Source organism: Arthrobacter sp. 05T442, assembly GCF_056395945.1.
The window spans coordinates 1-115,343 of the sequence record NZ_JBFTKM010000003.1; the positions used below are offsets into that span (position 1 = coordinate 1).

Here is a 115,343-nt window from a genome sequence, read left to right on the forward strand (position 1 = left end):
ACCAGCTGTAAAAACCAGACCACACCACTTAGGTGGCGCAACCTGGCCAATCCAACCAATTCAATACAATAAATTGGTATCAACAAACTTGGCACACTATTGAGTTCTCAAACAACAGACACACCCGGCACCACCACAACCACACGGTCACAGATCGCTCCGGAGCAACTTCCCAAACTTACCCGACCCCGGAAGTCTTTGCAAATCCGCATTCCTGCGACTCACATTCCCACGGGAAGGCCCCCACCCGGTTCCGGCACACACAAAGTGCGCCATTTTCCAGGCCGTTCAGAAGGGGGTCGGTCGCTATCTTTCCGCATCAGCGGCGGCGACCCGAATTACTTTACACGCCCGGAGGACCCGGCACAAATCGGCCCCCAACACGCACCGCACACCCGCAGAACCCCGCAACGGCGCGGAAAAGGGACAGCCGCACGGCCTGCCTCGGCCACCTTCAGCGCAACCGGGGCGCTGTGTACTGGCTCACACCCCAGGTCTGCGGCTGGCGGGGACGGCTCGTTCGCTGTTGCAGCCATCACATCGGGCAACTGGACACGAGCAACCCAGCTTCTCCCAACCCTCGATAGTCGCTATCAGCGCAAGGGCCGAGACCAGCATGGTCACGGTGGGCTAGTTGGAGTCGGTTCGGCTGGCGGGCGTGGCGACGGTGGCGGGCATTGCGCTTGTAATGGGTGACGGCCTGAAGCCCTTGACCACTAGCCAGAGGCCAAGCGAGAACTCCCAAAGAGCGACCGGGAGCGCGGCGAGCAGGGTCACGGTGGAGATTCGGTCGATGACGCCGAACATCGTGAGGATGACGGCAGTGAACTGCAGGGGCGCTCCGATGAGACCAAGCACGGGAAGGACACGCGGCACGAGGCCCGAGCGGTACAGCAAGGTCCCCAGCAACACAGCGTTCACGGCTGGCATGAGGCTCTGTCCGAGCAGGAACGTTCCGTTGTAGAACGCGACGAGCCCATCGCCCACAGTGGTCAACGAGGTCGCGTCCGCTCCGGAGGCACCGGCTTTCTGCAAGGCAACGAGGGAAAGGATGCTCGCGACGCCCGCGAAGATCATGGCGGCTTCAATCGTGCGACTGGCGACAAAGCCCAGCGCCATGCCTTCGTTTTGCCGCTTGACCACCGGGAACAGCGTGACGGCGGTGCCGATTCCCGCGAGGCCGACGATCACCTCGAGCAAGCACCCCCAGAGCGCGCCAGTGTCGGCGGTGGAGCTGATGATGAAGTCCTTGCCCTTCACGGGACCGTACAGTGTGAGCGTGGGGATCGAAACAAAGGTAATCAGGTAGAAGATACCTGCCACGAGCGCGGTCTTCCTCGTCGAAGTCACCGGAATGCCTTCCGTTGTTGACGCGATGGCGGGCGAGCGATTGCCCGCCCAGTTGTTCGGTTGCGGCATGAATTGTTCCGACCTTCAACTGGGTCCCAGTGTCGTGCTCGGGGGAACACCCGTCAAGGGCTTGGCTTGCCGTAGCGAGAATCGGTTGCGCTGCGTCGAATGGGGGCCCCTTACGGGCCTTCGAGCAACCTCTGGACCTGGTGGAGGAACTTCCGTCCGCCGTCGGTCAGGGCCGCCGTTTCCCCGAACGTGCGCTCCGGGACTTTCAGCTGCAGGCAGTCCAACATCCAGCGCACGTCCGAATAGAGGTCCTGGGCTACATCCAAGGGCACCGGTTTACCGCCTTCCACCCGGAAACCCGCCGCGCTCAGGGTGTCCGCGATCATGTGCCGCCGCTCTGCCCAATCCGGCGTGGACCCCTCAAGCAGCCAGTGGACCACCAGCCGGGTCACAAAGGCCGTCGCCTGATCCGCCGGGAAGGCCACCGCGTCGGCGAGGCAGTCCCACAGGGGACGGCCGCCGTCGCGCATCTTGCGTCCGGCCGGTGACAGGACCAGTCGGCCCTTGCTCTTCCGCAGCAGCTTCCAGGCCTGCAGCTGCTGCCGCAGCATCAGAACGGGCACGGTCTGGCTTTCGCGGTTCGCCGCGCCCGGCCAGCGGTAGGCCCAGCGGAGGTCACGGACGGCCTGGCTGACCACGGCAGGTTTGAGGTAGCCGTCCTGGGTTAATTGCAGTCCGTCCGGGCCCGCCTGGGTCAGCAGCCAGTGCACGGGGCGGACGACGGCGTCGATCTCCTCGTCCGTGGGCGGCTCCGGCCAGAGGCGTTTCGCGAGCTCGTCCAAGCGGCTGTTGACCGTTGCGGCGTCGAACGCGAACGGCTCGAAGGTACTGGCGTCCTGGCCCGTCGCGAACTTGTACCATTCGGAAAGCTCCTGGTGCTCCTCATGCAAGGGGTCGGCCAGGGACTCAATGAGGCGCGCATAGCCGTAGATTCCGCCGGAGTCTTCCACCGGGCCCCGGTTGGCGCCGTCGATGCAGCGCACGGCGCCGGCGGGCAGTTCGGCCGGCCCCACCACCTCGAAGAGGTGCGTCCACGCATCGCCAAAGTCGTATTCGTACTCGAACAGGACCGGAGCGGTCTGCTGGGCGTCCAGGAGCTCAAAGAGCACGACGCCGGAAGCCGGCTCGTCGCCCATCTCCTCCGCCGCGTCGTCGGGGCCGATGATGACACGGGGCTGGCCGAGCCGGTCCACACACCGAATGCCAAAAAGGTGGCGGTCCTCCCAGCCGAAGGCCGCCTGGAGCACCCGGTGCAGTTCCGGGACCGTGATGGTTTCCGGCACCAGAAGACGACGCCAAATCTCGGGCTCGGTGCCCTGGATGCTGACGCGGAGGTCGTAGGCGGGGACGGTGGCGGGTTGCATACCGGCAATCTTGCCAGAAGCACCTCAACAGACGGTCGCGACGTCGCACCCGGGCATGCCGCGGGGCAGCCGCTGTCGTTGCGCCACAGACGCCGCGCTGGCTAAAGTGGATGCTAAGCATGCTTAGCATGTGTATGGTGTGCACGCTGGCCGCCCTAAGACGCGGGCGGCTGCGACACCAGCAGCTGAGACCCCCATGATCCGGAGGAGCACCATGACTGACCAGTACACGTTCAGGAACCCCGTCACGGCGTACGAGCAGATCGCACCGCCCGAGCAGAGCCAGCCCGAACCCGGCCTGGACGCCAAGCTGACGCCCAAGGCAGACCTGGGCGAGGACAGCTACCGCGGCACCGGCCGGCTGGAGGGCCGCAAGGCGCTCATCACCGGCGCGGACTCCGGGATTGGCGCTGCAACGGCCATCGCCTTTGCCCGCGAAGGCGCCGACGTCGTGATGTCCTACCTCGCGGAGGAGGAAGAGGACGCCGCCCGGATCGCGAACCTGATCGAGAAAGCAGGCCGGAAGGCCGTCAAGGTGCCGGGTGATCTGAAGGATTCGGCTGTATGCCGGGACCTGGTGGAGACAGCCGTGCGGGAGCTCGGCGGCCTCGACATCCTGGTGAACAACGCCGGGAAACAGGTGGCGCAGGAGGCGCTCGGCGACATCACCGACGTCGAGTTCGATCACACCTACAAGACCAATGTGTACGCCATGTTCTGGCTGACCAAGGAGGCCCTGCCGCACCTGCCGGCCGGGTCGAGCATCATCAACACCACCTCCATCCAGGCGCACAGCCCCTCGGCCACCCTGGTGGACTACGCGTCCACGAAGGCTGCGATCAACAACTTCACCAAGGGCCTGGCCCAGCAGCTCGCGCCCAAGGGCATCCGGGTGAACGCGGTTGCGCCCGGTCCCATCTGGACCCCGCTCCAGGCCAGCGGCGGGCAGCCGACGGAAGACCTGCCGGAGTTCGGCAAGGAGACGCCGCTGGGCCGTGCCGGCCAGCCGGCCGAGCTGGCTCCGGCGTACGTGTTCCTCGCCTCGGCCGAGTCCAGCTATGTGATCGGTGAGACCCTCAACGTCAATGGCGGCATGCCGACGCCGTAGCCGCCGGCGCTGGAACCGCCAGCGCTGGAACCGCCAGCGTCATGCGGGCTGGCCCTGGCAACCGCCGGCAAGGCAGTGGCCGGCAAGCCAGTGGCCCCTCCCGGAATTTCGGGAGGGGCCACGCCCGTGCGGGGACAGTCCGCTCCCCCACAGCTACCGCCAGCGTGCCGTCACCGTTCCGGCTGCAGCTCCTTCCTCCAGAGCACCGTGCCGTTGGCGTCCCGGAGGCTCACGGTGAAGATGTCGCCCTCGCCCAGATCGACATGTCCGAAGTACTGGTTCTCGCCACTGCGCGGGGACTCATTGGCATACTTGCCGGTCTTGAAGAACTCCACTTCGGGCCCGAACGTTCCGTCCAACTTGTTGGGACCGAAGCTTCCGGCGTTGATGGGACCTGCCACGAATTCCCAGAAGGGATCGAAGTCGCGGAAGGCCGCGCGTTCCGGGGAGTAGTGGTGGGCCGCGCAGTAGTGCACGTCGGCCGTCAGCCAGACCACGTTCTTCACCCGGTTGCGCTTGAAGGCCGACAGCACCCGGGCGAGCTCAAGCTCCTTGCCCCTGGGCGCGCCGTCGTCGCCGTTGGACAGTGATTCCTCGTTGACCGGGCCGTCCGGCACCACCAGCCCGAGCGGGAGGTCGTTGGCGATGACCTTCCACGTGGCCTTGGACTTGCTCACCTCGCGGATGAGCCAGTCCGCCTGCTCCTGGCCGAGGATATGCATGAGCTGCGGTTCCTTCCCGCCCGTATTGGGGTCCTTGAAGGAGCGCATGTCCAGGCAGAAGATGTCCAGCTGCGGGCCGCGGGAGATCTTGCGGTAGATCCGGGCCGGTTCAAAACCTGTCCCGCCGGCGCTCAGCCCCGCGATGGGCTGGTACTCCTGCCATGCCTGGCGTGCCCGTGCGGCGAGGACGTCCACGCGGCGCTCAGTGTAGCGGGCGTCGCTGAGGATCTGTCCCGGATACCAGTTGTTGTGGGTCTCGTGGTCGTCCCACTGCGCGATCACCGGCACCTCGGCGTACAGCGCACGGATGTTCTGATCCATCATGTTGTAGCGGTGCCGGCCGCGGAACTCGTTGAGCGTCTCCGCCACCTTGGACACCTCCTCGGTGACCAGGTTGTGCCAGATTTTCCCGTCGGGCTCGGTGACCTGCGCGGTGATGGGCCCGTCGGCGTAGATGGTGTCGCCGGAGTGGATGAAGAAGTCAGGGCGGGTGGCGTGCATGGCCGCGTAGCCGCGCATGCCGCCGATGTCCTCGTTGATGCCCCAGCCCTGACCGGCGGTGTCGCCGGTCCAGACGAAGCTCTGCCGGCGGGGCTCGCGGCCGCTCTTGAGAAGACCCGTGTCCGGTGCCGTGGCGAAGGATCCCTGCACGGTTTCGCCGGCGTTGCCGTCTGCGTCCTCGAAGTGCATCGTGAGGGCAAACCGTGTGCCGGACGGCAGGCCGTCGGCGTTGATCTTGGCGGTGAAGTCCGTCGCCTCGGATGCGGCGCTCCCCCGCAGCACCCGCTGGAAGGCGCGGCCGCCGCGGAGCGGGGACCCGCCGTCGTCGACGGCCAGCAGGCTGGCCACGAGCCGGCCCGGGCCCGACGCGCGGGACCACAGCACGCCGGAATCGGCGGTGACGTCGCCCGTGGCGATGCCGGACGGGAGGGTCAGGCGGTTCCGGACCAGCGCGACGCCGGATGGCGGGGCCGCGTTTGCGGGCGACGCGGGGGTTCCGGGAACGACGGCGGCGGCACCGGCTGCGGCCATGGCACCTTTGAGGATGGTTCGGCGGGTGAAAGCAGTCATGCCCTCAGCTTTGACGGTCCGGGTGAACCGCGGGCGACGCCGGCGTGAACGGCTCCCGCCGTCAGCGGGAAGGGCCGGCGGGTCAGCGGGTCGTCAGCGGGCCGGGACTTCGTCCACGAACGCCACGTGGGCGGTGTACTGCTGGTACAGCTGCACGGCGTCGTCGACGGTCACGCGGCCAAAGCTCAACGCTATCTGCAGCCCCTCCAGCTGCGCCGCGCAGGTCTCGGCGGCGCTGACCTTGTCCGCCAGTTCGTGGGAGTTGGCAAGGTTCGTGGACAGGGCCGCCGCGGCGGACAACACCACCGCGGCCAGGCAGAGGACGCGCCACACCACGGAATCGTCGCTCAGCGAGAAGGCCCCTTGCAGTCCTTCCGTGAACCCTTTGCCCCCGAACGCCGGACCGGCCGTGAGGAAAGCGGCGAGGGCGCTGCCCACAACACTGACGTTGGAGAGACGGTTCCGCCGTGGCCGCTCCCTTCCCAGGAAAGCGCGGACGGCTTGTTGCTTTTGTTCGATGCGGGCGGAAAGTAATTGACGCGTATCCGGTGCTTCGTCCATGACCTGCTACCAGCCTCCCTCGCCGATGGTGCCTGCCTCAGAATCCCACCGCCCTGCTGCCGTGTCCAGACTCGCGTGCGGGACCGGACCCGACGTCAGGTCCAGGCCCGCCCCGCGTCAGGTCCAGGCCCGCCCCCGCGTCACGTCCGGACGCCGGCTGCTGGCAGCCCTACCGCAGCCACAACGCCGGCGGGATACTCCTGGACGCGGCCGAGTACGGTTCGCTGGGCAGATTGCCGGCTTTCCAGGGCTCGGTGGACCGCACCGCCGGTGTGTGGCCGTGGCCGTCCTTGAGCACTGCGCGGAACGTGGCACCGCCGGAAACAAGCACGAGTCCGGAGAGCAGCGCAACGATTAGTTCCATGATTGGTTCACCTCAGGTGATGGTCGGATTGGATGAATCCAGTCTCGGCAGCGGCCGTGTGAGCGGGCGTGTGAAGCCGCTGCGACGCCGCCCATCCCCCGGCGTAACATGGCTCGTATGGCCGCGACTTGGATCCGGCTCCTCGGTCCGCCACGGATCGAGTCCCTAGGCACTACTCCCCCGCAGCCCAGGGGCCGCAAGGCCTGGGCGGTGCTGGCCTACCTCGCGCTGCAAACGGAGGGCGCCGGCCGCTCCCGGACAGCTGGCCTCCTGTTTCCCGATGCCGCCGATCCCCTCGGTGCCCTGCGCTGGAACCTGTCCGAGCTCCGCCGGACCCTCGCCGGCGCATCGATTGGGGGCGATCCGTTGCGGCTGGAGCTGCCCCCGCCCTGGCACTGCGACGCTGTGGAGTGCGTGGCACCGAGCGGCGGCCTCGATCCGCGGCGGCTTGAGGGGCAGTTGCTGGAAGGGCTGTCCTTCGCCGACTGCCCGGTGTTTGATTCCTGGCTCGCGGACCAGCGGTACCGCCTTGAGAACTCGGTCCAGTCGCTGATCTATGAAGCGTCGCTGACGGCCCTGGCGTCGGGCACTCCCGGCGAAGCGGCCGAGCTCGCCTCGCAGGTCCTGCGCCGGGATCCCTTCAACGTGGACTGCACGGCCGTGCTGGTGAAGGCCCTCGTCGCGCTGGGTGAACACCGGCGGGCGCGGGAGCAGGTCACCAAATGCGGTGAGCTCTTCCGCCAGGAGCTCGGTCTGCCCCTGCCCGCGGAAGTCCGTCGGGCGCTGTCGGGTTCAGCTCCGGCGGTGGACCCCGGGGTCCCGGCGAGCGTGGCCACGGTCCGTTCCTACCTCGACGCCGGCGCCGCGTCGCTCTCGGCAGGCGCCGTCGACCGTGGGCTCGATCAGCTGCGGCTCGCCGTCAAACTCGCCCAGCGCACCGCCGACCGGCACCTGATCGCGGAATCCCTCGTGACGCTGGCCGGGGCGCTGATCCACCAGGCGGGCGGCCGCGGCGCCGAGGTCGCCGATTTCCTGCACCGTGCGCTGTCGGCCGAGGCGCCCGACGGCGTCTCCCGGACTGCCGCTGCCGCCTACCGTGAGCTGGGCTATCTGTCCGTGCAGCGCGGCGTCCCCGACCGGGCGGCCGGCTGGCTGGACCGGGCGATGCAGGCTGCCAAGGGGATCCCCGACGAGCAGGCGAGGATCCTGGCCATCCAGGGCATGCTGGCGTCGGACACCGCGCACTACGAGGACGCGGTGGCGGCGTTCACCGAATCCGGACGGCTTGCCAAGGAGGTCCGGAACCGGCGGCAACAGGCGTTCAGCGAGGCGCTGCTCGGCCGGGTTCATCTACTCCGCGAGGACGTGGAGCGGGCGGCCGCCTGCCTGGACCGGGCCCTGGAGTGGATTGCCGAGGAACACTGGACGGCGTTCGAGCCGTTTGTCACCGGGCTCCGGGGCGAAACGTACCTTGCCGCCAGCCAGCTGGACCCGGCGGCGGCGCTGATTGACCGGTCGTGGGTGATGGCCGAGCTCGCCGGCGACCACTGCTACATGGCCCTGGCGGCCGGGGCAGAAGCCCGGCTGTTCCTCGCCCACGGCGACCTCGCGGCCGCCGAACACTGGATCAACCGGGGGCTGGAGCCCTCTCCGTGGTACCTCTGGTATTCGGCCCGGCTTCTGGATGCCGCGGCGGAGGTCGCCCTCGCCACGGGCTCGCCGCGGGCTGCGGAGTTCGTGGAACGCCTGGCTGTGATGGCCAGCCGCAGCGGAATGCGGGAGTTCGTCGTTCGCGCGCAGTCCCATCGGGCTCTTCTCGGCGACGAGGCAGCAGCGCAGGCCGTGCCGTGGCTGGCGAAGGCGATCGACAACCCGGCGCTGGCGGTGTTCCTGGCCCGGCGCCACGGCGTGTGAGTGGGCGGGGTGTGAGTGGGCGTGCGGTCGGCGGTTCCTCGACGCGCAGCCTGCCCCACGACGCCCAAACCGGCTGTCGACGCGCAAATTACCTGTCGCCAGCGGAATTCCGGCAGCGACAGGTATTTTGCGCGTCGACGGACATTAGGGGGTGCGCAGCCTACCTGGGCCGGGCCGCACACCTGGGTTAAACAAAAGCAGGGCCCGTCAATGACGGACCCTGCTCGAAACCTGTAAGGTTCCGGACTCAGAAGAGTTAGCTGAAAGCTAAGTCTTAGAGAGCCTGGATGTTTACGGCCTGGGGACCCTTGGGGCCCTGCTCGGTTTCGAAGGAGACCTTCTGGTTCTCTTCGAGTGAGCGGAAGCCGGAAGAGGCGATCGCGGAGTAGTGTGCGAAGACGTCCTGTGAGGAGTCATCGGGGGAAATGAAGCCGAAGCCCTTTTCAGCGTTAAACCATTTGACGGTACCAGTAGCCATTATTTTTTGTCCTTCGTGAAGGTGGAGGAAAAGTCCCGACTTTCGGGTCCTCCTGTGTGGGGTGCTCAAAACCGCTGCTTCAGAAGAACAAGGTCTTGCAACCTTGCGTACTGCCTGAACTACGAACTGCATAAACACAACAACAGGATCAACACTACAGGAGATTTGCGTGGCGGATTACCACCGCGGCTGCCGGGGCCAACCGCGCCCCATTTGGGACCCTCCGCCGGGACGTCGGCACAACTAGAATGGCGGCATGACACCACAGGAGTTGGCCAATCTGGCGCACCTCCGGCGGGCCCGGGACCTGATCGACCGCGACTACGCCCGGCCTCTCGATGTGCCCACCATGGCCGCTGGTGCCCTCATGTCCCCGGCGCATTTTTCCCGCCAGTTCAAGGCGGCCTACGGCGAGACGCCCTACAGCTACCTGATGACCCGGCGCATCGAACGCGCCATGGCGTTGCTGCGGGCCGGCGCCAGCGTGACGGATGCCTGCATGGAGGTCGGCTGTACCTCGCTGGGGTCGTTCAGCTCACGGTTCGCCGAGATCGTCGGCATTCCGCCCAGCGAGTACCGGTCCCGGCAGCACGACGCGGTGAAGGCCATGCCGTCGTGCATTGCCCGGCTGCGTACCAGGCCCGAGCGCAAGCCGAGCAGGATTGAAGAAGCGCCCCCGCAGCCGCTGCAATAGCGTGGAAGACATGAACATTTCACTGCAGTACTCACAAATCACCGTCAATGACCTCGACGAGTCGCTCGCGTTCTACCGGGACGTGCTCGGCCTGGAGGTGCGCAACGACGTCGGCTCGGACGGGCAGCGCTGGGTCACCCTCGGCAGCAAGGCCCAGCCGGATCTGGAGCTGGTGCTGTCCGTCCCGCACGCCGGCCGCTCCCAGGACGACGGCGACGCCCTCCAGCAGCTGCTCGTCAAGGGCGCCCTCCCCATCCTCGTGTTCCGCACCGACGATCTTGACGCCACATTCGAGGCGGTCCGGGCCACCGGCGCGGAGGTCCTCCAGGAACCCATCGTCCAGCCGTGGGGCCCGCGTGACTGCGCCTTCCGCGACCCTTCCGGCAACATGGTCCGGTTCAACCAGGCCTGACGGGAACGAAAACAGGAACGACGCCGGGGATGTCGCCGCGGGTGCCTCAAAGGGGCGCATCGGAGACACCCTCGGCGCGGCCTTTCGGCACGGGCCCATGGTCGCTACGCTTGCTACGGAGGCAGCCATGGCAACCATTCCGCACCGCGAACTGCGCAACCAGAGCAGCAGGATTCTGGAGCGCGTGAAAAACGGTGAAATCATCGATGTCACGAACAACGGCGAGATAGCAGCCACCCTGATCCCTCCGTCCTCCTCCCCCCTTTGAACGGCTGCTGCTGGCAGGGCAGGTCCGGCAGTCGGCCACCTCGCGGCGGCCATCCGCCTGCAGACCGACGTCCGGGTTGCCTGCGACGCCGAACTGCTGGCCGCAGCAGTCGACGCCGGACTCAACGCCTCGTCCCCGGGCAGCGGGGGATGATCGTCCGCTGAGCAGAACGCCGTCAGATCAATCAGTTGAGGGCGTAGTCCACAATGGAGGCGTCGATGCCCTCCGGAGCGAAGACTTTCCGGACCACCAGCCGGGTGAGACCGTCAATGGCGGCGTGGTCACCCTCGGCCCCCGCAAGCACTTCAAGGCCATCGGCGATGCGGTCCACCACGTCCCGGAGAACCCTGGCGCGCACCTGTTCCGCGAAGACCGGGATAGTGCCGATCACTCCCCCAAGAACCAACCTGTTCGGATTGACCGTTGTGACGGTCGCGGCGAGGGCGCCCCCAAGGACGTCCGCCGCGGAGCGCAGGACGGCCTCGACCGTCTGGTCCCCCAGAAGGGCGGCGCGGACCACATCGCTCATGGAGGCAACTCCGTGGCCGCTGAGCTGGTCGACGACGGCCGCACCGGAACTGAAGGTGGCCAGGCACCCGCGGCGTCCGCAGCGGCAGACCGGCCCGTCCGAGGCGACGAGGATGTGGCCGATGTCGCCGGCTGCGCCGTGCGCGCCGTGGAGAATTGATCCGTCCACCACCACACCGCACCCAACGCCGGTGGCGACCTTCACGTAAACGATCGTTTCGTCGTCGGCGCTGCATTCGCCCAGGGCGCCGGCCCTGGCATCGTTTGCCACAATCAGCGGCACCTGCCAGACCCGCGAAATGGCGGCCACCACAGCGTCCGGCTCCCATTCAGGAATCGTCGTCGGGTGGACCACGTGGCCCGTTCCGGCCTCCACCGGCGCCGGCAGGCTGAACCCCACGCCCACGAGGCTTTCCTCCGCGCCTTCCGCACCTTCCGCAAGCAGCTCCGCCCCGAGCCGGATCAGCGGCTCGAGGACGGCCGCCGAGGGTGCATCAATGCGGGACTGCAGCGTCCGCGAGCGCAGGTGACGTCCGGCGATGTCCGTGACGGCGACCGTGGCGTGCGTCTGGCCGAGGGCGAAGGCCAGAACAACACGGCCGCGGTCGTCGAAGCGAATCTTGCGTGAACGCCGCCCGCCGGTGGCTTCCAGGGATTCGGCCTCGTAAATGAACTTGCGCCGCATCAGCGTGTCCAGCCGCTCGTACAAGGTGGCGCGGGACATGCCGGTGCTGGCCAGGAGCTGCTGGCGGGACAGTCCGCCGGTTGACCGGATCAGGTCCAGGAGGTGGCCGTGGGAGGCGGCCCCGCTGAGCTTAGCCGGTACGCGTTCGGCTGACATGGACCCTCCTGTTTCGGATTGCCATCCTACCGGAGGCCGCCGCCGGGGCTGCCGCCGATCCATTCCAGGGCGGCCGCGGCGGTCCAGGCCTGGTTCAGGCTGCCCAGCGGTTCGCCCGTGAACGGCTCGTAGTATTCGCCGAACTGCAGGTCCGCGAGCTGGAGCAGGGAGGCGGACCGGAGCGTTTCGTACAGCTCGTTCTGTCCGTCCCGGTGGCAGGCCCAGCCGAGCAGGAGGTTCAGGAAAGGCCAGACCGGTCCGCGCCAGTAGGTTCGGGGGCGGAACGCCGGGCTGGACGGGGAGGTCGACGGCGGCAGCGGGAACCGCAGTCCGGGGCACCCCATCCAGTCCGGACCCACCAGGATATTCCGCTGCGCTGCAAGCACGCTGTCATCGCCGCCGGCCACCAGCGGGGCGAAGCCGGAGACCGTGTCGGTGGAAATCCATTCCCGGGCCAGGACGTCGTAGTCGCGGGCCAGGCCGGTGCCGGGGTCGATGGTGGCGGCCACGCCGTCGCGGAAGCGGCACGCGAACCCGCGCAGTTCCTCGGCGTCGGCGCTGCGCCCCATGTCCTCGGCGAGGCCGGCCAGGACATCGCTCGAGGCCGCCATGATCCCCGAGAAGAACACGTCCCGCACCCGGAAGTCCACAATGTCCTGGATGGCTTTGTCGTCGTAGCCGACAGAGGCCATCTGCTGGACGAGCCACAGGTATTTGGTGTATTCGGCGTTGTCGGGCCGTTCACTGGCGTCGGCCACGTGCAGGGTGTCCCGGCGGGTGAAGGCGGGTACGGCGCCGGGCTGGACCCGGGCGTAGGGGCCGTCCCACCGCGGGGAATTATCGAAGCCGGACTCCCAGCCGTGGTGGATCTCGATCAGCCCGACATTGTCGGGGTCCCGGACAGTTGCCAGCCACCGGTGCCACGCGAGCCAGCCGTCGAATGATTCGCGCAGGAAGGACTCGGCCGCGTCCTGGTCGGCGCCGCCGTTCTCACGCCCGCGGTCCACAATGTGGCGCAGCGCAATGGCGTGGACCGGAGGCTGGCAGATGCCGCTGCTCTTCACGCCTGCCGGCCGGGCGGCGGCCGCTTCCGTGCCCCAGCGGTCGAAGCCGGGGAAGTAGTCGGTGCTGTTCTCGCTGAAGACGATGTGCGGGATCATTCCGGTGGACCACTGGGCGGCGAGCAGGGTGCGGAGTTCAGTGATGGCCCGCGGGACATTGACCCGTGCCAGCCCGATGGCCACGAACGCCGCGTCCCAGCTCCACATGTGGGGGTAGAGGTTGGGCGCCGCGGTGGTCATGGTGCCCAGGTCGTTGAGCTTCAGGACGTCCTCGGCCGCCTTCTGAAGGTCGTCGATGCTGACGTGGGGAGCGGTGTTCATTTGGCCTCCAGTGCCATTGACGTTGCGCCGTCATAGAAGCGCATGGTGTGCGGGGAAAAGGTCAGCCAGATTCTCTGGTGTGGCTCGGTCCTGAACGTCGGCGGGGCCTGGACCTTGATGCTCTGGCCGTCGACGTCCACGGTGAGCAGCACGGTGGAGCCCATGGGTTCCACCACCAGCACGGTGGCGGGGATGTCGCCGGAGGACCTGGTGGAGTCCACGGCAACGTTCTCTGCCCGGACGCCAAGGACGACGTCGTTGTTGGCGAAGGACCGCAGGATCGAAGGGGCACGGAGCCGCTGTTCCCCCACAAAGAGCGTGTCGCCGTCGTCGGACACGGCCGCGTTGATGAAGTTCATGGGCGGCGATCCGATGAAGCCGCCCACGAACCGGTCCGCCGGGGCGTCGTAGACGTCCAGGGGGTTCCCGAGCTGGGCGATGCTGCCCTTGCGCATCACTGCCACCTGGTCGCCCAGGGAGAGGGCCTCGCTTTGATCGTGCGTGACGTACACGGTGGTGGTGCCGAGGTCCTGGACGATCTTCTTGAGTTCGGAGCGGAACGTCAGGCGCAGCAGGGCGTCCAGGTTGGAGAGCGGCTCATCCATCAGGAGCACGTCGGCGTCCATCACGATGGCGCGTGCCACCGCCACGCGCTGGCGCTGGCCGCCGGAGAGCTGGGCCGGGAGCCGGTCCAGGTACGGGCTGAGCTGGAGCAGGTCCGCGGCCCACGCGACTTTCCGCGCGATCTCCTCGGGCGTTTTTTTCGCCATGAGCAGCCCGAAGCCGATGTTGTACCGGACGTTCCGGTGCGGGAACACGGCGTAGGACTGGAAGACCATGGACATGTTGCGTTTGTTCGGCGGCAGGTAGGTGACGTCGCGGCCGCCCACCGAGATGGAGCCGGAGTCCGGGAATTCCAGCCCGGCCAGCATCCGCAGCAGGGTGGTCTTGCCGCAGCCGGACGGGCCCAGCAGGACGGTGAAGTCGCCGTCGCTGATGTCCAGGGAGACGTCGTCGGTGGCGCGTTCCTTGCCTCCGGGATAGGTCTTTACAAGGTGTGAGATGGCGATGTCGGCCATGGTCGTTTCCTTTTTGCAGATGGTGCGGGGAAGTTTGGGGGGGCACGGCTCAGCGGATCGTTGAGCCCCACATGTTCGTCAGATACCGGCGCATCAGCGCGATGAAGATGATCGACGGGATGACCATGGCGAAGCCGCCCGCGAAGCGGTAGGCCAGCGGGGAGTCGGACAGCGAGGTCAGGACCTGCGCCGGGAGGGTGCGGTGGTCCAGCGTCAGGATGGAGGCGCCCAGGACCTCGTTCCAGGACATCACGAAGGTGAAGATGGACGCGGCGGCCAGGCCGGGAAGCGCCATGGGCATGACCACCCGGATGAACGCGCCGAACGGGGTGCAGCCGAAGATCCGGGCTGCCTCCTCCAGGTCCACCGGGACGTTCAGGAACACACTCGCCGAGATGAGGATGGTGGTGGGCAGCGCCAGGGAGGTGTGCAGCAGGATCACGCCGTACGTTGTGTCGTAGATGCCGGCGGTGAGGAAGAGCCGGGCCAGCGGAACCGAGAGCACCACGATGGGCAGGGCCCGGGTGAACAGCAGGAACAGCTGGTAGGGGTCCTTGCCGGGGAAGGCGAACCGGGCGAGCGCGTAGCCGCCCGGGACCCCGATCAGGGCCGAAAGCAGCAGCGTCCCTACGCCGACGATCAGCGAGTTGCCCAGGGCACCGAAGATGCCTGTGGAGGAGAGGAACCCGCCCAGCGTCTCGAAGGAGATGTTCGTCGGCAGCAGGCTGAGCGGGAACTGGTTCAGGGATTCCCGCGTGGAAAGCGCCGCCAGGGAGATCAGGTAGATCGGCGCCAGCATGAACAACGAGATGGCGACGCAGGCGACCTGGAGGTAGATCCGGTTGCGCTTCTGCCGTTGGAGGGGTGCGGTGTCAACTGTGGCTGTGCTCATCGTGTACTTCCCTGCCCTTTCTCGCGGAGTGCCCGCAGGTAGAAGACCGAGGTCAGCATCGACGCCACCAGGATGACGAGTGCCAGGGCCGCGGCCACGTTCGGGTTCTGCAGGCCGGTGTACCAGCGGTAGGTTTCGCCGACGACGAGGGGGAAGTTCTGCCCGGTCAGCGCCTGGGCCACGGCGAAGGTCTGGAAGGCCAGGATGGTCCGGAGGATCAGCGCCACCTGGAGGCTGGGTTTCAGCAGGGGAAGGGTGACGTGGCGCAGGCGCTGCCAGAATCCGGCGCCGAACACCTGCGCCGCCTCGTCGTAGTCCTTGGGGACGCCCTGGAGGCCGGCGACGACGATGACCAGTACCAGCGACGTCGACCTCCACACTTCAGCGACGAGGACGCAGATGAACATGGTGGTCTGGTTGTCGTAGGCCAGCCACGAGATGCCGTGGATGCCCAGGCCGCTGAGGAAGGAGTTGAGGTAGCCGCGGTCGTTGAAGATGGACAGCCAGACAAGGCCTGCGGCGAGGTCGCTCAGGGCCAGGGGTATGGCCCAGACAAAGAAGTGGACTTTATGCAGCCGCGGGCTGGAGCGCAGCAGCAGGGCCATGCCGATGGCGAAGCCGAACTGAAGCGGGATCATCACGAGGATCAGCAGGCCGGTGTTGCGGACCGCCGGCCAGAAGTAGGGGTCCTGGACCATGCGGTTGACGAAGTCCAGGGTGAATCCCCCGCCGTCCTGGAACGCCTGGAGGACGCCCTGGATGACGGGCCACCCCAGCAGCAGGGCCATGAACACGATGGACGGTGCGATCAGCCAGAGGGCCGGGGACATCCGGCGCCGCCGGGGCACCACCCGGACCGTCTGCGTGACCGGCGGAGAATCGATCGTCATTACGCTACCTCGCAATTCGAGCCGGTGGAGACGGGATCAGGAGCCCAGCACGGGACGTTCAGAGCCTTCATGATGGTGTTCAGCTGGGTCGCCTGGCGGTCCAGAACGGGCTGCACGCCGGAGCCGTCCAGGCAGATTTCCTGGAAGCAGTTCTTGAAGATCTGCGAGACCTCGCCCTCCTTGGACCCAAGGCCCACGGGCGGCAGGGCCAGGAGCGCCCCGGCCGAGCGCTGCTGGCGCTTGACCGCAGCCGCCTCGAGCGCGATCGCCCCGGACAGGTCTGTCGGGAGCTCTGTCTGCACCACGGGGAAAAACGCGTTGCTGCGCAGGGTTTCCACCTGAACCAGCGGCTCGGTCAGGGCCCGGATGGCCTGCTCGGCCCGGGCACGTTCCTTCCCGCCTGTGGGAAGAGCCAGGCCGGCGACGATCAGCATGTAGCCGCGCCCCTTGGGTCCGCGCGGCGCGGGGACCATGAGCCAGTCCTCGGGTTTGGCGGCCGGGGCGCCAACCAGCCGGGCCACGTGGTCCCAGGCCACCAGCACTTCCCCGCTGGTCAGCGGTTCCTGCATGGCGTTGTAGTTGGTGGACGCCGGGGCCATATTGTCCCAGAGGTCCTTCATGTAGTTCCAGGCAGTGGCGGCGTCGGGGTTGCGGAACGTGGTGATCTGTCCCCCGGTGAAGCTCGGGAGCAGGAAGCCCTGGTAGAAGCGGTGGTGCAGCCCCTTGGGCCCCGCGGGCATTCCGAAGACAGGGCGCCCGGCGCCTTTCTTGGCGGCTTTGGCCCACGCGAGGTAGCCCTCGTAGGTGAGGTCGTTGACGTCCACGCCGCTGGGCAGCCATTCCAGGGCTTTCTTGTTGATGGCGACGATGTACGTGGCCTGCATCCAGGGGACGTATTTGGTGGCGCCGCCGCCCGCTTTGGCCAGGTCCAGGACTTCTTTGGTGAAGCCACGGTCGGCCAGGTCGCTGACAAGGTGGTCCACGTCCTCGAGGGAACCGGCCAGGGGTGCGAGTTCACCGTGGAGTCCGCCGAGCAGGGCGGTGCGCACGTTGCCGGCGTCGGCCTGGGACTTGACGGTGGAGGCGAAGACTCCCGGATCAACGGAGTTGTACGCCACCGGGACCTTCACGAATTTCTTCAGGACGGCCTCGTAGCGCTGCTTCTCCTCAACCGGGGTGAACTGGGTGGACAGGAAGCCCACGGTGCCTTCGCCGGCGGTGGCGCCGCTGGTGTCAAAGCCGGCACACGCGGAGAGGAAAGGGAGGGAAAGGGCTGTTCCCAGGCCCGCCATCAATACGCTGCGCCGCGACGGGCGGCTGTGGAGGGGCGGTGAAAAGTTGTCGTTCATTGACTACTCCAATCAGGCGCGCGCCTCTGCGTCACCTTTCGTCTAATAGTGAGACAAAAGGTGGAGTGTGTCAAGGAACACATTCGGGGAAGGTTCGACGGCGCCGCGGAACTGTTTGAGGCGCTGCTGGGAGTCGGCGGTCCCTTGGGCATATTCAGCGAAGAAGCCGAGCCGGCCACCGGCGCCCTTCTTGGCAACTATCACCAGGTCCTGACCCACGCAGTGTTGGTCCAGGCGGCGCTGGCGCTCCGCGATGCTGCCCAGGGTGAGCCACTGGGGGCGGGATTCAGGCGGGGCAGCCTGAGGCATAGGCGGAATCAGCAAGCCCTAAGCTGGGTGCCATGACGACTGCCCCTGTGAAAGGCAACCCCCTCGGTTCCCGCGTCTCACAAGCGGTGCAGACCCTCACGCCGGGGTACTTCGCCCTCACTATGGCCAGCGGGATCATCTCGGTGGGTCTCGAGCTCGAGGGCTTTGACGCACTCTCAGCCGCACTCCTTGTGGTGTGCGGGCTCTCCTACGCCGTGATCCTGGTTCTCAGCCTGGTGCGGCTGGCCAGGTTCCGCGCCGACATGCGCCGCGACTTCCTGGATCCCGGTCGGGCGTTCGGCTTCTTCACCTTCATCGCCGGAACGAATGTGCTCGGCGTGCGCCTGGGGGATGCCGGCAGCTGCAGTGAGGCCAGCTGGCCAACTTCCACATGATGGACACCCCGTCAGTGCAGGAGCTCGCCGGCGACGGCTGGAGGAAGAGCATGGCCGAACGCCTGGCCGAGGATCGCACTATCATCGGCGCGGAGCAGGAGAAGTGGCTGCTGGACGGGTTCGAGAGCTCCACCCAGGGCTGGGACAGCCTGGGCCAGCAGGTGTTCTTTGCCGAGCGGGACAGCAACCAGGCGCCGGAGATGACGACGTCTCCATGGCCGGGTGGGACGGCTACGCCGCGTCGCGACGCCGGAGCACGCAGGGCTGGGTGGACGCGAAAGCGCGCAACGTCTGGTTCTGACCGGCGACGTGCGCTGCAACCGGGCCAACCACGTCAAGGTGGACTACAAGGACCCTGCGTCGCTCGTTACGTCGATCCTCTGGGCCACGGGCTACCGGCTGGGCTTCAGCATCCTGGACATCCTAGTACTGGACGAATGGAACGACCCCCGGCACCACCGCGGCGTCACCGAACAGCCGGGCCTGTACGCCATCGGGCTGCCGTGGCTGACCGGGCACGGCTCGTCCATCGTGGCGGGTGTCGGCCGCGACGCCGAATACATGGCGCAGCACATCGCCGGGAACATCGCCGGCCGGTGAAGGCGAACGAACGGACAAGGCGGGAGCCGCGCAACAGGTTATTGACCGCCGTTTGGGGCCGGAGTAATTTACGAGTAGCCGTGCTGTAATCCGTTGGGACGAGGGCGAACCTCGTCTCTGAATCACGCCAAGGCAAACCGGCTACGGTGCTGCGTTGCCAAGGTGCATCCGGTCGCCGCCGCTGTGGAAGCCTGCGGCATAGGCTTTTGCCCTCCAAGATTCAGGGCCCCATCGGCTGCTTAGCCAATCACCGGCACGACCGCAGCGGCCGCGCCCAGTTGCCCGGGCATGCCCGCCGGGGTGAATCGGAGTACACGATGGACAACAGCTCTTTCCAGGCCCTCCAGGAGAAAGTACGGGGCCGGGTCATCACGAGCGATGAGGCGGACTACGACACCGCGCGGGCCGTTTTCAACGGAATGATCGACAAGCACCCTGCGGCCATTCTGCGCGTGTCGCAAGTCGCGGATGTCATTGCAGGCGTGAATTTCGCGCGTGACACCGGCTTGGACCTGGCGCTGCGCGGTGGCGGCCACAGCGCGCCCGGGTTCGGGACCTGCGACGGCGGCCTCGTCATCGACTTCACAGGCTGCCGGGGCGTGCGCGTGGATCCTGCTAATGGGACAGCACGGGCCGAAGCCGGAGTGACATGGGCGGACTTCAACTACGCCACGTGCGCATTCGGCCTTGCCACCACCGGAGGCATCATTGGATCAACGGGTGTTGCTGGACTGACTCTCGGCGGAGGCATCGGCTACCTCGCCCGCAAGTACGGGCTGTCGTGCGACAATCTGAAATCCGCGGACGTGGTGACCGCCGAAGGGAAGTTTCTCGTCGCCAGCAACACGCAAAATGAGGACCTCTTCTGGGCGCTTCGCGGCGGGACCGGCAACTTCGGCGTCGTGACGTCCTTTGAGTTCAACCTTCACCCCGTGGATGTTCTCTATGGCGGAGTGATCATTTACCTTCTGGAGCACGCCGACGCGGTGGCACGGCTCTACCGTGATTACATCGCTACCGCACCGGAGGAAATGGGGGTGTTCCTGGGCTTCCATCAGGGACCGCCGGTCCCCTTCCTGCCTGAGGAGTATCACGGGAAGCCCGTGGTGGTGCTGGTGGGCGGCTGGGCAGGCCCCCACAACGAGGGGGAGCGTCAATGGCAGCCGTTCCTTGACGTTGCGCCCGTCGCCGGCTCATTCCTGGGCCCCCTTCCCTATACGGTTCTCAACACGCTCTTCGACCCCATGTATCCCAAGGGCCTGCAGGCCTATTGGAAATCAGAGTTCCTGCCCCGCCTAACCGACGACGTCGTCCGTGTCGCTGAGAAGTTCGGCGCGGCCATTCCGAGCGTCCAGACGGCCAACCACTTCTACCCAATTAACGGTGCCGTCCAGCGGGTCGGGCGGGACGAGACCGCGTTCCCGTACCGCGACGTCAACTTCGCAGTGGACATTGCCTGCCATTGGGAGGATCCGGCCCACAATGAGGCCAATACGAAGTGGGTGCGCGACTACTCTGCCGAGCTCCACCCCCTCGGATCCGGTGCGGGCTACGTGAACTTCCTCGACGCCGACGACCAGTCACACATCGAGGACACCTACGCGGGGAACTACGCCCGCCTCGCTAAAGTCAAGGCCAAGTACGATCCCGGCAACCTCTTCCACATCAACCAAAACATCAAGCCTGCAGGCTGACACTTCGTACAAGCTGGTGTTGGCGGGTTAGGTGCGCCACCGCGCCTCGGCCGCAGTGAAGGATGAGAACGGTTGTCCCGTTCGTGCTTCGCTGTGAAACTGTGAGCATGGCGAACTCTGGCGACGTGTCCTGGCAGCTGGATGGCATCACGATGGAGGGGACGGTTGTCCGGCCCGACGGCGACGGGCCGTTCCCGGCGGTGGTCCTCGTCGCGGGCAGCGGCCCTACTGACCGGGATTGGTGTTCGCCGCTGCTTCCCGGCACGAACGGCAGCGGGCGGCTCTTCGCGGAGGCGTTTGCCCGGGCCAGTATCGCATCTCTGCGCTATGACAAGCGGGTGACCGGCCCGCACGCGATGGAGAACGTCCGGAAGCTCATCGGAAAACTCAGCATGCAGTCGCATCTGGATGAGCTGGTCGCGGCCGTTCAGGTGCTCGCCGGGTTGGACTACATTGACTCCTCCAGGATTGCCGGGCTCGGCAACAGCGAGGGAGCCCTCCATGTGCTCCACTACGCCACCAGTGCCCAGGAAATTCCCTTCGTCGGGATCGTGCTCGCTGCCCCACCCGGACGCCCGATACAGGCTGTGCTGCTGTCCCAATTGACGCGTCAGTCCGCCCAGGTCCCTGGTGGGGCCGAGCTGATGCCCAAGGTCGAGGAAGCCGCTGCGCGTTACGCGGCTGGACAGCCGATGAATCCCGATCCTGGCTTGCCGGACAATGTGAAGATGGTGCTCGCGAGCTTCGAGGCTCCGGCGAATCTGCCGCTCGCCCGTGAGCTGTGGGCCGAGTCCACCTGCGACTCGCTCAGGAACGTGCAGATCCCCACCCTGGTATTGATCGGCGGGAGAGACGTGCAGATCGACGAACACGCCGACGGGGACCCTCTCCAGGAAACCGCCGCCGGGATGACGAACGTGACGTTCGCATTCCCGCCGCACGCGAATCACGTGTTCAAGGAAGATACCCGCAGCCCGGCCGACGTGGCCGCGTCACCAGGGAACGGATACAACGAACCGGACACACATCTCGACCCCGAAAGCCTGGAAACGATCCTCGCCTGGCTGGGAGAGGTAATGAATTTAACGGTGTCTCCGCTCTGACGAGCCCCATGGGACGCGTCGTGGCAGGGATACTGCCCTGGCCGCCCTGCAATAAAAAGGACCCTCGACTTCTCCTCCACAGGATGTCTGTGGTCGCATGTACCTTAGGCATTAGCCCTCAGCACGCACCGCTCAAGGACACGATGGACTACTACGCAATCAGTTCGCTGCGTGAAAACCACGCGGGATGGTCGCTGCTGCGCGCGCAGAATGCCCCGCTGGCAGTCTCCTTCTTCATCAAGGCCTTCACGGGGCCCAACCAGCGAGACATCGGCCGCCAGGAGCTCATCGACCACCTCGACGACGTCCTGTTCGGCCTGCGGGATGCGTTCGGCGAGGACAAGTTCCCCCGCCCGGCGTCGGAATACCTGGACGACTGGGCGGCCCCGGAGCGTGCCTGGCTGCGCAAGTACTATGTGCCGGGCCAGGACGAGCCCCGCTATGATCTGACTGCCTCGGCGGAGGACGTGGTGCACTGGGTGGAAAGCCTGCGCGGCCGGGACTTCGTGGCCACCCAGTCGCGGCTGACCAGCATCTTTGCCGTCCTCAAGGCCCTGGTCCAGCAGTCCGAGACGGACCCGGAAGTCCGGCTGGCCGAGCTCCAGCGCCAGCGTGACGGGATCGACGCGGAGATGCAGCGGATCCGGGACGGCAACATCCGGGTCATGACCGCCCCGGAGGCCCTGGACCACTTCCAGCAGCTGACCTCCCTGGCTAAGGACCTGCTCTCGGACTTCCGGGAGGTTGAGCAGAATTTCCGGAAACTGGACCGCCAGGTCCGCGAACAGATCGCCACGTGGGACGGCAGCCAGGGCGAGCTTCTGGAAACCATTTTCGCGAACCAGCAGGACATCAGCAGCTCCCTGCAGGGCCGGACGTTCCAGGGCTTCTGGGACTACCTGATGTCCCCGCAGCTGCGCAGCGAACTGAAGGACCTGCTGCTGCGGGCCACCCGCATCGAGGCCCTGTCCGGCGCCGAGAACCTCCACGCCGTCACCAACCTCCACCAGGACTGGCTGCCCGCCGTCGAACAGACCCAGTCCACGGTCCGCCAGCTGTCCCAGCAGATGCGCCGGCTCCTCGATGACAAGGTCTTCCTCGAGAACAAGCGGATCATGCGGCTGATCCGGGGCATCGAAACCGGTGCGCTGGGCACCCGGGACGCGCCGCCGTCGGGGGTCTTCATGGAGATCGCCGCACCGTCCGTGGACGTGGTGCTGCCCTTCGAGCGGCCCCTCTATGAGCCCAGCCGGAAGGTGATGGTCGACGACGACGTCGTCACCGCCGACGACACCGACGTGGACGCCGGCGCCCTGTTCAGCCAGTTCCATGTGGACACGGAGCGGCTCAAATCCAGCATCGACGATGTCCTGGCCGGCACCGAACAGGCCACCCTCGCCGAGATCACGGACGCCCATCCGCTGCAGCAGGGCCTCGCCGAGATCGTGGCCTACTACCAGCTTGCCAGCGACTCCGAGTGGGCCAGCATCCACCCCGAAACAACACAACAGCTGTCCTGGTCCCTCCCGGACGGCAGCATCCGCGAAGCAACCATCGACCAGATCATCTTTGTGAGGCCCGCATGAACCCCGCCGCATCCCCCGCCCCGCACCCGGCGGAGACCCGGACGCCCGAGGAACTTCCCGGCGTCGTCACCCGGCTGTTCCGGGGTGTGGTGTACGCCGAAGCGGACGAGAAGATCTGGCAGTCGCTGACGGCACTGGAGTCCCAGGCCCGCGACTACGTGGCCGTGCTGGGGCTGGACCTGATCCTGGATGAGTCGGAGGGCTACGCGTTCCTCAAGTCGCGGGAGGACCCGGACGGCACCCTCCCCCGGCTCATCCAGCGGCGCAGATTGACCTTCGACGTCAGCCTCCTGCTGGCCCTGCTGCGCGGCCGCATGCTCGAATTTGATACCAACAGCAGCGATCCCCGCCTCATCATGACCGAGCAGGAGATCATGGACATGGTGGCCGTCTTCCTGCCCGAATCCAGCAACCAGGCCCGGATCCTGGACAAGCTGGGCGCCAACATCAAGAAGGTCGTGGAACTGGGCTTCCTCCGCCAGCTCCGCGGACAGCCCGGAACGTACGAGGTCGCCAGGATCCTGAAGGCCTACGTGGATGCCCAGTGGCTGGAGGAGTTCGACGCGCGGCTGGCGGACTACCGGGCCACCCTGGACGGTTCCCCGGGGCCCGCCGCGGGCACCAGCCAGGAAGAACCGACCGCACGGGACAACAACGAACAGGACACCAACGACGGGGAGCTCTCATGACCGCCGATCTGCAGGACAGCCTCTTCAGCCTGGACGAACCCCTCGAGCAAACTACGGACGACGCCGGCAGTCCCCCGGGTTACCGGCTGCACCGCCTGGAGCTACTCAACTGGGGCACCTTCCACCAGGGCGTCCGGACCTTCCGGCTGGACGGCGCCAACAGCCTGCTCACCGGCGACATCGGCTCCGGGAAGTCCACTGTGGTGGATGCGATCACCACCTTGCTGCTGCCGGCCAACAAGATCGAGTACAACAAGGCCGCCGGGGCGCAGAAGAAGGAACGCACCCTGATGTCCTATGTGCGGGGGTTCCACAAGAGCACCCGCAGCACCGGCGGCGAGTACTCCAAACCGGTCTCGCTCCGCGGCACGGGCACGCTCACCGTCGTGCTGGCCGTGTTCCACAACGCAGTGCTGGGCAAGTCGGTCACGCTCGCCATCACCCTCTGGACGGTGCAGGAGGCCGGCCAGCCCAACCGCTTCTACTCCCTGGCGGAAACGGATCAGTCCATTGCCGGGGACTTCTCGAACTTCGGCCAGGACCCCGCCAAGCTGAAAAAGAAGCTGAAGGCTGCGGGCGCGGCCGTGCACGACACGTTCGAGCCCTACGCGGCGGCGTTCAAGCGGCAGTTCGGCATCAGCGGGAACCAGGCCATGGAGCTGTTCCACCGCACGGTCTCGATGAAGCAGGTGGAGAACATCACCCACTTTGTCCGCACCAACATGCTGGACGAGGACGATGTTGCCGCCCGGATCACGAACCTGATCCACCACTTCGACGACCTCAAGAAAGCCCACGGCGCCGTCCTGCGGGCCAAGGACCAGATCGCCCTGTTGGCCCCCATCCGGGAGGGAGCCGCCCGGCACGCCCAGCTCACGGTCGAGGACGAGCTGGCCAGGGCCCAGCGCGACCAGCTGCACCCATGGTTCACCAACCAGCGCCTCATCCTGAGCCTGGAACACGCAGCGGAACTGGAGAGCACCGGGGTCCGGCTGCGGGAGGACAGCGCCTCACTGACCGCCCGGATCTCCGCACTCCGGCACGAGATCCAGGCGGTGGCCGAGGACATCCGCACCAACGGCGGCGGCCGGCTGGCGGCCATCGACGCTGACGTCGCGCGGCTGGGCGCCGAAGCCGGCGTGCAGCGGACCCGCTACCAGAGCTATGCGGCTGCCGCGGCGGAGCTTGGCCTCAGCGCGCCGGAGGACCGGGTGCTGTTCGACGCCAACCGGGACCGGCTGGCCTCCGTCGAGTCCGGGCTGGCTGAGCAGCACACCGAGCTGCAGGAGCGCCGCACCGGGCTGACCGTCCAGCGCAAGGAGCTCACCGAGCGGTCCACATCGATCAAAGCCGAGCTGACCAGCCTCCAGTCCCGGCGCAACCTGCTGCCGCTGCGGCAGCTGGAGATCCGGCGTCGGCTGTGTGAGGGAACCGGCGTGGAGGAGAAGGCGCTGCCCTTCGCCGGGGAGCTGCTGCGCGTCCGCGAGGGCGAGGCCGCCTGGGAAGGCGCGGCGGAAAGGACACTGCACGGCTTCGCGCTGTCCCTGCTGGTCCCGTCGGAACACTACGCGGCGGTCAGCAGCTGGGTGGACGCGAACAATCTCCGCGGCCGGCTGGTCTATCTGAAGGTCGGCGACGCGCACTCCCCCAGGGCCGCTGAGCCCGGGACGCTGGCCGCCAAGATCGCGATCAAACAGGGCACGCCGTTCCGCGATTTTCTGCAGGATGAGCTCGCCAGCCGGTTCGACTGCGTGTGCTGCGAGTCGCTGGAGGACTTCCGCCGCTTCCCCAAGGCGCTCACCGCCAACGGCCAGCTCAAGGGTGGCCGCGGCAGGCATGAGAAGGATGACCGGAACGAGCTGACGGACCGGCGGAACTACGTGCTGGGATGGGACAACCAGGACAAGATCAACCGGTTCCTCGCCGAGCTGGACGAGGTCACAGGCCAGCTCCATGTGGCGGAGACGCAGCTGGCGAAGATCGACGGGCAGCTCGGTGACATCGGTCGCCGGAACCAGCAGCTGGGCACCGTCCGTTCGGTGTCCGATTTCGGCGAGATCAGCTGGGAGCGCACGGCCCGGCGGATCCAGGAGCTCAAGGAGGAGCGCCGGGCCCTCGAATCGACCACGGACATCCTCCGAGACCTAACCGCCCGGGAAGCTCGCTTGAATTCTGACCTCACCCGGCTGACCGGACAGGCCGAGAAAACCCAGCAGCGGCTTGGCGCGAACAAGACCGACACTGCAAACTTGGCGGAGGTGATCGAGGAGTGCCGGGCGCTGCTGCAGGAGCAGCCGCTGACGGACGACGCCGGTCTGCTGGCCTCCGTCGCCGGCCTCGCCGCGGCGGCCCCCGGCGAGAAGCTCCTCACCTACAAGAACACGGTGGCGGTGGAGAGCCTGGTGCGGTCCGAGCTGACCAAGTCCATCGACGCGCTGTCCAAGCGGCTGGCCACGGCGGAGGCCGGCACGGTGCGGCTGATGGCCGACTTCCGCAACAGGTACCCGAACGAGACCACCGAAATCGACGCGTCCCTGGACGCCGCCAGTGACTACGAACGGCTGCTGGACCAGCTGGAGAAGAACGACCTGCCCAAGTTCGAGGCGCATTTCAAGGAGTCCCTGAACCAGAACACCATCCACGAGGTGGTGGCCTTCAACGCGTTCCTGGACAGCCGCCGGCAGGACATCGTGAACCGGATCACCGAGATCAACCTGTCCCTGGCCACCATCGAGTACAACCGCGGCCGGCACATCCAGCTGGAGCACCAGAACAGCAGCGACCAGGACATCCGCCAGTTCATGGCGGACCTCCGCGCCTGCTCGGAGGGCACCATCGGCGACGACGAGCAGTACTCCGAACAGAAATACCTGCAGGTGGAAAGCCTGATCGAGCGGTTCCGCGGCCGGGAGGGGCTCACCACCCTGGATGAACGCTGGACCGCCAAGGTTACGGACGTGCGGAACTGGTTCACCTTTTCCGCCTCGGAAAAGTGGACCGAGACCGGCGAGGAGTTTGAGCACTTCACCGACTCGGGCGGCAAATCCGGCGGCCAGAAGGAGAAACTGGCCTACACCATCCTGGCGGCCGCGCTGGCGTTCCAGTTCGGGCTCGGGTCCGGGCAGGGCAACGGTGGTGGCAGCGGCCGGAACGCCGGCAAGGGACGCAGTTTCCGCTTCGTCGTGATCGACGAGGCCTTCGGCCGCGGGTCCGACGAATCCGCTCGCTACGGCCTGGAGCTGTTCCAGCGGATGAAGCTCCAGCTGCTGATCGTCACTCCCCTGCAGAAGATCCATGTGATCGAACCGTTTGTGGCCCACGTCGGCTTCGTGGCCAACACCACGGGCGACGATTCAAAGCTGCTCAACATGACCATCCGGGAATATCGGGACAGGCAGGACCGCGATGCCTAAGCCGCGTCCCGAGGGCCCCGAACCGAGCTTGCGAGGTTTGGGAAGGGACCTCCGCGCTGAGTCGTCCGCCGTGCGAGCCAAAGGCTGGACCACGATGGCGATGCTCCGGGCCCAGTCGCAGAAGGCCTGGGACAGCGGGGCGTTGCTGCGCGAACTGCTGGAACCCGGCGGCGTGTATCCGCGCCGCCGCCCGCTGAAACGCCCGACGGCGGCCACCCTCCGTAGCGACTACGCTGCGGCCCGGGCGTGGGCCAGTGAGCTGTTTGCTGCCGCCGGGCCGTTCAGCCTGGAGACCGCGGAGGTGGGCCGCACCACCGTTGGGTCCAACCACCTGCCTGCCGCGGCGGTGTTTGCCTTTGCTGATGATGAGATTGCGTTTATTGGTAAGTCGAAGGATGCAGGGCGGTTTCGTGGGCTCGCCGACGAGTTGGCGGCCTTGGATCCGGCCTTCCTGGCCTGGGCCCTGCGGTGGCCGCGGCGGCTCCTGGAGCTCGGTGGCGACGCGCTGACCGCCGCCCGGGTGGCCCTCTGGCTGCGCGACAACCATGAGCCGGGCATTTATGTACGGCAACTCAGCCTGGCCGGGGTCGACACGAAGTTCATCGAGAACCACAGAAAAGTCGTCGAGCAGATGGCCGCGGAGCTGCAGGCCTCCGGGCCAGCTCCCGGTGACGCTGCCGACGACGACGCCGTTCCGGAGGTGCCCGCGGAGCCGGGGTCCCTGCTCGGCGGGACAACGGCCCGGACTGCGGCGGCACGCTTCGCGGCCCGGCACGGCTTTCTCCACCCACCCGAGCTCGTCCGGTTCCGGGCACTGGACCCCGCAATACCGCTGCTGGGCCGGGCACGGGACCTGACGGTCACTGCGGAGGCGTTCAGCACCCTGAACCTGCCCGTCCAAAGGGTGATCATCACCGAGAATCTGGTGAACTTCCTGGCCCTGCCCGAGGCGCCAGGCAGACTGGCCATTTACGGCGGCGGATACGGATTCTCGTCACTTCGGGAGGCCGGCTGGCTGCGCGACTGCGAGGTCAGCTACTGGGGTGACCTGGACACGCACGGCTTCCGGATCCTCGACCAGCTCCGGGCCGTGCACCCGCACGTGGTCAGCGTGCTGATGGACGAAGGAACGCTGCTGGCGCACCGCGATGCGTGGGGCACCGAGCCGGCTCCGTCCCGGGCCGCGCTCGGCCGGCTCACGGCAAAGGAGGCGGCGCTCTATGACGCGTTGGGCAAAGACTCCTTCGGCACATCCGTCAGGCTGGAACAGGAGCTCATCCGCTGGGACTGGGCGCTCACGTTTCTTGACCCGTGAGGTTTTCTTGCCCTGAGAGCGGTTGGCGCACCCCGCCGGGCCAGTCAGTTGAGGGCGTAGTCCACGAGTGAGGCGTCGATGCTCGCCGGGGCGAAGACTTTCCTGACCACCAGACGGGTGAGACCGTCAATGGCCGCGTGATCGCCGTGGCCAAGACGATCGCCCGCTACGGACGCGTGGACCTGCTCTGCATCGACGAACTGGGCTATATGGAACTGGACCGCCGCGGCGCCGAACTTCTCTTCCAGGTCCTCACCGAAAGGGAGGAGAAGAACTCCATCGCCATCGCAAGCAACGAGTCGTTCTCCGGCTGGACCAAAACCTTCACGGATCCCCGCCTCTGCGCTGCGATCGTGGACCCGCTGACCTTCAACGGTGCCATCATCGAAACCGGCACGGATTCCTACCGGCTCGCCGCCACGCTGGCCCAACAGGCAGCCCGCTAGAAAACCCAGCGAAGGGGCGATCTCTCGTGTCTCGCGTTTGGCGCGGCCGCGTTCCTTTCCAAGTAAGCAGTGCGTTCTATAGGGTCAACCACATGGACGCGGTCCCGGGGGATGGCATAGGCATCGAGCCTTACCGCGTCATGTGCGGATTTAGTAGTCAGCGGTTTAGCGCTACGGCGGATGCCCTTAACTACTGCAGGAACGACTGCCAATGAACGTCGTGGTCGTGATCTTCGGAATATTCTTGGGGTTGTCTGCTGGATACTGGGGCCGCTACCGGTTCCCGGCAGTTCGCCGCGGTTCACGGCTCGATGAGAGACTAGGCCAGCTCAACCTGATCTGCGTTGCAGCCCAAGGTCTAGTTGCCTTTGCTCTAGTGATCTCAACGAACATGGTCGGGATCCCCGCTTTGGCATTCGCGGCCGGTGTATTATTGCTCGCTTCGATCCCCCTTTATTTCACCAAAAAGAAGGATCCTCGCTTGGCCGGAGCTCACGGGGGAGGCAGCCACGTGGTCGAAGAGAGCGCTCTCAGGCTTACGTCGACATGGCCGCATAGCGTGGTCTATACGGTCGGCTACGTGTCGCTCTTTGCTTATTTCCTGTCATTAGGGCTCATGCCCCGGTAATCCGGTTCGACACCACAGAGGCTGCCAGGGATCGGCGAGATCCACGTTGGCGGAGAATCATCTCCGCGCATCGCCGCAGCCCTCCCTCAGCGGGCAGTAGATCGCCAACACGAAGCCGCAGCCCTCCCTCAGCGGGCAGTAGATCGCCAACACGAACAGGCTGGCTCCACCGGCAACGCCAACCTACGTTGGTCCGCGGTTTGTCACAGGCGCTCAGATTTTCGATCCACAAGCGCCTTGGGGTGGGGCCAATTACAAATGCCCCCTGGGGCCAGAAATACTTGACACAACCACCCACCAAACCCGAGCCTAGCCGGGTGCCCTTGGACTCCTGATAGGAACTATCCGCGAGTGGGATCCTCGGTAAGGTGCCGATTCCGCGCCTCTATTAGCTTCTGGAGGTAGCGGGCCAGCACCAGCCTCTCGACCAGACGCCCTACGAGGCCGAAGGGTGCCGCGAACTCGATCCGATCAATCATCGTGGTGCCCGCCGGATCCTGACTTAACTCATGGACGTGCCGGAACCGCCGAAATGGACCTTTGACCTGCTCATCCACAAAATAGTTCGGCGACTCCATCTCGGTGATCCGGCTCGTCATTTGAAGTGGAACGCCGAAGTGCCAAGCTCGCCACGTGACTTCCTCACCCAAAGAGATGAGCCCGGACATGACGCCGGCAACCGCCTCTTCACGAGACTGCGCCATCGAGTCCTTGTGCGCGTCGATACTCCGGGCACGGTCAAACAGTTCTGATTGGGGCGTGCTCGTCCGTGTCGTGCACTCAAAGTAAACGGCCATTGTCAGAGTATGGCAGTTCGTTCATGGTCTGCTCGAACTGCGGAAGCCCTGGCCGGCTGCGCCCGTCGCCTCCTGATGTGGCAAGGTCCAGCACTCAGGCCAGCAGGGTCGTGGGTGGTCCTGGATCAGGTCGTCTCAGTGGTCCTGAAACAAGTTGACATACTCACCGCCGCGCCCGCAAGGACTTCGAGTCCATCGGCGATGCGGTCCACCACGTCCCGGAGAACCCTGGCACGCACCTATTCGGCGAAGAGCATCCCCGTGGCGGAGTTGCCGGACGGCCGGCTCGGGGTGGGCCTCACTGCGGAGAGGGTCGCGGCCGGGACCCTTCACCGAATCCATATTGCGCGTTTCGCGCATAGCTCTTGCGCTAAACGCGCAATCGTCTTATGATTTCGATCATGCCCGAAGCCCGGGCGGCTCCCCCTCCCCCAACAACAACGAGGTTGCTGCATGTCTGTCCCAATTAAGGCCACCATGGAGAAAGTCCCTGGCGGCATGATGTTGATTCCCCTGCTGATCGGCGCCCTCCTGGGCACCTTCGCACCGGATTCCGCCAAATTCTTCGGTTCGTTCACGGGTGCGCTCTTTACCGGCGGCACCACCATCCTCGCCGTGTTCTACGTGTGCATGGGTGCCAGCATCGATATCAAGGCCACCCCTTACATCCTGAAAAAGGGCGGCGTCCTGTTCGGCAGCAAGGTCCTGTTCGCGATCATTATCGGCGTCGTCGCCGGCAGGTTCCTGGGTGAGCTTCCCATCAGCGGCGGACTCCTCACGGGCTTGTCGGTCCTGGCGATCCTGGCTGCCCTCAATGACACCAACGGCGGAATGTACATGGCCCTCATGGGCCAGTACGGCAAGCCCAAGGACGTTGCAGCCTACTCCGTGATGACTCTCGAGTCTGGCCCCTTCCTGACGATGGTGACCCTCGGCGTCGCCGGCCTGTCGGCTTTCCCCTGGCAGGCCCTGGTCGGTGCCATCATCCCCCTGCTCCTCGGAGCCATTCTGGGCGCCCTGGACCCCGCGATGCGCAAGTTCCTTTCCTCTGCGGCTCCGGTCCTGATTCCGTTCTTCGCCCTCGCCCTTGGCTTCGGCCTCAACCTCGGACAGGTGCTCAATGCCGGGCTGCTGGGAGTTGGTCTTGGCCTGTTCGTGCTGATCGCCGGCGGCGCTGTCCTGTTCTTCGCAGACAAGGCAACCGGAGGCTCCGGCATCGCCGGGCTGGCGGCTGCCACAACCGCAGGCAACGCCGCCACCGTGCCGATGCTGGTAGCGGCAGCCAACCCCGCCTATCTGCCCGCGGCCGGACCCGCCACCGTACTGGTTGCCGCTTCCGTAGTGGTTACCGCCATCGGCTGCCCCCTGATGGTTGCTTGGTACGCCAAGCGCCTGAAGGCCAAGGAGGTCGCGGTATCACCCGAGGTTGCGCACGCCGTATGAACACCGACGCCGCCACGCGCTGGGCGATCATCGCCGACGACCTGACGGGAGCTGCAGATGCGGCCGCCGCCTATGGCCCCACCCACGGCAGTTCCGTCATCCTCGACGTCGACTGCGACTGGCCCGACGCCGAGATCCTTTCGATCAATACGGAGAGCCGCTACCTGCCCGTGGAGGAAGCCTTCTCGGCCGTCACGTCCGCCGTCGGGCGGGCCTTGGAGCAGCGCCGCCGGGTCTTCAAGAAGATTGACTCGCTGCTCCGGGGCAACGTGGGTGTGGAAGTCGCGGCAAGCTTGGCGAGGCTCAGCCAGGGCCGCGACAAGGGTCTGGCCATTGTGGCTCCGGCTTTTCCCGCCACGGGAAGGACCACCCGGGGCGGCGTCGTCCACGTCAACGGCGAGCAGAACGTTGACGGAAACTTCGGCGGCGACGTCGCCCGCGCACTTGCCGCCGGCGGTCTCTCCGTCGACGTCGTTGCCGGAGATTCCGCGCGCACGCCGGAGGAGCTGGCGTCGCACCTGCGGAACGTGCAGGAGCGCGGGATTGACGCCGTCGTATTGGACGCAGGCAGCGATCATGACCTCAAGTGCATCGCTGCCGCTGCGGAGTTGCTGGACTTCCCGGCGCTCCTGGTGGGCTCGGGAGGGCTGGCGGGACACATCGCCGCCGGCGGTGAAGGAACCCGTGCCCGGGACGCGCAGGTGCCACGGGTCAGCCGGACGTTGACCGTGATTGGCAGCTACTCCGGCCTCGCGCGGCAGCAAACCGATGCCCTGGTCGAGGCCGGCGCTGAACACATCACGCTGGACCACGCCACCCTGGACGATTCAGCGGTCCCGCGGCGCGTCGCCCAGGCGATGGCCCGGACGGACGTGGTGCTGACGCCGGACCCGATGGGCATCGTCGACAAATCGCAGGCCCTCGTCGTGGCAGCGGCTCTGGCCCGAGCCACGGCTGCGGGCATCGGGCACTGTGATGCCCTCGTCCTCACGGGCGGGGAGACGGCGACGGCGGTCCTGAAGGCCCTCGGCGTCGGCAACTTCACCGTCCTCGGCGAAATTGAACCCGGCGTCGTCATGAGCGTGCTGCCCGAGCCCCTCCCACTGCTGGTCACAAAGGCCGGCGCCTTCGGGGACGCCGGAACTCTGGCCCGAACCAAACAATTTCTCACTGGCACAACGACTGAAATGAGTATCAAATAATGGGACGCCCGATTGTTGCGATCACCATGGGCGATGCAGCTGGCATTGGCCCGGAAATCATCGTCAAAGCCCTGGCCGACGCGGAACTCCGGTCAAAAGCCCGCATGCTCGTCATCGGGGACCTTCGCCGGCTGCAGCTCGCCGCCGACATCGTCTCCAGCCCGCTGAACCTGCGTAAGGTTTCGGAACCGTCCGAGGCCCTGTTCGACGAGGGCACCATCGACGTACTCGACATCGACTGCATCCCGGAGGATCTCGCCTGGGGTGAACTTTCCGCCGCGGCCGGGCATGGTTCGTACCTGTTCATTGAGAAGGCCGTTGCCCTGGCAATGGACCGCCAGGTGGATGCCATCTGCACGGGGCCTCTGAACAAAGCCGCCCTGCACGCGGCCGGACACAAGTTCCCCGGCCACACGGAACTCCTTGCCGAACTGACCGGCACCGAGGAAGTTTCCATGATGCTGACCGCCCCGAAGATGCGGGTCATCCACGTCACCACCCACATCGGCCTTATCGATGCAATCGCCAAGATCAACGGTGACCTCGTCTACCGGACCATCAAACGCGGCTACGAACTGCTGCGCGCCTCGGGGATCGAAAACCCGCGGATCGCCGTGTGCGCCATCAACCCCCACGCAGGCGAAAACGGACTGTTCGGCTATGGCGAAGAGGCGGAGAAGATCCAACCGGGCATCGAGAAGGCCCAGGCTGAGGGTATCGACGCCTTCGGCCCGCTCCCGGCCGACACCCTGTTCTTCCTTGCCGGCCGCGGCGACTTTGACCTTGTCGTGGCCCAGTACCACGACCAGGGCCACGGCCCGGTCAAGGTCCTCGGCCTGGAGAACGGCGTGAACATCACCGTAGGCCTCCCCGTGGTGCGCACCTCCGTTGACCACGGCACGGCCTTCGACATCGCGGGCAAGAACATCGCGGACCACGAGTCGCTTCTGGAAGCGTTGCGGCAGGCAGTGGACCTGGCGCCGACGCGCGACGAGGCTTCGTAGGGAAAGCGGCAATCCTCGCCAACAGCCGGTCAGCGCGAAAGCGCGGGCCGGCCGTTGCCATAGCATGGTTAGCACTGCCACGGGAAGGAGACCGGGAATGCTGAGCGCAAAGGCGCGGCGCGAGGAGATCTACCACCTCGCCGTCACCACCGGCCTGGCCTCGGTGGAGGAACTCTCCGCCCGGTTCGAGGTCACGGCCTCCACCATCCGGCGCGACCTGGCGCTGCTGGACGGACAGGGCCGGCTGGCCCGAACCTACGGCGGGGCCATGGCCCTGGGCGCGCACCCGGAGGCGTCGCTGCGGCAGCGCACCGGGGAGGCGTTTGAGCAGAAGCAGGCTATCGCCCGCTGGGCGGCGTCCGTGATCCGCCCCGGGGAAAACATCCTGCTCGACGCCGGTTCCACCGCGGGTGCGCTCGCCCGCGAGCTGCGGAGCTTCGAAAAGCTGTCGGTGACGACTCCTGGCATCAACACCCTGCAGGAGCTGGCCGATTCCGAGGGCATCGAGGTGGACTGCCTGGGCGGCCGGCTGCGCACCGTGAGCCAGAGCTTCGTAGGCCCGCTGACCGAGGCGACGCTGGAACGGATGAGCTTTGACCGCGTGTTCCTGGGGGCCGACGCCGTCACCGCGGAGGACGGCATCTGCGAGGCCGACCACGCGCAGACCCGGCTCAAGGAGCTCATGGGCCGCCGCGGCGACGCTGTGTACGTGCTGGCGGACTCCTCCAAGCTGGGCCTGCGGCCGTTCCACGCCTGGGCCCGGCTCGCGCTGCCCTGGACCCTGGTGACGGACGACGGCGCCGACCCGGCCCAGGTGCAGAAGTTCCGGGACGCAGGGGTCGAGGTTCAGGTCGCGGCGGTCCCGGGCGAGGCACGCGCTTCTTAGCGGATCACCCTTACCGTGCGCAGCCGCGGGCATATCCTGGCCACGCCCTCCCCCTCGGCAGCACCGGCCGACGTCGTCGACACCTTGTTCATCGGCGCGGTCCACCTCAACAGCACCGGCCGGGTCGCCGGGCCGCCGTTGCCGTCGCCGTTGCCGTCGCTACAAGTAGTCTCCGGCCCGTTCGCGGGCAATTTCGAGCAACGTGGAATGGAAGGCGACCTCCGCCGGGGCGTAGACCTTGTCCTGGCGTTGGGCCAGCAGTACGCGCCGCAAGGGTGCGGCCGAGCCGAGGCTGATGACCCTGACGTCGGGGTGTTGCAGGGCCACGGCGGTCTTCGGCACCATGGCCACTCCCATTCCCACGCTCACCATCGCCTGGGCTTCCTGGTAGTCGTTGGCCAGGAAGCCAATGGTTGGTTCAAATCCGGCTTCATGGGCGGAGCGCTGCAGCACTTCGACCACGGGGTGGGCCTCGGCCCGCACGATCCACGATTCTTTGCGGAGCTCTTCCATCCGGATCTCTTCGCGGTCGGCCAGCGGGTGCCCACGGGATACCAGGAGGACTGTGCTTTCCTGAAAGACTTCCGTGATCCGGATGGAATCGTCATGAAAGCGATTCCAGGGGTAGTCCCAGAGCAGGCACAGCCCGGTAACTCCAGACTGCAGGTCCGTCACAAGATCATCGAAGCGTGCGCTGCGAACGGAGAGGCCGATTGCCGGGTACCTCTTCTTGAAGGCCCGGATCACAACCGGCAGGAACGAACCGGCGAGAGTCGGAAAGGTACCTACGGTCAGGGAGCCGCGTTTGAGGCCGGCGATCTGGTCCAGGTCAGACTGGGCGGCCCGCATCTGCCCGACGATTTTGCGGGCGTGGCCGGCGAGCACCTGGCCCGCCTCGGTGGGCACCACCCCGCGCGAGCGGCGGTTCAGAAGCGGCTGCCCGACTTCCTGCTCGAGTTTTCGAAGCTGCTGCGAGACGGCGGAGGGCGTGTACATCATCAGCTCGGCCGCAGCAGTGATCGATCCCTGCTCGACCACCTCCACCAGCAACGCCAGGCGCCGGATATCAAACAAATCCCGGTCCGCATCGTTAAGCAACGCTTTGCCCTTCTGTTGAATCCGTTAATTCTATACACCCACCGCCCGGTGAGCGGGAAATAGCCGGTGGTTTCCGACGGCGTCACCGCCCGAGGCGGGCGTCCACGGGCCGCAGCCACAGTGAGTTAAGCATCTTTACAGCCCTCTCCAGAAATCCAACCTTGTCTTCATTTGTGATCTGGCTCAATCTCGAATCAAGCCCATGAACAAACCCGGGCAGAACCGAAACAAGGAACAGACCATGAAGATCGAAGCGGAGTGGATGCGCGGAGGCACCAGCAAATGCTGGGTCTTCGAAAAAGGGCAGCTGGGCGAAACCGGAACCAGCCCGGACGTACTGCTGCCCCGGCTGTTCGGCAGCCCCGACCACCGGCAGATCGACGGTGTTGGCGGCGCCACGTCAACGACCAGCAAGGCGATGATCCTCCACCGTCCCGCCGGCGACGACGTCGACGTCGAGTTCACCTTCGCACAGGTGGGCATTGAAGAGGCAGCCGTGGATTGGGGCAGCAACTGCGGCAACTGCTCGGCAGTCGTCGGTTTGTACGCCATCGAAAAGGGCTGGGTGGTCCCCACTGGCGACGTGACTCGGATCGTCACCCGGAACACGAACACCGGCCAGATCATCATCCAGCGGGTGTCGACGCCGTCCGGTGCCCTGCCGATCGTCCCGCAGGCCCAGATGCCGGGTGTCCCGTTCCCCGGATACCGGGTGGGGCTCGGCTTCCAGGACCCGGCCGGCAAAACCACCGGCAAGTTGCTTCCCACCGGATCAGCCTCCGACGTGGTCATCGCTGGAGGAACCCGTTGGACTGTCTCCATGGTGGACGCCGGAGCGCCGGTGGTAATCCTGCGCGCCGAGGACCTTGGCCTTAACCCGGAGCGCTACGGCAGCTGGCTCGCCGGGTTGGAGCTGCAGCTGGACACCCTGGAACGCGTCCGCCGTCAGGCGGCCGTGCGTATGGGGCTCGCAAGGACTCCCAGCGAAGCTGCCCGCGCCGTCCCCAAGGTTGCGATCGCGGCGGCCCCGGCCCGGTCCGACGCGGACAGCGACGTCAACGTCATGATGCTTTCGATGGGCAGGCCCCACCCGGCCCTGGCCATCACCGGAAGCATCGCATTGACCCTCGCAGCCCGTACCCCGGGCACGGTACTTAACGACATCACCGGCGGCACCGTTCACCCCACGCTCCGGTTGCGCACACCGGCCGGCGTCATCGAAACCTGGAGCGAGGAACGGGACGGGTCGCTGCTCGTCGGCGTGGACCGCACCGCGCGCACTATCGCTTCCACCACCATCCACCTCCCGGAGGCCCTCGGCAGCGCCGTCGACGCCTCACTTGCCAGCGCCACTCGATGAGGAGAGAGCATCATGACTAAGACCACAGAAAAGATCGCAGAACAGACCGTACCCAGCACCACCGCCGTCGAGCCCTCCGGGCGTCCCGACCGTCGCCGCCGTATCCTGCTGATGACGGTAGCCGCCATCACTATCATGGGTCTGGCCGCCCTCCTGTTCGGAGGTGTCCTCTTCAACCCCGCGGCCGCCTCTAAATCGGAGCCGACCATGACCGCCACCCAGATCATCCCGCTCGTCATCCTCGTGGTGATGTTCATCGTCGCCACCAAATGGCCGCTGAACATCGGCATCATGGGACTGGTGGCGTCCTTCGGCGTCGGCTATTTCATGCTGGGAATGAGCGACAAGGACATACTGGAGGAGTTCCCGGCCAGCATCGTCCTGACGATCATCGGCGTTACCTACTTCTTCAGCATGGCCCAACGGAACGGGTCCATCGACATCATCGTCCAGACCTGCGTGCGCCTGGTCAGGGGCAAAACAATGCTCCTCCCCTGGGTGTTCTTCCTCCTGGCTGCCGCGCTGACGTCGCTGGGCACCTTCTCGCCGGCGGCAGTGGCACTGCTGGCACCGGCGGCCCTCGGCCTTGCCTACGAATCCCGCATCCACCCCGTCCTGATGGGCGCCTTCGTCATCAACGGAGCCCACGCCGGCGGCTTCTCCCCACTGTCCGTCGCCGGCGTGCTGGTGCACGACATTTCACTGAAAAACGGCTTCCCGATCTCACAGGGAGCGCTTTTCACGGCCAGCTTCGCCCTCAACCTCATCCTTTCGGCCCTGACCATCGTGCTGTTCGCCCTCCTGGGCAAACTGCGCGACAAGCACGCCAACGAGTACGCCGGACCCGACACACCCCGCACCGGACGTCCCCACGGCCAGCAGATCTTCACCCTGGCGCTGATCGCCGTGATCCTCGTATGCACCCTGGGCTTCCACATGCCCATCGGCTTCGTCGCCCTCTCCGCCGGCCTCCTGTTGGCGTTCGTCAACATCAAGGAACACAAAACGTTCATTGGCGGCGTTTCCTGGTCCACCGTCCTGCTCGTGGCAGGGATGATCACCTACGTCTCCCTGCTCCAGCACGTCGGCGTCATCGATACCCTCGCCAAGCAGGCCCTCGCGCTGGGGGCGCCGCTGCTGATCGCCCTCGTCCTCTGCTACGTCATCGGCGTCGGATCCGCCTTCGCGTCCTCGACGGCGTTGCTGACCGCGTTCATCCCCATGGCCGGGCCGCTGCTGGCCACCAGCTCACTGAGCGCCTCCGGAACCGTCGCAGCGCTCGCCATCGCGGCCACCGTTGTGGACGTCTCCCCCTTCTCCACGGACGGCGCACTGGTCGTTGCCAACGCCCGGGACAACGACCGCCAGCGCGTCTACCGCCAGCTCATGATGTACGCCGGAGGGGTTGTTCTCGTGGCTCCCGCAATGGCCTGGGCGCTGTTGGTACCCACCGGCATCATGTAACCTGCACGATTCCCGCCGCGAGCCCCGCGCGCGTAAGGCTGCCGGATCCACGTCCGGCACGCGCACGGAACGACCCTGCACTTCCAACGCAACAGGAAACCCGATATTCGGGCGCAGGGAACCCCGGACGCACCAAAGGCAGGGCGGCTTTCACAGCCGCCCTGCCTTTGTTTTGTCTCGAAGACGCCAACGGCTCCGAGGGTCAAGGCCGCAAAGAAGTAACCAAACGCCCTCGAGGGTCAGGACAAACGCCAACGCTGTGGCCCTCAGCTGTAGAGCGCCTCCACTGCCTTGGCGGCAACCTGGATGCTCTTCCACCCGCGCCGGGCAGCTTCGGCGGTCCTTGCCTCCAGCTCCACACCCTTGTTCTGAAGGACCGCGGCCAGGGTGGCGTCGACGATGTCTTCGCGGAGTTCGTACAGCCAGGCGCTACGGATGTTCGGCATGACCGGCACCCTCGCGTGCACGGTGATGAAGTGCCCGCCGGCCAGGGCCACGGCCACGCAAGCGACTCCGACGAGGGTGAGCTTGAGCAGGTCTTCACGGTCGGTGGCCACGATGTAAACCGGCAACGCAATCAGAGAGATCAACAGAACCAGACGCAGTAAGAGGATTTCCCGTGCGCTGCCGGCCGCCCGCCGCCGGCGCGTCGTCCCGGACAGGTGCTTGTCACGAACTTTCTCTGCCTTGAGCCGCCACTGGCGCTGCGAGCCCAGGTGCAGCTTGACCAGAGCACGTGCGGCGGCCAGCTCTTCCGGGTGTTCCTTGCGCAGCGCCTCCACAGCAGGGTTTTCGCGGTCTGCCCATGAGCTCGTCAACCGGCGGTTAATGGCGGCCGCCATCTGGTCCAGGCCGAGGCGTGCCGCGCCCTCGGCGGCCTCCTCGACCCGCACTCTGGCAACGCCCGGGTCCTGCGCGGTGGCCTGCGTTTCAGAACGGGAACCGTAGCGCGGCGATCCGTCGATCAGCTGATATTCGGTGCTCATACTTCCCCCATACTTGGCCCGGATGCACCCACGTACTGTTAATGCACTCCGGGCAGGAGCGGCGACATTGCCGATCCCGGACCATTGTGCACCCGGGATGGTCGGCCTAGTGGCTCCGCACAGGAATGTGACGGCACTGGTTCAGCCCCGCACGTGCAGACCCCGAGGCATCAGGGTCCGCCACCTGGGCCTCCCGCCGTCGCGCTGTTAGTCCTCTTCCAATTCACCGCGGACAAGCCGCCGCGTGACGTCGGTGAGCAGCTCGACGCCGCGCAACGCGTCGTCGTCGGGCGTGTACTCGGCCTCGTTGTGCGAGATGCCTTCGACGCTGGGTACGAAGAGCATCACGGTGGGCACCACGTCCTTCATGTTGGTCGAATCGTGCCCGGCGACGGTCATTACGTCCGTGTGGCTATAGCCCAGGCTCTCTGCGCTGGCCCTGCCGAGCGCCGCTCCCTTGGCCTGGTAGGACACCACGCCCCAGTTGTGCGTCAGGTCCAGACGGATGTCCGTGCGGGAGTCTGCCTGGACGTCGATAATCCTCTTGCCCAGCCGTTCCATGGCAAGGGCCAGCACGGACTCGTCCGGGGAGCGCAGGTCCAGGTTCATCAGCACCTGCCGGGCGATGGTGACCGGCGAGTTCGGAAGGACATACAGCTCGGAGACCGATGTGTGCAGCAGCCCGGGTTCGAATTCCGCGGCCAGTTCGCGCGCGGCGGCGATGACCAGCGCGGCCCCGTAGAGGGCGTCACGGCGGTCCTCCATGCGGGTCGCGCCCGTGTGCGACTGGGCTCCGTCCACGGTGACCCGGTACTTGCCGGCGGCCCAGGTGCGGTCCACGATCCCCACCTGGGTACCGCTCTCCTCCAGGTTCCTGCCCTGCTCGATGTGGATCTCGGCGTAGCGGGCAACCTGGGCGAGGACCGGCGCGTTCCCGTCCGGGGAACTATGCCCTGCGGCCAGGGCCTGCGCCACGGTCGTGCCGGCGGGATCGGCTGTGGCCAGCGCGTCGTCCAGCGTCAGTTTCCCGGTGAAGACTGCGCTTCCCATCATGCTGGGCGCGAAGCGGCTGCCTTCCTCGTTGAACCAGTTCACCACGGCCAGGTTGTAGGCGGGGGCGAGCTTTCCGGCCCTGGCTTCCGCCGCAACGCGGGCGCCCGCATGCGCCGCTGCGAGCACTCCGTAGGCGCCGTCGTACCGGCCGGCCAGCGGCTGGGAGTCCAGGTGCGAGCCGACCAGCACGTAGGGGGCGCCGGGGACCAGCTCCACGGTGCCGAACTGGTTGCCTGCCTGGTCCACTGTTTCGGTGTAGCCGTGCTCGGCCAGCCATTGGCTGAACCACGCCCGGGTGGCGTGGTCGGCCGGCGTGCCCGCCTGCCGGTCCACGCCTCCCCCGGGCGTGGCGCCGAAGCCGGACATCGTGGCGAAATCCGCGAGGAACTGCTCGTCGGTGGTGCTCATAGGGTTTCCTTCCCTGTCAGTGCTGCCTCAAGGTCTGCGACGCGGACCGGCGTTGGTAGGTTTTCCGCGCCGAAACGGATGTGCCCGCCCACCATCGTGGCCAGCACCCGCGTGGCTGCGATGGTGGAGGGCTCGACGGCGGTGGGGTCCTGGTCGAGGAACACCAGGTCCGCAAGGTAACCGGGCGCCAGGCGCCCCTTGATGTGGCCGGTGCCCGTAGCGGCGGCCGACCCCGTGGTGTAGGCCGCCAGCGCCTCGGCTGCAGTGATCCTTTCGTCCGGGCCGTAGACCTCGCCCGAAGGGGTCAGCCGCTCCACGAAGGACTGCATGACGTCCAGGGGCCTGCCGTTGGAGACGGGACGGTCCGAGCTTCCGGGCAGTGTGACCCCGCGCTCCAGCAGGCTCTTGGCCGGATAGGACCAGGAGGTGCGCTTCGGGCCCAGCAGGCGGGCCATGCCGTCGCCGAACTCGGTGATGAAGTGCGGCTGCGGGACCAGCACGATGCCGGCCTCGGCGATCCGGTCGAGCTGGTCGGGGCGGACCACGCCGCCGTGCTCGATCCGGTTGGGCTGCGCATTGGGACCGTAATCTTGCTGCGCCTCAGTGATGATGTCAATCGCATGGTCAACGGCGTGGTCGCCGATGGCGTGCATCGCAATCGCCCAGCCGGCACGGTAGGCGCCGAGCGCTGATTCGCGCAGCTGGTCCGCGTCCATTTGCAGGTAGCCGTGGTTGTGGGTGCAGCCGACATATTCCTCGGTCATGTAGGCCGTACTGCCCAGGAGCGAACCGTCGCTGAAGATCTTGACCGGGCCCAGACGGAGCCAGTCGTCCCCCAGACCGGAGCGGATGCCGGCGTCGAGGCTCCTGGAGGCCGGGTCATCGGCGTGGCCGGGCACGTCGTGGAGGGCGTCCAGGACCATCATTGGCTGCATCCTGACGCTGAGCAGCCCTTTGTCGCGGGCGTTCTGGTAGGCCGCGAACTCGCGCGGCGAATAGCCGATCCAGCCGCCGGCGATGCCCGCGTCCGTGACGCTCGTGATTCCTTCGGAGAGGTAGTGCGACGTCGCCAGATCCAGCGCGCGCTCGATGTTCTCCAGCGGATACGGAAGCAGGATGTCCTGCACCAGCCGCATGGCATTTTCCTCCAGCAGCCCCGTCGGCAGGCCGTTGTCGCCCACGACGACGGCGCCGCCGTCGATCGGGGCGGTGAGGTCGGCGTTGGCGGCGACGAGCTCCAGCGCCACCCCGTTGAGCGTGCAGGCGTGGCCCGACGAGTGCTTGATCCAGACCGGACGTCCTCCGGCCGCTGCATCCAGGCGGTCGCGGTCCGGTTGCTGACCGCCGAGCAGCAGCGGGCTGTAGCCGGACGCCACCACCCATTCGCCCGGGGCCGTTCCGGCTGCGGCGTCGGCGATGATGCGGTACACCTCGTCCAGGCTTGCCGCCGCCCCTACGTTGGCCTCCATCAGTCCCAGGCCGAACCACACGCTGTGCGCATGGACGTCGTTGAAACCGGGGACAATCGTGGTTCCGGCGGCATCGATGGTCCGGACGGCATGGCTGGCAAGATCGGCGTCCGGGTCCACGTCGAGGATCTTGCCGTCATGGATGAGCAGGCTTGTCGCCATGGGGCGGAGGGCATCCTGGGTCAGTATGTGTGCATTGCGGATCAGGAGATCGACGGGCATAAATCCTCTTTGATATGGCCCCCGGGCGATTCGGAGGGTTCCAGGCCAGGGCCTGAAACCGGGGCTACGGTCCATTCAACGCTGTAATATTGCTGCCTTCAATGGATATAGAACGCCGCTTTGGGGACGAATCTTAGGCTTTTGCATAAAATGGACGCATGACGCCACATCACGGCAGTACCGCCCGCTCCGCCGGGGCGCCTCCCCGGGAGTTCCATCCGGGCTGGCCCATGGAGCCGGAATGGACCGAGCTTCTGGAGAGCCTCTGGAAGGAACGCGACCAGCTGGTGAAAGACTTCCTCGAACGCTTCTCCGCCATCTCCTACGGTGAAGCACTGGTGCCCAAGGAAGACGTCTACCAGACCGCTGCTGACACCATGGACATGTTCCTGTTTCAGATGGCGGGGCTGGAGCTCCCCCCTGACCTGCGGGCCCTTCCCCGCGAGGTGGCCGCCCGCCGGGCCCGCCAGGGGGTCCCCCTGGACGCGTTCCTCGAAGCGATCCGCAACGACTTCCGCGTCCTCTGGAAGGGGCTGGAGCGGGTCGCACGGGACAAAGGAATCGGCGTCCTGGTGGCCAACATGGACCGGGTCCTCGACGCCGTCGAAGGCTATGTGAGCAGCATCCAGCAGGCGTATGCCGAGGAAGAGGCGCGGCTGGCCCGCAACAAGCAGCTCTACCGCCAGCGGCTGCTGTCCCGGCTCTTCAACGCGGAACTGGGCGCGCCCGGTGATGTCCCGGACCTTGCCGCGGCCCTCGGCGTGCAGGCCGCCGGGACGTTCGAAGTACTGGCGGTTACATCGGAGTCCGTGGCCCAGGCCCAGCGGCAGTTCGAGTCCGACCACCGCATCTATGCCTACGAGAACGCCGGCGTCCTGTACCTCTTCCGCCAACAGCGCAAGGGGCGGACCTGGTCTCAGGAAGGGCCGCCCTTCCCGGCCGGGTATGTCCCCGCGGTGGCGGGGCTGGCTGCTGTCCCCGCGGCCGCCGCCTCGGCGCTTGTGCTGGCGCAACATAAGCGCCGCGGCGCGGGACTCTCGACGATGGAGGACACCTGGATGGGAATCGCCGGCCGTCTCCTGGAGCAGAAATTCCCGGACTTTTCGGCCCCAATACGGCATGCCCTGGACAAGTGCACGCCGCTTGAGCGCCAGCGGCTGCTGCAGGTGGCGCGCAGCTACGGACGTACCGGGTCCATCAAGGAAACGTCGGAGGAGCTGTTCTGCCACCGCAATACCGTGGTGAACCGCCTGCATAGCCTGAACGAGGTCATCGGCCTGGACCTCACAGTGCCGGCCGAGGCCGCGCGGGCACTCGTCGCCCTCAGCAACTACAACGACCCCGATGAATAGTTTGTGAAAATGCCCAACCCGTGGGCAAAAACTGGGTGGATATTGTCATTGTTTAGGGCGTTATCACTCACCTACTCTCGAATATAACCACCGCAGCTGCCCAGGCCTTCGCCTTCCGACTGCCGCGGGACCCGAGATGCACAACTCCACCCCGCTCGAAAGGGCCCACGCAGTGACGACCTCAAATTCGCTCTCCCCCGCCACAGGTGCTCCGCCTGTCATTTCCGGCAAGGACGCGGGAAAAATCGCCCGCGCCGCTTTCGTCGGCACTGCACTGGAGTGGTACGACTACTACCTCTTCGGCACCGCCGCGGCCCTGGTTTTCAACCGGCTCTTCTTCACCAACATGGACCCCACCGCGGCCCTGCTGGCCTCCTTTGCCACCTTCGGCGTCGGCTTCGCCGCCCGCCCGATCGGCGCCGTCATCTTCGGCTACATCGGAGACCGCTACGGCCGCCGGCCGGCCCTGCTGATCACCATCGTCATGATCGGCGCAGCCACCGCCCTCATCGGCCTGCTGCCCGACTTCGGCAGCGTCGGCCTGGCCGCGCCAATCCTGCTCGCCGTATTGCGCCTGGTCCAGGGCCTGGCTGTCGGCGGCGAGTGGGGCGGCGCTGTGACCATGGCCGTCGAGCATGCCCCGGTCGAAAAGCGCGGCCGGTACGCCGCGCTGGTCCAGGTCGGCTCGCCGGTCGCGACGTTGCTGGCCTCCGGCGCTTTCTCGCTGGTCCTGCTCTTCCCGTCCGAAGCCTTTGACGCCTGGGGCTGGCGCATTCCGTTCCTCTTGGCCTTCCCGATGCTGGGCATCGCGCTCTGGATCCGCCTCAAGGTCGAGGAATCCCCCATCTTCAAGGACCTGCTCGCCCAAGGCGAAACCTCCAAGGTCCCGGCCCTGGACGTGTTCCGCCACGCCGGCGGCCGCCTGCTGGTGGCAGTCCTCGCCGCCCTGCTCGGCGTCGGCGGTTTCTACATGATCACCACCTTCGTGGTCAGCTATGGCGCCAACACCCTGAAGGTGGACCGGAACGTCATGGTCAACGCGACGCTGGTTGCCGCAGTCGCCCAAATCGGTGTCACCTTCCTCATGGGCCGGCTGGCCGAGAAGATCGGCCCGGGCAAGGTCACCATGTGGGGCGGCATCGTCAGCGCCGTCACGGCATTCCCCCTCTTCGCGATGATCGACACGAAATCCCCGCTGATGATCACTCTGGCCATCACCATCGGCATCATGCTCATTGCGGTGGCTTACGCCGTCAACGGCGCCCTGCTGACCGAACTTTTCCCCCCGAAGCTGCGATACTCCGGCGTGGCCCTGGGCTACAACATCGCCGGTGCCACCAGCGGTTTCATGCCCCTGCTGGCCACCGCCATGCTGGGCATCTCGGACAACCAGTCGTGGGGTGCGGCCCTGATTCTGGTGATCATCTCGCTGCTCACCGCCGTCGGCGGGTTCTTCGGCGAGCGCCTGCGCGTCCAGGACAAGAAGCTCGTCGCCAGCAGCTAAGGCGGACGGCTGCGGACCCTAAGCCGCGGCCCACCCTCAATCGAATGCTCAACCACCAAAATCGGGGAGCCGTCCGGCGGACGGCTCCCCGTTCGTTAGGAGACGAACATGCTCAGTGACGACCAAACCCGTCGCATCCTGGACGCCGTCGACGCCGGCTTCGACGCGCAGCTGTCCTTCACCCAGGACCTGGTCAGGCACCCGTCGTTGCGCACCCGGGAGGGCAGCGCTCAGGACCTGATGTACGGGGCCATGGCCGGCCGCGGCCTGGAAATGGACCGGTGGGAGCTGAACGCCGAGGAGCTGTCAACCCATGAGGGCTTCGGGCCGGTGACGGTTTCCTATGAGGGGATGACCAACGTGGTCGGCACGTACCGCCCGGCCGCCGAGCGCGGCCGTTCGCTCATCCTCAACGGTCACATCGACGTCGTCCCCGAAGGCCCGTCCGAGGCTTGGTCACGCTACCCCTGGGACGCCCCCATCATCGACGGCTGGATGTACGGCCGCGGCGCAGGCGACATGAAGGCAGGGCTCGCGGCCAACCTCTTCGCGTTCGACGCCGTCCGCGCCGCCGGGTTCGAGCCGGCCGGCCGCATCCACTTCCAGTCCGTCGTCGAGGAGGAATGCACGGGCAACGGCTCCCTTTCCGCCCTGATGCGCGGCTACGGCGCCGACGCGGTGATCATTCCCGAACCCGAGGAGGACATGCTGGTGCGCGCCAACGTGGGCGTGCTCTGGTTCAAGGTCAGGGTCACCGGCAACCCGACCCATCCGCGCGAGATGGGCACCGGCTTCAACGCCATCGACGCTGCGTATACGGCGATGTCCGCGCTGCGCGAGGTCGAGGAAAAGTGGAACGCGGACCGGGGGCAGCACCGCTACTTCGAGGACCTGGACCACCCCATCAACTTCAACTTCGGCGGGATCGCCGGCGGGGACTGGCCCTCCAGCGTTCCGGCCTGGTGCGAGTTCGATGTGCGGGCGGCCATCTATCCGGGCACAACTGCCGAGGATGCCTGGGCTGAACTCCAGGAGTGTTTGGCACTTCTGGGCCGCGGGCCCGCCCCGATCAGCGCTGTCGGCGTGAAGACCGGCTTCTTCTCGGAAGGCTACGTGCTGGAACCGGGCAGCGAGTCCGAGGCCATGCTGGAGCGCACGCATGCGGAGGTGTTCGGCCGCGAGCTGGAAAGCTTCACCACGCCCGGCTACCTGGACGGCCGCGTCTTCACCCTCTACGCCGAGACGCCGGCCCTGGTGTACGGCCCCGTTTCGGAGTCGATCCACGGGTTCGACGAGCGGGTGTCGGTGGAATCCATCCGCCGGATCACGAAGAGTATCGCCCTGTTCATCGCCAGCTGGTGCGGCGTTGACGAGCGGCAGGAGACCCCTCCGGAGGGCTAAACGGACGACGGCGCCGACCCTGGTCAGGTGCAGACGTTCCGGAACGCAAGGGGTTGAGGCTCGGGTGACAGCCTTGGCGCCGCTGCGCGCCACCGCATGATGGGCCCGGGGCGGTACGATCTGTTTCATTGGCGGCGCAGCTTCGCTGCCGGCTGGAGCTCATTTGGGGGAATGGACCGATGGTGGAACTGAAGCGCATCTACTGGACCCGCCAGGGTCTTCGCCTGGCGTTCATGGCGGTGACGGTGTGGTTGTTCGCCTCGGCCGTCCTGTCGCTCATGCCGAAGGCGAAGGTTCGTTCCATGGTCGCACCGTCTTCAGCCACCCAGGTTTTGCGCGGTATGTTCGATGGCGTCGTTGCAGCTGTCACGCTGCCAGGCGTGTTCGCCGTCGTCCTGACAATCGTTGCCGCCGTCATCAACGCCCGGGACGTCCGACGCCGGGATCCGGTCCGACGCTTCACTCGCCAGCAGCGTCGCGAGGGTATGGCCCGGGCTGGCGGGCAATGTGAGATGGAAGCGGCGTTCCGGCGCCGTTGTTCACGGCCCGCTGAGCACGGAGACCATTTCTACCCATGGTCCAAGGGCGGATCCACCAGCGTGCAAAATTTCGCCGCAGCCTGCGCGCAGTGCAACCGAGCCAAGAGTGCCAAGATTCCCTCACCCGGCCAGCAGGATAGGCTCGAACGACGCCGGCGGGACTATGTAACGGCCGGCAGCGCCGTCAGCGTCGGCGAACGGCAGCCGCTCCCCTGAGCGCCGGCCCCACCCCGCACTAAAATAGGGACGTCGACTTCTCCTCCACAGGATGTCTGTGGTCGCATGTACGTTAGGCCTCAACCCTCAGCATTCACCGCAGCATCAAGGACACGATGGATTACTACGCAATCAGTTCGCTGCGTGAAAACCACGCGGGATGGTCGCTGCTGCGCGCGCAGAACGCCCCGCTGGCGGTCTCCTTCTTCATCAGGGCCTTCACCGGGCCCAACCAGCGGGACATCGGCCGCCAGGAACTGATCGACCATCTGGATGACGTCCTGTTCGGCCTGCGCGACGCCCTCGGCGAGGACAAGTTCCCCCGCCCGGCGTCGGAGTACCTGGACGACTGGGCAGCCCCCGAGCGTGCCTGGCTGCGCAAGTACTACGTGTACTACGTGCCCGGCCAGGACGAGCCCCGCTACGATCTCACCGCCGCGGCCGAGGACGTGGAAAGCCTGCGCGGCCGGGACTTTCCTGGCCACCCAGTCGCGGCTGGCCAGCATCCTCGCCGTCCTCAAGGCCCTGGTCCAGCAGTCTGAGACGGACCCTGAAGTCCGGCTGGCCGAACTCCAGTGGCAGCGTGACGGAATCGACGCGGAAATGCAGCGGATCCGGGACGGCAACATCAGGGTCATCACAGCCCCGGAGGCCCTGGACCACTTCCGGTACTGGGGTGACCTGGACACCCACGGCTTCCGGATCCTCGACCAGCTCCGGGCCGTACACCCCCACGTAGCCAGCGTGCTGATGGACGAGGACACGCTGCTGGCGCACCGTGATGTGTGGGGCACCGAACCGGCTCCGTCCCGTGCTGCGCTCAGCAGGCTGACGGCTGAGGAGTCTGCGCTTTACGAGGCGTTGGGCAAAGACTCCTTCGGCAAATCAGTCAGACTGGAACAGGAACTAATCCGCTGGAACTGGGCGCTGGAAAGGCTCCTCCCCTGTCGTTGAGCAGGGAAGCCGATTCCGCGGCCGCGGGCGCTGCCCCGGAAGTCGAGCTTCCATCCAGTTCAAAAGATGAGCGTCGGAGCCGGTGGTCGTAGAGGCAGCGCCTGCAGGCCGACCACCTGTACCCGGCCCGGCCGCGGGCATATCCTGCAGGAAGACCAGTCCGTGACCATCAGTTACCGGAGGAAGACCCATGGAAATGCCGAAAGCGTCCGACGCCGACAAGGAATACTTCCGCTCAGTGCTCCCTGACCACTCCGACGTCGTCGTCAAGCCGATGTTCGGAAACCTCGGGGCGTTCGTCCACGGCAACATGTTCGCCGGCCTGTTCGGCCCCGTCAAGGGCGTGAAGCTGGCCGAGGTGGACAAGGAGCTGCTAGAAGGTACCGAGCGGACGGTTCCGTTCGGGCCGTCCGAGCGCCCCATGGGCGGTTACACCGGCTTGCCGGAAGTCTGGAACGCCGAGGGCGACGGTGATGAGGCACGGGCACGGGCCTGGGTGGAGAAAGCCTTCGAGAACGTGGCCGGACTGCCGCCGAAGGCTCCAAAAGCCCCCAAGGCTCCGAAGGCGAACGCTTCAAGGGAATAGACATGCAATCCCACGTCGAAGACCCGGACACGAACGTCAACACTTTGGTGGTCGGGGCCGGTCAGGCCGGGCTGGCCACCAGCTACTGGCTCACCCAACACGACGTCGAACATCAGTTGCTGGAACGGCGCGAAACGCTTGGCGGGGCGTGGCAGGACCGGTGGGACGCGTTTTGCCTGAACACGCCGAACTTCTCGCTCGCGCTGCCCGGCATGCCGTATGACGGCCCCGCCCCGGGGGCATTCATGCTGCGGGATGACCTCATCGAGCATTTCCGGCACTATGCGGAGAGCATCGGCGCTCCTGTCCGCACGGGTGCGGATGTCACGCGTATCGCGCCCGCGGAGGGCGGCGGCTTCAACGTGGCCACAACCCAGGGCAGCTGGCGGGCCCGGAACGTGGTGCTCGCCACCGGTGGCTACCAGAAGCCGAAAATCCCCGCGTTGTCGGCGCAACTGCCCAGCCACATCCTGCAACTTCACACCCATAGCTACCGCAACCCGGGCCAACTGCCCGAGGGTGCCGTGCTCATCGTTGGCACCGGCCAGTCCGGCGGCCAGATCGCCGAGGAACTGCTCGCCGTCGGCCGCGAAAACCACCTGGCGGTGTCCACGTGCCCGGAAGCGCCGCGCCGGTACCGCGGCCAGGACCTCCTCTATTGGATGATGCAGCTTGCACAATTCGGCCCCGACTACGGACTGAACGGCCTCACCGTGGGGCAGTTGCCCTCCCCCGCGGCGAGGTTCGCCTGCAACCCTCTGGTGTCCGGCGCCGACGGCGGGCACGACATCCACCTGCGGGACCTCGGCCGGCGCGGCGTCCGGCTGCACGGCCATTTGGAAGCAGCCGACGACGGCGACCTCGTCTTCAGTGATGACCTTCCGGAACGCCTGGCCCTGGTGGAGGCGGCGTTCTACCAGCGGATGAAGCCGATGTTCGACAGCTATATTGCCGCCACCGGCATGTCCGCACCGGAACCGGAGCCGCCGCGGAAGGACGACTGGCTTCCTTCGGAGTCGGCGCGGCTGAACCTCGACGCCGCCAACGTCACGTCGGTCCTCTGGGCCACGGGCTACCGGCTGGACTTCAGCATCCTGGACATCCCGGTGCTGGACGAATGGAACTACCCCCGGCACCACCGCGGCGTCACCGAATACCCGGGCTTGTACGCCGTCGGGTTGCCGTGGCTGACCGGGCACGGCTCGTCCATCGTGGCGGGTGTGGGCCGCGATGCCGAGTACATTGCGCAGCACATCGCGGAGAACAATGCACAGAACATCGCCGCCCGGTGAAGGCGGCGTTCCAGAGGCGTGCCTACCCCGCGCAAGGCCTGTCGAAGTCCACGGGCGCGGCGAGGCCGGCCGCGCTGAACCATTCCCGGGCCCAGGCCCGGACCGAGGGCATCGCGAGTTGCTCAGCAACAAGCTCCGGCGGCCCGTCGAACACGGATTTCCCCTCCTCCAGGAGGTCGCCGGTGCCGCTGCCGGCGAGGAGCCCGAAGAGGGCAGGCTGGTCGAGGAAGGGAAGCTTCCCGCCGTTGCCGTCGGTCAGCACACCCCAGCGCGAGGTGAAAAGCGAAAACTCCTCCGGACGATCCCCGTGGTCCGCCACGAGCGGGCAGGCCTCGGCGTCGAGCCGGATCCGCCGGTAATTGGGCTCCGTTTCGTTCAGGGTCATCAGCTGGACATCGTCCAGCCACGAAAGCCAGACCGCTGTGCACTCTCCCATCAGCGGATACGGGGCGGCTGCGATGTAGCCAGCCTTGCTCACGTGGGCGGAGTGGCCAACGGCGATGTTGTGGAGCTGCCCCCGGACCAGCGGCAGAACCGCGCTGACGGGCTGGTGGTAGTTGGCGAATTTCCGCCGCAACACGTCGGCGCTTGAATTCGAGCCGATGGAGACCACTAGGGAGCGGGCTTCCAGCGGCGCGGCGCTGACCTGCGCTAGGGCTTCATCCAGCCCGACTGAAAGCTCAAGGGGCCGGGAATCATTGCCGTCCATGACACCCGAGGCCACGGGCGGGTCCCACGGATACAGCAGCGGATCGAGATGGCCGGCGCCCCCGGCCCGGTCAGTCCCATGGAGTCAGCAGCAGAGGTCAGCCGCGTGAAGCCGTCGGCATCCTGCTGGACTAAACAAGGTGGCCCGCTTTCGTGGTCGGTACTTCCAGTGTCCCGCACTTTTGCGGGAACCGGGCCTTCGGTTCTAAAGGAGTCGACCAGCCCCACCGCTTCGGTGCGCGGCCCTTCGTGCAACTTCCGAAGCAACCAGGGTCGGGGTCGGCAGGCAGCGCTGGCCATACTAGCTCGGCACCGCGTGGAACACCAGGAACTGGAGTGGCGGATGCTTTGGTCGGGCTGACCGACGACGGTCCCGAGCCGGATGCCTTCCTCCACCGCGACGCCGTCATTGGCCTGTTTCGCGACTATGCGCAGCGGTTCGCGGCACCGATGCAGCTGGGCACGGAGGCCGCCCGGATCTCCAGGGCGGAGGGCCACTCCAGGGTAGTGACCTCCCGCGGGCGGTTCACGGCCGAGTATTTTCGGCGTGTGGCTCCGCGCGCAGCGGCAGAAGGCCTGGAATTGTCAGCTGGGTAAAGCCTGACTTACACGAGTTGAACGAGGCGGTCCCGGTCTTCACCTATGCGACCCTTCCAGACGCCTTGACGGTGCTGTACCAACCACTCCCAATGCTGTGACGTGAGCTCCACGTGCAGTGCCTTCCCGGCCAAGCGTGAATATTCCGGGAAAGCTTCCAATTGGGAACTGACTTCGACAGTGGAATTTGCCGGGTTGACCGCCATATGGCCACGATCAAAAAGACGGTGCAAGTCTCGACGGAGTAGGAAACCGCCCCCGTCTAAGTCATGTTGCGGATTCGTCGCGAAGCTGTACAGGTGGGCGGCTTCGAGAGCGTCGACGGGCGAGGGGCCCGAGAAGGCGCAAACCGCTCCATACTTTCGAAGAAGTTCCTCACGGAACTTCGCTTGCCCCACTCGCACCTTGACGGTGGACGCCTTGTGTCCACCCATGAGGTTCTTTCGTATGTCGTTGGTCATGCGCTCTAGCACTCCTGACCGCCGGCGATCGACTTCGCTGGAAAAAAGGTCCCACCGCAGCTCGCGCATGGCGTGCTGGCTTCCTGGGCTCACGGCCATAGCCCGGAGCTCCTTACCGCTGAGCAAGCCCTCGAGACTCACCCACGACTTCTCGTATTGAGCTTGGAAACCTCTCAGCTCCTCAACCCATGTTTTCCGTTCCGGGAAAGCTTTGCCGCATCCGGGCGCTTGGCATTTCCAAACAGGGGTCTGGGTCTTTCGCGCCTTAGGTCGCCCTCCACAGAAGGGGCAGGCGTATTTCCGGACAGGTTCTGCGGCGGTTTCGACGATGTCCTCCACCACCGCGGCTCCGCGGAGCCACTCCTTGTCCCAAAAAACGAGCTGGTCTCCTATCCGCACGTTGCGTGCGTTAGGAACCGATTCGTTCCACGAGTAGTACGACTCCAAGTGGTCGTCGTAACCGTCGTTTCCCCCATGCTGCCGGTCTTCCCCAGCCACAATCATTAGCCATGCCGTCATCTGCTGCCGCCCTCCGTGGGCTCCAATGTACCCTAAAGACCTCGCCACGATGAGATTTTCCCAGAAATCATTTTCTCCAGAAGCAATAATTTCCAGCTGGAGACTTTCCAGAATCGTAATGTACGGTGTCGTCTGCAGGTCTTTCGAACGAGGAGGAATAGTGGCAGAACGCACGCGGTACACGAGGGCGCAGAAAGAAGCGCTCATTGAAGGCAAGAAGTGCTACGTCTGTGAAGACTTGGGGTTGAATCACGCAGGGTTTGACGCATATGAGCTTCGGGAAATCCACTTCGATCATTATCAGCAGCCCTACGGGAACGTTGGGTCGATGGACGGCGCGGTGGGATCGGATGTCCTACCAATCCATGCCGCCGCTGGTGGGGCACGTCCGGAGGATCCGGAATTTGAGGAGTCCATCAAGAGGAACTGCCATGCCTCACGGGGCAACAAGTTCACCTCCCGCGGAGGTTACGTCCAAGTTCTCAGGGCCCGCATGGCGGCTCGCTTCGCAAGCTACATCGACGATGTCTATGAGAACCCAAGCAGGAAGGCCGGAGGCCGCCAATACAAGTTGCCGGCAGAATGGAAAGGATCGACGGTTGCCTTCCTCGGCAAGGACTACCCAGTCGTGTCCGAGGAACGCAACGGACAAGTGTGGAACCGCTTCCTGACCACCCTTCCCCCCAAACTTGTCTTCACCGACGACACATCCCAGGTGCGGCAGGCAACCAAGAAGACCGTCCAAAAGATGGTCGAGACCTTCTTGATCGACGGCTTTCCCATGTTCGCCCCCGTCAACGCCCGTATTGACAAGTGCGGGCACGTGATTATTTTCGATGGCAACCACAGGGCCACGTCGCACACACTCGCTTTCGGCGTCGAAGCGGCGATGCCCATCATGATCTGGGACATCAAAACGGGCGATGAATGCGCCCTCCGCGACCGCGTTAGCACCGAATTCTAGGAGAACAGACATGACTGCCACTACCCCGGACACAACAAGGCTCTACGAAATCCTGGTCCGTCTCCACGATGATGTCCGCCAGATTCAGTACCCTTACAGCGCCAAGGCCCTCAAATGGGGGATCATCAGCCACGCCGAAATTGAACGTGCGCTGGAGGAAGACCCTAACGCCTCGGAAAAGACCACGTGGACGGGCCAGAAGCCGGCCGACGTGGCCGCGCGCTTGGCCGGGGGTCTCACTAGGTTCATTGACGTGGAGGGGTACCGAGAGAAGTGGGGCGAGGCAGGACTAGCCGAGGGCTCTTGGAAAACATTCCTCGAAATGTACTGCATGCTCAAGGCCGACCCGACGCCATTCAACTCCACGGAGTACTACCGCGAAGCGGAGCTGACCAATCTACTGTCCCTCGTGAAGATCCTCGACGACGAGATCTTCAGCAGCCCTGCTATGAAGGGTCCCACCAATCTGGACGCCAGCCTCAAGTCGAAGTGGTGGAAAGAATGCCACAGAGTCTTCAATGACGCCCTCGTCGAAGAGGTTTACCGTTCACTCTCACTCGACGACCGCCCCAAGTATGGTGCGTGCCACACGCCTGAATGGACCCCGGAACTGCATGCAGCCGTCAGGAAGGTCGCCAAGAGGTGGGTCGCCTGCCCCCTTTGGGATCGCCCGGCCACTAGTAATCCAGCCGAATACGGCGTCGACTTCACTAGCAACAACGAAGCCACCGTCAAGTCCTTCCTCCGAGAAAACCAGTTCACCAGCCACTACCTCGAAGGACGCTCCTAAAGTCACAGGCGTGGCAAACTCTCTCCCCCGTTTGGCTTGGGGCCACCACCCGAGTTCAGAGGGAAGGCGAGTCAGTGAAGCTTTGCAGGACCATTGGCCGCGCCCGTCTAGTGCTCCGGGCCCTTGCCTGACAGCACCAGTAGGCGGCACGCCATCACCTGGATCCTGCAGATTTATGGACAACCCCGGCGTCAGTTGCTCCATCGCGTTTCGCATTTTGTGGCACTGATCGCGACGACAAGTACCCATCGGCGCGCATGAAACTACTCCCCCCGGCGCGGACTATCGCGGTCTTTGCGCCGAACTAGTCAGCCTTGGTCGAAAAGTGAGCCGTTTTGTGGGCAGATCCTCCGTGTGACTTGAATGTCGGCCGGACCTGGTATCCTGGAGTGTCAGTTATCAAGGGGTGCACGTGTTTCCAATTATTGATCTCTTCGCCGGGCCCGGAGGCTTGAACGAAGGATTCTCCAGCGTCAGGGATGAGCGGGGCAACTTCGTCTTCAAGACGTTGGCGTCGTTCGAGATGGATAGCCTTGCATGCCAGACGCTTCGGTTGCGAGCAACGTACCGAGAGCTGCTTCGATCGGGGGGCGATCTGCGTCCCTACTTCGATTACATCCGAGGCCAGAAGACGTGGCAGTCCGTTCTCACGGGTGATTTCAAAGAGGCTTATCTGGCGGCGAAAGCCCACGTCTACCAAGTCGAGCTCGGCGAGGACAACCGCCCCGAGGTGGATGACTTCATCCAACGTCAGCTCGGACCGGAGGAAGAGCGAGGACATTGGGCTCTCATCGGCGGGCCGCCTTGCCAGGCGTATTCCCTTGCTGGGCGGTCCCGCAGGACTGGAGATGAATCCTTCTCATCGGACCACAAGCATTTCCTTTACCGTGAGTACCTCCATATCCTTGGCAAGTTCAAGCCAACGATCTTCGTGATGGAGAACGTCAAGGGACTGCTCTCGTCGAAGAATGGCGACACCAGCATGTTCCAAACGATCCTAGGTGACCTCAAGCGTCTCCCTGGTGGGGCGAGCTACGAGATCCGTTCTCTTGTGGTAGACGCCGAACCCCACGAATTGGATCCGGCGGACTTCATCATTCGCTCCGAAGAATACGGCGTGCCACAGAAGCGGCACCGCGTGATCCTGCTTGGCGTTCGGACTGACGTCGCAGCCAACGTTCCTCGACAAGTACTCAACAAAGCTGATGGAGCAGTCACAGTTCGAGCCGCCCTCCAGACGATGCCTAGCGTACGTGCGGAGACTTCTAAGCGAAGGCCGAAAATCGATCTGGACTGGCAGGCTGTCCAGACGGAAGCACTGGACGGGTTGCAAATGTTCGAAGTGGGGGCCAAACCGGAGCCTGCAAAAGCCGGGACCTTCGCCGTGGACGCATATGAAGCGTGGATCCATGAAGAGAGGCTCGGCTCTCCAATCCAGCACGAGCCCCGTGCCCACATGGTTTCGGACCTAGCGCGCTATCGCGTGATGGCGGAACTGGCTGAACGACTCGGCAAGAGTCCGAAGTACACCGATTTGCCGGCATCGCTCCATCCCGAGCACCGCAACATTGGCAAAGTGGGAACACCCTTCACAGATCGCTTTAGAGTGCAGGTTTGGGATGCCCCAGCCACGACAGTGGTTTCACACATTTCCAAAGATGGGCACTACTACATCCATCCGGATCCAAAGCAGACGCGCAGCTTCACAGTTCGTGAAGCCGCGCGTCTCCAGTCTTTCCCTGACAACTACTTCTTTGAAGGGCCCAGGACTCAGCAATTCCACCAGGTGGGGAACGCCGTGCCCCCGCTCCTTTCCAAGCAGATCGGTGATCTCGTAGCCGACATGCTGGGGTCTCTTACGGAGTAAAGGTCTGGAAGCCCTTCGAATTGGCTGCTGCTGCAAGTGTGAGCAGTCTTGCAGACTGTCGCTCGGTCGGGAATCCTGATTTCCTGCCCGTGACCAGGTCGAGGATACTCATATCCGTGGGGCTGCCGACGCCGTTGCTTAAGGTGAACTCACGGAGTTCCAGCCATTGCTCCTTGGGTATTTCGAAGACTCGCTTTTGCTGGTTGATCCCGTCGTCAATCTTCTGGGTGTCCCTGGCTGTCCGCCGCTTCTGCGCGATAGCAGAAGGATCCGCGAGACCCGTCAGGAAAGTCTCGGGAAGGCGCATCGGCATGGCTCGCACCAAGGCCCAGCAGTCAGCTTTCTTGGCCCACTCCGTAACGTTCTTGGTCGGACGATGCTCGCTTGTAAGTGCCTGCTGCACAGCCTCGCCAATCTCAAGGGCCACATCGACGACGTTCCCAGGCACTGCTTGGGCGCGCCAAATAAGGTCGAAGTCCATCATCCGGCCGCGGCCCTGGTCTTCGACTAGGCTGGCCATTTTTGCCATTGTGTAAGCGACAATGTTGGCAAGGTAGCCCTGCTGATACCAAGAGGCTTTCCTGACAGCCGAGTGTATGGCAGAGAACATAATTGCCTTAGCTACAGCGTCCTTGAAATAGCTCTCGTTGAAGGACGAATCGTCCTTCTCCCAAGCCTTCTGGACAATGTCTGCAAACGCCACGAAGTTCTTCTGCGCTCCAGCGCTGACGATGTGGGGACGCTGCTGCCACGACATCACAAACTTGGCCAAGGCAGGTTTGTCGAACTTCTGGTGCTTGGGGTAAAGCTTCTCAAAACGGGATGCCTCCGCTTTGGAAAGTTTGTTCTTTTCGTTTTCGTACTGGCCCCGAGTTCGCTCGTAGTACCACTTCGTATTGTACGTAGCACCCGCGACGGCCGGGGCAAGGACACGTCTGGAAAGCTCCTCGACACGGACGTGGTAAGGACTGTTCGAGAAGAAGTCTGCAGCACTCACAGCGTTTTGGCTATTGGCAAACCTTGAGATGCTCGGCACCAGCTCGCTGGCCAGAGTCGGCGCCACGACCACGAGCTTCATGGGCACGAAGACATTCTCCAGAACGGCTTTGCCTTTGGCCTCCCGGTCAACGAAAAAGAGCGACGCGGTAGTTTGGCCGCCGTTAACAATCTGAAGGTCCTCAATAGTCAGAATGGTTGACCGGCCCTCATCAACCTTCACTGATGTGGCAGTCGCTGTGACACCATTGTTAAACGCCATGAAGTTCTGCGGTGCCGAATAAATGGTTTCCCGAATGCCCTTGTTCACCTTCCCCCTGTTGGTTAGGTACGAACGTACGTTGCTCTCCAGTAGTCTGCTGCCGTACCTTCCGTACAAACCGGCCAGGACGCCACCGGGCACGGACGCGAGGTAGGTGGCAAACTCTGGGGTGGACTCAACCTTTAGCGCGGGGAGCCCATCAGCCTTCCACTCCCTAAGATCGATCTGAAGAGCTTCTCGCCCACTTTGCGAATCATGGAGCTGATGAAGTCGGTTAATGTCCCAGAGCAGGTAGTCAATCGGAATGCCGTTCAGCGTCTCACTGGGAAGCTCTCGAAGCCGATCACTCAGGTGCCCGTCCGTCAGCAAGTAGAGCCGGTAGCGCGAGACGTTGGCACCCCGATTGCGCAGGTCGTAACCCAGCTGGTACGCGGCCGAACTCTCTTCCCTGCCCTCTAGGAAGCTTCCGTCAAGCGATTCGGCCAAGAAATACTGAAGTGCCTTCAGGGCTCCCTTGGCGTCCGGTGACGACACGACTTGAATCTCCGGCGCTCCAAGGAAAATCGTTGCAATCAGCGCCACGCTGTTGTCCGCATTATCGAGGTCGTAACCATTTACCTTCAGCCTGCGCCGATTCGTCCCGGTCCCCTCGAAATCCAAGGTGACGACGTCGTCGAACTCGCCCGCCTCCGTAAGAAGTTCGGCAGAATGGCGGGCAAAGGCGGTCGCGGTGAACTCACCCTCCGCGTCGGCCAAAGACCCGACGGACGCCAGTAAATTCTCGTGGTAACTCTGAACGTTCAATTTAGATGTCCTCGTAGCTCTTCATTGGGCTAAACGCCGCTTCTCCGTCAATTGCGAACTCATCGAGGGCTGTCAGATCTAGTCGATACTTGACGCCCGAGACGCCAGTTGCGACCGTTCGTGGAATGATGCGGGGAAATTGGTCAGTGACCGCATAGTAGTCAAGGCCGCGAGTGCTGAAGTGGGTCTGACGGTAAACTTCTTCGCTTGGATCGAAACCAAGCTCATCAAGCGCGCTGTCAAAAATTCCCACATCTCCGCCGTCAAGAGCCACCGAGTCCCTGGACTGTGCAACCAGATCAGTCAGGGATTTGAATCCAGGCAAAGCTTTCGCACTGTCGGCAACTTCGACGGAGACGAGGATTATGTTGTCGCCGTCGAGCTGGTACTCCGAAGCGATCCTCAGAGCGTGGGTCGTGGCATGCCGGCTCTTGACTTCGTAATGTACGTCTAGAAACTGGAAGTCTTGGTCGGATCCGTACGGACCTTGCCATCCCTCGACAACAACGGACGATCCGACCCTCTGGCTCAAGATGTTGAATCCAAAGTCCAATTCGGCGAACAGACCCCTACATTCCTCCATGCTGAGTACCCGCCTCTTCGAGGCTTGAAAGAGCTGGCGCCACTCGGCAAAGCACTCCATCGCAGTAGAGATTCCTGCAGTTTCAGTCACGGCTTCGGACACCTTGGCATGCACATGGCCACACAGCTGCATGAACACCTCGCTGAACTTGGCATCCTCCAAAGTGAGCAAGAGGATCCAAGTCCCATCGTGGTCGCGCTCCGCTCTCACAATCGACACAGCGTCCGAAAGCTGCGGCAAGCCCGGCGGCTGTCGAGTGATGAGCCCAAAACTCAGTCTTCCCACTTCGTCTGCGCCGTAGACCATACGCGTTGATAGCGAAGGGTCCAGCTCCCTCAGGGTTACAAGTCCCTGGCGGACTTCGTCTTTCCAGCGCTCCAGCGTCCAAGTCAAGGCTGTCACGCTAGCTCCTCGTAATCGGCCATCCAGTACTTCTGTGCCACCTTATTCAGGATGTACTTAACTCGCCCGTTTTTGCTGTTGTAATCCGAATCTGAGGTGGGCAAGGCAATCTTGAGAGCGATGAACGCAGACTCAGGTTCCTTGGCCGCTTTAGTTAAATTTTTCATCAACTCGATGATCTCGGGCGTCCTAGATAGGCCGTCAGCTGGCTCAACTTCACCAGTCGGCTCCAAGGCGTAGATCATAAGCTGGGGGCGAGGGAGGTACCGGTAAACTGCACGCTCCGGAACAGAACCGCTTAGCCCGGAACCCGTCGCCTCGACCGTTTCCGCGTCTTTGTTATCGGAGTACGCGGCAGCAATATTTGCTTGCACATCCGTATCCAACACTCTACGCAGATCGTCGCTTCCGGCGAGCCTCGTCTTCTTTCCGCTCACCCAGAGTGATGACCCGGTCAGCGCGCCGTCCTTAGCTGTCAGATGCCGAAGCATTAAAGCGCGGCCAGCCTTGAACACTGAGTTCCCAGGCACGAGGTCAGCCAAACTTGGCAGCTTGGCGTCCCCCTTTTTCTTCGGACCATTCATGAAGATCACGTCCCATGTTTGGAACTGCTCACCTAGGCTCGCCCTGACCATCCTCTCCAGTCCGCTGCCCGTGAAGAAGATGTCATCGTCAGCAGCCTTGTAGCTGTGTAGTAGATCTGCCACTAGCTCCTTGGGTACTTCTCTAAACCGCGTGTATCCACGGTCGGTCTCGTCGGTTGGGCATCCTGAAGCCAGCATCGCGTTCGCCAGTTTTTGTGTCGCAAGGAAATTCTTTGCTTGGACATCTAGAGACGATGAGATCTTCCGTGTCTCCAGATTCCGGCCAAGCAGATTGACCTCCTTTTCGTATTGCACAGTGTGTTTCATCTTGTTGCGCGCCGTGATGAGCAACGATTCCGGGTGCTGTTGAACCGCGAGTCCAAAATCCCGGGGAGTCATGTTGTTGCGACGCATGTGGGCGAGATCTTCTCGAAGCTCCTGGATGGCAGAACCCACAAACCGGTAGTCAGCGGCGGTCTTTTCACTTATCCACAAGCGGCAAAGGTCCTGGAAGCCGTCGCGGTAGCCGAACCATCTGGCCATCTGCATCATGGTGTCGGCTGCACCCACGCTCCGATGGAAGTAGCTGACCACCAATCCGTCAAGAGTGAGTCCTCGACTGAGTAGGTCGCCGCCGACTGCGATCTGCCTCTGCGGGACATCCTCTTGATAATCTTCATCCTCCGCCTTGTCGACACTGGAGTTGTAGACTTTGACCCGGATGTCCGCTACAGCTTTGTGAAGGTTGGCAAGCACGGACTCCCATCCTTGGGTCTCCTTCCCAAAGTGCTTTTCGTAGGTGTCCTTCAATTCATCGAGAACTGCATTCTTTCTCCCATCGGAGTACGCCACGGCGTGGAGCTCGATGGCTGACTGGTACCGGTAAAGTTCTTCGGTCAAGAGGTCGCCAACTGCATCCTGCACGTCAGTGAATCGAGACACGTTTACCAACATTGAACGCCGAGTAGGCGCCTTTACTCGCTTGTCGAGGATGCAGTTGACCAAGAGGAAAGTCCTCACGGCTTCCTTGAGGCTCTCGGGGAGAGCGTGCACCTGCTGAGTCTTTTTGTGCTTGACGGGTATCCACTGTTGGGCATCCGTTAGATACTGCACCGACTCGGGCTGGTCGTCATCGTCGATTCCGAACGTTGCCCGAATTCCGATGTAGTTGCTGGGAGCCTCCAAGGGGTAGATGTAGTCCTCGGGGAAGAGATCGTCCACCGCTTCGCCGTCCTCGTCTACGATTCCGGACGCTTCGTAGTCTATGAAGATGTTGGCAAAAGGCGTTGCCGTAATCGCCACGTAGGAGGACCGCGTGAAACGGGACAGAATCTTTCGTATCGACGAGTTGATGGCCGTGGGATCTTCCGCTTGGTTCGTGTTGACCGACGCGTAGTCCGATTCATCATCCAGGAGCAGCACGGGAAGATCGATGCTTCCTTGGCTATTGGACTTACCGCGGGCCCAACCGTTGACCGCGTCTAGGACGAACTTGTTCTTCTTTAAGACGAACACGAGAGGTCCTGAGGAGTTGGAAGGAAGAGGTACGTCAATGCCATTCTTGGTTGCTTGCAAGTAGTCCATAAGGACGGTCGTCAAGCTCGTGGCATTGGCAACCTCTTGGTCTATCTTTCCTACGCCGATATGCAGGTCCTTCAGGACAGCTCCCTTGGCCGTGCCTACGCGCCGCGTATCCCTGCCGATGAAGCCTTCGTCTACCCTTTCGTGCGTCTGGCGCCTGAGATATTCGGTGTTACCCGAGAGGATGATGACCAAACGATACCCCGCGTCGGCTGCCTTGTTGATGAGCGCCAAGTAGTTCTGCGTCTTTCCAGACTGGACGTCGCCGATGATTAGCCCACGGCGGTTCCACCGACCTGCCTTCTGGGGATCGCCGGCGAGGTCGAGAACGTCGTCCGTGAACTTGTCCAGCCTCTCCAGCACCCGCCCGGATCGTCCCTGCTTGGACAGCATCTTCCGGTAGGCACGCCATCGGCGCCAGTTGATTCCAGATTTGACGTCTTTGAGCCACGGTACATGGTCGTTTTTGGTTACTGGGCCCGCACCCGGACCCGAGATATCCGCGCTCACGGAGGCCAGCACGTGTCGGAACAGCTGCTCCAGGTCGTCTTCGGTGGCATCAGTTCGCAGAACTGGCTTGAACGTGTCGAAGGCCTTCCTAACGTCCTCTTCTTTGAGACCCATACGCGTTTCCCCTGTCTCGGGGTCTTCGAGAAGGCCAAGGACTGCACCTTCCAAAACGGAGAGAGGCACAACCACACTGGGAATAGTCATCAGTTCTTTATCGCATTCTCGAGAATTCCGCGGGCGCGGGGGTGGCTATTGAAGGGCTCAGCGTTGAGCATTGAATCCACAAACAGCTCTGAGCCGAGCGGGCCGCTGAGCGATTCCCAAAGGGATGCCGCCAACATGCTCAACTCGGCATCGTCCGCAGCGTTTGGGGCATGAATAGCGTCCTGACCGAGTCTGTTGTAAACGTCTTCCACAGGAAACGACTGCTCCAGCATGGTGATCAGCGACCCCAACAGTGCCGAGTCATCAGATGTCATGCTCCCCTCCAGGGCAACGACCGCCGGGTGATTTCGATTGATTTCGTATCGGAAAGACGTCCGGTCATCGACGACATCCCAGAGGTGGCTTACGGGCCCGGGGGCAGCGCGCCGCCCTCTATACTCGTGAACGCGCCGGCTCGGACCGACGATGTTGTCCGCAACTTGCCGCAGCCGGTTTCTGATGGCAGGCGGAGGAACGGCTTGAGCCTTCTTGATATCCAACGCCCACAAATGATCCAGGGTGTTGGGGATGTCCACCCTCACCCGCGCCAGCTTTCCGAGCTCCTGTTTAGGAGCAATGCGGAACCATGTGCCCCAGATAACGAGCCGCTTTCCCCGGTATATGTAAAACCCTTGGCTGTCTCTTAAGGACCCATCAACTTGAGCCCTTTGTCTGTCCGCACTGCTGAGCTTATTTAGATGTGGAAGTGTGAAAGGACGAAGTTCGATAACTTCCCCCTCGACATGAATCTTTTCGACCGGACCAGCCTGAGTCGCTTTGTGAGTCTGAAGCAAGGGGTCTGAGCCTTCGATCTCGCGATAGTTGATAGCGATATCAAACTTGCTACCGTGCTCCCCCGCAAGGTACCGGTGGAATACGAGGCCCAAGTGCTTGCGCACGCGCACCATGCTCTCGTCGAGCCCGCTACCTAGATTTCCGGTCATGGCTTCGAGCTGGTCAAGCTTCCGCCAGAGCACCAACGTCCCCGTAGGCTTCTTCTCGAGTTCAGCGAATTCTGGAAGATCCCGGCATTCGCCTTCAGACAGCTGGAGCAGGCTCCAGGTGCCGGTTTGTATCAGGTAGTCCAGATCCCATCGGTAACCGTGGAGCTCGCCATCCTTCTTGGAAACGACAGTCAAGTCCCGGCATTGAGATATGGACGCCGTTTTCAAGCCAAGCCCAAATCGTCCCAGATCAGTGGCCGCCCTGCCAGAAAGCGAACTCTTTCCGGCCAGCCGCATGGCGTTCTGCGCTTCGGCGGCACTCATGCCATCGCCGTCGTCAATGACGGCAACGTAGCCCTCCCCTTCGCCGGAGAAGAGAAGGTCAACGCGCGATGCGCGAGCCGTTATCGAGTTGTCAATTAAATCGGCGATGGCCGTTTCGAGGGTGTAACCCACGGCCCGCATCGATTCCATGAGGTGCGGATCGGGCACCATGGTTATCGTTTCAGTCAATCTTTCCCCCACACATCCATGTCCGTCGGCCAAGATCGCTCGATGGTGAGATAACAATAGCTGCAGGGGCCGACATATCTCGGCGTCATGAAGACGGTGTCGCCGAAGCGCCCTGAACGTCGTAGGGAGCGAGTTGCATCTGATAAACAGGGTCCATGACCAACCCGCACGTGTACGTAGCGATGGCCGACATCCTGCATCTCAGATGCGACGCATGGCTACTGCCAACTGACTCAAGCCTTCACATCGAGCAGCATTGGCTGACAGCGCATCCCGGCCTTCGCAGTTTGGCGACGGCGTCTGCCTCTAGGGATTTCCGAGATGGGAGACTATTAGCCGAGCCGATCTCCCCGTGGGACCCATCGGAACCATTGCCCATTCTGACTGCCGTCCCCTTCGACGGCGGTTGGGGACCCACCGACGTCGTCGAACGGCTGGAAGCGTTCGTGACCAGTGCGACGTCTGCCGTTCCGGATCCAGATAGCCGACCCTATCGCCTCCTGGCGCTGCCCTTTTTTGGGACCGCCGGGGGCGGGGCCGGGAATCACCTTGGCGCTGCTCTGCGCGCGGTCCTAGACGCCGCCAGCGAACTCGCGGCCCGCTATGGCGTGGACCTCGTCCTGGTACTGAGGGACAGAGCAGCGTTCTCACTGGCCCAGAAGCTGAGGCGGGCGGAAGCCGACGGCGGGTCCTGGCCTTCCCTCGGCGACCACCTAAGGGAGAAAGCCAAGTCCCTTGGTCAGATTGCAGGGGCCGGACACTTGGTGCCCTTTCTCGGCGCAGGCGTCAGCGTCAGCGCCGGAGCTCCGAGCTGGGGCCAGCTTCTCGACAAGTTGAGGACCGGTGTCCACCTTAAGGAAGCCGAGGCAGACGCCTTCTACGGGCTGGGCCCGCTCGACCAGGCCGGGGTTCTCGAGCAGCTCTACGCCGACCAGCATGGCTCCCCGGAGGCGTTCGGTCAGGCGGTGGCGGACGCCGTCGACTTGCCGAGATACGGGCTGGCGCCGGCACTCCTCGCCGCTCTCCCCTCCACGGGGGCGATCACGCTGAACTATGACCGGCTTTTCGAAACTGCCTGCAGCGACGCCCAGCGGCCACGGACTGTCGTGCCGGAGAACATTCCCGCAGTCGGCAATGACTGGCTGCTGAAACTCCACGGGTCGGTGAGCCAGCCTGAGAGCATCGTGCTGACCCGTGACGACTACCTTGGCTATAACAGCAACCGCGACGCGCTGTCCGCGCTGGTCAAGGCGCACCTTCTGACCCATCACTTGCTGTTCGTCGGGTTCGGGCTTGCTGACGACCATTTCCATGAGATCGTCCACGACGTCAGGCGCGCGCTGCCGAACAACGCCTCCAAGAACCACCAAATGGGCACGGTACTCTCGCTCTTCCATGAACCGCTGCAAAAACTGGTCTGGGTAGGGAAACTGGACATCCTCCCCATGTCCGGCGCCCCGGCGCCGGACATGGGCCCGGCTGACGTGCACACAGCCCTCGTGACGGCCGGACGGGAGCTAGAGATCTTCCTGGACATGATGGCCGCCTACGCCACCGACAATCATTCGTATCTTCTGGCGCCCGCTTACAATCAAGGCCTCGACGACGACGAACTCGACTTGCGGCGGCAGCTCCTTGCCCTCGCCGGCCAAAAGCGATCAGCCAGAACAGCTGAAGTGTGGGGCGTGCTCGACAAGGCCCTCCGAGAACTGGGTCTGGGCGACGCGTCTTAGCTTAATGCTGACGTGGCTACTCAGGACGTGGACGTCAGAGTCAACCACCGGCCCCACTACGGCAGCGTGCTGCCAAATATCTCTAGCACCAGTGGATACAACCCGCCATTGAGCTCCCGGTACCTGGAATGGAGATTGATAAGCCGATCGTCAATTTCCAACCAGCCAAAATTGTCCAGACGGGCAACTGTTTCGCCCGCCCGAGTTAGCGCCCAGCGGGTGTCTTCCCACGACTGCAGTCGATCGCGTGTGGCGGACGACTCTGGATCCAGCGGTCCACCTATGAGTTCTTGAGTTGACCAGTCCGAACGATCCCCGAGGGTCAGCTCCAACATCGACGCCATCACGCGATAGCCGAGAGCCCTCGGAGCGGTCGTCGGCGACTTCTCAGGGCGGTGAATACCTTGGGATTTCTCGAGTGCAATAGCAATCGCCCTAGCACTTGGCATATTCAAGGCCCGGTCCCACGAAATTTGGAAGTCCCCACCGGAACCAGCAGTGAAACCCGAACCCTGCCGACGCGCTTGGTAGTCGGGCCCGCTCGTATTTGCCATCATCAACGAGTCAGCTTGACTCGCCGAACCGCCATCGCCGGTCAGTGCAATGTATAGACCCGGGTCCCGCCGACTCAGTTCACTTGCCACCCGCCAGGACAACGCGTTGATGTGACGATACAGAAGTGTCCTGTGCTGTGCGTAGATCATGGCGCTCCCTTAATGTAATGAAATCATTCTTCATGCCGTAGCCCGGCTTTAGCCCGAGCGCCTCGCGGAGAAGTCATTACTCCCCTTGCCGCACCCACAACCGCGACGGCCTTCCCCGGGTCCCGTCGGACATCTGCCCGGTCCCGGTCAACTTCGGCTCCATGAATCGCCGAAACGTATCGCGCATGAGCGTCTCGGCCGCCACCGCCTCGTGCAGCTCCCGCAGATCCCGCAGCGTGAATGGCTCATCCAGCAGCTCTCCTGGATCCGGCGCCTCCGCGTAGGCAGCCCGCAGCCACTCCACCGCCTTCGCCACAATCTCCGCGTGGCCGTACGGCAGCGAGGCGATCAGCTCCGGTTCCCCAGTCACGGAAGCCAGCCGGACGCCGTCGGACTTCATCGCCTCCCCCAGCCCCGCCAGCGGCACCACGTCCACGTGCGCCACCGACAGCACCCAGCCGCGGTCATCGCGCCCCGGCTCGTCGAAGACCTGCAACTGGCGCGGCACCCGCCCGGAGATGCCAGCCTTCTCCCGCAGGGACCGCAGCACCGCGTCCGCCAGGGTCTCGCGTTCGCGCAGAAACGTGCCAGGCAGCGCCCACCGTCCGTGCTGGTCGGGTTCCCCCCGCTGCACCAGGAGCACGCACACGCTGCCCTCCGACACCGTCAGCACGGCTGTGTCCACCGCCACCGAGGGGCGCGGGTAATCGAGCAGGGACAAGCCGGCGCCGTTGTTCGAATCCTTCACAACATTATTTATCGCAGTCTTGCGCTAAAGATGCAAGCCGTGCATACTGGAATAAATTAGCGCAGAAGTGCATTAAATCAATCTGGAGGTCCATCATGAAGGTTCCACAGCTCCACGTCGGCGCCGGCAGCAGGCTCGGCCCGCTCAGCATCTTCCCCGTCTGGACCTCCGGGTCCGGCAGCCTCGGCATCAGCTCCGGCACCCACGCCGACGTCGCCGTCACCGAGCTCGCCAGCGGCGCCCAGGTCCCCCGGCTCACCGTCACCAACAACGGCCCGCACCCGGCGCTCCTGCTGGAAGGCGAGCTGCTCGAGGGCGGACAGCAGCACCGGACCTGCGCCCGCGACGTCGTCCTCGGCCCCAGCGAAACCCGCGACATCGACACTTTCTGCGTCGAGGCCGGCCGGTGGGAAGCCGGGGAAACCAGCCACCGACGGCAGGCACGCCGCGCCCCGCTGAACGTCCGTTCAGAGCTTGCCAACGTCCCCGACAGCCAGCGCGGAGGCAACCGTCAGGGCCGCATCTGGGAACGGGTCAGCCGCTTCGACGCAGCCCGCGGCGCCTCGGCGACCAGCTCTCTGCTCGAGCACATGGACCTCTTCACGGAGGGCCGGAACGTGCGGAACCGGTTCGATGCGGCGGACGCCCCGGATGCGCTGGAAGGCCAGCGCGGCGTCGTGATCGGTCTGGGACAGCAGCCGCTGCTCCTGGAGGTCTTCGGCACCAATACCCTGTTCCGCCGCCACTACCGGCAGCTGATCGATTCCGCGCTGCTGGACCTGGAGCTCCTCCCGCCCCAGGCGCTGGCGTCCGGTCCCATGCCGGGTCAGCGGGCCCGCGACTTCGCCGCCCACGTCCAGGCGATGGACTTCGGAACCTTCGACGGCGGCGCCGCGGCCGTCGAGGTCCGTATCCACGGCTCGCTCCGCAGCCGCAATGTCTCCCGTGCCGTGGGCACAGTTTCGGTCTCCGGCATCGCCGTCGAGCTCCCCACGCGCCAACCCCAGCTGGCCCACCTGGCCGGCTGGAACACCCAACACCCCCTGATGGAGATGGCATGAAACTGACCCCTTTGCAGAATGACCGCGCGGCCGGCGTCCTCGTCGCCCTGGCCGCCGGCGACGCCCTCGGAGCCGGCTACGAGTTCGGCGCACCGCTGCCGGACGGCGCCGAAGTCACCATGAAGGGCGGCGGGCCGTTCGGGTTCGCGCCGGCCGAGTGGACCGACGACACCTCCATGGCCGTCCCGATCGCCCAGGCGTTGCTTGAGGCAGCGTCCGACGCCGGGTCCTCCTCCCCCGCGGCGCTCACCATGGTGGTCCGGGCCTGGGCGGCATGGGCGGCCGACGCCAAGGACGTTGGCGCCCAGACAAGTGCCGTCATCGCCGCCGCCCGCCGGCTCGCCGCGGATGCCGGACGGAGGAAGGTCCACGCCGCTGACTTCTCCGCCGCGTCCGCGGACTTCCATGCCCGCACCGGCCGCAGCGCCGGCAACGGCTCGCTGATGCGGACCGCACCGCTGGCCCTTGCCTACCTGGACCGGGACCCGGCCGAGCTCATGGCCCAGGCCGGGGTGCTCAGCGCGCTGACCCACGCCGACCCGGACGCCCAGGAAGCCTGCGGCCTCTGGTGCGTGGCAATCCGCGGGGGCGTGCTGACCGGGCGGCTCGACGTCCGGGCCGGGCTGTCCCTGCTGTCCCCCGAACGCGCTGCCGTGTGGCGGGTGCGGATCGAGGTGGCCGAGCGCTCCCGGCCGCGGGACTTCACCAACAACGGCTGGGTGGTCGAGGCGTTCCAGGGGGCCTGGAGCGCGATCCACCTTGCGGGGTTGTCAGCGTCCGGCCCGGCGCACCTGCGCGCGGGGCTGGAGGAGGCTGTCCGGGGCGGGCGGGACACGGATACCGTTGCCGCGATTGCGGGCGGGCTGCTGGGGGCCGCCTACGGCTACACCTCCGTGCCGTTCGAGTGGCGGCGGCGCCTGCACGGCTGGCCCGGGCTCCGGGTCCGCGACCTGATGATGTCCGGCATGGAACTGGGCCGCGGCGAGGGCCGCCGGCCAGCGTCCTGGCCTCGCGCCGAGCGGCAGGACTACAGCATGTGGGGCCGCACCGATGTCCTGGTCCAGCACCCGCACGACGACGGCGTCTGGCTGGGCGGGGTCGGCTCCCTTTCGCGAGTGCCTGACTTGGGGATCGACGCCGTGGTGTCATTGTGCCGGCTGGGGACTTCGGATGCGCCCGCAGTTGCCCGGGAGGACCACGCGACATTCTGGGTGGTCGACTCGCCAGTTGAGGAGGACAACGCGCATGCCGGGTTTGTGCTGCGGGACGCGGCAGCCGCCGTCGAGCGCTTCCGCGCGGAGGGCAAGATGGTGCTGCTCCACTGTGTCAGGGCCGAGTCCCGGACGCCTACCGTAGCGGCGCTATATGGGGCGAGGGTGGCCGGAGTGTCTCCGATGAAGGCGCTGGAGGATGTGCGGCGGGTGCTGCCCGGGGCGAACCCGAACCCTGTGTTCCTTCGGCTGCTCGGCGAGCTGCCGGAGCACCGAGTGAATATTGTCACACCGGCCAAGTAGCCTGCATTCACGAGCTTGAACAGTCCAATTGGGGGATGAAATGACTGACCTGATCCACGAGTCTTTGAGTAGTACGGGCTCCGACCCTCTAGCAGTGGCGTCGGTCCCCACTTCCTATGACTACGCATTCTTGTACTCGTGGCAGCAGGAAGCTCTCAAGGCCTGGCACTCGAATGCTCGACGTGGCGTCGTGGAGGCCGTCACGGGATCAGGCAAGACCCGTGTCGGCATCGCCGCTGCATTTGAAGCCGTCCGCCAAGGAATCAAGGTCTTGATTCTCGTCCCCACTGCGGAACTCCAGCGGCAATGGCTGTCTTCCATCCAGCGCGACCTTCCGCGGGTTCGCCGTGGCGCACTCGGCGATGGCCACACGGATTCACTCGACCAGGTGGACATCCTGGTGGCGATAGTCCACTCGGCGTCCAACCGCGAGACGCTGCGAAGCCACAAGGCCGGCCTGATCATCGCGGACGAATGCCACCGCTACGCCGCCCCAATGTTCACGGGAGCCCTTCAGGAGGGGTTCGCCTGGCGGCTCGGGCTGACCGCCACCTACGAGCGGTCGGACGGAGAGCACGAGGCGGTCTTGTCGCCATATTTCGGGGGAGTCGTCTACAAGCTCTGGTACGACCGCGCGCTGAAAGACAGTGTCATTGCGCCGTTCGACATTGCCCTCGTCGGTGTTGAACTGACGCCGGCGGAGAGAGTCAACTACGACGATCTCTCAAACACCATGCTGGAAGCAGCGCGCAATCTGGAGACCTACGCCGGAATCCCCCGGCGCCCGTTCCATCAGTTCATTGCGGCAGTCGCCTCGCTCGCGGGGTCAGACTCCATCACTCGGGAATCGACGATTGCCCGCAAATACATGCGGGCGATGGCGTCCAGGCTCACCTTGCTCGCGGAAGCCCGGACCAAGTACCACGCGCTGGCGGCACTCAAGGAGGCCGTGGACCAGTCGCGCGGGACGCTGGTGTTCACCCAGACTCAGGAATCTGCACGGCGTGCCCAGGAGCTGTACACGGCAATGGGCTCCAAGGCTTCTGCAATCTTCAGCGGCATGGCCAAGGATGAACGCCGGCAGGGCATGGAGGACTTTCGCAACGGCACTTCGCAGATCCTCGCCGCGCCGAGATTGCTCGATGAAGGCATCGACGTGCCGGAAGCCGACCTCGGCATCATCGTCGCTGCCAATCACAGCCAACGGCAGATGGTCCAGCGCCTGGGACGCGTCATCCGCAAGAAGGCCGACGGAAGGGTCGGGCGTCTCGTTGTCCTGTACTCGAAGGACACCGTGGAAGACCCCAACGTCCAGGGCGAAGAGTTTCTGGGCCGCGTTCTGCCGTTCGCCCGAAACGTCGAGTTCTTCGACATCAAGACCGATTTGGACCGGCTGCAGAGCTTTCTACACCAGATTGTGGCCGAGCCCAAACCTGCGTTTCGGCCGGGCGGCGAGGTGGATCCGATTGCTGGTGTGGAGCAGCCCCAGACGTCTCCCGAGCCGCCACCTGAAGAGCCCGAGGATGATCCCGAGCCGCTGGGTTTTGATTTGGAAGACGACGAGTGGCCTGAACAGCTCGCCGGCAGTGATGGCGTCACGGATGACGCCGTGGCGGACTACCTTCGGCGGCTGGGCCGCTACGAGTTGCTGTCGGCTGAGCAGGAGGTGGAACTGGCCCAGGAGGTCGAAGCGGGCCTTTACGCGGAGCAGCTCCTCCTGGACAAAGATGCGCCGCGGCCGCGGCGCGAAACCCGGGAACTCGAATTCCTTGCACTCCTCGGCAAGCGAGCCGCTGACACACTCCTGAACGCCAATCTTCGGTTGGTCGTTTCGATAGCCAAGCACTATGTCAATAGGGGCCTCGACTTCCTGGATCTGATTCAAGAAGGCAATCTGGGATTGCACCGGGCCGTCTGCAAATTCGATTTCTCCAAGGGCTTCAAGTTCTCAACCTACGCCACGTGGTGGATTCGCCAAGCCATCACCCGGGCTCTGGCCGATCAGGCACGCCTTATCCGTTTGCCTGTCCACATTGTGGAGCAAATTCAGAAGCTCCAGTCAGTGCTGCGTACTGCCGCAATGAATGGATCCTCCTGCACCAATGAAGACCTGGGCCGCCTCACGGACAACTCAGTCGAGAAAGTCGAATACCTTGTGACCTTGGACAAGGCGATCTACTCGCTGGATATGCAGGTGTCCGATGGCCGAGGAGGGACCGAAGCCCTCGCCGAACAGCTGGCCGATCCGTTTGATCTGGACGTGACGGATCCGCTCTTTAAAGTAGCTATGCAGGAGCAGCTGCGTGCTGTTCTGGACACACTTGAGGAACGTGAGGAAGGAATTATTGCCATGCGCTTCGGAATGACTGACGGCCAGGAAAAGACTTTGGACGCAATTGGTCAGGTGTATGGCGTCACCCGGGAAAGGATCCGGCAGATCGAAGTCAAGACAATGAAGAAGCTCCGCCATCCATCTCGATCACAGGTGTTGCGTCAGTACATGTTTGACGGCTACGAATCACTGCTCACGAAAGCATCCGCGGTGACGGAAACCGACGCCGACGCCGACGCCGAGAAATCCTAAGCGAATGCTTTTCCGCGCCCCCGCGGCCGCGGGGGCAAACATCGTCACCTGCCCAACAATGTCGGGCACTACTGGTAGGAATGTGATCATGAGTACAATTCCTGGGGGAAAATAGCTTGCCCGCTGCCGAAACGACCGGCTGCTTCCGTTCGCCGGAAACAATGCGCCTTGAAGTCGCAAGCGCCGCTTACGCCGCCGGAGAACCTCTCCGCGCCACAGCCGCCAATTTGGGTTGCACGGTGGACGAGCTCTGCGATTCGTTGGCCAAGCAGCCAACCGCCGACCTCGAGCTTGAGCGCGCGCGATCCGTTCGGCAGCGGAGCCTGGCCACAAACGAAATCATCTATGAGAACCGTGAGCTGCTGTACCGGTTGAACGCCGCTGGGATTGCCTGGTCTGATACGCCGAAGGTCCTGACGGCGCTCGGGAGCAAGATCGACGTGGAAGTCGCGGCCGAACTCGTCAACATTCCCGGGGTCCCGTCCGATCGAATGGAGATGGCACTGCCCTCGCGGAGCTTGGGCGACAAGCTAAGTCTGTTGTACGTGGCGGGTAAACACCACGGAATCGAACCGGACTATCAGCTGACGCTCGGCACAATGCCGGTCGAGGAGTTGGCCGAACTTCGATCACTCATGCAGCCCAACGTCTCCCCGCGGCGGCTGGCGGAGTTCGCCGCCGTGTCGGAAACGACCAAGCTCGCCATCCGAGCCCGAGACGTCCAGACCGTCTCCTATTCGGACTACGCCACGATGGCGGAGGCGATCTCAGTGCGTCTGGGAAACTTTAGGGTAGCTCCCGCCGACAAGTGGCCCGCGCCGGCCACCGTCCTACTTCGCCGTTACGGTCATGGATTCTGGGAGGATGCGCTGCAGGCTACCGGCCTGAGCCTGCCAAGTTCCGAGTCGAGATTTACCGGGAAAGACTTCTTCGAAGCGCTCGACGGCTTCACGGAAGAATGCATCGACTTTGAGCACCCCATGAGCATTGCCATCTACGACCGGTGGGTTTACTCCGAAGCGTCCATGAGGAACGACCGCCCTTCGGCGATGGAAATCGTCCGCCGTTACGGCAGCTGGGCTTCAGCGCTGGAGGTCATTCTTCCGCAGGAGGACGACAAAGACGATGTGGAGCCTCTTCGGCCGGTCGCCCACCCACCCTCTGCCCCGCCCGCGGTCCCAACGTCGCAACAAACCTTGGGGATTAGAGCATGATTGAGCCACAATCCGAGGCCGATAGTCTCCAGCGGGACGTGAGGGGCCAGGCGATGAGATCGTTTCTGGCCGGGGACCCTCTGCGCTGCATCGCCGCCGCAGCGAACATGAGCAGCTGGGAGATTCTGCACATCCTCGGTTGTCGATTCGCGGACCGGGGCGAGGAGCAGCGGTCCAGGGCCCTCCGGAATCGATGCAATGCCACACTGGCGGCCCTTTACCAGGAGCGGGAACGCTTCGAGCAGCTCAACCGAGCCCGTATCGATTTCGTGGATATACCCAAGGTTCTCGCCGCGCTCGGAGCACCGGTCGACGTCGACATTGCCGAGGAAATGCTCCGCAGTACGCATGTGTTCAAGGAACTGCTGCACCGTGCCGTCCAACAACAAACGGGTGAGGTGGAGTTTGTTCCACCCATCGATATGCTCAGTTTGCTCTACGTATTAGGCCGTCACCGCGGGGTGCAACCCGATTATGAAATGGCTCTGGGGGTCATGCCGCTCTCATACCTCGCCGAGATCCGTGACCTCCTGGGTCCTAGCCACCCTTACGGGCAGTCAGCCGAAATCCTGGCCGTCATTGAATCAACAGCTCAGGCCATCCGGGCCGGCGATGTCGGGGGAATTTCGTACTCGGACTACGGGGAGATAGCTGAGGCAATCTCTGCGGACCTTGGAGACGAACTGGCCGGTGGCGGAGACCGTTGGCCGGTACCGGCACGATATCTCCGCCGCAGACTGGGCCGAGGGTTCTGGGATACTGCGTTGAGCTTGGCAGGGTTGCAGCCACTTTCCGAGACACACTGCTTCAGCACATCTGACTTCGTTGAAGCGGCCAACGGATTTAGCATGGCCTACCACTACTTCGGCTCCCCAAAAGACGTGGCGAGCTACGACAGTTGGGTCACTGCCGAAATGGCCGCCGGACGCCATCGCCCGTCCGTTGTCGCTATCAGAAGGTACTTCGGCGCTTGGGAGTCGGTGATAGGCGCCGTTATGCCGTCGGAAGTCGAGGATGAGTACGACGGCATGGTCAACCACATCAGAGCCCAGAACAATGTCGAGGAAGGTTGGGCGAAAGCGGGCGAACTGATCAGCGAGATTTTGGCAAACATGCAGTGGAACTCGTTCCTCAGAATTGAGTATGCCGACGGCTCCGACGGCCTGACGCCCTACGCGCAGGCAGTTCCCAGCGCCGATGGGGTCTGGTTCGAAATTGTGTCCGAGCAGTATTTGCCAGCCGACACGTGGCCCATAGATACCGGCTACCTCACCGGGACTGGCTGGTCTGCTCCCGATAATGATTTTCCGAACTGGTCCAAGGACGGTATCCCGCACATCGAAGCCGGTCACCAGATACTCGAAGGCTTGCGATTTGGCCGGGGCTGCGAGGACGCGAGCAAGCTTCGATGGCATACCGGCCAATTCCCAAACGGACCTGGCCCGGATGGCGGCGTCACCCTTGATGACGCATTGAACGGTATTGTGCAGACACTTAGCAACGCTGCCTAGCCAGATTCCGAGTTGATGGAGCACCGATGAAATGCATTCCGGAAGAACCCGAATTCGGCGATGGCCACGCGGCGGAGAAGGCAGTCTGGTACGCGCTGAAAAACAGTCTCCCAGACGACGTCGTCCTTGCCCACTCAGTCCAGCTAAGGGACGGACGGGCAGAACACGAGATCGACATCCTCGTCCTGTGGCCCGGCGTCGGAATGGCTGCAATCGAGGTGAAGGGAGGCCGAGTCTCTGTCGAAAACGGACAGTGGCTTCAGTCCGACAGGTCCGGGGCGCACAAGATACAGAGTCCCGTTGCGCAGTCGCAGGGCTCGCTCCACGCCTTCAAGCACTGGATCAGCCGCCAGCTGGGGACCCAGCTGACGAGCCGCTTCGCCTACATGGTCAGCTTCCCCTACACCAACGTGCCCCGCGATTGGGAGATGGCGGGCTGCCCGCGATCGCTGGTTCTCGACAAGGAAGACACCGCTTCGGCTGCCGACCAGGTCCGAACCGCGATCGAATTGGAAGGCGGCGGCGCTTCGTCGCTGGCGCCGGCATTCATGGAACGCATAGTGCGCGTGCTCAACGGAACACTGGGAGGTGAGGGTAACCAGCTACTGGACCCGAAAGAGCTGGAAGACGCCCAGGATCATCTCACCGAGCGGCAGACGGTGCTGTTGAAAGCCACCCGGTCTCTCCCCAGGGTCCGGTTCATCGGTGGCGCAGGAAGCGGAAAGACGTGGCTGGCCATAGAGAAAGCCCGGTTGCTGTGCAAACAGGGCAAACGGGTCGGCCTGTTTAGCTACAACAAGGGCATCAGCCAGTATCTACAGGACCGGGTTTCGAACTGGCGTCATGCCCAGCCCGTCTTCACCGGAGAGTTCCACGAATATGCCCGGCGTCTGGGAGTGGAGGACGGCACGGGGCCCGCCTATTTCGAGGAGGAACTGCCGCAGCTGCTCAAGGAGCTGGCAGTCAGCCTCCAGCCCCAGCAACGGCTAGATGCAGTGATCATTGATGAAGCTCAAGACTTCGCTCCGCTCTGGTGGGAGGCGCTGCTTGCCACCACGACGGACGACGCCGAGATCTACGCGTTCCTGGACGACCACCAGGACGTCTACCGGCGGTGGAGCAACCACTCGACAGAGGGGGCAAGCCCGCTGGAAGACCTAGTGACGATCCACATCGACGAGAATCTGCGCAACACACGAAAGATTGCCGACACCTTTAAATCCTTTGCCGGTGACCACTTCACGCCGAGGGGCAGCACGGGGCTGCCTGTCCGGCGCGTTCAGTGCGCCACCGAGGACGCCCTCAACGTCGCCGGGGACTGCATCGATGCGCTGATCGAGGAGGGGTGGGCAAACAACCAGATCGCCATGCTGACGACGAAGGAACGCCACCCCATCCATAAGGAGTTCTTCGAGAACGGCACTACCGCTGACTACTGGCGCGAATTCCACGCAAACGAAAGCGAGTTCTACGGTCACGTTCTGGGCTTCAAAGGCCTGGAACGGTCTGTGATTGTCCTCTGCGTTAACGGCTTCAAGGACCTAAGCCGAGCAGCCGAGCAGCTCTATGTGGGCCTGTCCCGGGCTCGAAGCCTTCTCGTGATTGTTGGCGACTCTGATTTGCTGGAGGAAGCCGGCGGGCGGGATCTGAAGACGGCTCTGTCGCGCGCACAGGCTTGGTCGCCAGCGACACCCGTCGACCGCTGAAGGTGGGTGCGACGGCTCATGGACCGCGATTCCAATTGAGCGCCAATCCCGCAACCTGGCGCTGGAGCAACGGGAGGACTGCCGCCTGGGCATGAGAAGCTGGATCAGCTTTCGGTCTTGTGACCGCGGTCGCAGCACTCGTTTCCTACGCGGCGGCGGAGGGCGGCCGCGCTGGGGCGAAGGCGCGTGGCGTGTCGAGAGGAACCGGCGTCGGCCGCTCCTGCTAGCTTCAGTTCATGGGCGAGTCTAAAGCGATTGACGTCGACTACAACTTCTTCGATGACACTCCGGCGGGCAAGGACCCCGACAGTCACAGCCCCACCCTCCGGCGATACCACCAGCTCCTATGGAGCAAGCCCCTCCCTGACGGGCGGCCGTTCGAGCTTCACGCGGGGCGCGCTCGCTCACCGTATCTCGTGTACGAAGCAGACGGCACGAGAATTGTTCTCGGAAGCGACACGATTGCGACCCGGCATCGAAGGAAACTGCACCACCTCTACGCGCAACTTCCAGACGAGGTCAATGACGCGTTCCTGCGACGCTCGTACACGATCTGCGGTTTCATGATCTTCCCAGTCTCGCGGGGCAGCCTCAACCAGAATCGAGGCACTCATCCGCGGATCCAGGACCGATGGGACTTGACTCTCGAAGCGATCCGGCGCTTTTACGAGGGCGGCACGAGTCCCTTGTCCACACCCCTGGATCGCTATGCCGGCTTCTTCGCGCTATTCGGCTCCTTCGCCGGATACATCGAACACTTCCATCTCGGCGACTTCGTAGATGAGAGTGGTGCAGTGCGCTTCCTGCTCCCCTTCGACAACTTCAAGTCGCCGGCGCTGCCCTCGGACCTGCCAACTTATGCGCGTTACCGCCTGGACAGTCTGGAATTATTTGAGGCACGCCGCCTGCGAATCCTGAACGCGATGAGCTAGCAGCCGTTGCGCGCAATTTCGACAGACTGCTTCAGGCGCCTCGCGCCGACTGAGGCGTCACACTCCGCCGATCGTCCGCCCCCAACGCGTCGCACCGTTCATTGTCCGACCCCGCCCATATGATCTAGGAACTGTCGCTCCAACACGTCCCGGGGGATGCTGTGAACGTTTTGTTTGGCCTGTATCTGGACCGCGCTCCGTGGACATACCGTGAGTCCGCACTCGGCGCAGTGCGACTAGGTCCGTTGGGGTTGACGCAGCTCCTGCAAACCCGGCTCGGACTGACCGGACCCGATGCCCGCCACTCGACACGGATCAGACAGTACATGGGCCGCCTCGCGGACCAGGACACCCCGACAGCCTGGTTCCATGGATCGATCTCCGTTGACCCGTGGTCCACAGCGATCGACCTGCTGAACCAGCGCGACGAGCTCGTGGTCAACGGCTGGACCGGCGAGGCCCCGCCCGGGTCCACCGCCAAGCTGAATGCCCTCGCTTCCCTGGAGCAGAGCGAGCTCCCCCTCGACCGGGCATTCGCCGACTATCCCCTCGAACTCGTCCACGAACTCGAGAGCGATGCCACAGCGAACTGGCCTCTCGGAATCTCCCGGCTTGAACTCCAGCACCCCCGCAGCTCGTTTCCCGCCATCTGGGGCCGGCTCATCGGAGCCCTTGAACGGCGCGGGGTGAACGTGACAGAACCGGCTCCGCACAGCGGGCCGGTGGGCAAAGTGACCGTCCTCGTCGCCAAATCCGAATGGGAAGCGGCCGAGCACACGGCCCGGTGGCTCGCATGCGACGACCACTCCGGCACGGACCGCTCCGCCGTCGTCGCCTCCTCAAGCACGGCGTTGCTGGACCAGGAACTTCAGCTGCGGGGCCTGCCCCGGATCGGTGTCAGCAGCCGCACCCGGTGGCGCGCCGTGGACCAGATCATTCCCCTCTTCTTCAACGTGATCTGGAAGCCGGTGGACGTCCAGCTGCTGGGCGAGTTCCTGAACCTCCCGGTCAGCCCCGTCCGCCGCGCGGCAGGACGGCATCTGCTGCGAGCCCTTGCCGCCCAGCCGGGCACAGGCGGCGAGGAGTGGCTCGGCGCACTGCGAGACATCAGCAGCGACGAGGCCCTCGGCCCCGATGTGGCGGCCGAGCTTGACCTTCTGCTCAGCACAGGGCTGCTGGCCGACGACGGGACTGTCAGTGGCAGCGCCGTCGTCGAACGCGCGCAGTGGCTGCGCACCCAGCTCAGCCGCCGCGTGCAGCTCTACCCCCAGCTGGAGTCCGTGCTCAGCCAGCTCAACGAATTCACAGCACTGATCGACGGGCCGGAGCCCGTGACACGCAAAACCCTTGCGCGGATCCTGGAATCCGTCATTCCTGCCAGCGGCAGTCCCATCTCCAGCGGCGAGGCCGCGCCCTGGGTCACGCTGCGCAGCCTCGCCGAACTCTGCGACGACGTCGACACCCTGGTTTGGTGGGGGTGCCAGGATGATAGCCAGGCTCGGGCCCGCCACTGGGACAACGCCGAGCTCCGGGCGCTCCAGACCGTCGGCGTCGAACTGCCGGATCCCGCCGCACTTGCCGAGCTGGAACTCTCCGTCGCAGTGGAGGCAGCCAAACACTGCCAGCGGCTGCTGCTCGTGCGTGCCGCCGAGATCAGCGGCGAGCCGACAAAGGCGCACCCGGTCCTGTCCTCGCTCGCGTTCAGCGTCCTTCCCGTCCCCCTGCCCGGAACCCCGGAGGAGAACAAAAAGGCCGTGGAGCACGCCATCAAAGCCTTCACCGTCACTCCCGCCGATTTGGGGCACGACGGCGTTTGGCAGCTCGCCGGCCGGACCGCGGCGCTGACGGCGGTGCAGCCCTCCCCCACCGAGCCTGTCCCGGCCTCTCACGACCTCGGCCCCCGTCCGGCCTTCATGCCCGACAAACTCTCCTACTCGCAGCTGAGCACCCTGATCGGTTGTTCGCTGAAGTGGGTACTGGAAAAGAAGGGCCGGCTCAAGGTGGGCGCCGCGCAATCCGTCCCCACCGGAAACACGATGATCGGCACCCTGGTCCACAGGGTGGTCGAGGAACTTTTCGGCGAGCTCCACGCCGCGAACCGGGCAGTGCCCGAGCCGGCGGAAGTCCAGGCGAAGCTGGACCAGCTCGTCCCGCACTACGCCTCGGAGCTGCTGCTGCCGGGCAGGGGAAGCAAACTCGCCGGCCTCCGGCCCGTCGTCGAGAGCTCGGTCATCAAACTGTTCCAGACTTTGCAGTCCCAGGGTGTCTACATCCGTGCCACCGAGCACAAGTTCGACAAGCCGGCCTCGTTCAACGTCAACGGCGCTCAAACTGAAGTGCAGGTATCCGGCTCCATCGACGTCCTGGCCGCGGACCAGCAGGCTGAACCCGTGGTGATTGACCTCAAATGGACCAACCGTTCGAAGTACCGGCGGGAAGAGATCACCAAGGGCGACGCGATGCAGCTCGCCCTTTACCACTGGGCCTTGGATGCCGGGCCGGACCCGATGTCCACCGTCGCCGAAGACGCCGCCATGTCCTACTACATGCTCAAACAGGGCGAGTTTGCCTCAACCAGCAATCTCTTCGGCCCAGCTCTGGCCAGCCCGGCTTCCAGCCGGGGCACCTGGCAGCGGTCCGTCCGCGCCGCCGAATTCTCCATCTCGGAAGTCGTCGAGGGACGCGTCTTGGCCGCCGGGCGGCGCGAGCTCGGTTCCTCCGACGAGCAACGGGAAACGGCAACGTCGGACGGGAGGCTTTATCAGAAGCCTCCCTGCAACTTCTGCGACTTCTCCGCTCTCTGCGGCCTCAAAGGGGACCTTTCATGACCCACGCACTGAGCAACGTCACGATGATCACGGCCAGTGCCGGCACCGGCAAGACGTACAGCCTGATGGGCGAAATCGCCCGCGCCATCAACACCGGTATCCAGCCCAGCCAGATCCTGGCCACCACCTTCACGAAGAAGGCCGCCGCCGAACTCATTGACCGGGTACAGGCCGAACTCTTCGGGCAGGAACGTCCCGACGCCGCCCGGCAGATGTCCGTCAGCATGGTGGGCACGGTCAACAGCGTGTGCAGCCGTCTGCTGCAGGAATATGCGGTCGACGCCGGGCTGTCGCCGGCGCTGCAGGTCATCGCGGAGGACGAACAACTCCGGATCTTCCAGCTGGCCACCGACGACGTGTTCGCAGAGTTCACGCCGCGGATCCAGCCCCTGGCCCGGCGTCTGGGGTACGACGGCGAATCGGACATCCGGGGCAGCGACCCCGACTGGCGCACAACCGTCCGCGACATCGCGGATGCCGCGCGCGGCAACACGCTCAATCCAGCGGATCTGGCGCACTCGGCTTCATCCTCCTGGCAGGGACTGCAACAGGTCCTCGGTCCGGCGGGCCTCGACGACCGAGCGGCCTGGTCCGGTCAGCTCCTCCAGGGCCTCATGAGCTTGCGCGGGATGACCGCTGACATCGTCGAAGGCGGCAAGACGCCGCCCAAGAACCTGTTTGACTCCATCGCCCTGCTGGAGCCCGTCCTGTCTTACGCCTCGCCGGAGGACGCCCCGTGGCGCTTCTGGATCGATGCGGCCGGGGTCTTGAACGCGGGGGCCAAGCGGGAGCTGGAAAGCTACATTTCAGCGATCGAAATGGATCTGGTATCCAACCCCGTCTTCCAGACCGAGCTGAAGGAATTCACCGAGCTCGTCTTTGCCTGCGCCGCTTCCTGCCTGGACAGGTTTGCGGATTTCAAGCGGCAATACGGGCTCATCGACTTCGCGGACCAGGAAACCCTGGTCCTGGGACTGCTGGAGAACAACCCGGAGTTCCGGGCCTCCATCGCAGATCGGATCAAGTTCATGGTGGTGGACGAGTTCCAGGACACGAGCCCGTTGCAGCTCCAGCTGTTCACCAAGTTCGCCGAGCTGGTGGACAAGGTTGTCTGGGTCGGCGACTCCAAGCAGGCCATCTACGAATTCCGCGGCACGGACCCGGAGCTGATGAAGGCCGTCGCAGCCCACATTGAGCAAAAGACCCAGCTGCACGACTCCTGGCGGTCCAAACAAGCTGTCATCGACCTCTCCAACGAGATCAGCCTCGCCATGTTCCCGGAGCTGGACGAGGATGAGGTTCGGCTGACGGTTCCGGAGGCCCGCCTGGAGGCCGCCCATCCCAAGAACGCCCTAGGCGGTTCCCGGGAGGCCTGGACTCTGAACGCGAAAACGGTTCCGGAACAGCTCCGGGCCGTCGCCGCCGGCGTCGTTGACCTGATCCAGCGCCGCGGTTTCAAGGCGTCCGACGTCGCCGTCCTTGCCCGGTCAAACGCCGCAGTGGAGGCTATCGCAGCTGAACTGACCGCGCTCGGCCTCAAGGCAACAACCAACACCTCCTCTCTGTTCGCCACGCGGGAAGTCCAACTGGTACGCGCCGGGATGGCCTTTGTCGCCTCCGACGACGACACCGTAGCCCTAGCAGAGTTAGCCCACCTTCACCCTGAGCATGCTGAATTCGGCCGCTGGGTGCCCGCGTTGTTCGACGCCGCCGAGCCCCAGGACGAACTCAAACGCTGGGCCAGCGACCCGCTCGTGTCCGGACTGGTCGAGCTTCGCGGCCTGGCCAAGCTCTGCACTCCCACGGAAATCATGGAGGAAGTCACGTCCCGGCTCGGCGTGGCCCGCCTCATCAAATCGTGGAGCAACCCCGGAACGCGGCTGAAGAATCTCGACGCGCTGCGCGCACTGCTGGAGCGCTACTACGAATCGTGTGCTGCGCTCAGCAAGCCCGTCACCCTGAGCGGATCACTCAAATTCCTTGCCGACGCCGACAGCGCCGGCAGCGAGAACTTCGGCGACGACGTCGTCAACGTGCTGACGTATCACAAGGCCAAGGGGCTGGAATGGCCGGCCGTGGTCCTCGCCAGCCTGGACACCCCTGTTGCAGCAAAGCCGTGGGGCGTGGCGGTCGAAGGCGTCGCGGAGATCGACGTCCGGGACCCCCTTGCCGGCCGGTGGATACGCTTCTGGCCCTGGCCGTTCGGCGGCAAGGGCTTCAAACCGCTCTCCGCAGCGGCGGACGATTCCGCCGTCGCCCGGCAAGTTCTGGCGCGGCGCCAGGCGGACTCCGCGCGAGTACTTTACGTGGGGCTGACCCGCTCCGTCAGCGTGACCTGCCTGGCGGCCGCCAAACCGGCCCCGGCCTCGCTGAACACACTCGCGTCAGGACCGATCGTGGAGTGGACCTCCGGACCCGGCAACGACGGAACCTTGGTCGTCCAGGGCCGCGACGGCGAACGCAGCCTGCCCGTCGATGCCTTCAGCTACGAGCCCGCGGAGGGGCCAGCAGCAGGCGGCGAAGGCATCGCCCGGGAATTCGCCGACGTACTATCCGTGTCCAGCCCGGTGCCCCAGAAGCCGGCGCGGGTAACAGCCAGCTCGATGGAGAGCTTTGGCTTCGTCGCCGATGTCACGGAGGCCGCCGCCTTGGGGCCACAGCTCATCGCACACGGAGCAGCCGGCTGGGACCACGTGGGATCGGCCATCCACGGTTACTTTGCCCTGCCGCTTACCCACATGGATACCGACGTCCGCCTCATGGCGGCGCAACGCCTTCTGGACCGCTGGGGTGCTGCAACCAGCGTCGACGCAAGCGTTGTGGTGGAAGCCGGGGACCGGATGCTCAGCTTCTTCGCCCGGCAGTACCCGGGTGCTAAGGTCACCACCGAGCAGTCGGTTGCCTGGCGGAACCCGGACGACCAGCTGATGGAAGGGTGGATCGACCTCCTGCTGGAGACACCCGCCGGATTCGTGCTGGTGGATCACAAGTCTTATCCGGGCAAGGACCCTATCGGCCATATCAAGGACAAATACATTGGCCAGATGCGAGGGTATGCCGAGGCGATTGAGTCCATCACCGGGCGGCCCGTCGTCGAAACGCTGATCCACATGCCGGCGCTGGGGAAGTTGTTCCGGATCAGCTGAACCTCACCACCACCGGTGGCGGCACTCGGAGTTCTGGCACGCCCACTTGGGTGTGCCCATCTCTGTTTTGCCGGTGGACGGAAACAGGAGATTCCTCCCCAATCTATGCAGACAGCGCAGCTTCGCCTGCTATGCCCGACTTAGGAAATCGGGAAGAGACCATATACTCAATTTGACGCAGAATAGCGTCAAAGGTCTGGCCTCCAGCGATGTAGCTAATGGGCCGAAAACTTGGGGATGCAAATGAATAGCAACCGATTGCCTAAGGGCACGCCGGAATCCTACTATGCGCCGCAGCCTCGCAAGCCGAAAGTTTCGACATTCATCGTCGGAGCCTTGGCTCTAGCCGCCATCGCGCTGGGCGCGGGCAGCGGTGGAGTGGGTGGGGCCCTGATATTCATGGCCATGTTCACCGCGTTGACCGGCCTCTACGTCACCGTCACTGGGCGCCGCTCGTGGGCTCGGCTTCCGGGCAGCCGAAAAGTCGGCGGCATCGTTCTCGCGGCCTCGCTGGTGCTATTCGTAGTCGGCGGGATGACCCTTCCGCCCCGGTCGGCAGAGAGCATTGCCGCCCAGGCCGCTTCGGAGAACGAAAAGCGGGCAGCAGAAGCGTCCCGAGCATCCGCCGTCGCGTCACAAACGCCCTCGGTTACTCCATCTCCCACACCATCGCCGACAAATACAGGGGAACCACTGGACCCCGACAAGGTCACGGAACTCGCCAAGGGCGTCAGCTACAAAGCCCCGAAAGGCCAACCCGCATACGCAACGAAGGCAGCAGATCTCCTCGCCGCTCTTCCCATCAAGAGCGCGGCGCCGACGCCCGGGTACGAGGCTCGAGCCATGTACGGTCAGGCGTGGGCAGATGTTGATATCAACGGTTGCGATACCCGAAACGACATACTCAAGCGGGACCTCACCAGTGTCGTATTCGCAGACGACGTTCACTGCAAAGTCGAGAGCGGGATCCTGGCAGACCCCTACACGGCTAAGACCATCCACTTCCAGAGGGGCCCAGAAACTAGCAGTGCCGTGCAGATAGACCATGTGGTCGCGCTAGGTGACGCGTGGCAGAAGGGCGCCCAACAGCTCACCGGAGCCCAGCGCATGGCATTGGCCAACGATCCCCTGAACCTCCAGGCCACTGACGGCCCGACCGATGTCCAGAAGGGCGACAGCGACGCCGCAGCTTGGCTGCCGCCGAACAAGAGCTACCGCTGCGACTACGTTGCCCGTCAAATCTCTGTCAAAGCGACCTATAACCTGTGGGTAACGCAGGCCGAACACGACGCTATGGCAACCGTCCTGGGAGATTGCGCTGGTCAACTCGTCCCTACCAATGAGAAGGAAGTTACAGTCGTCGCGTCTGCCGAGCCGACTCCGGAGGGGTCCGCCGATGCAGCTGTCGCTGTCCCCGAGCCCGAACCTGCGGCAGCCGAGCCTGCACCGTATGTTCCGCCGGCGCCGGTCTACGTCGCGCCGGCCCCCGCACCCTATGTTCCGCCGGCCCCCGCGCCCGCACCCTACGTGCCGCCGGCACCTGTCTATGTGCCCCCGGCGCCGTCTGCAGCCTACTACCCCAACTGCGCAGCGGTCAGGGCTGCCGGGGCCGCTCCGATCTATGCAGGACAGCCCGGCTACAGCCGAAGCCTGGACCGCGACGGCGACGGAATCGCCTGCGAAAAGTAGAGACCTGGGCCTAAGGAACCCCCGTTACTCATTGCGGCTGACGGGGGTACTTTGCGAACACGAAATGCTTCACCACCAGCGGTACCGGCACTCCGGGTACTGGCACGCCCACCTAGGTGTGCCCATTTCAACTTTTCCAGTGGACGGATTATGGCGTTCGACGACGTCAATGCAGCATCCATCGAATTCGGTCTTCGGCATTGTTTCCTGAACACTTGGCGCGATCATCCCGTAGGCGATCCGCCACGCCTCGTGGCCGCACACCGGGCATCGCCGCGTGGTTGCGCGTTTAGTCTGTTTGGGGGCGGACGTCATCTCATCGGGAGTCATGGAAGCACTGTAGGCGGGCGCTCCGACAGTCGGGAGCAACCTGCAGACTTACAAAAACTTTTAGGGGCTTCGAAATTTTTGTAAATTTCCCAGCGGGAAAGTAGACACCTTCAGGGGGAGGAACAGTGGCCTCCAAGTTCACCGGCGCCACCGAATTCCAGGCATCCTTCGGCGAACAGATGGCCGCCGGCGTGATCATCACCGTACCGTTGGTCATTATGGTGCTCATCTTCCAGCGACGGATCGTCGAAGGCCTCACCGCGGGCGCGAGCAAATGACTCGAGTCGAGGAAACCGTCTTGGCGCCTTCCGCTGAGTGGTGGCAATCCGCCGTCATCTATGAGGTCTATCCGCGCTCCTTCGCCGACGGCGACGGCGACGGCGTAGGTGACCTCGCCGGCCTCATCGCCCGGCTGCCGTACATCGCTTCCCTCGGCGTCGACGGCATCTGGATGACCCCGTTCCAGCCCTCCCCGCAGGTGGACCAGGGCTACGACGTGAGCGACTACTGCGGCGTGGACCCCCTTTTCGGCACCATGGAACAGTTCGATACTTTGCTGGAGTTGGCCCACTCGGCGGGCCTGCGGGTCCTGCTCGACGTCGTCCCCAACCACTGCTCCTCGGAGCACCCGCTGTTCCAGACGGCCCTCGCGTCCGGCCCGGGCTCGCCGGAACGGGACATGTTCCACTTTGTTGAAGGCCCCGACGCCGACACGCCCCCGAACAACTGGCAGAGCGTGTTCGGCGGCCGCGCCTGGAGCCGCGCCAACCCGGGCTCGGCGACGGATACCGACTGGTACCTGCACCTGTTTTCCGCCGGACAGCCTGACTGGAACTGGCGGATCCCGGCGGTCGGCGCCTACTTCGACGGCGTGCTGCGCTTCTGGTTCGACAAGGGCGTGGACGGCCTCCGGATCGACGTCGCGCATGCCCTGTTCAAGGCCGAGGGCCTGCCGGACTCCCCCACAACGGGCGGGGTGGTGGACGGGCTGCGGTCCAACCCGCAGGTCTCGGACCAGGAAGAAGTCCACGAGGTGTACCGCCGCTGGCGCACCCTGGCCGAGAAGTACGAGCCGCACCGCCTCCTGGTGGGCGAAGTGAACCTGGAACCGGCCCGCGCCGCCCGCTACACCCGCGCCGACGAGATGCAGCAGGCCTTCGCGTTCGCGTTCGTGAAGCTCGGCTGGGACCCGGAGGCGTGGGCCGCCGTCGGAAACGAGCTCGAAGCCGCGCGCCTGCTGCACGGTGCGACGCCGACGTGGGCGCTGGAAAACCACGACATCGTCCGGTCAGTAACGCGGTTTGGCGGCGGCGGCGACGTTGGCGCCCTGCGCGCCCGCGCCGCGCTGGTGGCGTTGCTGGGTCTGCCCGGCCCGGCCTACCTCTACCAGGGCCAGGAGCTCGGGCTGCACGAGGTCGACGTCCCGGTCGAGGCCCGGGTGGATCCGATGTGGGCCCGCGGCGGAGTCTGCCGCGACGGCGCCCGCGTCCCGCTCCCCTGGACCCAGGACGCGGCGTTGAGCCACGGCTTCTCGCTCAGCGACCCGGCCGCGGATCCGTGGCTGCCGCAGCCCGATGGCTGGGGAACGCATGCGATCGAGCGGCAGCTGCAGGACCCGGAGTCGTCGCTCGCGCTGGTCACCAAGGCATTGGAGTTACGACGCCAGCTATGGGCGCAAGGCGTCTTCACCGCGAACGACGGCGGAAGCTGGCGCGTCGAAGCCGGGAACGTGCTGATCTGCGAGCGGAGCCCTGACTTCTTCGTCGCCGTCGCTATGGGCACCGATCCGGTGCAATTGCCGGCGGGAACGGTGTTGCTCAGCGCGGCCCCGTTGTTGGAGGACGGCTTACTACAGCCAAACAACGCCGCATGGATGCGGCGGGGCTGAGGCCAGTCTGTTTCGGGACCATCCACGTTTCCGTGGGAATACCCGACAACACCGGAACGGCTAATGCCCTGCCAGCGCACACTGACGGTGGGCAAGCACGGCTTTGAAATCGGGGGCTGAAAGTCATCAGGGCCAAAGTCCAGCCATACGTTCAGTAGCGCCTGGACGCGGGATGCTCCTCGGCCCACGCGACGACGGCTGTGGACAGGTCCATAAACTCCCGTGCGTCAGCGATAACGGCGGACCATTCCGGAGAACGCGTGGCTGCATCAGCGGCCTCGGGACTCTCAAACCATACTTCGCCCAAGCCGGCGTAGGGCGGCCTATCACCGTTCGGGCCGGGCACGCAGCGGTTCTGGACATACGCCTGCACGTCTGGCACGGCCAGCACTAACGGGACATGGCGGGTGAGCCAGCGCTCGACAGCCTCATCTTCATTCAGGTCCGCTTGGACCTGCCAGGTCGTCAACCGCTTGATCATAGCGAGCCTCTCGGATGAACATGGTGTGGATGAAGCCCAAGCTATCAATGCAATCTGAGAACGTCGAGAGGTCCGACCTCCGCAACGCTCCATCTGCCACATTCTGCGGCTGCCGCGCGAGCGGCACCGCTTAATCCCTTTGCCCATGCCGCGGCGCTGATATTCAAGTCCCGGTCCAATCACGCCCGCTGGCCACTATCTTCAGCGGCTGCCCCGCCCGCCTCCACACGGTGGTAGAAGGGCGCGGCCTGAAGCTCCCGGAGGCGTACGAGCCCAAGGGCTGATGTACTGACTTCCAGGTGCCAGCGTTCCAAACTCTCGTATCTGCGCTGAAACCGGCTCCCGCCCTGGTGACGGGAACCGGTTCCCTTCGGCTTCGCAGCTGGCTGCAGCGATGCTTTGCGCCGTTGATCGGTGCCAGGCTCCGGCCTACGCGCGCTGGGCGATGTTGAAGATGTTGCCCTCGCTGTCCAGGAACCAGGCTGCCTTCCCAAAGGATGCTGTGGCAACGCCGTTCTCTGTCTTCAGGCCGGGAAAATCGTACTCTTCAAAGACGACGCCGCGGCCTCGCAGTTCCTCCATCTCGCGTTCGAGATTGTCCGTTTCCCAGGCCAATTGGGTGTTCTTGGCTGTCCCTGCATTCGGGGTCTGGTAGACGAGGAAGCGGGTTCCTTGGCCGCAGCTGTAAGTCAGGCTGCCCTCCTCCATGGATTCGGTGGGTTCAATTCCCAGCTTGTCCCGGTAGAACTCCTTCGCCCTGTTGATGTCCTTCGCGGGGAGGACAGCCATGATGTTTGAATCCTTGAACATGATGATTCCCTTCAGTGCACTGGTGTATCGCAGCGATTGCGTTACTCCCCCGGTTTCGGCCCCCGGAACGTCCTTGTCCGGAGCCGGTGACCGCCCGTTGCGCCGAGCCGGGGCAGCCACCTGGGACTCTTCAAAGCCGCGCCACCCACCAACTGCGCCAGGGTCCCCGAAGTTTATGTGGCCATTATGGCCCCATTCCGGCATGCGGAAACAGAGGTGCCTGGCATCCGGCTGAAAGGTCCTGGGCCGGCCAAAAGGTGCTCGCCCATACCCTCCGCTTATTGTCATACCGGCCGCATAGCCTGCCTTCAGAAGCATGAACGTTCTGACAGGGGATGACATGGCTGACCTGGTCCACGAGGCAAACGGCAGGACGCCTTCCCCGCCTGCAGCAGCCGCCCCGGCCCCTGAATCATGCGAGCCGAACGACCCTGGCCGGCCGGAAGTACTGGCAGCAAGCGGCCGGTTCACCGACGACGCCGTCGCGGACTACCTCAGCCGGCTGAGCCGATACGATCTGCTCACTGCCGAGAAGGAAGTAGAACTGGCGCAGGACATCGAGGCAGGGCTTTTCGCGGAACAGCTCCTGGCGCACGGAACCCCGCGGCCCGGCCAGGACGAGAGGGAGCTTCGGGCCATCGCTGCAATGGGCCAGCGAGCCGCCGACGCGATGCTCCACGCCAACCTCCGGCTAGTGGTGTCAATCGCCAAGCACTACACCCACCGGGGCCTCGACTTGGAGGACTTGATCCAGGAAGGAAACCTGGGACTGCACAAGGCCGTCCGCACCTTCGACTTCACCATGGGTTTCAGATTCTCCACCCACGCCACGTGGCACATCCGGAACGCCATCACCCGGGCCCTGGCTGAGCAGGCACGGCTTATCCGGCTGCCGGGTCACGTCCTCGATCAGCTGCAGAAAGTGAGGTCAGCGCAGCGGACGGCCGCTATGACGGGGACCGTCTGCAGCAGGGAAGACCTCAGCCGGCTGACGCACAATTCGGTCGGGAAGGTTGAGTGTCTGCTGACCGTGGACCAGCCAGTCTGTTCGTTGGACTGGCAGGTGTCCGACGGCAAGGGCGGAACCGAAGCCCTGGCAGAACAGCTGATGGATTCATCCGCCAGCGACACGAGCGAGGCGCTCATCCATCAACAAATGCAGGCCCAGGTCCATGCCATACTCCGCATGCTCGAGGACAGGGAGGCCCGGGTCATTGCGATGCGCTTCGGCATGACGGGTGGCGGAGGGCGGAGCCTGGATTCGGTAGCGAAATCGTTCGGCATGACCCGCGAACGCATCCGCAGAATCGAGGTCGCGGCGATGGCGAAGCTCAAGGACCCGTCCCGGTCCAACATCGCGCGGCAGTATCACTTTGACTGCGAAAGCCCGTCCGGCGAGGAGACGGCGTCGGACCCCGCGCCGGCGGCCCTCAGACCCGACGCTCCCGCCACGCCAGCGTCACGGCGAACACCACCGCGCCCAGCCCCAGCATCACGAGCACCATGAGTCCCCAGTTGGCCTGGTTCACGCCGGTGCCGTAGAAGATGCCGATCAGCACCGTCGCGGTGATCGCGCCGAGGTAGCGGCAGGTCTGGTAGATCCCGGCGGCCACGCCCCGCTCCTGCGGCTGGGTGGACACGAACATGCCCTGGCTGGATGCGATGCTCACCACGCAGTACGGCACGCCCAGCAGCGCGGTCAGCGCCAGCACCAGCGGCACGGCCAGGGACGCCGTCAGCAGCCACATCGTCCCTGACGCCCCGACCAGCAGCACGACGCCGGCGATCAGAACTCGCCTCACGCCGAATCGGTCGATCGCGCGGACGGCGAACGGCGTTGCCACCACCGAGATCGCGGCCAGCGGCAGCATCAGCAGCCCCACAATGCCCGGATCGTAGCCGCCGACTTCCTGGAGCAGCTGCGGCAGCCCGAAGAATGCGAAGTAGTAGACGCCGCTGAACAGCGCGAAGCCCAGATAGACCAGCAGAAGCGACCGGTTACGGCCCAGCAGCCGCAGGTCCAGGAACGGCGGGGAGAATCGCAGCTCGCGCCACGCAAACAGCACGCCCAGCAGCATCCCTCCCCCAAGCAGCCACCAGCGTGCCCCGGGCAGCACGTTCAGCAGCGACATCATCACCAAGATCAGGGCGCCGACAAAGGCGAGGATCCCCGGGATGTCCGAATCCCGCAGCAGCTCCGAGGCCTTGCCGCGCTCGCGGACCTCGTCGGCCGGGGCGAACCGCCGGACAACGAACATCGCGGCCAAGGACAGCGGGACGTTGATCAGGAACAGGGCCTGCCACCCGACCAGGCTGACCAGCAACCCGCCGACCACCGGCCCGACGGCGGCCGCGGAAGTGTTGGCCATCTGGATCCGTCCCAGCGGGCGGGTGGATCTGACCTTGGCTTTGCGGGCCAGCGTCCCCACCATGACGACGGCGCTCGGGTACGCGGTCGCGGTGCCCAGGGCCATGAAGGCGCGTGCCACGCACAGCAGGGCGAAGTTGGGCGCGAACGGCGCGAGCGCGCAGGTCACGGCCACCACCGCCATGCCGAGCATGAAGAGCCGCCGCGGGCCGAAGCGGTCCGCCAGCCGGCCCATGAGCGGTTGGCCGGCCGCGGAGGTGAGGTAGAACGCCGTGATCACCCAGGTGACCGTGGCGACGTCGAGCCCGAAATCCGCGCGCAACACCACCAGCGCGACGGCGATCATCGAGGAGTTCAGCGGATTCAGCGCCGTGCCCAGGCTAAGTCCTGCGACAGCGAGGCCGGTTCGGGGAGAGTTGCTCACGGCAACAGTCTGTCCCACAGGGCGGGCGGCGACGAACTCCGTGACGGCGCGTCCGCCCCAAGGCGGCTTGGCTCAGGTCCTCACGGCTTCCGGGCGATCACGTCAAAAATATGCCAGTGCTTGGGTCCCTTGAAGGACTGGCCGTCGTCGTCGAAGACCTCGAACTTCACGATCTCCAAGCCGGCGAAAAGGCCCCGGGCGTCCTCCGCGGTGTGGAAGTTCCACTCGGGGGTGCCGGCCCACGAATCCCGTTCGCCGAAAAGGTTCACCGCGATCACTCCCGACGACCGCAGGGACTGCACCAGCATCCGCCAGAAGGCACCGAAGCGGTCAGGGTGGATGAACGGCAGTGAATAGCTGGCCAGGATCAGCTCCGCCCCGGGGAGTTCGCGGAGGTCCTCGAACGGGGTCACCTCGACGCTCAGGCGTCCGTCCGCATCGGCCGGGAGAATGGCCAGCAGCCGCTCCCGGGTATCGGGGAGCGAGTCGACGGCGTGCACCCGCCAGCCGCCGTCGAGCAGGGCCGCTGTTTCCTTCCCGGCGCCGCAGCCCAAATCAATGGCGAGCCGGCCGTTCCCGGGCTCGGCGGCCGCCATTGCGTCGAGGCAGAGGGGGCGCACGGGACGCGTCGCCTGGGCTGCGTTGTACTCGGTCCAGATTTTGCTCGCCGCGGCACTGTCCACAGGATCAGTTTTCCACGCGCACGAGGGCGGAACCAGAGCGGAGGGGCCGCCGGCCGGCGGCCCCTCCGCAGGGGGACATGCCCAGTGAACGGTCAGAGAACCTTCGACAGAAACGCCTTGGTGCGTTCGTGCTGCGGATTGCCAAGGACCTGCCGGGGAGGACCCGCCTCGACGACGACGCCCTCGTCCATGAACACCAAGGAATCAGCCACCTCGCGGGCGAACCCCATCTCGTGGGTCACGACGATCATCGTCATGCCGCTCCGGGCCAGTTCCTTCATGACGTCCAGGACCTCACCCACCAGTTCCGGATCGAGGGCGCTGGTGGGCTCGTCGAAAAGCATGAGCTTGGGGTCCATCGCCAGGGCGCGGGCAATGGCCACCCGCTGCTGCTGCCCGCCGGAGAGGTGCGCCGGATACGCGTCCCCTTTGTCCTCCAGCCCGACGCGTCCGAGCAGTTCCATCGCCCGGGCGGTGGCATCGGCCTTGGAGATGCCTTTCACCCGCATGGGCGCCAGGATGATGTTCTCCACGGCCGTCAGGTGCGGAAACAAGTTGAAGCGTTGGAAGACCATACCGATGTCCTGGCGCTGGTGGGCCGCTTCCTTGAGCTTGAGCTCGTACAGCTTGCCGCCTTTTTGGCGGTACCCGACGAGTTGCCCGTCAACGGACAGCCGGCCGGCGTCGACCCGTTCCAGGTGGTTGATGCACCGCAGGAAGGTCGACTTCCCGGAGCCGCTCGGCCCGACAATGCAGAGCACCGCACCGGGTTTGACCTCGAGGGTGATCCCCCGCAAAACCTTGTTGAGGCCGAAGCTCTTGGACACGCGCTCTGCGCGGACCATGGGCGTTTCCGTCATCCCTTGCCTCCTGCTTCGTTGCCCGCCGGCGCGTTGGTAATCCCGGGTTTCGCGGATTCCGCTGCGCCCGGCTGTTTGCCCTCTTTCATCCGCCCGGTGCCGCGGGAGAATCTCTTTTCAATGAAGTGCTGCCCCACCATGAGCACCGAGGTAAAGAGGAGGTACCAGATCGAAGCCACAATGAGCAGCGGCACCGGCGTGAACGTGACGGCGGAGATGCCGCGGGACACGCCGTAGAGGTCGACGCTCAGGGGAATGGCCGCCACCAGCGACGTGGTCTTGAGCATCGAGATCACCTCGTTTCCCGTGGGCGGGATGATGAATTTCATCGCCTGCGGCACCACCACATACCGCATGGTCTGACCCCAGGACATGGCCAGGGCCGTCGAGGCTTCCGCCTGTCCCTCGTCCACGGAAAGCAGGCCGGCGCGGACGATTTCGGACATGTACGACGCCTCGTTGAGCGCCAGGCCGATCACGGCGGTGATGAAGAGGTTGGTGAAGATGCCGTTCGGGACGGTAACCCACGGTGTCATGAACGGCACACCCAGGGTGAAGACCGGATAGATCAGCGACACGATGCCCCAGAACACCAGCTGGACGTACACCGGGGTTCCGCGGAAGATCCACAGGTACAGCCAGGCGATGCTCTTCAGCACCGGGTTCGGGGAGAGCCGCATGATGGCCAGGAGCAGGCCGAGGGTAATGGCGGCGGCCATCGAGTACACGGTGAGCGACAACGTCACCCAGGCGGCCTGGCTGATCCTCCGGTCGAAAATGTATTTGCCGACGTCGGCCCAGCCGTAGTCAGGCCGCTGGGCCGCGTCCAGTACAAACACGGCGAGCCCGAGGACGAGGACCACCGCAATGAGGTTCCGCCAGGGATGGCGGAGGGGAACGGCGATGAGGGCCTCCCCCTCCCCGTCGTCGCCGGTGGCGCCCTTCGTGGAGGATGACCCCGGACCTGGTTGTTGCTCGATCATGGCCAGTTACCCCTTGGACGCCACGTTGATGGTCGCGGTCTTGACACCGCCGCTCTCCACGCCCCATTTGGAGAGAATCTTGGTGTAGGTGCCGTCGTCGATCAGCGACTGCAGCGCCTTCTGGAGCACGGGAGTGAACGCGCTGCCCTGGGCGACAGGGATCCCGTACGGCGCCACTTCGAAAGCATCGCCTGCGGTTTGGAGTTTGTCCTTCGTCTTCGAGATTGCGTACAGGGTCACCGGCGAATCGGCGCTCATGGCGTCAACCTGTCCCACCACCAGTGCGTTGGTGGCCTGGTCCTGGGAGTCGTACTTGAAGGTGGTGATGGCCGGCTTACCCGCATCCGTGCAGGCCTTGGACTTGGCGGGCACTTCGTGGGTGTCCTCGTAAGTTGTGGCCTGGACGGCGACTTTCAGCCCGCAGGCGTTTTGCGGGTCCACGGTCTTGCCCTTCGGCGAGGCCCACTGGATGCCGGCCGAGTAGTAGTTGACGAAGTCCACCTGCTTCTCGCGTTCCGCCGTATCGCTGAACGAGGACATCCCCATGTCATCCTTGCCGGCCCGGACGGCAGGAAGGATGTTGTCGAACGTGCCGATATCGAAATTGACCTTCAGCCCCAGGACCTGGCCCAGGGCATTCGTGAGGTCCACCGACCATCCGGCCGGCGCGCCGTTGTCGTCCTTGAACTCATTCGGCGGATAGTTGTTGGCCATCCCGACATTAAGGACGCCCGACGTCTTGATCTTGTCCGGCAACTGGGCGGCAATTGAGTCATTCTTCGGCACGGCGGTGCTGCTGGCAGCCCCGGAGCCACTTCCGGCGGGGGAAGGCTCGCTGTTGTTGACGCACCCCGAGAGCGAAAGTGCCGTGATGACCGTAAGGACCGGGAAGAGGTGCTGGGTGCGCATGGGTTCCTTTGTTGAGTTGGAGTTACTGGATCAACGTCTAAATGCGGGGGCGCACGGGGAGTTCATGGCGTTTCACAGAGCAGTCCCGCCGGGTGCCGCGTCGCCCAGGGTTCTTGCTGCATAACGGAGGTCCCGGACGACTTCGGCGCCCCGGGCCTTCAGCTCTGTGATGCTGGACACTCCCACAAGCGTCATGTTACGCCGCAGTTCCTCGGAAAAGATGCTGATTATGCGGCTCACGCCCGGAGATCCTGCCGCCACCAAGCCGTAGAGGTAGGGCCGGCCGATGGAACAGGCGTCGGCCCCCAATGCCAGCGCCTTCAGGACATCGCTCCCGCGACGAATTCCGGAATCGACGTAAATTTCGATCGCATCGCCCACCCGCTGGCGCGATTCCTGCAGGACATCCATCGGGCTCAGCATGTGATCCAACTGGCGGCCCCCGTGGTTGCTGAGCTGGACAGCGTCCAGGCCGATCTGTGCTGCCCGGACCACGTCTTTAGGGTTGACGCACCCTTTGAGGACAATCTTGCCCGGCCACGCCGCGCGCAGCGCCTCAAGCTCTGGCCAGCCGCTGCTGGCATCTGAATGGCCAAGGATCTGCTGCCACATGGAAGGGGTGACCACCGTGGATGTCGAGGAAACAGGCGCCAGGTTCGGGAAGCTGATTCCCTCCGCTGTGAGGAAGTTGGCCCACCAGGCCGGTCGCCGGGCAAAATCCACCATGGTCGACAGCGTCAGCGCGGGCGGTGCGGTGAAGCCACTCTGCAGGTCCCGTTCCCTGGCGCCAAGCGCACGGGTGTCCACTCCCACGATCAGGGTTTCATAGCCGGCCGTTTTGCACCGGTCCAGCTTGGCGTCCCGGGCGGCCGTATCGCGGGACAGTCCGAAATTGAACCAACGGTCCAGGCCCGGGCAGTGCTCCGCGATCGTCTCCATGGGCACCGTGCTCAACCCCGCCAACCCGTAGGGGATGCCGGCCTTGTCCGCGGCCTGTGCGACAGCCAGCTCACCTTTCGGGTGGAAGATCCGGGTGGCCCCGGTCGGAGTCAACGTCAGCGGCAAGGCACTCGCGCGGCCCAGCAGGGTGGTGCTGGTGTCCGGCCCGGAGACGGGGCCCCAGCTTGGCATCAGCCCCCACGAATCAAACACCGCACGGTTGCGCCGGAGGGTCACCTCGTCTTCAGATCCGCCGTCCAGATAGTCGAAGATGCCGGCAGGCAAAACCTTGCGCGCGGCCTTCCGGTACTCCTCAACGTTGTAAGCGTTCGCCAGCACACGCCGTTGACGCGATAGCACGGGACGCTTCACCTGGATGAGTTGCCTGGCATCGCTAAATTTCACTAAGAGCCTTTCGTCTGCCTTCTTGCGCTAGACCTTCGCGACGGTCATAAGGATCGCGGAGTCCTCCTCGGCCTCAAGGCTGTGCAGTCCAGTCGGCACGATCAGGAGATCCCCGGCCTTACCCTGCCACGATTCCTTGCCGGCCCGCAGGCGGACACACCCCCGGAGAACGAACACGGTCGCCTCGCCGGGGTTCTGGTGCTCGCTCAGCTGCGTTCCGGCTTTGAACGCCATGACGGTCTGGCGGAGGACTTTCTCATGCCCGCCAAACACCGTGTCCGCGGCCCTGCCACTGCCGGCCGCAAGCGCAGCCGCGAGTTGTTGCCGGGCCAGGGCGTCGATCGATATTTTCTGCATGAAGCCACCGTACCCAGAATCGGTTGCCCTGCCGAGGGTCCTATGTCCCGGCGCTCGATTCTCGGCTTCTGCAACGTCCCAGGCTGCGCCTACCCTGAGTCCAAGGGCCAACGCCACCGGCCACGCACGTTTCCGATCGCGGTGCAGCAACGGAGCCGCCACATGACCGATCCCACTCCCGACGACGCCGAGCTCCGTCGGCTCGCGGCCGGCACCTTCGGCCTCGCCCGGCTCCGCGACGGCCAGCTCGAGGGGATGCGCGACCTCGCGGCCGGCCGTGACGTTCTCGCCGTGATGCCCACCGGCTACGGGAAATCCGCGATCTCCCTGATCCCCGCGCTCCTGCTGCACGCCCGGCAGGGGCCCGGCAAGCGGCGCCGGCCCACCGTCGTCGTCTCCCCGCTGATCTCCCTGCAGGAGGACCAGCTGGACGGACTGCGGGAGAAGGCCGGTCCAGACGCCGCCGTAGCAGTCAATTCCTCGCACACCGCCGCCGAGCAGGAGCGGGCCTGGCAGGCCGTGGAAAGCGGCGCGGCCACGTTCTTGTTCCTCGCGCCCGAGCAGCTGGCCAAGACCAGTACCGTGGAGCGCATCGCGGCGCTCGGCATCGCCTTGTTCGTGGTGGACGAGGCCCACTGCGTTTCGGCGTGGGGCCACGACTTCCGGCCCGACTACCTCCGCCTCGGCGAGGTCCGCGAGCGCCTGGGCAACCCGACGACGGCGGCGCTCACAGCCACCGCCGCTCCCCCGGTCCGCGAGGAAATCCAGGCACGTTTGAAGATGAAGGACCCGCTGGTCCTGGTCCGCGGCTTTGACCGCCCCAACATCCGGCTGGAGGTGCTCCGCCACCACGAGGACAAGGAGAAGCGCCGCGCCGTGATCCGGCAGGTGGCCGCGCTGGTCGCCGACATGAAACGGTCCGGGACCGGCGGCGCCGGCCTCCTCTACGCGGCCAAGCGCAAGGACACGGAGAGATACGCCGCGAAACTGGCCAGGAACGGCGTCCGGGCCGAGGCCTATCACGCCGGCCGCACCGCAGCCGAGCGTGAGGACGTCCACCAGCAGTTCCTCGACGGGCGGCTGGACGTTGTGGTGGCGACCACGGCGTTCGGCATGGGGATCGACAAACCTGACGTGCGCTTCGTGCTCCACGCGGACATTCCCGAGTCCCTGGACAGCTACTACCAGCAGATCGGCCGCGGCGGGCGGGACGGCCGGGCCGCCGAGGCAGTGCTGCACTACCGCTCGGAGGACCTCGGCCTGCGCCGCTACTTCGCCACCCACACCCCGGACCCGGACGCGCTCGTCGCCGTCCTCACCGTCCTCAGCAACGCAGGCGAACCGCTGCCCCCGAGCTCACTGGCAGAACAGACGGGGTTCCCCGCCCGGCGCCTCACCGGGCTCCTGAACCAGCTCCAGGACACCGGGGCCGTCACCGCCACCGAGCGCGGTGTCATCCTCGACGCCGCGGCGGACCCGGCAGAGGTGACGGAACGCGCCGTCGAGCTCGCGGCGGCACGCGAACGCGTGGACAAGTCCCGCATCGCGATGATCCGCGGCTACGCGGAGACGCACCGCTGCCGGCGCCAATTCCTGCTGGGCTACTTCGGCGAGGAGCTCCCTGATCCGTGCGGGAACTGCGATACCTGCAGCACTGGCTCGGCGTGCGCGGTGGACCACGACGCCGGCGGGCCCTTCCCGCCTAACTCCGGCGTGGTGCACGCTGTGTGGGGGCCAGGCCAGGTGATGGAGCACGACGGCGACAAGCTCACCGTGCTGTTCGAGAGGGAAGGCTACAAGACGCTGTCCCTGAAGACAGTCCTGGGCCACGGCCTGCTCACGCCGGCACCGTAAAACCCCGCCCCTGGAACGTCACCCGCGGTATCCCAAGCGTGCCCGGCCTGCCCAACCCCAGCTGCCGGAAAAGAGTCTCCCGGACGCTCAGGTCCGTCGAGCCCGTACCTGAAAGCCACTCCGCCGGTTGACGAATTCGCGCAGGCTGGCACCCTCCGCGGCGAGCCAAAAACCTGAGGCATCCGGCATCACGTCGTCGACAATCCCCCGCCGGTAGTGCGTCCCGTGGAGGAACACATCGACTAGCCCGCCCGCGGCACATTCCCAGGGTCCGGTGATCGGCCATTCCTGGCCATCCCCCTCATTCATGGAACACCCTTTCTTCGTTCCGACGGCGGCGATCGGCAGGTCAGGTTCGGGGCTCACGCCGTCATGGCCCCGTCCACTCGACGCGGAATCCCTAACGGGTTGCCCTCCTGCAAGGCAGCGGGGAGAAGTTCGTCGGGTAGGCCCTGATACGCGATCGGTCGCAGGAAGCGGGCGATGCTTGCCGTTCCCACGGACGTCGTAGTGGGTGTGGTGGTCGCGGGGTAGGGGCCGCCGTGCTGCTGGGCGTAGGTGACGGAGACACCCGTGGGCCATTGATTCCAAAGGACCCGCCCGGCCTTCAAGGCCAGCAGCCGCACAAGCTCGGGCACCACACTGTCCTCGTCCTGGCCCTGGATGGTGGCGGTGAGTTGGCCGTCGATGATGCGCGCCACGGCAAGCAGCTCATCCTCGTCCCGGTAAGTGACCACAAGGGCGGTCGGTCCGAAGCATTCGGTGATCAGGCCCTCCGGGTCGGCGAGCACGGCGTCAGCGGTGGTAGCGACAAGGGTGGGGACGGGCGGTTCGGCAAAGGCCTCCTCACTGAGCACTACTGGTACGACGGCGGAATCGTCTAGAAGGCCCTTGAGCACTTCGACATAGCCGCCCTGGATTCTGTCGTTGAGCAGCGGGGCGCCGCCGGGCTGCTCGGCCGAGCGGAGCTGGTCCAGAATCCTGGATTCGGCTGGGACCAGCAGGATTCCGGGTTTGGTGCAGAACTGTCCGGCACCAAGTGTGTAGGAGGCGAGGAATTCCGCGGCAATCTCTTCACTACGCGCCTCCGCCGCGGTCTTGGTGACAAAGACGGGGTTGACGCTGCCCAGTTCGCCGTAGAACGGGATGGGCTCGGGCCGGGACACGGCGAGGTCGAACAGTGCACGTCCGCCGGGGATGGAGCCGGTGAAAGAGGCCGCCTTGATCAGCGGATCCAGCAGCGCTTCGCGGCCTGCCTCTGTTCCGAATACCAGTGATAGCAGACCGTCCGGCGCGCCAACCGCGGAGAGGGCTTCGGCGGCGAGGGCTCCGACGCGCGCGGACAGCCGCGGGTGCCCGGAGTGGACCTTCACTATGACAGGGCACCCTGCCGCGAGCGCTGAGCATGTGTCTCCTCCGGCGACGCTGAAGGCGAACGGGAAGTTGCTCGCTGCGAAGACCACCACCGGGCCAAGGGGTTCCAGGACCCGGCGGATGTCCGGCCGGGCGCCCATGGGCCAAGCAGGATCGGCGTGGTCGATGCGGGCGTCGAGATAACTTCCATCGTCCAGCATCTCGGCGAAGAGCCGCAGCTGGAAGGTGGTTCGCTTCAGCTCGCCAGTGAGGCGGCCTTCCAGCAGGTGGGTCTCCGACTGCGCGAGCGGCACGAGCTCGCCGGCGGCGGCGTCCAGCCGGTCGGCGATGGAGCGCAAAGCATCAGCGCGCCGGGCGGGCGGGGTCGCGGCCCAGGCGGGGGCGGCGTCGGCTGCCTTGCCGAGCAACGAGGCGAGCTCTGCCGCCGTTGTGCTCTCAGGCACGGGCGTTCCGGGTGCTGTCAGCGTGGCGTTTCCGGTTTCCATTACTCTCCTTAAGGTTCCTGATTCGCTTCAATATCGCTGTTTCGAGGCCGGCCAGCTGGCCCGGAATACTGGCGAGGCCGAGTGCCGCCGAAACGGTTGTCGCAGTTCGTCGTTGTGCTGGCCGCGCTCTGCAGTCCAGTCGTCCAGCACGGTGGATGCGGCTTCAGCTATGTGCTGCGCCGGAAACGACCCGATTCGGTCCTGGTTGGAGCTGTATCAAGCCAAATGTCCCGAAGTCCACCGTGGCGGGTCCGTTTAGCGGCGCCGGAACCGGCGTGCACAGCGTTCCGCTCATGACCAGCTCTCCTGCCCGGATAAGTTGTCCCCGCCGGTGCAGCTCGCCCGCGAGCCAGGCAACTGCCGCGGCTGGGTGTCCGAACACGTTTGCCCCCGACCCGGCAGATTCCCTGCCTCCGGCGGAGATGGAAGCCTGTATCTGCGAAAGATCAACTCCCCGCATGTCTATTTCGGCTCCAAGTACGACGCCGGCACCGCTCACGTTGTCCGCGATGAGGGCGCCCAGCCCAGCGGGGCCGCCGGGCCAGCGGCTCTCTACGACCTCGACAGCCAGCAATACTCGCTCGGTTGCGCGAAGGATATCCGCTGCTGTTAAGTCCGGACCGGACACATCTTCACCCAGTACAAACGCTATCTCGGCTTCGAGGGATGGTGACGCCGCAGGTTGGAAACCGGGCCACGCCGATTCGCTCCAGATCGAATGCTGTAAAAGGAAACCTACCGCCGGCGCAGAGGCGCCGAAGTTGGACCGGGCAGCGGCCGACGTTAGACCGATTTTATAACCCGCACGTTTGGCTCCGGCGGCCTCATGAAGCCGGAGGAGCCGGGACTGCACCTCGTAGCCTTCGTCTTCGCTCAAATTGGTGGACCCGGAGAGCGCCGCCAAATGCGTCCCTTGTCCGGCCTCCCCGGAATTTCCCCGAAACAGCCCCTGGGCAATGCTCGACAATTCGAGTTCTCTCGACGCGCTAATCAATTGAATCCTTTCCGGGAAGTGACTTGACTCACTTGCACTTTCACTGACAGCATAGTGCACGTTGCGCATGGCCACTGCATATGTTGCAGTTGTCTAAACCGAGTGAGGGGGCCGGGGAATGAAAATTACGGAAATTGAGACCTTCCACATCGCGCCACGCTGGCTCGTCGTGAAGGTCTCTACGGATAAGGGAACCGTAGGATTCGGCGAGCCAATCGTCGAGGGCAAAGCGCGCACGGTGGAGACGGCAATCCACGAGATGTCCAACTATCTGGTGGGGCAGGACCCGCGCCGGATTGAACACCACTGGCAGGCAATATATCGGGGTGGCTTCTACCGCGGAGGCCCCGTTCTGACCAGTGCGCTCAGCGGGTTGGAGCAGGCTTTTTGGGACATCAAGGGCAAGGGTCTGGGGGTGCCTGTCTATGAACTATTGGGAGGCCATGTCCGGGACCGTGTCTGGATGTATGCGCACTGTCATGGGGATACCGCGGAGGAATTGGCGGCGACAGCCCGGAAGAGGGTGGCTGCCGGTTTTTCCGCCGTGAAGCTCGCACTCGAGGGGCCGGCGTGGCCGCTTGAGACCCCGGACTTTATCGACAAGCAGGTGGAGCGGGTGTCGCTGGTCCGCGAGACGGTAGGGCCCAAGGTCAACATCGCCGTGGACTTCCACGGCCGGGTCGGACCCGCTCTGGCGAACGTCCTGATCTCCGAGATGGAAAGCCTAAAGCTCATGTTCGTCGAAGAGCCTTGCCTTCCGGATAACGCCGACTCGATGGCCGATATTGCCCGGAGGACCAGGACACCCATTGCAACCGGCGAGCGGCTGTTCACGCGGTGGCAATACCGGGAGCTTCTTGAAAAAAACGCGGTCGCCGTCGTGCAGCCGGACCTCTGCCACGTGGGCGGTATTTTCGAAGGCCGCAAAATTGCTGCGATGGCCGAGACGTACAACGTCTCAGTCGCGCCGCACAACCCGTTGGGCCCGATATCGCTGGCTGCGTGCATTCAGCTCGACGCCTGCACTCCCAACTTTTTGATCCAGGAGCATCCAACCCTGGAGGATCTTGGCGACCTTGGCCACGGGATCCTCGTAGACCCCTTCGAAATTGTGGACGGAAGCATATTCCTTCCGTCCGGGCCCGGACTGGGCATTGAGGTCGATGAGGACGCTCTGGCGGCGAAACGAACAAACGGGGAGTGGGAATCCCCCACGCTCCGGCACAAGGACGGCTCGGTTGCAGAGTGGTAACCGGCCATGGGACAACGAACGGGAAGATCATGATGAAACTCAACAAACGCATGTTGGCGGCGCTGCTCGGAGTAGGGCTCGCCGGAACCGGCCTCAGCGCCTGTAGCGGCGGGAGCAGCACCGAAAGCGCCTCGGACGGCAACATAACGCTGACCATCCTCTCGCCCACGGTGGTTGAAAAGCCGGAAAGCACCGTGGAAAAGGGATACGCCGACGCCTATATGAAGGCGCACCCGAACGTGAAGATTGAATTCATGGGCGTTCCGATGAACGATGCCTACGCAAAGATCAGCACCCTTGCCACGGGTGGCCAGATGCCCGACATCTTCGTCAACTCCCCTGAGTTCTCGGCCAAGGCCAAGCAGCTCGGAATTGTCGCCGACATGGACAAACTCATGGGACAGGATTACATCAAGGGATTCGAAGCAGCCCCCTTGAAGCAGGCGACTTCCGACGGCAAACTGCAGTTCGCCCCCTTCTTTACCATCCCCACCGGTTTGCTGTACCGCTCCGACCTCTTCCAGGCGGCGGGCATCACTCCGCCGACCAATTGGCAGGAATTCGAGGACGACGCGAAAAAACTCACCGTCGACACCAACGGTGACGGGAAGACCGACCGCTGGGGATTCGGCATGGTGGGTACGAATGACGGCTCCGGCGGTTCGCGATTCATCCCCGTCATGCGCACCTTCGGCGCCAAGGAACTGACGAAGGACGGCGACAAGTGGACAACCCAGTTCGACAGCGCCGGCGCTGCCAAGGCCTTCCAGCTTTATGGAGACTTGGTCAATAAGGACCAGGCAGTCCCGCCGGGACCGCTGCAGACGGGCTACGCGCAGGCCACCACCAACATGGCCACCGATAAAGCAGCCATGATGGTCACAGGACCGCATACCATCGGCGCCATTCTCGCTCAGAATCCCTCCTTGGCGGGCAAGCTGGCAGGGGCGCCCCTTCCCCACGCCGACGGGCAGAGCTCCGTCTCGGTATTGGGAATGCTCGGCTTCTCCATCTCGGCGGACAGCAAGCACCAGGAAGCTGCGGCCGACTACCTGAAGTTCATGCTCAACAAGGAAAACCAGCTGGCATGGAACAAGGCCACCGGCCGGTTCCCCACCCGCACGGACGCGATCGGCGACCCGCAGATCAACCGGCCGGAGCTGAAGGGCTTTATTGAGGCCCAGACCAACGCCTTTATTCTGCCGGACGCGTCGTTCTACCCCGACATCCAGAAGATTGCCGGTGACTCCTACCAGGCAGTCATGCTCAACAAGATGAGTCCGGAAGAAGCCGCCAAGAACGCGGCGGACAAGACAATGAAGGACATCTCCAACAACGGCTAGCCCGTTCTGGGAGGGGTTTTCCAATCCCGAAAGCCCCTCCCAGGGTCGGCCCCGCGTTTGCAGAGGCCTCCACCCTCGGTGGAAGCCCGTTTACCAGGAAAGCGCACATATGGCAAAGCTGCCCCAGTCAACTGTTGACGAACGAAGAGACGTGCCACCGGAGAGCCCAGGCCTGCCCTCGGATGGCAGCCGCATGAGGAGCAGGATACGCCAGCGAAAGCCGCAGGTCTCGCAGATCGCTGTCCACGAGCAACGGTCCGGACTTTGGTTCATCTCACCTTCGCTACTTATCATGCTGGCGCTGATCGTATATCCCCTGTGCTACGGCCTATACATCAGCCTCTTCAAGACCAATCTCCGCAACCAGTGGAACTTCGTCGGCCTCAAGTACTTCATTGAGTCCCTCTCCGATCCGGACTTTCTCAGGTCTACCGGGATCACCCTGATATTCGCCATCCTCGTCGTTGCCGGCAATCTGGTCGTCGGCACAATCCTTGCCCTAGTGTTGAACTCCAATATCCGCTTCAGGGTCCTCTTCCGGGCCGTGTTGATCCTTCCCTGGCTGTTCCCGGACGTCGTCGTCGCCCTCATCTTCAAATGGATCTACAACCCGCTCTACGGCCTGCTGAACTTCGCGTTACAGACGGTTCATCTGACCGACCAGCCGATCGCGTGGCTCGATGATCCGAACCTCGCCTTTGCGGCCGTCGTCGCCTCCTGCGTGTGGAAGGGCTATCCGCTGGTGATGATCCTGGTGCTTGCCGGGCTCCAGGCGATTCCGAAGGAACGGTATGAAGCGGCTTCCCTGGATGGCGCCGGCGGGTTCAACCAGTTCAGGTTCGTGACTGTTCCGGGTCTTCTCCCGGTTCTGGTCGTCAGCATCATCCTCGACACAGTCTGGTGGTTCAAGCATTTCACCATTGTGTGGCTGATGACCGCCGGCGGACCCGCCGACTCCACCCGGTTGGTAAGTATCGACATCTACCGCGTGGCATTCCAGAACTTCGACTTTGGGCGTGCAGCCGCCATGGCTGTAATTGTCTTTGCTATTTGCTTCATCATCAGTGTTGTTTACAGAAGGGTGGTTCGGGACAATGAGGACTAAAAGCCTGGAGGCGCGCGCCAATCCGGCGTTTTACCTGATACTCGCCGTGTCTGTGCTATTTGTCCTGGTCCCGGTCTTTTGGATGGTCTCAACGGCACTCAAGCCGGAAACTGACCTGTTCTCGTCACCGGTTAAGCTTTGGCCTGCGACACCGGATTTCCAGGCCTTCGTCCGGGTCTTTACGGACTACCCTTTCCTTGATTACTTCCGGAACAGTATTGTCGTGGTCTCCTCGTCCACCCTGATCTCGCTGGCATTTTCGGCCTTCGCCGGATACGGCCTTTCACGGTTCAACTTCAGGGGCAAGGGCTCGTTCCTGACGTTCCTGCTGATCTCACAGATGTTCCCCTCGATTATGCTGCTGATCCCGTACTACAAGATCATGCAGACCTTCGGACTCGTTAACACGCAATCCGCACTGGTCCTGACCTACGTGTCCTTCACCATCCCCTTCTGTTCCTGGATGATGTACGGGTATTTCAAGAACATTCCCCGGGAACTCGACGAGGCCGCCGGTATCGATGGATGCGGACGCTTCCGCACCTTCTGGACAGTCGTACTGCCGCTCAGCCTGCCTGGACTTGTCGCAACGGCCATCTATTCGTTCATCACTGGATGGAATGAATATCTGTTCGCCCTCATCCTGACCAGTTCGGAGGACATGAAAACCGTTCCCGTGGGAATTGGGCAACTGATCGGCCAGTACAAAATCCAATGGAATGACCTTATGGCGGCGTCCCTTTATGCGGTCATTCCGATGATGATCGTTTTCATTTTCCTCCAGCGGTACCTCATCAGCAGCCTCACCGCTGGCGCTGTTAAGAGTTAGGACAAAAAAGTTGGTAAAGATTAAGAGCCTTGAAATTCTCCATGTTAAGCCGCGGTTTTCGTACCTCCTCCTCCATACTGACGACGGCCTGACCGGCATCGGCGAGGCTTCGCTGGAGGGCCGTGACCGGACCGTGGAGGCCGCCCTGCGTGATTTGGAGTACCTGCTGATCGGCGAGGACGCCGAACGCATCGAGTACTTATGGCAGCTGATGTACCGCGCCACGTTTTACCCCGCCGGCGCCGTGATCGGCAGCGCCATCAGCGCTGTAGACCAAGCGTTGTGGGACCTCATGGGCAAGCGGCTCGGAGTACCGGTACACGCCCTGCTAGGCGGCACGGTGCGCGACCGGGCGCGGGTGTACAAACACGTGAACACCCGGGACCACGTTCCGGCTGATCCGTCCCTCAGGGAGTCAGATCTCGAGGAATTCCTGACCTTGGCCCGGACCGCCGTCGCGGAAGGCTACACCATGGTGAAGACGGCCCTTCCTGGACCTGCCCGCTTCCTCGAATCCAGCTCTTTCATTGACCGGCAGGTAGAGCGGTTCACGCTGCTGCGTGAAGCAATCGGGCCGGATGTGGACTTTGCCATTGATTTCCATGGCCGGGTTAGCAGCCCGCTCGCCGTGCAGCTCATCGAAGCCATTGAGCCCTTGCGGCCAATGTTCATCGAAGAACCCTGCCTGCCGGAGGACGTGGACGCCATGGCCGACATTTCCAGGCGCGTCAACGTACCCCTCGCCTCAGGGGAACGCCTCTTCACCCGCTGGGGCTTCCAGCGCCTTCTCGAAAGCCGCGCGGTATCGGTCATCCAGCCGGACCTATCCCATTGCGGCGGAATCTCAGAAGCACGCAAAATCGCTGCCCTCAGCGAGACCTACGGCGTGGGGTTCGCCCCCCACAATCCGCTGGGACCTGTCAACTTGGCCGCGAGCCTGCATTTGAGCTTCACGGTGGAGAACTTCGTGGCCCAAGAGCAGATCACCCTGGGCGAGGGCCTGGTGACCGAGCCTTTTGAACTCGTTGACGGCTATGTCCACCCCTCCAGCCGCCCCGGTCTCGGCGTTGAACTGGATATGGAAGCCATAGAGCCGTTGCTCTACGACGGCAGCTGGAAGCTTCCGCACTGGTTCGACGCACACGACGCGGGAGTCGCGGCATGGTGATCGGTACCAGCCCTCGACAGCTCCAGGCCTACCGGCAGTTGCTGCAGAACGCCGGGGCCCCGGGATCCGACGGCGTCACTACTTCGGCGAAGCTGTTTCCAGACGGAGCACATTATCGTGTGGAAATCCCCAGCACCGAGGGTGTAGCGGGCCTGCAGGCAGTCTTCGCGGCCGCGGACGAATACGGTGTACCTGTCCATCGCGTGTCGCAGGGAAGCGGCACCATGCTGCTCACTGATGACGAAATCAGCGAGATGGCAGGGCTGTGCCACGCCCGCAACGTGGAACTAAGCCTTTTCGTCGGTCCCCGTGCCGCCTGGGACGTGTCCGGGCAGCGTGCATTCGGTGGCAACCGTCTGGAAGGCTCCGACCAGCTCGTATATTCAATGGATGACCTTGCCCGGGCGGCGGATTTAGGGGTCCGTGGGGCGCTGGTGTCCGACGAAGGCGTCCTGCGCGCCGCGTCGATGATGCGCTCGAGCGGGTTGCTGCCGGCGGACTTTGTCCTGAAGGGTTCCGTGCAGTTGATGGCCAGCAATCCTCTCTCCGTTCAAGTCCTGGAAGACGCCGGCCTGGACACGATCAACCTTCCTCCGGGGATGAGTCTGCCGCGCCTGAGTTCTATCCGGGGAGCGGTGGACCTACCGATCGATTTTTATATCGAAGCCCCTGACAACCTCGGAGGATTCGTCCGGCACTACGAAATATATGACCTGATCCGGGTGCTTTCCCCTGTGTACGTCAAGTTCGGCCTTAGGAACCACCCGGACGTTTACCCCAGCGGCGGACATCTCGAGAACCTAACGACCGCCCTGTCGAAGGAACGCGTCCGCCGCGCCCGGATCGGGCTTGACATGTTGGAGCGGCTGGGAAACGACTTCGAGATGTCATCCCTGGACACCCCCGCCCACGTAAGCAAGCTCGGGGTTCCACAACCATCCAGGATAGTCCTCTCGCCCTGATGGTCCGCGGGCGTCCGGAGGCCAGCCAGTTCGGGGGGCAGCGTTTCGCCGGCCGCGTAGAATCGCAATAGGTAGTTGCAAGAAGGCAATTGGCGGGTCGTTCTAACGCAGAAACATTCCCGATGGAAACAAACCGTTCGTTCGGGTCCAACCTTGTGCGCGTTCGCTTCCCCTCTCGGGGATGGACGCGAACGCGCACAGGATGGATCCACGGCCCCCACTAATAGGACGGACAAGGCAGATTGAGCCAATCACTGGACCGGGCACTGGCGATCCTGAGGCTTGCCGGAGAAGGTCCGAAAACCATTAACGAGCTGAGCCAGGCACTGGATGTGCATCCAACAACGGCGCTGCGCCTGGTGCAATCTCTCAAGAAGGAACGCTTCCTGCAGCCAGCAGGAACAGGCAATTACGTTCTCGGGTCTGCTCTCATCGACCTCGGGCAGCGCGCCCTCGAAGCGACGGATCTTCGCACGCTGGCGCGCCCGTTCCTGATGAGGCTTAGCGAGGTCACCACGGAAACCGTGCACCTGGCCACGCTGGAAGGACTGGACATAACCTACGTCGACAAGGTCGAGAGCCAGCACGCGGTACGTATCGAATCCCGCGTCGGTCGGGTTGTCCTTAAACACTGCACGGGGGTTGGCAAGGCGATCCTGTCACTCTTGCCGGAACGCGAACTTGAGGCGCATTACCCCACAATTGACTTCCACCGTTTTACCGCAACCACCATCACTGACCGGGCCGCGTTCGACCGCGAATTACTGCTGACCAAACAACGCGGCTATGCCGTCGACGATGAGGAACATGAGCCCGGCATATGCTGTGTCGCCGTTCCGATCCTTTCCGCTTCAGGGCACGTTAGCGGTTCGCTCAGTGTTTCCGCGCCGGTAAGCCGAATGGGCCTCACCGAGCTTCTGGGATTCCGGGAAGAGATAGAAAAAGCCGCCATGGAAATCTCGGAAACGCTCGGATACCGGAGGGGACCAGCAGCTATCGCACGATAGCGGATACGACGCCGTCAAAGTGCTGCGAGCTTTTCGCGGTCGACGAGGCGAAGATGCTCCAGGACGCTTCATGTCGTTGGCCTGGCTCGAGTTGGATCAGGTCCTGGCGGGTGTTAAAGGCGTCCGGCGCGCAGCTCATGGGTTCCACGGCGAGTCCGAGCCGGTTGGGCAGGGGTGGCTGCTTGTCGGCGGTGTGCACCTGCAGCCAGGGACTGCTCCGGTCCCACGCCATCCCGACGCCGGTTCCTCCCGGATCGAGGACGATCAGCCGTGCGTAGCCGTCCTCGCCAAAGGTGATGTCCGTGAAGGCGTGGTCGATCTCCGTAGCGCCGATGGCACGGGGAGCTCGGAAGTCGTACTCGTGTCCTATAACAGGGCGAGTAGCCACGGGCAGCAGACGGTCGGGAGTCACTTCCAGGAATTTCCCGGCGGGGAACTGAAGTATCCATTCATCCAACGGTGCAGGACCCGCGAGCAGGTACGGATGTGGGCAGACCCCGTAGGGCGCTGTCGTGGCGCTGGAGTTGGTCGCCGTCACGCTGGTGTGAAGTCCGCCCTCGTCCAGGCGGTAACTGGCAGTGACTTCGAGCCGGAACGGGTATCCGGCGGAGGGCACAATGGTGCAGCCAAGGACAAGTGATGATTCGGTTCGGGCTTCCAGCGTCCAGTCGAGGGGAAATGCCAGGCCGTGCAGGGCACAGTCCCGCTCGACCTCATTGACCGGAAGCTGGTAGTCGACGCCGTCGAAGGTGTATTTTCCGTCCGCAATCCGGTTGGGCCACGGGGCGGCAATGATGCCCCGGTAGTCCGGAATCGGCGCCTCGGTGTCGAAAGGAACCACAAGGTCCCGGCCCTGGAATGTCAGCTGCCGCAGGGCACCGCCGCGTTGGACGACGGAGGCGGAGTAGTCCCCTGAGACCAGCCGGAATTCCTCGCCGTTCACAGCCCGCCGGCCAGCTTGTAGTAGGCCGCGTTCCACGCCAGTTCCTTCTTGAATGCCTTGATCGTGGTGCCTTCATCGATGGTGAGCAGCTCGGTTCGCGCGATTTCGGCGAAGTCCTCGAAGACATCCATGCCGACCTGGGTGGAGAGGACGGTGTGGTGGGCGGCCCCGGCGGTCAGCCAGGCCGCCGCGGAGGTGGCAAAGTCGGGCTTGGGCGACCAGAGGGCGCGGGCCACCGGCAGGTTCGGCAGCGGCTCGTCGAGGTCGACGACGTCGACGGCGTTCGCCACGAGGCGGAAGCGGTCGCGCATGTCGGACAGGGCCACGACGACTCCGGGTCCGGCGTCGGTGTCGAAGACCATGCGGACCGGGTCTTCCTTCCCGCCGATGCCGAGCGGGTGGATTTCCACGCGCGGCTTCTTCGCGGTCAGGGATGGGCATACCTCCAGCATGTGAGCGCCCAGGATTTTCTCCTGGCCGGGGGCCAGGTGGTAGGTGTAGTCCTCCATGAGCGAGGCACCTCCCGGGAGACCGGCGCCCATGACCTTCGCGGCGCGGACCAGGATGGCGGTTTTCCAGTCGCCTTCGGCGCCGAAACCATAGCCGTCGGCCATGAGCCGCTGAACAGCCATACCCGGCAGCTGGCGCAGCGCGCCGAGATCCTCGAAGGAGGTAGTGAAAGCCGCGGAGCCGTTGGCCTCAAGGAAGGACCGCAGCCCCAGTTCGATCCGGGCGCTGTAACGCAGGGACTCGTGGCGGGGCCTGCCGGCCTTCAGTTCGGGGGCCACGTCGTAGAGCCGCTCGTATTCTGCGACGAGGGTGTCGACGTCGGCCTCCGGGGCGCCGTGCACGGCGTCGGCGAGTTCGTTGACGGACCAGGTGTTGACCGAGACGCCGAAGCGCAGCTCCGCTTCGGTCTTGTCCCCTTCGGTGACGGCGACGTTGCGCATGTTGTCGCCGAAACGGGTCAGCTTCAGGGTGCGGACGGCCGCCCAGCCGGCGGAGGCGCGCTGCCACGCACCGACCTGGCGGGAGACCTCCGGGTTGGACACATGCCCGACGACGGTCTTGCGCGGGATGCCGAGGCGGGACTGGATGTAGCCGAATTCGCGGTCGCCATGCGCGGCCTGGTTCAGGTTCATGAAGTCGAAGTCGATGTCCGCCCACGGCAATTCGACGTTGGCCTGGGTGTGCAGGTGCAGGAGCGGCTTCCGGAGCAGGTCCAGGCCCTGGATCCACATCTTCGCCGGTGAGAAAGTGTGCATCCACGCGGTCACGCCGATCACGGAATCGTCCGAGTTCGCTTCCAGGGCGGTGCGGCGGATCGCGTCCGAGTCCGTCAGCACGGGCTTCCAGACGATCCTGACGGGGACGTCGGAGGACTGGTTGAGCTGTTCTGCGATGGCCTGCGACTGGGCGGCGACCTGCTTGAGGACGTCCTCGCCGTATAGGTGCTGGCTGCCGGTGAGGAACCAGACCTCGTACTGCTCGAGAGAGGTGTTGTTGGCCTTTGACATGGGTGTCTCCTTCAAAGATGGGGGAAGTGCGGCGGACTAGCGGCCGTAGACGTTCTGGTAGCGGGCGTAGAGTGAGTCGATCTGGGCGGGGTCGATCGGCAGCGGATCGCCGAGTTGCCGGGCGATATGGACGGTGCGGGCCACTTCCTCGCACATGACGGCTGCCTTCACCGCGGAGCGGGCGTCCTTGCCGATGGTGAAGGGCCCGTGGTTCTGCATGAGAACGGCCGGTGAATGGGAGGCTCGCAGGGTCTCGACGATGCCGCGGCCGATCGAGTCATCCCCGATCAGCGCGAACGGCCCCACCGGGATGGTCCCACCGAACTCATCCCCCATCATGGTCAGCACGCAGGGGATCGCCTCTCCCCGTGCGGCCCAGGCCGTGGCGTAGGTCGAATGGGTGTGCACCACTCCCCCGACCTCCGGCATGTGCCGGTACACGTAGGCGTGCGCCGCGGTGTCCGAGGACGGGGACAGCGCCGGGTTGCTCCATTCGGATGTTTCACCGGCCGCACCAGCCGGATCCCAGGTAACGGGCGTGCCGTACAGGTCCGTGACCACCATGAGCTCGGGGGTGAGCTCGTCGTAGGAGACACCGGACGGTTTGATGACCATGAGATCGTAGCCGGGGACCCGGGCGGAGACGTTCCCTGCCGTCCACACCACCAGCTGGTAGCGGGTCAGTTCCGCGTGCAGTCCGCAGACTTCCTGACGGATCCGGGCAATGGCGTCCTGCAGCGCGTTCATGCTGACGCTCCGGCGGCGGCGAGGGCCCTGAAGGAGTTGCGCTGGATGGCCTTGAGCCGGTGCATGACGTCGTTGGTTCCCCTGCCGAAGTAGTCGTGGAGCGTCCGGTATTCGCGGAAAAGTTCCTCGTAGGCGGTGACGTTTTCCGGGATGGGGGTGTACACCGCGCCCGGCTCTGACCCCATGGCGGCCGCGGCGGTCCGGATGTCCGGATACTTGACGGCGGCGACGGCGGCGTGGATGGCCGATCCCAGGGCCGGACCCTGGCTGGAGCCGATGGTGGAGAGTTGCAGACCCGTGACATCGGCGTAAATCTGCATCAGGAGCTTGTTCTTCAGCAGCCCGCCGGCGACGATGAACTCCTTCACCGGGACCCCCGAGTCGCGGAAGGCGTCTACGATGGTGCGGGTACCGAAGGCGGTGGCTTCCAGGAGCGCCCGGTATGTGTCCTCCGGCCGGGTGGCCAGAGTCTGACCGACCACGATGCCTGAGAGTTCGTGGTCCACCAGCACCGAGCGGTTCCCCGAGTGCCAGTCGAGCGCGATCAGGCCGTGCTCGCCGATGGCCTGGGCGGATGCCAGCTCCGTGAGGTATTCGTGGATTCCGAGCCCGCGTTCCGCGGCGGCCTGGTGGTATTCGGGCGGGACGCCGTTCCTGGTGAACCAGCCGAAGATGTCCCCGACCCCGGACTGGCCGGCCTCGTAGCCCCACAGTCCTTCCACAATTCCGCCGTCGACCACCCCGCACATGCCTGGGACCTCCCGCAGTTCGGTCCCGTTCATAACGTGGCAGGTGGAGGTGCCCATGATGGCCACGAGCTGCCCCGGTTCCACCGCCTTGGCGGCCGGCGCGGTGACGTGCGCGTCAACGTTACCCACCGCGACGGCGATGCCTTCGGGCAGCCCGGTCCAGGCGGCGGCCTCGGCGGTCAGGTAGCCGGCGGCGTCGCCGAGCCGGCCGATGGTGTGCTCCAGCTTGGCGGACACGAAGTCCTTGAACTCCGGGTTCAGGGCGGCCAGGAACTCCTCGGACGGGTAGCGGCCGTCCTGGTAAATTCCCTTGTACCCGGCCGTGCAGGCGTTGCGGACATAGTTCCCGCACAGCTGCCAGACGATCCAGTCCGCAGCCTCCACCCAGCGGTCCATCTCCCCGTAGGCTTCGGGGTCCTCCTCCAGGAGCTGGAGCCCCTTGGCGAATTCCCATTCGGACGAGATCAGCCCGCCGTAGCGCGGCAGCCAGCTCTCGCCCAGCTCAGCGGCCAGCGCGTTGATCCGGTCCGCCTGCGGCTGCGCCGCGTGGTGGCGCCACAACTTAACGTAGGCATGCGGCCGGTTGGCGAAGCCCGGCAGTTCGTTCAGCGGGGTGCCGTCGGCCTTGACCGGGACCATCGTGCAGGCCGTGAAGTCCGTGGCGATCCCCACAACGGCAGCCGGGTCGATCCCGGCGTCGGCGATTGCGGCGGGCACGGCGTGCCGGAGGACGTCCCTGTAGTCGTCGGGCACCTGGAGGGCCCATTCACCCGGGAGCCGGATGCCGGCGGAGCCTGCCGTGTCCTCCGGAAGCTCGCCTGTGACCACGGCGTGCGGGTAGTCGAAGACACCGCTCCCGAGCTCCTTGCCGTCCGATACGCGGACCACGACGGCCCGGCCCGAAAGAGTGCCGTAGTCCACGCCGATGACGTAGCTGTGTGTGCCGTCCACTGTGACGTCCATAAAGTCCCTCCAAAATAAGCCGCCCGTCTGTTTCGCGGGCTCCGACTATTGTGAGCGCTAACATCATGCGCGTCAAGTACCTTCTGGCGGTGCGGTGCAAGCGCTCAGGATCTACATCCGGAAATCCCCTTGATCAGAGGGGCGAAGAACTTCCTCGCACCACCAGTTCGGGCTCCACCACCGTGGCGCTTACGCCTTCGCCGTCCTCGATGGCCGCCAGCATGATGCCCATGCAGCGCCGGCCGAGTTCCTCGAAGTCCTGGCGCACGGTGGTCAGAGGCGGCGTAAAGTAGGCGGATTCCGGTTGGTCATCGAACCCGACTACCGAGATGTCGTCCGGCACGCGGACACCTGCTTCATTGAACGCGCGCAGCACGCCCAGGGCCATCTGGTCATTGCCTACGAAAATGGCAGTGGCCGGGCGTTCGGCAGCCAACTTCCGCCCAATCTCGTAGCCGCTGCCAGCGCTCCAGTCCCCCGCCATCAGGAGGTCGTCCTCAAGACCGGCCGATTGGAGGGTGGCGCTCCAGGCCTCGGCCCGCGCCACGCCGTCGATCCAGTCCTGAGGCCCGGCGACGTGCCCGATCCTCCGGTGGCCCAAATCAATCAGATGCCTTACGGCGAGTTCGGCTCCGCGCACCTGGTCCACCATGACGCCGCTCACTGCGTCATTTCCCAACGAGCCCACCGCCACCACCGGTATCCCGGGCTTCAGTTCCGCGAGGGCGAGCAGCGTAGCGGAATGCGGCACGATCACCACGATGCCGTCCACGGACTGGTCCATGAAGTGCATGACGGCGTCGAATATCGCCTCACGGCTGACAGACTTCAGTGCCGCGATACTGACAAAGTAGCCGGCATTCCGGGCAGCCTGTTCCACTCCCAGCAGCGTGTTGGCAGGGCCGTACTGGGAGAGTTCGCTGGCCAGGACGCCGATGGTCTGGGAACGCCGGGTGACCAGGCTGCGCGCTGCGGTGTTGCGCCGGTAACCGAGCTCGACAATCGCTGCCTCCACCCGATCGCGTGTGGTCTTGCTGACGTTTGGGTGGTCATTGATCACCCTCGACACGGTCTGGTGCGAGACCCCGGCGCGCTCCGCCACATCCTGAAGACGAGGTGGCCGCCGTCGGGCACCCTCGGGGAAGGGAGTTTCAAGTGCATCTGCAGGCCTCATGTCCGACATCCTAATTCGAGAAAGGTCCACC

Annotated in this window: 95 protein-coding genes and 3 pseudogenes; 55 read left to right on the forward strand and 43 right to left on the reverse strand. The window is 64.6% G+C overall.

The features are described from left to right. Nucleotides 1-630: 630 nt before the first annotated feature. Together AC1DES_RS04605 and AC1DES_RS04610 are read right to left on the reverse strand one after the other, a co-directional pair. Entirely contained in the window at nt 631-1,350 is a 720-nt protein-coding gene (locus AC1DES_RS04605) for a DUF4386 domain-containing protein (RefSeq protein ID WP_476894509.1), read from the reverse strand. Nucleotides 1,351-1,529: 179 nt separating this feature from the next. Continuing rightward, nucleotides 1,530-2,783, reverse strand: a complete 1,254-nt coding sequence (locus tag AC1DES_RS04610; RefSeq protein WP_476894510.1) for a plasmid pRiA4b ORF-3 family protein — start codon at nt 2,781-2,783, stop codon at nt 1,530-1,532. Between the two features lie 214 nt (nt 2,784-2,997). Here AC1DES_RS04610 and AC1DES_RS04615 point away from each other — a divergent pair, with 214 nt between their 5' ends. Next, complete coding sequence (locus AC1DES_RS04615) at nt 2,998-3,891, forward strand: glucose 1-dehydrogenase (protein ID WP_476894511.1); 894 nt, start codon at nt 2,998-3,000, stop codon at nt 3,889-3,891. Between the two features lie 170 nt (nt 3,892-4,061). Here the strand turns inward: AC1DES_RS04615 and AC1DES_RS04620 are convergent, their stop codons facing one another. The 3 genes from AC1DES_RS04620 to AC1DES_RS04630 form a co-directional block, all read right to left on the reverse strand. Next, nucleotides 4,062-5,684 carry an alkaline phosphatase D family protein gene (locus tag AC1DES_RS04620; protein ID WP_476894512.1) on the reverse strand — a complete coding sequence of 541 codons (1,623 nt, stop codon included), beginning with the start codon at nt 5,682-5,684 and terminating at the stop codon, nt 4,062-4,064. A gap of 93 nt (nt 5,685-5,777) precedes the next feature. Next, nucleotides 5,778-6,245 carry a hypothetical protein gene (locus AC1DES_RS04625; protein ID WP_476894513.1) on the reverse strand — a complete coding sequence of 156 codons (468 nt, stop codon included), beginning with the start codon at nt 6,243-6,245 and terminating at the stop codon, nt 5,778-5,780. A 169-nt stretch (nt 6,246-6,414) separates the two neighbouring features. Further along, complete coding sequence (locus AC1DES_RS04630) at nt 6,415-6,609, reverse strand: hypothetical protein (protein WP_476894514.1); 195 nt, start codon at nt 6,607-6,609, stop codon at nt 6,415-6,417. A gap of 117 nt (nt 6,610-6,726) precedes the next feature. On the opposite strand from AC1DES_RS04630, the gene AC1DES_RS04635 reads away from it, so the two are divergent. Then, nucleotides 6,727-8,523 carry an SARP family transcriptional regulator gene (locus AC1DES_RS04635; RefSeq protein WP_476894515.1) on the forward strand — a complete coding sequence of 599 codons (1,797 nt, stop codon included), beginning with the start codon at nt 6,727-6,729 and terminating at the stop codon, nt 8,521-8,523. Between the two features lie 274 nt (nt 8,524-8,797). On the opposite strand, the gene AC1DES_RS04640 is transcribed toward AC1DES_RS04635, so the two are convergent. Next, the gene (locus AC1DES_RS04640) at nt 8,798-9,001 is read right to left on the reverse strand and encodes a cold-shock protein (RefSeq protein WP_024365339.1); all 204 of its coding nucleotides are present in this window, start codon (nt 8,999-9,001) and stop codon (nt 8,798-8,800) included. Between the two features lie 256 nt (nt 9,002-9,257). Here AC1DES_RS04640 and AC1DES_RS04645 point away from each other — a divergent pair, with 256 nt between their 5' ends. The 3 genes from AC1DES_RS04645 (at nt 9,258) to AC1DES_RS04655 (ending at nt 10,375) form a co-directional block, all read left to right on the forward strand. Then, on the forward strand, nt 9,258-9,695 hold the full coding sequence (locus AC1DES_RS04645) for a helix-turn-helix transcriptional regulator (protein WP_476894516.1): 438 nt from the start codon (nt 9,258-9,260) through the stop codon (nt 9,693-9,695). Nucleotides 9,696-9,705: 10 nt separating this feature from the next. Further along, nucleotides 9,706-10,107, forward strand: a complete 402-nt coding sequence (locus AC1DES_RS04650; RefSeq protein ID WP_476894517.1) for a VOC family protein — start codon at nt 9,706-9,708, stop codon at nt 10,105-10,107. Between the two features lie 127 nt (nt 10,108-10,234). Continuing rightward, on the forward strand, nt 10,235-10,375 hold the full coding sequence (locus AC1DES_RS04655; protein WP_476894518.1) for a type II toxin-antitoxin system Phd/YefM family antitoxin: 141 nt from the start codon (nt 10,235-10,237) through the stop codon (nt 10,373-10,375). Between the two features lie 184 nt (nt 10,376-10,559). Here the strand turns inward: AC1DES_RS04655 and AC1DES_RS04660 are convergent, their stop codons facing one another. Genes AC1DES_RS04660 through AC1DES_RS04690 form a run of 7 tightly spaced genes read right to left on the reverse strand, consistent with a single transcriptional unit; the run spans nt 10,560 to nt 17,645 of the window. Then, nucleotides 10,560-11,744, reverse strand: coding sequence for an ROK family protein (locus tag AC1DES_RS04660; RefSeq protein ID WP_476894519.1), 1,185 nt, complete (start codon nt 11,742-11,744; stop codon nt 10,560-10,562). Between the two features lie 26 nt (nt 11,745-11,770). Further along, nucleotides 11,771-13,126, reverse strand: a complete 1,356-nt coding sequence (gene ggh / locus AC1DES_RS04665) for a glucosylglycerate hydrolase (protein ID WP_476894520.1) — start codon at nt 13,124-13,126, stop codon at nt 11,771-11,773. Beyond that, a complete protein-coding gene (locus AC1DES_RS04670) occupies nt 13,123-14,205 on the reverse strand; it encodes an ABC transporter ATP-binding protein (protein ID WP_476894521.1) in 1,083 nt (360 codons plus the stop codon). The genes ggh and AC1DES_RS04670 overlap by 4 nt, the downstream gene beginning before the upstream one ends. A gap of 49 nt (nt 14,206-14,254) precedes the next feature. Continuing rightward, entirely contained in the window at nt 14,255-15,097 is an 843-nt protein-coding gene (locus AC1DES_RS04675) for a carbohydrate ABC transporter permease (RefSeq protein ID WP_476894522.1), read from the reverse strand. Then, on the reverse strand, nt 15,094-15,987 hold the full coding sequence (locus tag AC1DES_RS04680; RefSeq protein ID WP_476894523.1) for a carbohydrate ABC transporter permease: 894 nt from the start codon (nt 15,985-15,987) through the stop codon (nt 15,094-15,096). Before AC1DES_RS04680 ends, AC1DES_RS04675 begins: the two co-directional genes overlap by 4 nt. Beyond that, nucleotides 15,987-17,336, reverse strand: coding sequence for an ABC transporter substrate-binding protein (locus AC1DES_RS04685; protein WP_476894524.1), 1,350 nt, complete (start codon nt 17,334-17,336; stop codon nt 15,987-15,989). The genes AC1DES_RS04680 and AC1DES_RS04685 overlap by 1 nt, the downstream gene beginning before the upstream one ends. A gap of 42 nt (nt 17,337-17,378) precedes the next feature. Continuing rightward, on the reverse strand, nt 17,379-17,645 hold the full coding sequence (locus tag AC1DES_RS04690; protein ID WP_476894525.1) for a hypothetical protein: 267 nt from the start codon (nt 17,643-17,645) through the stop codon (nt 17,379-17,381). 32 nt (nt 17,646-17,677) lie between these two features. Here AC1DES_RS04690 and AC1DES_RS04695 point away from each other — a divergent pair, with 32 nt between their 5' ends. The 10 genes and pseudogenes from AC1DES_RS04695 (at nt 17,678) to AC1DES_RS04740 (ending at nt 29,514) form a co-directional block, all read left to right on the forward strand. Then, entirely contained in the window at nt 17,678-18,040 is a 363-nt protein-coding gene (locus tag AC1DES_RS04695; RefSeq protein ID WP_476894526.1) for an SLAC1 family transporter, read from the forward strand. Beyond that, nucleotides 18,016-18,640: pseudogene (locus AC1DES_RS04700) on the forward strand (alkaline phosphatase D family protein); the annotation flags it as partial. The gene AC1DES_RS04695 and the pseudogene AC1DES_RS04700, both read left to right, overlap by 25 nt. Nucleotides 18,641-18,957: 317 nt before the next feature. Beyond that, a complete protein-coding gene (locus tag AC1DES_RS04705; RefSeq protein WP_476894527.1) occupies nt 18,958-20,334 on the forward strand; it encodes an FAD-binding oxidoreductase in 1,377 nt (458 codons plus the stop codon). A 107-nt stretch (nt 20,335-20,441) separates the two neighbouring features. Then, the gene (locus AC1DES_RS04710; protein ID WP_476894528.1) at nt 20,442-21,437 is read left to right on the forward strand and encodes an alpha/beta hydrolase family protein; all 996 of its coding nucleotides are present in this window, start codon (nt 20,442-20,444) and stop codon (nt 21,435-21,437) included. Nucleotides 21,438-21,580: 143 nt separating this feature from the next. Then, a complete protein-coding gene (locus tag AC1DES_RS04715; protein ID WP_476894529.1) occupies nt 21,581-23,023 on the forward strand; it encodes a DUF3375 domain-containing protein in 1,443 nt (480 codons plus the stop codon). Then, nucleotides 23,020-23,712: a DUF4194 domain-containing protein gene (locus AC1DES_RS04720; RefSeq protein WP_476894530.1), complete on the forward strand. Its 693-nt coding sequence runs from the start codon at nt 23,020-23,022 to the stop codon at nt 23,710-23,712. The genes AC1DES_RS04715 and AC1DES_RS04720 overlap by 4 nt, the downstream gene beginning before the upstream one ends. Next, on the forward strand, nt 23,709-27,125 hold the full coding sequence (locus AC1DES_RS04725; protein WP_476894531.1) for an ATP-binding protein: 3,417 nt from the start codon (nt 23,709-23,711) through the stop codon (nt 27,123-27,125). Before AC1DES_RS04720 ends, AC1DES_RS04725 begins: the two co-directional genes overlap by 4 nt. Before the next feature lie 94 nt (nt 27,126-27,219). After that, complete coding sequence (locus tag AC1DES_RS04730) at nt 27,220-28,440, forward strand: Wadjet anti-phage system protein JetD domain-containing protein (protein WP_476894532.1); 1,221 nt, start codon at nt 27,220-27,222, stop codon at nt 28,438-28,440. A 146-nt stretch (nt 28,441-28,586) separates the two neighbouring features. Continuing rightward, a pseudogene (locus AC1DES_RS04735) lies at nt 28,587-28,886 on the forward strand (ATP-binding protein); the annotation flags it as partial. Nucleotides 28,887-29,097: 211 nt separating this feature from the next. Further along, entirely contained in the window at nt 29,098-29,514 is a 417-nt protein-coding gene (locus tag AC1DES_RS04740; RefSeq protein ID WP_476894533.1) for a hypothetical protein, read from the forward strand. Between the two features lie 341 nt (nt 29,515-29,855). Here the strand turns inward: AC1DES_RS04740 and AC1DES_RS04745 are convergent, their stop codons facing one another. Continuing rightward, the gene (locus AC1DES_RS04745; protein ID WP_476894534.1) at nt 29,856-30,311 is read right to left on the reverse strand and encodes an SRPBCC family protein; all 456 of its coding nucleotides are present in this window, start codon (nt 30,309-30,311) and stop codon (nt 29,856-29,858) included. A gap of 453 nt (nt 30,312-30,764) precedes the next feature. Here AC1DES_RS04745 and AC1DES_RS04750 point away from each other — a divergent pair, with 453 nt between their 5' ends. From AC1DES_RS04750 to AC1DES_RS04765, 4 genes are all read left to right on the forward strand, one after another. Next, nucleotides 30,765-31,754 carry a 2-keto-3-deoxygluconate permease gene (locus tag AC1DES_RS04750; protein WP_476894535.1) on the forward strand — a complete coding sequence of 330 codons (990 nt, stop codon included), beginning with the start codon at nt 30,765-30,767 and terminating at the stop codon, nt 31,752-31,754. Continuing rightward, nucleotides 31,751-32,956: a four-carbon acid sugar kinase family protein gene (locus AC1DES_RS04755; protein ID WP_476894536.1), complete on the forward strand. Its 1,206-nt coding sequence runs from the start codon at nt 31,751-31,753 to the stop codon at nt 32,954-32,956. The genes AC1DES_RS04750 and AC1DES_RS04755 overlap by 4 nt, the downstream gene beginning before the upstream one ends. Then, nucleotides 32,956-33,960, forward strand: a complete 1,005-nt coding sequence (pdxA, locus tag AC1DES_RS04760) for a 4-hydroxythreonine-4-phosphate dehydrogenase PdxA (protein WP_476894537.1) — start codon at nt 32,956-32,958, stop codon at nt 33,958-33,960. Before AC1DES_RS04755 ends, pdxA begins: the two co-directional genes overlap by 1 nt. Nucleotides 33,961-34,057: 97 nt before the next feature. Further along, on the forward strand, nt 34,058-34,846 hold the full coding sequence (locus AC1DES_RS04765; protein ID WP_476894538.1) for a DeoR/GlpR family DNA-binding transcription regulator: 789 nt from the start codon (nt 34,058-34,060) through the stop codon (nt 34,844-34,846). 159 nt (nt 34,847-35,005) lie between these two features. Here the strand turns inward: AC1DES_RS04765 and AC1DES_RS04770 are convergent, their stop codons facing one another. Further along, nucleotides 35,006-35,944, reverse strand: a complete 939-nt coding sequence (locus AC1DES_RS04770; RefSeq protein ID WP_476894539.1) for a LysR substrate-binding domain-containing protein — start codon at nt 35,942-35,944, stop codon at nt 35,006-35,008. A 241-nt stretch (nt 35,945-36,185) separates the two neighbouring features. On the opposite strand from AC1DES_RS04770, the gene AC1DES_RS04775 reads away from it, so the two are divergent. Both AC1DES_RS04775 and AC1DES_RS04780 read left to right on the forward strand, forming a co-directional pair. Beyond that, on the forward strand, nt 36,186-37,304 hold the full coding sequence (locus AC1DES_RS04775) for a PrpF domain-containing protein (protein ID WP_476894540.1): 1,119 nt from the start codon (nt 36,186-36,188) through the stop codon (nt 37,302-37,304). Nucleotides 37,305-37,316: 12 nt separating this feature from the next. Further along, entirely contained in the window at nt 37,317-38,768 is a 1,452-nt protein-coding gene (locus tag AC1DES_RS04780; protein ID WP_476894541.1) for an SLC13 family permease, read from the forward strand. A gap of 266 nt (nt 38,769-39,034) precedes the next feature. Here AC1DES_RS04780 and AC1DES_RS04785 read toward each other — a convergent pair whose 3' ends face one another. The 3 genes from AC1DES_RS04785 to AC1DES_RS04795 all read right to left on the reverse strand — a co-directional run bounded on the left by AC1DES_RS04785 (nt 39,035) and on the right by AC1DES_RS04795 (nt 42,906). Further along, nucleotides 39,035-39,754: a hypothetical protein gene (locus tag AC1DES_RS04785; protein ID WP_476894542.1), complete on the reverse strand. Its 720-nt coding sequence runs from the start codon at nt 39,752-39,754 to the stop codon at nt 39,035-39,037. Nucleotides 39,755-39,961: 207 nt separating this feature from the next. Beyond that, nucleotides 39,962-41,215: a M20 family metallo-hydrolase gene (locus tag AC1DES_RS04790; RefSeq protein ID WP_476894543.1), complete on the reverse strand. Its 1,254-nt coding sequence runs from the start codon at nt 41,213-41,215 to the stop codon at nt 39,962-39,964. After that, nucleotides 41,212-42,906 (reverse strand): amidohydrolase, encoded by a 1,695-nt coding sequence (locus tag AC1DES_RS04795; RefSeq protein WP_476894544.1) that lies wholly within the window; start codon nt 42,904-42,906, stop codon nt 41,212-41,214. The genes AC1DES_RS04790 and AC1DES_RS04795 overlap by 4 nt, the downstream gene beginning before the upstream one ends. Before the next feature lie 158 nt (nt 42,907-43,064). On the opposite strand from AC1DES_RS04795, the gene AC1DES_RS04800 reads away from it, so the two are divergent. The 8 genes from AC1DES_RS04800 (at nt 43,065) to AC1DES_RS04835 (ending at nt 50,750) form a co-directional block, all read left to right on the forward strand. Beyond that, nucleotides 43,065-44,258, forward strand: a complete 1,194-nt coding sequence (locus tag AC1DES_RS04800) for a helix-turn-helix domain-containing protein (RefSeq protein ID WP_476894545.1) — start codon at nt 43,065-43,067, stop codon at nt 44,256-44,258. Between the two features lie 172 nt (nt 44,259-44,430). Then, complete coding sequence (locus AC1DES_RS04805) at nt 44,431-45,762, forward strand: MFS transporter (RefSeq protein WP_476894546.1); 1,332 nt, start codon at nt 44,431-44,433, stop codon at nt 45,760-45,762. Between the two features lie 108 nt (nt 45,763-45,870). Then, complete coding sequence (locus AC1DES_RS04810) at nt 45,871-47,163, forward strand: ArgE/DapE family deacylase (protein ID WP_476894547.1); 1,293 nt, start codon at nt 45,871-45,873, stop codon at nt 47,161-47,163. Nucleotides 47,164-47,342: 179 nt separating this feature from the next. Next, entirely contained in the window at nt 47,343-47,918 is a 576-nt protein-coding gene (locus AC1DES_RS04815) for an HNH endonuclease (RefSeq protein WP_476894548.1), read from the forward strand. A gap of 116 nt (nt 47,919-48,034) precedes the next feature. Further along, nucleotides 48,035-48,460 (forward strand): DUF3375 family protein, encoded by a 426-nt coding sequence (locus AC1DES_RS04820; protein ID WP_476894549.1) that lies wholly within the window; start codon nt 48,035-48,037, stop codon nt 48,458-48,460. Then, nucleotides 48,423-48,872 (forward strand): DUF3375 family protein, encoded by a 450-nt coding sequence (locus tag AC1DES_RS04825; RefSeq protein ID WP_476894783.1) that lies wholly within the window; start codon nt 48,423-48,425, stop codon nt 48,870-48,872. Before AC1DES_RS04820 ends, AC1DES_RS04825 begins: the two co-directional genes overlap by 38 nt. Nucleotides 48,873-49,062: 190 nt before the next feature. Next, a complete protein-coding gene (locus AC1DES_RS04830; RefSeq protein WP_476894550.1) occupies nt 49,063-49,458 on the forward strand; it encodes a TfoX/Sxy family protein in 396 nt (131 codons plus the stop codon). A 2-nt stretch (nt 49,459-49,460) separates the two neighbouring features. Next, nucleotides 49,461-50,750 (forward strand): flavin-containing monooxygenase, encoded by a 1,290-nt coding sequence (locus tag AC1DES_RS04835; protein ID WP_476894551.1) that lies wholly within the window; start codon nt 49,461-49,463, stop codon nt 50,748-50,750. 22 nt (nt 50,751-50,772) lie between these two features. Here AC1DES_RS04835 and AC1DES_RS04840 read toward each other — a convergent pair whose 3' ends face one another. Further along, a complete protein-coding gene (locus AC1DES_RS04840) occupies nt 50,773-51,474 on the reverse strand; it encodes a hypothetical protein (protein ID WP_476894552.1) in 702 nt (233 codons plus the stop codon). Nucleotides 51,475-51,794: 320 nt separating this feature from the next. Here AC1DES_RS04840 and AC1DES_RS04845 point away from each other — a divergent pair, with 320 nt between their 5' ends. After that, nucleotides 51,795-52,055, forward strand: a complete 261-nt coding sequence (locus AC1DES_RS04845) for a hypothetical protein (protein ID WP_476894553.1) — start codon at nt 51,795-51,797, stop codon at nt 52,053-52,055. Nucleotides 52,056-52,063: 8 nt separating this feature from the next. On the opposite strand, the gene AC1DES_RS04850 is transcribed toward AC1DES_RS04845, so the two are convergent. Continuing rightward, complete coding sequence (locus AC1DES_RS04850; protein ID WP_476894554.1) at nt 52,064-53,209, reverse strand: HNH endonuclease; 1,146 nt, start codon at nt 53,207-53,209, stop codon at nt 52,064-52,066. Between AC1DES_RS04850 and AC1DES_RS04855 the strand changes: the two genes are divergently transcribed. From AC1DES_RS04855 to AC1DES_RS04865, 3 genes are all read left to right on the forward strand, one after another. After that, on the forward strand, nt 53,196-53,999 hold the full coding sequence (locus AC1DES_RS04855) for a hypothetical protein (protein ID WP_476894555.1): 804 nt from the start codon (nt 53,196-53,198) through the stop codon (nt 53,997-53,999). The genes AC1DES_RS04850 and AC1DES_RS04855 overlap by 14 nt on opposite strands. 10 nt (nt 54,000-54,009) lie before the next feature. Next, entirely contained in the window at nt 54,010-54,789 is a 780-nt protein-coding gene (locus tag AC1DES_RS04860; protein WP_476894556.1) for a hypothetical protein, read from the forward strand. Between the two features lie 412 nt (nt 54,790-55,201). Then, nucleotides 55,202-56,656 (forward strand): DNA cytosine methyltransferase, encoded by a 1,455-nt coding sequence (locus AC1DES_RS04865; protein WP_476894557.1) that lies wholly within the window; start codon nt 55,202-55,204, stop codon nt 56,654-56,656. Here AC1DES_RS04865 and AC1DES_RS04870 read toward each other — a convergent pair. From AC1DES_RS04870 to AC1DES_RS04885, 4 genes are read right to left on the reverse strand one after another with little or no spacing between them, the layout of a single operon-like run. Next, nucleotides 56,646-58,718, reverse strand: a complete 2,073-nt coding sequence (locus AC1DES_RS04870) for an AIPR family protein (protein WP_476894558.1) — start codon at nt 58,716-58,718, stop codon at nt 56,646-56,648. The genes AC1DES_RS04865 and AC1DES_RS04870 overlap by 11 nt on opposite strands. Nucleotide 58,719: 1 nt before the next feature. Continuing rightward, entirely contained in the window at nt 58,720-59,703 is a 984-nt protein-coding gene (locus AC1DES_RS04875; RefSeq protein ID WP_476894559.1) for a PD-(D/E)XK motif protein, read from the reverse strand. Beyond that, nucleotides 59,700-62,582 carry a Z1 domain-containing protein gene (locus tag AC1DES_RS04880; RefSeq protein ID WP_476894560.1) on the reverse strand — a complete coding sequence of 961 codons (2,883 nt, stop codon included), beginning with the start codon at nt 62,580-62,582 and terminating at the stop codon, nt 59,700-59,702. Before AC1DES_RS04880 ends, AC1DES_RS04875 begins: the two co-directional genes overlap by 4 nt. Further along, complete coding sequence (locus AC1DES_RS04885) at nt 62,582-64,039, reverse strand: ATP-binding protein (protein WP_476894561.1); 1,458 nt, start codon at nt 64,037-64,039, stop codon at nt 62,582-62,584. The genes AC1DES_RS04880 and AC1DES_RS04885 overlap by 1 nt, the downstream gene beginning before the upstream one ends. Before the next feature lie 371 nt (nt 64,040-64,410). On the opposite strand from AC1DES_RS04885, the gene AC1DES_RS04890 reads away from it, so the two are divergent. After that, nucleotides 64,411-65,772: an SIR2 family NAD-dependent protein deacylase gene (locus AC1DES_RS04890; RefSeq protein WP_476894562.1), complete on the forward strand. Its 1,362-nt coding sequence runs from the start codon at nt 64,411-64,413 to the stop codon at nt 65,770-65,772. A gap of 56 nt (nt 65,773-65,828) precedes the next feature. Here the strand turns inward: AC1DES_RS04890 and AC1DES_RS04895 are convergent, their stop codons facing one another. Together AC1DES_RS04895 and AC1DES_RS04900 are read right to left on the reverse strand one after the other, a co-directional pair. Continuing rightward, nucleotides 65,829-66,476 (reverse strand): TY-Chap2 family putative peptide chaperone, encoded by a 648-nt coding sequence (locus AC1DES_RS04895; RefSeq protein ID WP_476894563.1) that lies wholly within the window; start codon nt 66,474-66,476, stop codon nt 65,829-65,831. A 76-nt stretch (nt 66,477-66,552) separates the two neighbouring features. Further along, a complete protein-coding gene (locus AC1DES_RS04900) occupies nt 66,553-67,224 on the reverse strand; it encodes an NUDIX hydrolase (protein ID WP_476894564.1) in 672 nt (223 codons plus the stop codon). A gap of 95 nt (nt 67,225-67,319) precedes the next feature. On the opposite strand from AC1DES_RS04900, the gene AC1DES_RS04905 reads away from it, so the two are divergent. From AC1DES_RS04905 to AC1DES_RS04960, 12 genes and pseudogenes are all read left to right on the forward strand, one after another. After that, nucleotides 67,320-68,285, forward strand: a complete 966-nt coding sequence (locus AC1DES_RS04905; protein ID WP_476894565.1) for an ARPP-1 family domain-containing protein — start codon at nt 67,320-67,322, stop codon at nt 68,283-68,285. Further along, nucleotides 68,282-69,799 (forward strand): ADP-ribosylglycohydrolase family protein, encoded by a 1,518-nt coding sequence (locus AC1DES_RS04910; protein ID WP_476894566.1) that lies wholly within the window; start codon nt 68,282-68,284, stop codon nt 69,797-69,799. Before AC1DES_RS04905 ends, AC1DES_RS04910 begins: the two co-directional genes overlap by 4 nt. A gap of 40 nt (nt 69,800-69,839) precedes the next feature. Then, the gene (locus tag AC1DES_RS04915; RefSeq protein WP_476894567.1) at nt 69,840-72,383 is read left to right on the forward strand and encodes a sigma-70 family RNA polymerase sigma factor; all 2,544 of its coding nucleotides are present in this window, start codon (nt 69,840-69,842) and stop codon (nt 72,381-72,383) included. A 116-nt stretch (nt 72,384-72,499) separates the two neighbouring features. Further along, the gene (locus tag AC1DES_RS04920; protein WP_476894568.1) at nt 72,500-73,597 is read left to right on the forward strand and encodes a hypothetical protein; all 1,098 of its coding nucleotides are present in this window, start codon (nt 72,500-72,502) and stop codon (nt 73,595-73,597) included. Next, nucleotides 73,594-75,108, forward strand: coding sequence for a TY-Chap domain-containing protein (locus tag AC1DES_RS04925; RefSeq protein ID WP_476894569.1), 1,515 nt, complete (start codon nt 73,594-73,596; stop codon nt 75,106-75,108). The genes AC1DES_RS04920 and AC1DES_RS04925 overlap by 4 nt, the downstream gene beginning before the upstream one ends. 26 nt (nt 75,109-75,134) lie before the next feature. After that, nucleotides 75,135-76,814: a nuclease-related domain-containing DEAD/DEAH box helicase gene (locus AC1DES_RS04930; RefSeq protein WP_476894570.1), complete on the forward strand. Its 1,680-nt coding sequence runs from the start codon at nt 75,135-75,137 to the stop codon at nt 76,812-76,814. Between the two features lie 236 nt (nt 76,815-77,050). Continuing rightward, entirely contained in the window at nt 77,051-77,746 is a 696-nt protein-coding gene (locus AC1DES_RS04935; protein ID WP_476894571.1) for a DUF6994 family protein, read from the forward strand. Nucleotides 77,747-77,997: 251 nt separating this feature from the next. Continuing rightward, nucleotides 77,998-80,574, forward strand: a complete 2,577-nt coding sequence (locus tag AC1DES_RS04940) for a PD-(D/E)XK nuclease family protein (RefSeq protein WP_476894572.1) — start codon at nt 77,998-78,000, stop codon at nt 80,572-80,574. After that, nucleotides 80,571-83,720, forward strand: coding sequence for a UvrD-helicase domain-containing protein (locus AC1DES_RS04945; RefSeq protein ID WP_476894573.1), 3,150 nt, complete (start codon nt 80,571-80,573; stop codon nt 83,718-83,720). The genes AC1DES_RS04940 and AC1DES_RS04945 overlap by 4 nt, the downstream gene beginning before the upstream one ends. 243 nt (nt 83,721-83,963) lie before the next feature. Continuing rightward, nucleotides 83,964-85,409: a GmrSD restriction endonuclease domain-containing protein gene (locus AC1DES_RS04950; protein ID WP_476894574.1), complete on the forward strand. Its 1,446-nt coding sequence runs from the start codon at nt 83,964-83,966 to the stop codon at nt 85,407-85,409. 452 nt (nt 85,410-85,861) lie between these two features. After that, a pseudogene (locus tag AC1DES_RS04955) lies at nt 85,862-86,017 on the forward strand (carbohydrate ABC transporter permease); the annotation flags it as partial. Between the two features lie 20 nt (nt 86,018-86,037). Beyond that, entirely contained in the window at nt 86,038-87,627 is a 1,590-nt protein-coding gene (locus AC1DES_RS04960) for an alpha-amylase family glycosyl hydrolase (RefSeq protein WP_476894575.1), read from the forward strand. Between the two features lie 151 nt (nt 87,628-87,778). Here AC1DES_RS04960 and AC1DES_RS04965 read toward each other — a convergent pair whose 3' ends face one another. Further along, entirely contained in the window at nt 87,779-88,096 is a 318-nt protein-coding gene (locus AC1DES_RS04965) for an EthD family reductase (protein ID WP_476894576.1), read from the reverse strand. A 441-nt stretch (nt 88,097-88,537) separates the two neighbouring features. After that, nucleotides 88,538-88,918, reverse strand: a complete 381-nt coding sequence (locus AC1DES_RS04970; RefSeq protein ID WP_476894577.1) for a VOC family protein — start codon at nt 88,916-88,918, stop codon at nt 88,538-88,540. A 316-nt stretch (nt 88,919-89,234) separates the two neighbouring features. Between AC1DES_RS04970 and AC1DES_RS04975 the strand changes: the two genes are divergently transcribed. Beyond that, complete coding sequence (locus AC1DES_RS04975) at nt 89,235-90,425, forward strand: sigma-70 family RNA polymerase sigma factor (protein ID WP_476894578.1); 1,191 nt, start codon at nt 89,235-89,237, stop codon at nt 90,423-90,425. Here AC1DES_RS04975 and AC1DES_RS04980 read toward each other — a convergent pair. The 7 genes from AC1DES_RS04980 to AC1DES_RS05010 all read right to left on the reverse strand — a co-directional run bounded on the left by AC1DES_RS04980 (nt 90,349) and on the right by AC1DES_RS05010 (nt 96,846). Continuing rightward, entirely contained in the window at nt 90,349-91,710 is a 1,362-nt protein-coding gene (locus AC1DES_RS04980) for an MFS transporter (RefSeq protein ID WP_476894579.1), read from the reverse strand. The two genes, AC1DES_RS04975 and AC1DES_RS04980, sit on opposite strands and share 77 nt — an antisense overlap. Before the next feature lie 80 nt (nt 91,711-91,790). Beyond that, nucleotides 91,791-92,393: a class I SAM-dependent methyltransferase gene (locus AC1DES_RS04985; RefSeq protein ID WP_476894580.1), complete on the reverse strand. Its 603-nt coding sequence runs from the start codon at nt 92,391-92,393 to the stop codon at nt 91,791-91,793. Between the two features lie 92 nt (nt 92,394-92,485). Continuing rightward, nucleotides 92,486-93,253 (reverse strand): amino acid ABC transporter ATP-binding protein, encoded by a 768-nt coding sequence (locus AC1DES_RS04990; protein WP_476894581.1) that lies wholly within the window; start codon nt 93,251-93,253, stop codon nt 92,486-92,488. Continuing rightward, nucleotides 93,250-94,236, reverse strand: a complete 987-nt coding sequence (locus tag AC1DES_RS04995; protein ID WP_476894582.1) for an amino acid ABC transporter permease — start codon at nt 94,234-94,236, stop codon at nt 93,250-93,252. The genes AC1DES_RS04990 and AC1DES_RS04995 overlap by 4 nt, the downstream gene beginning before the upstream one ends. A 6-nt stretch (nt 94,237-94,242) precedes the next feature. Further along, on the reverse strand, nt 94,243-95,145 hold the full coding sequence (locus AC1DES_RS05000) for an ABC transporter substrate-binding protein (protein WP_476894583.1): 903 nt from the start codon (nt 95,143-95,145) through the stop codon (nt 94,243-94,245). 72 nt (nt 95,146-95,217) lie between these two features. Beyond that, nucleotides 95,218-96,489, reverse strand: a complete 1,272-nt coding sequence (locus tag AC1DES_RS05005; RefSeq protein WP_476894584.1) for an alpha-hydroxy acid oxidase — start codon at nt 96,487-96,489, stop codon at nt 95,218-95,220. A gap of 27 nt (nt 96,490-96,516) precedes the next feature. After that, a complete protein-coding gene (locus tag AC1DES_RS05010; RefSeq protein ID WP_476894585.1) occupies nt 96,517-96,846 on the reverse strand; it encodes a cupin domain-containing protein in 330 nt (109 codons plus the stop codon). A 162-nt stretch (nt 96,847-97,008) separates the two neighbouring features. Here AC1DES_RS05010 and AC1DES_RS05015 point away from each other — a divergent pair, with 162 nt between their 5' ends. Next, nucleotides 97,009-98,700, forward strand: coding sequence for a RecQ family ATP-dependent DNA helicase (locus tag AC1DES_RS05015; protein ID WP_476894586.1), 1,692 nt, complete (start codon nt 97,009-97,011; stop codon nt 98,698-98,700). Nucleotides 98,701-98,787: 87 nt separating this feature from the next. Here AC1DES_RS05015 and AC1DES_RS05020 read toward each other — a convergent pair whose 3' ends face one another. From AC1DES_RS05020 to AC1DES_RS05030, 3 genes are all read right to left on the reverse strand, one after another. Beyond that, complete coding sequence (locus AC1DES_RS05020) at nt 98,788-99,009, reverse strand: hypothetical protein (protein WP_476894587.1); 222 nt, start codon at nt 99,007-99,009, stop codon at nt 98,788-98,790. A 53-nt stretch (nt 99,010-99,062) separates the two neighbouring features. Further along, nucleotides 99,063-100,559, reverse strand: coding sequence for an aldehyde dehydrogenase (NADP(+)) (locus AC1DES_RS05025; protein ID WP_476894588.1), 1,497 nt, complete (start codon nt 100,557-100,559; stop codon nt 99,063-99,065). Between the two features lie 163 nt (nt 100,560-100,722). Continuing rightward, nucleotides 100,723-101,622, reverse strand: a complete 900-nt coding sequence (locus tag AC1DES_RS05030) for a 2-keto-4-pentenoate hydratase (protein ID WP_476894589.1) — start codon at nt 101,620-101,622, stop codon at nt 100,723-100,725. 49 nt (nt 101,623-101,671) lie between these two features. Here AC1DES_RS05030 and dgoD (AC1DES_RS05035) point away from each other — a divergent pair, with 49 nt between their 5' ends. From dgoD (AC1DES_RS05035) to AC1DES_RS05065, 7 genes are all read left to right on the forward strand, one after another. After that, nucleotides 101,672-102,805, forward strand: coding sequence for a galactonate dehydratase (dgoD, locus tag AC1DES_RS05035; RefSeq protein WP_476894590.1), 1,134 nt, complete (start codon nt 101,672-101,674; stop codon nt 102,803-102,805). A 29-nt stretch (nt 102,806-102,834) separates the two neighbouring features. Then, complete coding sequence (locus tag AC1DES_RS05040; protein ID WP_476894591.1) at nt 102,835-104,148, forward strand: ABC transporter substrate-binding protein; 1,314 nt, start codon at nt 102,835-102,837, stop codon at nt 104,146-104,148. A gap of 109 nt (nt 104,149-104,257) precedes the next feature. Next, nucleotides 104,258-105,253, forward strand: a complete 996-nt coding sequence (locus tag AC1DES_RS05045) for a carbohydrate ABC transporter permease (RefSeq protein ID WP_476894592.1) — start codon at nt 104,258-104,260, stop codon at nt 105,251-105,253. Continuing rightward, nucleotides 105,243-106,082 (forward strand): carbohydrate ABC transporter permease, encoded by an 840-nt coding sequence (locus tag AC1DES_RS05050; RefSeq protein ID WP_476894593.1) that lies wholly within the window; start codon nt 105,243-105,245, stop codon nt 106,080-106,082. The genes AC1DES_RS05045 and AC1DES_RS05050 overlap by 11 nt, the downstream gene beginning before the upstream one ends. Before the next feature lie 10 nt (nt 106,083-106,092). Further along, nucleotides 106,093-107,250, forward strand: a complete 1,158-nt coding sequence (gene dgoD / locus AC1DES_RS05055) for a galactonate dehydratase (protein WP_476894594.1) — start codon at nt 106,093-106,095, stop codon at nt 107,248-107,250. Continuing rightward, nucleotides 107,244-108,212 (forward strand): hypothetical protein, encoded by a 969-nt coding sequence (locus tag AC1DES_RS05060; RefSeq protein WP_476894595.1) that lies wholly within the window; start codon nt 107,244-107,246, stop codon nt 108,210-108,212. The genes dgoD (AC1DES_RS05055) and AC1DES_RS05060 overlap by 7 nt, the downstream gene beginning before the upstream one ends. A 242-nt stretch (nt 108,213-108,454) precedes the next feature. Continuing rightward, complete coding sequence (locus AC1DES_RS05065; protein ID WP_476894596.1) at nt 108,455-109,219, forward strand: IclR family transcriptional regulator; 765 nt, start codon at nt 108,455-108,457, stop codon at nt 109,217-109,219. On the opposite strand, the gene AC1DES_RS05070 is transcribed toward AC1DES_RS05065, so the two are convergent. From AC1DES_RS05070 to AC1DES_RS05090, 5 genes are all read right to left on the reverse strand, one after another. Then, on the reverse strand, nt 109,206-110,198 hold the full coding sequence (locus AC1DES_RS05070) for an aldose 1-epimerase family protein (RefSeq protein ID WP_476894597.1): 993 nt from the start codon (nt 110,196-110,198) through the stop codon (nt 109,206-109,208). The genes AC1DES_RS05065 and AC1DES_RS05070 overlap by 14 nt on opposite strands. Next, nucleotides 110,159-111,679: an L-arabinose isomerase gene (araA, locus tag AC1DES_RS05075; protein WP_476894598.1), complete on the reverse strand. Its 1,521-nt coding sequence runs from the start codon at nt 111,677-111,679 to the stop codon at nt 110,159-110,161. The genes AC1DES_RS05070 and araA overlap by 40 nt, the downstream gene beginning before the upstream one ends. A gap of 36 nt (nt 111,680-111,715) precedes the next feature. Continuing rightward, the gene (locus AC1DES_RS05080) at nt 111,716-112,426 is read right to left on the reverse strand and encodes an L-ribulose-5-phosphate 4-epimerase (protein ID WP_476894599.1); all 711 of its coding nucleotides are present in this window, start codon (nt 112,424-112,426) and stop codon (nt 111,716-111,718) included. After that, the gene (gene araB / locus AC1DES_RS05085) at nt 112,423-114,138 is read right to left on the reverse strand and encodes a ribulokinase (RefSeq protein WP_476894600.1); all 1,716 of its coding nucleotides are present in this window, start codon (nt 114,136-114,138) and stop codon (nt 112,423-112,425) included. The genes AC1DES_RS05080 and araB overlap by 4 nt, the downstream gene beginning before the upstream one ends. Before the next feature lie 133 nt (nt 114,139-114,271). Further along, complete coding sequence (locus AC1DES_RS05090; RefSeq protein WP_476894601.1) at nt 114,272-115,312, reverse strand: LacI family DNA-binding transcriptional regulator; 1,041 nt, start codon at nt 115,310-115,312, stop codon at nt 114,272-114,274. Nucleotides 115,313-115,343: the final 31 nt, after the last annotated feature.

Excerpts from the sequence above, each read along its gene's own strand:
- AC1DES_RS04880 (WP_476894560.1), bottom strand. The coding sequence starts at position 62,582 with ATGACTATTCCCAGTGTGGTTGTGCCTCTCTCCGTTTTGGAAGGTGCA.
- AC1DES_RS05060 (WP_476894595.1), top strand. The coding sequence starts at position 107,244 with ATGGTGATCGGTACCAGCCCTCGACAGCTCCAGGCCTACCGGCAGTTG.
- araB (WP_476894600.1), bottom strand. The coding sequence starts at position 114,138 with ATGGACGTCACAGTGGACGGCACACACAGCTACGTCATCGGCGTGGAC.
- AC1DES_RS04915 (WP_476894567.1), top strand. The coding sequence starts at position 69,840 with ATGACTGACCTGATCCACGAGTCTTTGAGTAGTACGGGCTCCGACCCT.
- AC1DES_RS04630 (WP_476894514.1), bottom strand. The coding sequence starts at position 6,609 with ATGGAACTAATCGTTGCGCTGCTCTCCGGACTCGTGCTTGTTTCCGGC.
- AC1DES_RS04800 (WP_476894545.1), top strand. The coding sequence starts at position 43,065 with ATGACGCCACATCACGGCAGTACCGCCCGCTCCGCCGGGGCGCCTCCC.
- AC1DES_RS04680 (WP_476894523.1), bottom strand. The coding sequence starts at position 15,987 with ATGACGATCGATTCTCCGCCGGTCACGCAGACGGTCCGGGTGGTGCCC.
- AC1DES_RS04725 (WP_476894531.1), top strand. The coding sequence starts at position 23,709 with ATGACCGCCGATCTGCAGGACAGCCTCTTCAGCCTGGACGAACCCCTC.
- AC1DES_RS04970 (WP_476894577.1), bottom strand. The coding sequence starts at position 88,918 with ATGTTCAAGGATTCAAACATCATGGCTGTCCTCCCCGCGAAGGACATC.
- AC1DES_RS04780 (WP_476894541.1), top strand. The coding sequence starts at position 37,317 with ATGACTAAGACCACAGAAAAGATCGCAGAACAGACCGTACCCAGCACC.
- dgoD (WP_476894590.1), top strand. The coding sequence starts at position 101,672 with ATGAAAATTACGGAAATTGAGACCTTCCACATCGCGCCACGCTGGCTC.
- AC1DES_RS04810 (WP_476894547.1), top strand. The coding sequence starts at position 45,871 with ATGCTCAGTGACGACCAAACCCGTCGCATCCTGGACGCCGTCGACGCC.
- AC1DES_RS04830 (WP_476894550.1), top strand. The coding sequence starts at position 49,063 with ATGGAAATGCCGAAAGCGTCCGACGCCGACAAGGAATACTTCCGCTCA.
- AC1DES_RS04685 (WP_476894524.1), bottom strand. The coding sequence starts at position 17,336 with ATGAACGACAACTTTTCACCGCCCCTCCACAGCCGCCCGTCGCGGCGC.
- AC1DES_RS04705 (WP_476894527.1), top strand. The coding sequence starts at position 18,958 with ATGGACAACAGCTCTTTCCAGGCCCTCCAGGAGAAAGTACGGGGCCGG.
- AC1DES_RS04715 (WP_476894529.1), top strand. The coding sequence starts at position 21,581 with ATGGACTACTACGCAATCAGTTCGCTGCGTGAAAACCACGCGGGATGG.
- AC1DES_RS05025 (WP_476894588.1), bottom strand. The coding sequence starts at position 100,559 with ATGGAAACCGGAAACGCCACGCTGACAGCACCCGGAACGCCCGTGCCT.
- AC1DES_RS05010 (WP_476894585.1), bottom strand. The coding sequence starts at position 96,846 with ATGCAGAAAATATCGATCGACGCCCTGGCCCGGCAACAACTCGCGGCT.
- AC1DES_RS04620 (WP_476894512.1), bottom strand. The coding sequence starts at position 5,684 with ATGACTGCTTTCACCCGCCGAACCATCCTCAAAGGTGCCATGGCCGCA.
- AC1DES_RS05000 (WP_476894583.1), bottom strand. The coding sequence starts at position 95,145 with ATGCGCACCCAGCACCTCTTCCCGGTCCTTACGGTCATCACGGCACTT.
- AC1DES_RS05080 (WP_476894599.1), bottom strand. The coding sequence starts at position 112,426 with ATGAACGCGCTGCAGGACGCCATTGCCCGGATCCGTCAGGAAGTCTGC.
- AC1DES_RS04745 (WP_476894534.1), bottom strand. The coding sequence starts at position 30,311 with ATGGCCGTTTACTTTGAGTGCACGACACGGACGAGCACGCCCCAATCA.
- AC1DES_RS04815 (WP_476894548.1), top strand. The coding sequence starts at position 47,343 with ATGGTGGAACTGAAGCGCATCTACTGGACCCGCCAGGGTCTTCGCCTG.
- AC1DES_RS04990 (WP_476894581.1), bottom strand. The coding sequence starts at position 93,253 with ATGACGGAAACGCCCATGGTCCGCGCAGAGCGCGTGTCCAAGAGCTTC.
- AC1DES_RS04690 (WP_476894525.1), bottom strand. The coding sequence starts at position 17,645 with ATGCCTCAGGCTGCCCCGCCTGAATCCCGCCCCCAGTGGCTCACCCTG.
- AC1DES_RS04765 (WP_476894538.1), top strand. The coding sequence starts at position 34,058 with ATGCTGAGCGCAAAGGCGCGGCGCGAGGAGATCTACCACCTCGCCGTC.
- AC1DES_RS04905 (WP_476894565.1), top strand. The coding sequence starts at position 67,320 with ATGAAGGTTCCACAGCTCCACGTCGGCGCCGGCAGCAGGCTCGGCCCG.
- AC1DES_RS04995 (WP_476894582.1), bottom strand. The coding sequence starts at position 94,236 with ATGATCGAGCAACAACCAGGTCCGGGGTCATCCTCCACGAAGGGCGCC.
- pdxA (WP_476894537.1), top strand. The coding sequence starts at position 32,956 with ATGGGACGCCCGATTGTTGCGATCACCATGGGCGATGCAGCTGGCATT.
- AC1DES_RS04835 (WP_476894551.1), top strand. The coding sequence starts at position 49,461 with ATGCAATCCCACGTCGAAGACCCGGACACGAACGTCAACACTTTGGTG.
- AC1DES_RS04945 (WP_476894573.1), top strand. The coding sequence starts at position 80,571 with ATGACCCACGCACTGAGCAACGTCACGATGATCACGGCCAGTGCCGGC.
- AC1DES_RS04790 (WP_476894543.1), bottom strand. The coding sequence starts at position 41,215 with ATGAGCACCACCGACGAGCAGTTCCTCGCGGATTTCGCCACGATGTCC.
- ggh (WP_476894520.1), bottom strand. The coding sequence starts at position 13,126 with ATGAACACCGCTCCCCACGTCAGCATCGACGACCTTCAGAAGGCGGCC.
- AC1DES_RS04795 (WP_476894544.1), bottom strand. The coding sequence starts at position 42,906 with ATGCCCGTCGATCTCCTGATCCGCAATGCACACATACTGACCCAGGAT.
- AC1DES_RS05020 (WP_476894587.1), bottom strand. The coding sequence starts at position 99,009 with ATGAATGAGGGGGATGGCCAGGAATGGCCGATCACCGGACCCTGGGAA.
- AC1DES_RS04930 (WP_476894570.1), top strand. The coding sequence starts at position 75,135 with ATGAAATGCATTCCGGAAGAACCCGAATTCGGCGATGGCCACGCGGCG.
- AC1DES_RS04820 (WP_476894549.1), top strand. The coding sequence starts at position 48,035 with ATGGATTACTACGCAATCAGTTCGCTGCGTGAAAACCACGCGGGATGG.
- AC1DES_RS04655 (WP_476894518.1), top strand. The coding sequence starts at position 10,235 with ATGGCAACCATTCCGCACCGCGAACTGCGCAACCAGAGCAGCAGGATT.
- AC1DES_RS04950 (WP_476894574.1), top strand. The coding sequence starts at position 83,964 with ATGAATAGCAACCGATTGCCTAAGGGCACGCCGGAATCCTACTATGCG.
- AC1DES_RS04625 (WP_476894513.1), bottom strand. The coding sequence starts at position 6,245 with ATGGACGAAGCACCGGATACGCGTCAATTACTTTCCGCCCGCATCGAA.
- AC1DES_RS04775 (WP_476894540.1), top strand. The coding sequence starts at position 36,186 with ATGAAGATCGAAGCGGAGTGGATGCGCGGAGGCACCAGCAAATGCTGG.
- AC1DES_RS05040 (WP_476894591.1), top strand. The coding sequence starts at position 102,835 with ATGATGAAACTCAACAAACGCATGTTGGCGGCGCTGCTCGGAGTAGGG.
- AC1DES_RS04740 (WP_476894533.1), top strand. The coding sequence starts at position 29,098 with ATGAACGTCGTGGTCGTGATCTTCGGAATATTCTTGGGGTTGTCTGCT.
- AC1DES_RS04610 (WP_476894510.1), bottom strand. The coding sequence starts at position 2,783 with ATGCAACCCGCCACCGTCCCCGCCTACGACCTCCGCGTCAGCATCCAG.
- AC1DES_RS04615 (WP_476894511.1), top strand. The coding sequence starts at position 2,998 with ATGACTGACCAGTACACGTTCAGGAACCCCGTCACGGCGTACGAGCAG.
- AC1DES_RS04895 (WP_476894563.1), bottom strand. The coding sequence starts at position 66,476 with ATGATCTACGCACAGCACAGGACACTTCTGTATCGTCACATCAACGCG.
- AC1DES_RS04910 (WP_476894566.1), top strand. The coding sequence starts at position 68,282 with ATGAAACTGACCCCTTTGCAGAATGACCGCGCGGCCGGCGTCCTCGTC.
- AC1DES_RS05050 (WP_476894593.1), top strand. The coding sequence starts at position 105,243 with ATGAGGACTAAAAGCCTGGAGGCGCGCGCCAATCCGGCGTTTTACCTG.
- AC1DES_RS04975 (WP_476894578.1), top strand. The coding sequence starts at position 89,235 with ATGAACGTTCTGACAGGGGATGACATGGCTGACCTGGTCCACGAGGCA.
- AC1DES_RS04730 (WP_476894532.1), top strand. The coding sequence starts at position 27,220 with ATGGCGATGCTCCGGGCCCAGTCGCAGAAGGCCTGGGACAGCGGGGCG.
- AC1DES_RS04650 (WP_476894517.1), top strand. The coding sequence starts at position 9,706 with ATGAACATTTCACTGCAGTACTCACAAATCACCGTCAATGACCTCGAC.
- AC1DES_RS04645 (WP_476894516.1), top strand. The coding sequence starts at position 9,258 with ATGACACCACAGGAGTTGGCCAATCTGGCGCACCTCCGGCGGGCCCGG.
- AC1DES_RS04640 (WP_024365339.1), bottom strand. The coding sequence starts at position 9,001 with ATGGCTACTGGTACCGTCAAATGGTTTAACGCTGAAAAGGGCTTCGGC.
- AC1DES_RS04860 (WP_476894556.1), top strand. The coding sequence starts at position 54,010 with ATGACTGCCACTACCCCGGACACAACAAGGCTCTACGAAATCCTGGTC.
- AC1DES_RS05030 (WP_476894589.1), bottom strand. The coding sequence starts at position 101,622 with ATGCGCAACGTGCACTATGCTGTCAGTGAAAGTGCAAGTGAGTCAAGT.
- araA (WP_476894598.1), bottom strand. The coding sequence starts at position 111,679 with ATGTCAAAGGCCAACAACACCTCTCTCGAGCAGTACGAGGTCTGGTTC.
- AC1DES_RS04675 (WP_476894522.1), bottom strand. The coding sequence starts at position 15,097 with ATGAGCACAGCCACAGTTGACACCGCACCCCTCCAACGGCAGAAGCGC.
- AC1DES_RS04935 (WP_476894571.1), top strand. The coding sequence starts at position 77,051 with ATGGGCGAGTCTAAAGCGATTGACGTCGACTACAACTTCTTCGATGAC.
- AC1DES_RS04695 (WP_476894526.1), top strand. The coding sequence starts at position 17,678 with ATGACGACTGCCCCTGTGAAAGGCAACCCCCTCGGTTCCCGCGTCTCA.
- AC1DES_RS04635 (WP_476894515.1), top strand. The coding sequence starts at position 6,727 with ATGGCCGCGACTTGGATCCGGCTCCTCGGTCCGCCACGGATCGAGTCC.
- AC1DES_RS04750 (WP_476894535.1), top strand. The coding sequence starts at position 30,765 with ATGTCTGTCCCAATTAAGGCCACCATGGAGAAAGTCCCTGGCGGCATG.
- AC1DES_RS04755 (WP_476894536.1), top strand. The coding sequence starts at position 31,751 with ATGAACACCGACGCCGCCACGCGCTGGGCGATCATCGCCGACGACCTG.
- AC1DES_RS05090 (WP_476894601.1), bottom strand. The coding sequence starts at position 115,312 with ATGAGGCCTGCAGATGCACTTGAAACTCCCTTCCCCGAGGGTGCCCGA.
- AC1DES_RS04785 (WP_476894542.1), bottom strand. The coding sequence starts at position 39,754 with ATGAGCACCGAATATCAGCTGATCGACGGATCGCCGCGCTACGGTTCC.
- AC1DES_RS05045 (WP_476894592.1), top strand. The coding sequence starts at position 104,258 with ATGGCAAAGCTGCCCCAGTCAACTGTTGACGAACGAAGAGACGTGCCA.
- AC1DES_RS04720 (WP_476894530.1), top strand. The coding sequence starts at position 23,020 with ATGAACCCCGCCGCATCCCCCGCCCCGCACCCGGCGGAGACCCGGACG.
- AC1DES_RS05015 (WP_476894586.1), top strand. The coding sequence starts at position 97,009 with ATGACCGATCCCACTCCCGACGACGCCGAGCTCCGTCGGCTCGCGGCC.
- AC1DES_RS04925 (WP_476894569.1), top strand. The coding sequence starts at position 73,594 with ATGATTGAGCCACAATCCGAGGCCGATAGTCTCCAGCGGGACGTGAGG.
- AC1DES_RS04660 (WP_476894519.1), bottom strand. The coding sequence starts at position 11,744 with ATGTCAGCCGAACGCGTACCGGCTAAGCTCAGCGGGGCCGCCTCCCAC.
- AC1DES_RS04670 (WP_476894521.1), bottom strand. The coding sequence starts at position 14,205 with ATGGCCGACATCGCCATCTCACACCTTGTAAAGACCTATCCCGGAGGC.
- AC1DES_RS04710 (WP_476894528.1), top strand. The coding sequence starts at position 20,442 with ATGGCGAACTCTGGCGACGTGTCCTGGCAGCTGGATGGCATCACGATG.